The sequence below is a fragment of the Geothrix limicola genome (assembly GCF_030268085.1).
Taxonomy (GTDB): Bacteria; Acidobacteriota; Holophagae; order Holophagales; family Holophagaceae; genus Geothrix; species Geothrix limicola.
In genome coordinates this window covers 57048-170756 of sequence record NZ_BSDE01000001.1, presented here as the reverse complement: position 1 = coordinate 170756, position 113709 = coordinate 57048, and the positions used below count along the sequence as shown (strand labels likewise).

99 protein-coding genes (2 of these 99 running past the window's edge) are annotated in these 113709 nt (G+C 67.0%); 40 read left to right on the top strand and 59 right to left on the bottom strand.

Features of this window, described 5'->3' with window-relative positions; translation table 11 throughout:
• Together QSJ34_RS00745 and QSJ34_RS00740 are read right to left on the bottom strand one after the other, a co-directional pair.
• Positions 1-488, bottom strand: partial view of an outer membrane protein assembly factor BamB family protein gene (locus QSJ34_RS00745; protein WP_285568978.1) — the 5' end (the start) only. Its footprint begins 835 nt before the window's first position; only the first 488 of its 1323 coding nucleotides appear in the window; the start codon lies at positions 486-488; the stop codon falls past the left edge of the window.
• Between the two features lie 107 nt (positions 489-595).
• Complete coding sequence (locus QSJ34_RS00740) at positions 596-1204, bottom strand: hypothetical protein (protein ID WP_285568976.1); 609 nt, start codon at positions 1202-1204, stop codon at positions 596-598.
• An 85-nt stretch (positions 1205-1289) separates the two neighbouring features.
• Between QSJ34_RS00740 and QSJ34_RS00735 the strand changes: the two genes are divergently transcribed.
• The gene (locus tag QSJ34_RS00735) at positions 1290-2165 is read left to right on the top strand and encodes a cyclic di-GMP-binding domain-containing protein, MshE-related (RefSeq protein WP_285568974.1); all 876 of its coding nucleotides are present in this window, start codon (positions 1290-1292) and stop codon (positions 2163-2165) included.
• A 9-nt stretch (positions 2166-2174) separates the two neighbouring features.
• On the opposite strand, the gene lepA is transcribed toward QSJ34_RS00735, so the two are convergent.
• Complete coding sequence (lepA, locus tag QSJ34_RS00730; RefSeq protein WP_285568972.1) at positions 2175-3992, bottom strand: translation elongation factor 4; 1818 nt, start codon at positions 3990-3992, stop codon at positions 2175-2177.
• A 136-nt stretch (positions 3993-4128) separates the two neighbouring features.
• Here lepA and QSJ34_RS00725 point away from each other — a divergent pair, with 136 nt between their 5' ends.
• Together QSJ34_RS00725 and QSJ34_RS00720 are read left to right on the top strand one after the other, a co-directional pair.
• Positions 4129-4929 carry a response regulator gene (locus tag QSJ34_RS00725; RefSeq protein ID WP_285568971.1) on the top strand — a complete coding sequence of 267 codons (801 nt, stop codon included), beginning with the start codon at positions 4129-4131 and terminating at the stop codon, positions 4927-4929.
• Between the two features lie 2 nt (positions 4930-4931).
• Positions 4932-6407: a hypothetical protein gene (locus QSJ34_RS00720; RefSeq protein ID WP_285568969.1), complete on the top strand. Its 1476-nt coding sequence runs from the start codon at positions 4932-4934 to the stop codon at positions 6405-6407.
• A gap of 41 nt (positions 6408-6448) precedes the next feature.
• Here the strand turns inward: QSJ34_RS00720 and QSJ34_RS00715 are convergent, their stop codons facing one another.
• Positions 6449-7660, bottom strand: coding sequence for an eCIS core domain-containing protein (locus QSJ34_RS00715; protein ID WP_285568967.1), 1212 nt, complete (start codon positions 7658-7660; stop codon positions 6449-6451).
• 283 nt (positions 7661-7943) lie between these two features.
• Here QSJ34_RS00715 and QSJ34_RS00710 point away from each other — a divergent pair, with 283 nt between their 5' ends.
• Complete coding sequence (locus QSJ34_RS00710) at positions 7944-8420, top strand: nuclear transport factor 2 family protein (protein WP_285568965.1); 477 nt, start codon at positions 7944-7946, stop codon at positions 8418-8420.
• A 29-nt stretch (positions 8421-8449) separates the two neighbouring features.
• The gene (locus QSJ34_RS00705) at positions 8450-9820 is read left to right on the top strand and encodes a M20/M25/M40 family metallo-hydrolase (RefSeq protein ID WP_285568962.1); all 1371 of its coding nucleotides are present in this window, start codon (positions 8450-8452) and stop codon (positions 9818-9820) included.
• A 7-nt stretch (positions 9821-9827) separates the two neighbouring features.
• On the opposite strand, the gene QSJ34_RS00700 is transcribed toward QSJ34_RS00705, so the two are convergent.
• The gene (locus QSJ34_RS00700) at positions 9828-10508 is read right to left on the bottom strand and encodes an OmpA/MotB family protein (protein WP_285568960.1); all 681 of its coding nucleotides are present in this window, start codon (positions 10506-10508) and stop codon (positions 9828-9830) included.
• On the bottom strand, positions 10501-11268 hold the full coding sequence (locus QSJ34_RS00695; RefSeq protein ID WP_285568959.1) for a motility protein A: 768 nt from the start codon (positions 11266-11268) through the stop codon (positions 10501-10503). Before QSJ34_RS00695 ends, QSJ34_RS00700 begins: the two co-directional genes overlap by 8 nt.
• Before the next feature lie 151 nt (positions 11269-11419).
• Between QSJ34_RS00695 and QSJ34_RS00690 the strand changes: the two genes are divergently transcribed.
• Positions 11420-13162, top strand: coding sequence for a B12-binding domain-containing radical SAM protein (locus QSJ34_RS00690; RefSeq protein WP_285568958.1), 1743 nt, complete (start codon positions 11420-11422; stop codon positions 13160-13162).
• A 12-nt stretch (positions 13163-13174) separates the two neighbouring features.
• On the opposite strand, the gene QSJ34_RS00685 is transcribed toward QSJ34_RS00690, so the two are convergent.
• Entirely contained in the window at positions 13175-14035 is an 861-nt protein-coding gene (locus QSJ34_RS00685; RefSeq protein WP_285568956.1) for a tRNA1(Val) (adenine(37)-N6)-methyltransferase, read from the bottom strand.
• A 280-nt stretch (positions 14036-14315) separates the two neighbouring features.
• Between QSJ34_RS00685 and QSJ34_RS00680 the strand changes: the two genes are divergently transcribed.
• Together QSJ34_RS00680 and QSJ34_RS00675 are read left to right on the top strand one after the other, a co-directional pair.
• Positions 14316-16439: a RelA/SpoT family protein gene (locus QSJ34_RS00680; RefSeq protein WP_285568954.1), complete on the top strand. Its 2124-nt coding sequence runs from the start codon at positions 14316-14318 to the stop codon at positions 16437-16439.
• Entirely contained in the window at positions 16436-17065 is a 630-nt protein-coding gene (locus tag QSJ34_RS00675; RefSeq protein WP_285568953.1) for an NUDIX domain-containing protein, read from the top strand. Before QSJ34_RS00680 ends, QSJ34_RS00675 begins: the two co-directional genes overlap by 4 nt.
• A 14-nt stretch (positions 17066-17079) precedes the next feature.
• Here the strand turns inward: QSJ34_RS00675 and QSJ34_RS00670 are convergent, their stop codons facing one another.
• From QSJ34_RS00670 to QSJ34_RS00640, 7 genes are all read right to left on the bottom strand, one after another.
• Positions 17080-18729, bottom strand: coding sequence for a M4 family metallopeptidase (locus QSJ34_RS00670; RefSeq protein ID WP_285568952.1), 1650 nt, complete (start codon positions 18727-18729; stop codon positions 17080-17082).
• 225 nt (positions 18730-18954) lie between these two features.
• Positions 18955-19194, bottom strand: a complete 240-nt coding sequence (locus tag QSJ34_RS00665; RefSeq protein WP_285568951.1) for a YHS domain-containing protein — start codon at positions 19192-19194, stop codon at positions 18955-18957.
• 57 nt (positions 19195-19251) lie between these two features.
• A complete protein-coding gene (locus QSJ34_RS00660; protein WP_285568950.1) occupies positions 19252-19479 on the bottom strand; it encodes a hypothetical protein in 228 nt (75 codons plus the stop codon).
• Positions 19480-19509: 30 nt separating this feature from the next.
• Positions 19510-22812, bottom strand: coding sequence for an efflux RND transporter permease subunit (locus QSJ34_RS00655; RefSeq protein WP_285568949.1), 3303 nt, complete (start codon positions 22810-22812; stop codon positions 19510-19512).
• A 198-nt stretch (positions 22813-23010) separates the two neighbouring features.
• On the bottom strand, positions 23011-24429 hold the full coding sequence (locus QSJ34_RS00650; protein ID WP_285568948.1) for an efflux RND transporter periplasmic adaptor subunit: 1419 nt from the start codon (positions 24427-24429) through the stop codon (positions 23011-23013).
• Positions 24430-24441: 12 nt separating this feature from the next.
• A complete protein-coding gene (locus tag QSJ34_RS00645; RefSeq protein WP_285568947.1) occupies positions 24442-25824 on the bottom strand; it encodes a TolC family protein in 1383 nt (460 codons plus the stop codon).
• Between the two features lie 69 nt (positions 25825-25893).
• A complete protein-coding gene (locus tag QSJ34_RS00640; protein WP_285568946.1) occupies positions 25894-26277 on the bottom strand; it encodes a hypothetical protein in 384 nt (127 codons plus the stop codon).
• A gap of 137 nt (positions 26278-26414) precedes the next feature.
• Here QSJ34_RS00640 and QSJ34_RS00635 point away from each other — a divergent pair, with 137 nt between their 5' ends.
• From QSJ34_RS00635 to QSJ34_RS00625, 3 genes are read left to right on the top strand one after another with little or no spacing between them, the layout of a single operon-like run.
• Positions 26415-27494: an NAD(P)/FAD-dependent oxidoreductase gene (locus tag QSJ34_RS00635; RefSeq protein ID WP_285568945.1), complete on the top strand. Its 1080-nt coding sequence runs from the start codon at positions 26415-26417 to the stop codon at positions 27492-27494.
• 43 nt (positions 27495-27537) lie between these two features.
• Positions 27538-28806, top strand: coding sequence for a diguanylate cyclase (locus QSJ34_RS00630; protein WP_285568942.1), 1269 nt, complete (start codon positions 27538-27540; stop codon positions 28804-28806).
• 26 nt (positions 28807-28832) lie between these two features.
• Complete coding sequence (locus QSJ34_RS00625; protein WP_285568940.1) at positions 28833-29702, top strand: nitrilase-related carbon-nitrogen hydrolase; 870 nt, start codon at positions 28833-28835, stop codon at positions 29700-29702.
• Here QSJ34_RS00625 and QSJ34_RS00620 read toward each other — a convergent pair.
• Complete coding sequence (locus tag QSJ34_RS00620) at positions 29662-31269, bottom strand: M1 family metallopeptidase (protein WP_285568936.1); 1608 nt, start codon at positions 31267-31269, stop codon at positions 29662-29664. The two genes, QSJ34_RS00625 and QSJ34_RS00620, sit on opposite strands and share 41 nt — an antisense overlap.
• Positions 31270-31295: 26 nt before the next feature.
• A complete protein-coding gene (locus QSJ34_RS00615) occupies positions 31296-32024 on the bottom strand; it encodes an MBL fold metallo-hydrolase (RefSeq protein ID WP_285568933.1) in 729 nt (242 codons plus the stop codon).
• Between the two features lie 117 nt (positions 32025-32141).
• Between QSJ34_RS00615 and QSJ34_RS00610 the strand changes: the two genes are divergently transcribed.
• Both QSJ34_RS00610 and QSJ34_RS00605 read left to right on the top strand, forming a co-directional pair.
• Entirely contained in the window at positions 32142-32771 is a 630-nt protein-coding gene (locus QSJ34_RS00610; RefSeq protein ID WP_285568930.1) for a TetR/AcrR family transcriptional regulator, read from the top strand.
• A gap of 71 nt (positions 32772-32842) precedes the next feature.
• Positions 32843-33484 carry a MarC family protein gene (locus QSJ34_RS00605; protein WP_285568927.1) on the top strand — a complete coding sequence of 214 codons (642 nt, stop codon included), beginning with the start codon at positions 32843-32845 and terminating at the stop codon, positions 33482-33484.
• Here QSJ34_RS00605 and QSJ34_RS00600 read toward each other — a convergent pair.
• The 4 genes from QSJ34_RS00600 to QSJ34_RS00585 form a co-directional block, all read right to left on the bottom strand.
• Positions 33471-33893 carry a nucleoside 2-deoxyribosyltransferase gene (locus QSJ34_RS00600; RefSeq protein WP_285568925.1) on the bottom strand — a complete coding sequence of 141 codons (423 nt, stop codon included), beginning with the start codon at positions 33891-33893 and terminating at the stop codon, positions 33471-33473. The two genes, QSJ34_RS00605 and QSJ34_RS00600, sit on opposite strands and share 14 nt — an antisense overlap.
• Before the next feature lie 3 nt (positions 33894-33896).
• Entirely contained in the window at positions 33897-35978 is a 2082-nt protein-coding gene (locus QSJ34_RS00595) for a S46 family peptidase (protein WP_285568923.1), read from the bottom strand.
• Between the two features lie 102 nt (positions 35979-36080).
• A complete protein-coding gene (locus QSJ34_RS00590; RefSeq protein ID WP_285568919.1) occupies positions 36081-38138 on the bottom strand; it encodes a S46 family peptidase in 2058 nt (685 codons plus the stop codon).
• 107 nt (positions 38139-38245) lie between these two features.
• A complete protein-coding gene (locus tag QSJ34_RS00585; RefSeq protein WP_285568917.1) occupies positions 38246-40327 on the bottom strand; it encodes a S46 family peptidase in 2082 nt (693 codons plus the stop codon).
• 218 nt (positions 40328-40545) lie between these two features.
• Here QSJ34_RS00585 and QSJ34_RS00580 point away from each other — a divergent pair, with 218 nt between their 5' ends.
• The gene (locus QSJ34_RS00580) at positions 40546-41382 is read left to right on the top strand and encodes a transporter (protein WP_285568915.1); all 837 of its coding nucleotides are present in this window, start codon (positions 40546-40548) and stop codon (positions 41380-41382) included.
• A 62-nt stretch (positions 41383-41444) separates the two neighbouring features.
• Here QSJ34_RS00580 and QSJ34_RS00575 read toward each other — a convergent pair whose 3' ends face one another.
• From QSJ34_RS00575 to QSJ34_RS00560, 4 genes are all read right to left on the bottom strand, one after another.
• Positions 41445-41939 (bottom strand): ferritin, encoded by a 495-nt coding sequence (locus tag QSJ34_RS00575; RefSeq protein ID WP_285568912.1) that lies wholly within the window; start codon positions 41937-41939, stop codon positions 41445-41447.
• Positions 41940-42017: 78 nt separating this feature from the next.
• Complete coding sequence (locus QSJ34_RS00570) at positions 42018-42887, bottom strand: metal ABC transporter permease (protein ID WP_285568909.1); 870 nt, start codon at positions 42885-42887, stop codon at positions 42018-42020.
• Positions 42888-42924: 37 nt separating this feature from the next.
• Positions 42925-43881 carry a metal ABC transporter substrate-binding protein gene (locus QSJ34_RS00565; RefSeq protein ID WP_285568906.1) on the bottom strand — a complete coding sequence of 319 codons (957 nt, stop codon included), beginning with the start codon at positions 43879-43881 and terminating at the stop codon, positions 42925-42927.
• Positions 43882-43939: 58 nt separating this feature from the next.
• Positions 43940-45130 (bottom strand): hypothetical protein, encoded by a 1191-nt coding sequence (locus QSJ34_RS00560; RefSeq protein ID WP_285568903.1) that lies wholly within the window; start codon positions 45128-45130, stop codon positions 43940-43942.
• Positions 45131-45386: 256 nt separating this feature from the next.
• On the opposite strand from QSJ34_RS00560, the gene QSJ34_RS00555 reads away from it, so the two are divergent.
• The 11 genes from QSJ34_RS00555 to QSJ34_RS00505 all read left to right on the top strand — a co-directional run bounded on the left by QSJ34_RS00555 (position 45387) and on the right by QSJ34_RS00505 (position 59077).
• Positions 45387-46607: an efflux RND transporter periplasmic adaptor subunit gene (locus QSJ34_RS00555; protein ID WP_285568900.1), complete on the top strand. Its 1221-nt coding sequence runs from the start codon at positions 45387-45389 to the stop codon at positions 46605-46607.
• A 9-nt stretch (positions 46608-46616) separates the two neighbouring features.
• Positions 46617-47846, top strand: a complete 1230-nt coding sequence (locus QSJ34_RS00550) for an ABC transporter permease (RefSeq protein ID WP_285568897.1) — start codon at positions 46617-46619, stop codon at positions 47844-47846.
• Between the two features lie 10 nt (positions 47847-47856).
• The gene (locus QSJ34_RS00545; protein ID WP_285568894.1) at positions 47857-49155 is read left to right on the top strand and encodes an ABC transporter permease; all 1299 of its coding nucleotides are present in this window, start codon (positions 47857-47859) and stop codon (positions 49153-49155) included.
• Positions 49156-49374: 219 nt separating this feature from the next.
• The gene (locus tag QSJ34_RS00540; protein ID WP_285568891.1) at positions 49375-50151 is read left to right on the top strand and encodes a carbonic anhydrase; all 777 of its coding nucleotides are present in this window, start codon (positions 49375-49377) and stop codon (positions 50149-50151) included.
• A gap of 71 nt (positions 50152-50222) precedes the next feature.
• On the top strand, positions 50223-51638 hold the full coding sequence (locus QSJ34_RS00535; protein ID WP_285568889.1) for a pyridoxal phosphate-dependent decarboxylase family protein: 1416 nt from the start codon (positions 50223-50225) through the stop codon (positions 51636-51638).
• A 226-nt stretch (positions 51639-51864) separates the two neighbouring features.
• Positions 51865-52716: a glutamate 5-kinase gene (gene proB / locus QSJ34_RS00530; RefSeq protein ID WP_285568887.1), complete on the top strand. Its 852-nt coding sequence runs from the start codon at positions 51865-51867 to the stop codon at positions 52714-52716.
• Between the two features lies 1 nt (position 52717).
• On the top strand, positions 52718-54031 hold the full coding sequence (locus QSJ34_RS00525) for a glutamate-5-semialdehyde dehydrogenase (protein WP_285568885.1): 1314 nt from the start codon (positions 52718-52720) through the stop codon (positions 54029-54031).
• A 251-nt stretch (positions 54032-54282) separates the two neighbouring features.
• Positions 54283-55593 carry a pyridoxal phosphate-dependent aminotransferase gene (locus QSJ34_RS00520; RefSeq protein WP_285568883.1) on the top strand — a complete coding sequence of 437 codons (1311 nt, stop codon included), beginning with the start codon at positions 54283-54285 and terminating at the stop codon, positions 55591-55593.
• Between the two features lie 80 nt (positions 55594-55673).
• On the top strand, positions 55674-58484 hold the full coding sequence (locus tag QSJ34_RS00515; RefSeq protein WP_285568881.1) for a M20 family metallopeptidase: 2811 nt from the start codon (positions 55674-55676) through the stop codon (positions 58482-58484).
• Between the two features lie 78 nt (positions 58485-58562).
• Positions 58563-58838 (top strand): hypothetical protein, encoded by a 276-nt coding sequence (locus tag QSJ34_RS00510; protein ID WP_285568878.1) that lies wholly within the window; start codon positions 58563-58565, stop codon positions 58836-58838.
• Between the two features lie 47 nt (positions 58839-58885).
• Entirely contained in the window at positions 58886-59077 is a 192-nt protein-coding gene (locus QSJ34_RS00505) for a hypothetical protein (protein WP_285568877.1), read from the top strand.
• Positions 59078-59521: 444 nt separating this feature from the next.
• Here the strand turns inward: QSJ34_RS00505 and QSJ34_RS00500 are convergent, their stop codons facing one another.
• From QSJ34_RS00500 to QSJ34_RS00490, 3 genes are read right to left on the bottom strand one after another with little or no spacing between them, the layout of a single operon-like run.
• Positions 59522-61396 carry an aldolase/citrate lyase/malate synthase family protein gene (locus tag QSJ34_RS00500; protein WP_285568875.1) on the bottom strand — a complete coding sequence of 625 codons (1875 nt, stop codon included), beginning with the start codon at positions 61394-61396 and terminating at the stop codon, positions 59522-59524.
• Positions 61397-61440: 44 nt separating this feature from the next.
• Positions 61441-62592, bottom strand: coding sequence for a glycerate kinase (locus QSJ34_RS00495; protein ID WP_285568872.1), 1152 nt, complete (start codon positions 62590-62592; stop codon positions 61441-61443).
• Between the two features lie 5 nt (positions 62593-62597).
• Entirely contained in the window at positions 62598-65900 is a 3303-nt protein-coding gene (locus QSJ34_RS00490) for a S41 family peptidase (RefSeq protein WP_285568869.1), read from the bottom strand.
• 112 nt (positions 65901-66012) lie between these two features.
• On the opposite strand from QSJ34_RS00490, the gene QSJ34_RS00485 reads away from it, so the two are divergent.
• The 3 genes from QSJ34_RS00485 (at position 66013) to QSJ34_RS00475 (ending at position 71018) form a co-directional block, all read left to right on the top strand.
• The gene (locus QSJ34_RS00485; protein ID WP_285568867.1) at positions 66013-66813 is read left to right on the top strand and encodes a transporter; all 801 of its coding nucleotides are present in this window, start codon (positions 66013-66015) and stop codon (positions 66811-66813) included.
• Complete coding sequence (xseA, locus tag QSJ34_RS00480; protein ID WP_285568864.1) at positions 66810-68126, top strand: exodeoxyribonuclease VII large subunit; 1317 nt, start codon at positions 66810-66812, stop codon at positions 68124-68126. The genes QSJ34_RS00485 and xseA overlap by 4 nt, the downstream gene beginning before the upstream one ends.
• A 99-nt stretch (positions 68127-68225) precedes the next feature.
• Entirely contained in the window at positions 68226-71018 is a 2793-nt protein-coding gene (locus QSJ34_RS00475; RefSeq protein ID WP_285568860.1) for a protein kinase domain-containing protein, read from the top strand.
• On the opposite strand, the gene QSJ34_RS00470 is transcribed toward QSJ34_RS00475, so the two are convergent.
• From QSJ34_RS00470 to QSJ34_RS00460, 3 genes are all read right to left on the bottom strand, one after another.
• Entirely contained in the window at positions 71007-72944 is a 1938-nt protein-coding gene (locus QSJ34_RS00470) for a PP2C family protein-serine/threonine phosphatase (protein ID WP_285568857.1), read from the bottom strand. The two genes, QSJ34_RS00475 and QSJ34_RS00470, sit on opposite strands and share 12 nt — an antisense overlap.
• A 4-nt stretch (positions 72945-72948) precedes the next feature.
• Entirely contained in the window at positions 72949-73695 is a 747-nt protein-coding gene (gene fabG, locus QSJ34_RS00465; RefSeq protein WP_309568710.1) for a 3-oxoacyl-[acyl-carrier-protein] reductase, read from the bottom strand.
• A gap of 114 nt (positions 73696-73809) precedes the next feature.
• Complete coding sequence (locus QSJ34_RS00460; protein ID WP_285568854.1) at positions 73810-75138, bottom strand: hypothetical protein; 1329 nt, start codon at positions 75136-75138, stop codon at positions 73810-73812.
• 342 nt (positions 75139-75480) lie between these two features.
• Between QSJ34_RS00460 and QSJ34_RS00455 the strand changes: the two genes are divergently transcribed.
• Positions 75481-75909, top strand: a complete 429-nt coding sequence (locus tag QSJ34_RS00455) for a hypothetical protein (RefSeq protein WP_285568852.1) — start codon at positions 75481-75483, stop codon at positions 75907-75909.
• On the opposite strand, the gene QSJ34_RS00450 is transcribed toward QSJ34_RS00455, so the two are convergent.
• Positions 75910-76941, bottom strand: coding sequence for an alpha/beta hydrolase (locus tag QSJ34_RS00450; protein ID WP_285568850.1), 1032 nt, complete (start codon positions 76939-76941; stop codon positions 75910-75912).
• Positions 76942-77122: 181 nt separating this feature from the next.
• Here QSJ34_RS00450 and QSJ34_RS00445 point away from each other — a divergent pair, with 181 nt between their 5' ends.
• The 5 genes from QSJ34_RS00445 (at position 77123) to QSJ34_RS00425 (ending at position 82467) form a co-directional block, all read left to right on the top strand.
• On the top strand, positions 77123-77623 hold the full coding sequence (locus tag QSJ34_RS00445) for a MarR family winged helix-turn-helix transcriptional regulator (RefSeq protein WP_285568848.1): 501 nt from the start codon (positions 77123-77125) through the stop codon (positions 77621-77623).
• Positions 77624-77720: 97 nt separating this feature from the next.
• Positions 77721-79094 (top strand): TolC family protein, encoded by a 1374-nt coding sequence (locus QSJ34_RS00440; protein ID WP_285568846.1) that lies wholly within the window; start codon positions 77721-77723, stop codon positions 79092-79094.
• Between the two features lie 11 nt (positions 79095-79105).
• Positions 79106-80218 carry an HlyD family secretion protein gene (locus QSJ34_RS00435; protein WP_285568843.1) on the top strand — a complete coding sequence of 371 codons (1113 nt, stop codon included), beginning with the start codon at positions 79106-79108 and terminating at the stop codon, positions 80216-80218.
• A 16-nt stretch (positions 80219-80234) separates the two neighbouring features.
• Positions 80235-81800 carry a DHA2 family efflux MFS transporter permease subunit gene (locus tag QSJ34_RS00430; RefSeq protein WP_285568841.1) on the top strand — a complete coding sequence of 522 codons (1566 nt, stop codon included), beginning with the start codon at positions 80235-80237 and terminating at the stop codon, positions 81798-81800.
• A gap of 4 nt (positions 81801-81804) precedes the next feature.
• Positions 81805-82467 carry a hypothetical protein gene (locus tag QSJ34_RS00425; protein WP_285568839.1) on the top strand — a complete coding sequence of 221 codons (663 nt, stop codon included), beginning with the start codon at positions 81805-81807 and terminating at the stop codon, positions 82465-82467.
• Between the two features lie 9 nt (positions 82468-82476).
• Here QSJ34_RS00425 and QSJ34_RS00420 read toward each other — a convergent pair whose 3' ends face one another.
• The 9 genes from QSJ34_RS00420 to QSJ34_RS00380 form a co-directional block, all read right to left on the bottom strand.
• Complete coding sequence (locus QSJ34_RS00420) at positions 82477-83001, bottom strand: ferritin-like domain-containing protein (RefSeq protein ID WP_285568836.1); 525 nt, start codon at positions 82999-83001, stop codon at positions 82477-82479.
• Positions 83002-83015: 14 nt separating this feature from the next.
• On the bottom strand, positions 83016-83897 hold the full coding sequence (locus QSJ34_RS00415; protein ID WP_285568833.1) for a 2-oxoacid:ferredoxin oxidoreductase subunit beta: 882 nt from the start codon (positions 83895-83897) through the stop codon (positions 83016-83018).
• A gap of 8 nt (positions 83898-83905) precedes the next feature.
• Positions 83906-85696: a 2-oxoacid:acceptor oxidoreductase subunit alpha gene (locus QSJ34_RS00410; protein ID WP_285568832.1), complete on the bottom strand. Its 1791-nt coding sequence runs from the start codon at positions 85694-85696 to the stop codon at positions 83906-83908.
• A 254-nt stretch (positions 85697-85950) separates the two neighbouring features.
• Positions 85951-86889 carry an ACP S-malonyltransferase gene (gene fabD, locus QSJ34_RS00405; protein ID WP_285568830.1) on the bottom strand — a complete coding sequence of 313 codons (939 nt, stop codon included), beginning with the start codon at positions 86887-86889 and terminating at the stop codon, positions 85951-85953.
• A gap of 131 nt (positions 86890-87020) precedes the next feature.
• The gene (gene plsX / locus QSJ34_RS00400) at positions 87021-88046 is read right to left on the bottom strand and encodes a phosphate acyltransferase PlsX (RefSeq protein ID WP_285568828.1); all 1026 of its coding nucleotides are present in this window, start codon (positions 88044-88046) and stop codon (positions 87021-87023) included.
• A 10-nt stretch (positions 88047-88056) separates the two neighbouring features.
• Positions 88057-88242 carry a 50S ribosomal protein L32 gene (gene rpmF / locus QSJ34_RS00395; protein WP_285568825.1) on the bottom strand — a complete coding sequence of 62 codons (186 nt, stop codon included), beginning with the start codon at positions 88240-88242 and terminating at the stop codon, positions 88057-88059.
• A gap of 52 nt (positions 88243-88294) precedes the next feature.
• Positions 88295-88828 carry a YceD family protein gene (locus tag QSJ34_RS00390; protein WP_285568822.1) on the bottom strand — a complete coding sequence of 178 codons (534 nt, stop codon included), beginning with the start codon at positions 88826-88828 and terminating at the stop codon, positions 88295-88297.
• Positions 88825-89412, bottom strand: coding sequence for a type II secretion system protein (locus QSJ34_RS00385; protein WP_285568820.1), 588 nt, complete (start codon positions 89410-89412; stop codon positions 88825-88827). The genes QSJ34_RS00390 and QSJ34_RS00385 overlap by 4 nt, the downstream gene beginning before the upstream one ends.
• Positions 89409-90857 carry a sigma-54-dependent transcriptional regulator gene (locus tag QSJ34_RS00380; protein WP_285568817.1) on the bottom strand — a complete coding sequence of 483 codons (1449 nt, stop codon included), beginning with the start codon at positions 90855-90857 and terminating at the stop codon, positions 89409-89411. The genes QSJ34_RS00385 and QSJ34_RS00380 overlap by 4 nt, the downstream gene beginning before the upstream one ends.
• Before the next feature lie 79 nt (positions 90858-90936).
• Between QSJ34_RS00380 and QSJ34_RS00375 the strand changes: the two genes are divergently transcribed.
• From QSJ34_RS00375 to rfaD, 5 genes are all read left to right on the top strand, one after another.
• Positions 90937-91920 carry a glycosyltransferase family 9 protein gene (locus tag QSJ34_RS00375; protein WP_285568815.1) on the top strand — a complete coding sequence of 328 codons (984 nt, stop codon included), beginning with the start codon at positions 90937-90939 and terminating at the stop codon, positions 91918-91920.
• Positions 91917-92885, top strand: a complete 969-nt coding sequence (locus QSJ34_RS00370; RefSeq protein ID WP_285568813.1) for a glycosyltransferase family 9 protein — start codon at positions 91917-91919, stop codon at positions 92883-92885. The genes QSJ34_RS00375 and QSJ34_RS00370 overlap by 4 nt, the downstream gene beginning before the upstream one ends.
• A gap of 26 nt (positions 92886-92911) precedes the next feature.
• The gene (locus tag QSJ34_RS00365) at positions 92912-93874 is read left to right on the top strand and encodes a DUF1573 domain-containing protein (RefSeq protein WP_285568811.1); all 963 of its coding nucleotides are present in this window, start codon (positions 92912-92914) and stop codon (positions 93872-93874) included.
• 65 nt (positions 93875-93939) lie between these two features.
• Entirely contained in the window at positions 93940-94890 is a 951-nt protein-coding gene (locus QSJ34_RS00360; RefSeq protein ID WP_285568809.1) for a DMT family transporter, read from the top strand.
• Between the two features lie 216 nt (positions 94891-95106).
• Entirely contained in the window at positions 95107-96045 is a 939-nt protein-coding gene (gene rfaD / locus QSJ34_RS00355; RefSeq protein ID WP_285568807.1) for an ADP-glyceromanno-heptose 6-epimerase, read from the top strand.
• Positions 96046-96183: 138 nt separating this feature from the next.
• Here rfaD and QSJ34_RS00350 read toward each other — a convergent pair whose 3' ends face one another.
• From QSJ34_RS00350 to QSJ34_RS00265, 18 genes are all read right to left on the bottom strand, one after another.
• Complete coding sequence (locus QSJ34_RS00350; protein WP_285568804.1) at positions 96184-97350, bottom strand: PP2C family protein-serine/threonine phosphatase; 1167 nt, start codon at positions 97348-97350, stop codon at positions 96184-96186.
• Between the two features lie 16 nt (positions 97351-97366).
• Positions 97367-97705 (bottom strand): anti-sigma factor antagonist, encoded by a 339-nt coding sequence (locus QSJ34_RS00345; protein WP_026853016.1) that lies wholly within the window; start codon positions 97703-97705, stop codon positions 97367-97369.
• On the bottom strand, positions 97699-98880 hold the full coding sequence (locus QSJ34_RS00340) for a TIGR04552 family protein (protein WP_285568802.1): 1182 nt from the start codon (positions 98878-98880) through the stop codon (positions 97699-97701). The genes QSJ34_RS00345 and QSJ34_RS00340 overlap by 7 nt, the downstream gene beginning before the upstream one ends.
• A 77-nt stretch (positions 98881-98957) precedes the next feature.
• On the bottom strand, positions 98958-99257 hold the full coding sequence (locus QSJ34_RS00335; protein ID WP_285568799.1) for an ATP synthase F0 subunit C: 300 nt from the start codon (positions 99255-99257) through the stop codon (positions 98958-98960).
• A gap of 93 nt (positions 99258-99350) precedes the next feature.
• Positions 99351-100082, bottom strand: a complete 732-nt coding sequence (gene atpB, locus QSJ34_RS00330) for a F0F1 ATP synthase subunit A (protein ID WP_285568796.1) — start codon at positions 100080-100082, stop codon at positions 99351-99353.
• Positions 100083-100094: 12 nt separating this feature from the next.
• Positions 100095-100487 carry a hypothetical protein gene (locus QSJ34_RS00325; RefSeq protein WP_285568792.1) on the bottom strand — a complete coding sequence of 131 codons (393 nt, stop codon included), beginning with the start codon at positions 100485-100487 and terminating at the stop codon, positions 100095-100097.
• Positions 100480-100761, bottom strand: a complete 282-nt coding sequence (locus tag QSJ34_RS00320) for an AtpZ/AtpI family protein (RefSeq protein WP_285568790.1) — start codon at positions 100759-100761, stop codon at positions 100480-100482. Before QSJ34_RS00320 ends, QSJ34_RS00325 begins: the two co-directional genes overlap by 8 nt.
• A 58-nt stretch (positions 100762-100819) precedes the next feature.
• Positions 100820-102283 carry an NADH-quinone oxidoreductase subunit N gene (locus QSJ34_RS00315; RefSeq protein WP_285568787.1) on the bottom strand — a complete coding sequence of 488 codons (1464 nt, stop codon included), beginning with the start codon at positions 102281-102283 and terminating at the stop codon, positions 100820-100822.
• Positions 102283-103977, bottom strand: a complete 1695-nt coding sequence (locus tag QSJ34_RS00310) for a complex I subunit 4 family protein (protein WP_285568785.1) — start codon at positions 103975-103977, stop codon at positions 102283-102285. Before QSJ34_RS00310 ends, QSJ34_RS00315 begins: the two co-directional genes overlap by 1 nt.
• A 28-nt stretch (positions 103978-104005) precedes the next feature.
• Positions 104006-106306, bottom strand: a complete 2301-nt coding sequence (gene nuoL, locus QSJ34_RS00305) for an NADH-quinone oxidoreductase subunit L (protein ID WP_285568782.1) — start codon at positions 106304-106306, stop codon at positions 104006-104008.
• Positions 106307-106326: 20 nt separating this feature from the next.
• Positions 106327-106629, bottom strand: coding sequence for an NADH-quinone oxidoreductase subunit NuoK (nuoK, locus tag QSJ34_RS00300; RefSeq protein WP_285568780.1), 303 nt, complete (start codon positions 106627-106629; stop codon positions 106327-106329).
• Positions 106629-107180, bottom strand: a complete 552-nt coding sequence (locus tag QSJ34_RS00295) for an NADH-quinone oxidoreductase subunit J family protein (RefSeq protein ID WP_285568777.1) — start codon at positions 107178-107180, stop codon at positions 106629-106631. The genes nuoK and QSJ34_RS00295 overlap by 1 nt, the downstream gene beginning before the upstream one ends.
• A gap of 41 nt (positions 107181-107221) precedes the next feature.
• Entirely contained in the window at positions 107222-107731 is a 510-nt protein-coding gene (locus QSJ34_RS00290; protein WP_285568774.1) for a NuoI/complex I 23 kDa subunit family protein, read from the bottom strand.
• Between the two features lie 10 nt (positions 107732-107741).
• A complete protein-coding gene (locus QSJ34_RS00285) occupies positions 107742-108890 on the bottom strand; it encodes a complex I subunit 1/NuoH family protein (protein WP_285568771.1) in 1149 nt (382 codons plus the stop codon).
• Positions 108891-108922: 32 nt separating this feature from the next.
• Positions 108923-110005: an NADH-quinone oxidoreductase subunit D gene (locus QSJ34_RS00280; RefSeq protein WP_476620521.1), complete on the bottom strand. Its 1083-nt coding sequence runs from the start codon at positions 110003-110005 to the stop codon at positions 108923-108925.
• Positions 110006-110032: 27 nt separating this feature from the next.
• Positions 110033-110923 (bottom strand): NADH-quinone oxidoreductase subunit C, encoded by an 891-nt coding sequence (locus QSJ34_RS00275; RefSeq protein ID WP_285568765.1) that lies wholly within the window; start codon positions 110921-110923, stop codon positions 110033-110035.
• Entirely contained in the window at positions 110923-111432 is a 510-nt protein-coding gene (locus QSJ34_RS00270) for an NADH-quinone oxidoreductase subunit B (RefSeq protein WP_285568763.1), read from the bottom strand. The genes QSJ34_RS00275 and QSJ34_RS00270 overlap by 1 nt, the downstream gene beginning before the upstream one ends.
• Positions 111423-111776, bottom strand: a complete 354-nt coding sequence (locus QSJ34_RS00265; protein WP_285568760.1) for an NADH-quinone oxidoreductase subunit A — start codon at positions 111774-111776, stop codon at positions 111423-111425. The genes QSJ34_RS00270 and QSJ34_RS00265 overlap by 10 nt, the downstream gene beginning before the upstream one ends.
• Before the next feature lie 135 nt (positions 111777-111911).
• Between QSJ34_RS00265 and QSJ34_RS00260 the strand changes: the two genes are divergently transcribed.
• On the top strand, positions 111912-113543 hold the full coding sequence (locus QSJ34_RS00260; RefSeq protein WP_285568757.1) for a GspE/PulE family protein: 1632 nt from the start codon (positions 111912-111914) through the stop codon (positions 113541-113543).
• A 5-nt stretch (positions 113544-113548) separates the two neighbouring features.
• Here the strand turns inward: QSJ34_RS00260 and QSJ34_RS00255 are convergent, their stop codons facing one another.
• Positions 113549-113709 carry the end of an acyl-CoA-like ligand-binding transcription factor gene (locus QSJ34_RS00255; protein WP_285568756.1) on the bottom strand. The gene runs 412 nt beyond the window's last position, so 161 of the gene's 573 nt are visible here — the last part of the coding sequence; the start codon falls outside the window, past its right edge — the gene reads right to left on this strand; its stop codon occupies positions 113549-113551.

Below are 113709 nucleotides of genomic sequence, written 5' to 3'. Positions count from 1 at the left end.
AAGGGATCCGCCATCAGTTCGGTGCTGGGCTGCGCGCCATGGATGCCGGGCGCGGTGAAGCGGCGCTCGCCTGCCGTGCGGAAGGTCCAGAGGGGCTTGCCCGTGGCAGCTTCGAGGGCTCGGATGCTGCCATCCAGGCTGCTGAAGATGATCCGGCCTTCGACGACGGCTGGAGACGAAGCGATGGCCCCCCCGGCCTTGTACCGCCATCGTTCGACGCCGGTTCGGGCATCGAGCGCGATCATCGTGTGGTCGGAGCCGCCCACATAGACCACTCCTTCCGAAACCACCGGCGAGGAGAGCACCTTCCCGCCCATGCGGAAACGCCAGGCCACGGCGGAAAGCGTGGGTGGAACGGAGCCATAGACGCCGGAGTGCGAGGCATCGCCCCGGAACATGGCCGGGGTTCCGGACTGGAGTTCCAGGCCGGCTAAAGCCAAGAACACGCAGATCGCGATCTGAGCGCAAAGCATCCATTTGGAGACCATGGGGCACCTCGGAAACCACCGTACCCGCCGCACGGAGCGCCGGCATCGGGGCCGGGGCGACCCGCGCCTTCCAAGGGGTGAACCGTGGGCCACCCGGAGGGCGGCATTCAGGAGGCGTCCGGCCGCTTCATCCTGGCCATGAGCCCCCCGGGAACTTCATGAACGGAGATGCCCAGACGTTCGCCCATCGCCCGAAGCCAGAGCGTTGAAAGGTTCTTCGGCGTGTCCGCCGGCGGTTCGGGACTCAGGGCCAGCGGCATCGGGGCATCGCTCTCCCAGATCAGGATCCAAGCGTCTGGCTCCACCTTGGCCATCAGGCGAAGCGGCCCGGGCACCGACCATGGAAGGACCTGGCGCGTGAACGTCGCGACCCAATCCTGCCAAAGGGGCGTGGGCCAGGAGGGGCCCTGATCGAGCCCCTCATCCGCCAAGTGGATCGGACAGCGGAAGAGTTCGGCCATGGGGTCCAGGCGCGCTTGCAGCCCCGCCTTCCATTCGTCCCAGGGCGCCATGCCAGGATCCGGAAGGCGACCCAGAGCCAGCGCGCGCGCCATGGTGATGAGCGTCTTGCCATCCTCGATGGAGGCGCCCAGACGCATCCGGTTCCGCGCATCCAGGGGCATCCTCGGGTCGCTCAGGTCCAGTACACCTTGAAGACCCGCCAACAGGTTGTTGAAGTCGTGCAACGCCGCCCGCCACAGTTCCTGGGAAGTCATAGGCCCCCTGCACGCACAAAACCCTTGAATAAAGTTACCTTGGATATGACTCTCTGTGCAGAGATAGCTGATTCCAGGACCCCATATGCAGCAACCCATCAAGCGGCTTGGCGAGATGCTCGTGGAGGGCGGCCTCATCACCCCGACCCAACTGCAAAGCGCCATCACGCACCAGAAGATCGCCCGGGGGCGCCTGGGCAGCAATCTGGTGGCGCTGGGCTACATCTCCGAGGAGGTCCTCATGGATTTCCTCAGCCACCAGACCGGCGTGCCGCAGATGGATGTGCGCAACATCGAGGTCCCACCCCAGATTCTCAAGCTCGTGCCCCACCGTCTCGCCGACCAGTTCACGGTGCTCCCCATCGCCACGAAGGAACCGAAGTCCCTCGTCCTGGCCATGTCCGATCCTTCGGATCTGAACGCCATCGACAGCGCCCGCTTCGCCTCGGGCTTGCACATCGAACCCGTCGTGGCCTCCCACAGCGGCCTACGCCGGGCCATCTCCGACCTCTATCGCCGCCTGGAGGCGCCCGTCACCGCCCTGACCGTGGACCTGGGCACCGACCCCGGGGTCGAAGAAGCCCTGCCCGTCTCGTTCACGCTGGCCCCGCTGCCCGTGCCTCCGCCGCCCCCGCCCCCCGCGGCCTTCCCAAGGGATCCCTTCTTCGACGGTCCGGCCGCACCCACCCAGCCCGTGAACATCGATCCCTTCGGCCTCTTCGAATCGACGCCGCAGCCCAAGCCGCCCGTGGTGGCCCCGCCCGCCAATCCCGACCTGGTGCACAGCCGCAGCGCCCCCCCCATCGTGCGGCGCCTCGAAACCTACCAGACGCGCACCCTGGTGCTCGGCCTCATCCGCCTCTTCCAGCGACGGGGCATCATCGGCCAGGACGAGCTTCAGTACCTCATCGCCAACCTCATCGAGGCCGGCGAGATCAAGGACGATGACCGGGTCGGCTAGCGGCTGGTTCTAGTTGTCGACCTTCAGGATGGCCAGGAAGGCCTCCTGCGGGATCTCCACGTTGCCGATGGACTTCATCCGCTTCTTGCCCTCTTTCTGCTTGTTGAGGAGCTTCTTCTTGCGGCTGATGTCGCCGCCGTAGCACTTGGCGAGCACGTCCTTGCGGCGGGCCTTCACGTTGGTGCGGGCGATGATCTTGCTGCCGATGGCGGCCTGGATGGCCACGTCGAACATCTGCTGGTGGATGACTTCCTTCATCTTCTGGCAGAGGGCGAGGCCGAGGGTCTGGCTCTTGCTGCGGTGCACCAGGATCGAAAGCGCGTCCACCGCATCGCCGTTCACCAGGATGTCCATCTTCACCAGGTCGGATTCGACGTAGTGCTTCATGTGGTAGTCGAAGCTGGCATAGCCCTTCGAAATGGACTTCAGCTTGTCGTAGAAGTCGAGCACCACTTCGTTGAGGGGCAGCTCGTAGACGAGCATGACGCGGTCCTGGCTGACGTATTCCAGCTTCTGCTGGATGCCGCGGCGCTCCTCGCAGAGCTTGATGAGGCCGCCGACGAAATCCGTGCGGGTGAGGATGGTGGCCTCGATGATGGGCTCGTCGATCTTCGAGATCTTCTGCAGGGGCGGCAGCTTGGAAGGATTGTCCACCGAGGTTTCCGAGCCGTCGGTGAGGAACACGTGGTACCGCACGCTGGGCGCCGTCGTGATGAGGTCGAGGTCGAATTCGCGCTCCAGGCGCTCCTGCACGATCTCCATGTGGAGCAGGCCCAGGAAGCCGCAGCGGAAGCCAAAGCCCAGCGCCGTCGAGGTCTCCGGCTCGTAGGTGAAGCTGCTGTCGTTGAGGCGCAGCTTGTCCATGGCGTTGCGCAGGTTCTCGAAGTCGTCGCTGGAGGTGGGAAAGATCCCCGCGAAGACCACGGGCTGGATCTCCTTGAAGCCCTTCAGCATCTCGGTGGCGGGCTTGGTCGTCAGCGTCACGGCGTGGGTGATGGTGTCGCCCACCTTCACGTCCACCAGGGACTTGATGCTGGCCACCAGGTAGCCCACCTCGCCGACGGAAAGCGTCTCCTGCTTGTCCATCTTGGGATCGAAGATGCCGATCTCGTCCACCCGATGCTCGCTGCCCGTGGACATGAAGCGGATCTGGTCGCCGGCCTTCAGGGTGCCGTTGACCACGCGGATCAGGCTCACGACGCCGCGGTAGGAATCGTAGTAGCAGTCGAAGACCAGGGCCTGCAGCGGCGCGTCCGGATCGCCCTGGGGCGGGGGAATGCACTTTACGATCTGCTCGAGCACCTGATCGCAGTTCAGGCCGGTCTTGGCGCTCACGTTGACGGCGTGGGCCGTGTCCACCAGGCCGATGACCGTATCGATCTGCTCCAGGACGCGCTCGGGGTCCGAACTCGGCAGGTCGGTCTTGTTGAGCACGGGGAAGACCTCCAGGCCGTTCTCCAGGGCCAGGTAGGTGTTCGCCAGGGTCTGGGCCTCGACGCCCTGAGTGGAATCCACCACGAGGATGGCGCCCTCGCAGGCCGCGAGGCTGCGGCTCACCTCGTAGGTGAAATCCACGTGACCCGGCGTGTCGATGAGGTTCAACGTGTAGGTCTTCCCGTCCTTGGCCGGGTATTTCAGCGTCACCGCGTGGGCCTTGATGGTGATGCCCCGCTCCCGCTCCAGATCCATGTCATCCAGGATCTGGGCCTGCATGTCACGTCCGGCCACGGTCTTGGTCAGTTCCAGCAGGCGATCCGCCAGCGTGGACTTCCCGTGGTCAATGTGGGCGACGATGGAGAAATTTCGGATCAGGGTGGGATCGGACACTGAGGAACCTCGAACCCACCATTGTACTGTTGGAACTCCCTGAAGTCTGCGGGCTTTTACCAATCCAAGGTTCATTCCGCGGTTGATCGTGGACGATAGGCCCCTTAACCTCGACTCACGAGAGCAAGGAGCAAGCTTGTCCCATTTCGCGTCCCCCATGACCATCCTGATGGTGGAGGACAACGCCCTTCAACGGCGCCAAATTGAAGCCCAGCTGCAGCCGCTGGGCCACCGGATCATCAGCGCCCCCAACGGCGTGGAGGCCCTGGACCGCATGAAGGAGGCGTTGCCCGACCTCGTCATCATGGACGCGGTGATGCCCTCCATGGACGGCTTCAAGGCCTGCGAGATGATCAAGGCCGATCCCCTGATGGCCCAAGTCCCCGTCCTCGTGCTCACGGCCCTCAGCCGCGACGCCAAGGACCGCAGCTACGCAGCCGGGGCCGATGATTTCCTGCGCAAGCCCGCCAACACGCTGCTGCTGCAGGTGCGCGTGCAGACCCACCTGCGGATCCGCGACCTCTCCAAGCGGGTCGGCACCCTCGCCGCCGCCAAGCCCAAGGTCCTCGTGGTGTCCGCCAGTTCCTTGGTCCGCTCCCAGGTGCAGAACCACTACGGCAAGGACCAGGCCTTCTTTCTCGAGGCCCAGGGCGAAGGCCAGGCCCGCGCCCAGATCCTGGCCCACCGGCCCGACGTCCTCGTGCTGGACACGGAGCTGCTGGAAGGCAGCGCCCAGACCCTGGCCATCGCGATCCACGAGGCCGAGGAGCTGAAGGATCTGCCCATCCTGCTGCTCTACAATCCCGGCGAGCTGGAGACTTGGTCGCGGCTCAAGGAGCCCGTGGCCGATGCCCTCGACAAGCCCCTGGTGGCCCTGGAAACCCGGCGCCGCGTGGCCCTCCTCACCCGCCTGGCCCAGCTTCAGAAACTCGTCTAGGCATGCTTCGGGCCTTCGCCCTCGGACTGCTGGCCACCGCCCTTACCGCAGCGCCGGTGCAAGGCCGCATCACCGATGGGCGCCAGGGCCTTCCCGGCGTTCGCGTCTATCCGGACCGCCTGCCCCGCGTGTCTCCCGCGGGCGATCTCCCGGTCGCCGTGACCGATGCCCAGGGACGCTTCCAGCTCGATCTGGAGGCGGAGGATGCCGTGCTCGCCGTCGAAAAGGATGGCTGGCGCCGCGACCTCGTGCCCGCGGCCGAGTGGGGCCGCGAGATCGTGCTGCATCCCGAACCGGCCTTCCGCCGGGAGGCCGTCTTCCTCGTCCGCCTCGACTTCACGGACGAGCCGTCCAGGCTTCCCGACGGCGCCCTGCGCGAGCTGCTGTTCTCCCGCCGGCCCGGCGTGGCGAGCGCCGCCAACTACCTCTACGAAGTGAGCAAGGGCGCCCTGTCCCTGGTGGAAGGACGCTTTCTCAAGATGCGCAGCGCCGAGCATCCGGCCCCGCGCCGCGATGAGCACAAGGCCGCCATGGCGCGCTGGGTGCTGGAGCGGCTTCAAGGCGAGACCTTCGGCGACTGCGACCGCGTGAACAACCGCACCGGGGAATCCAAGCCCGACGGCAAGCCCGATCACCTCTGGATCATCACGCCCGGCCATCCCCAGTCCATCACGGCCGACGAATCCCACCTGAAGGCCGTGAGCCTGCTCGCCCCCCTGCCCTGGAGCCACAACCAGCGCTGGCCCCTGCTCTTCATGACCGAGGAGGTGCCGCTGGGAAACATCGTCCACGAAGCCTTCCACGCCATGGGCGAGCACCGTGTGGATGACCTCTACCTGGAAAGCGGCGCGGCGCTCACCGCAGGCATCTGGGACCTCATGGACGGTGGCCAGTACCGCGGCTGGGACCGTTCCCACCCGGACCAGGGACCCTGGGTGGAGGATACGGGCTACAGCCCCTCGCACCCCATGGCCTGGGTGCGTTCCGAGCTCTGGTACCGCGGTCACTTCAGGTCCGCCCTTCACCACCTCGCGGTGGGCGGGCGGAGCTGGGAGGGCTGGCTGGCCCCGGTGTCCCGGGCCCCCGGCGAGGACCCCCAGTGGCTCACCCTCGCCGATCCGCGCAAGAAGGGCCGCTTCTTCAGTCTGGAAGTCCGCCGTCCCTGGGGTTTCGAGCGGGGCCGCATCGGCCACCGCTTCGGCCCCGGCCACGAAGGCCTGGTGGTGGCCACCATCGATCCGGGCCTGCTGGCCTACGGCGATCCCCGCGGGCCCGTGCGCGTGGTGGATGCCCACCCCGACTCGCCGGAGCCCCCCAAACCCCGCCTGCCCCTGCGGCTGTGGGAACTGGACGACGCGGCCTTCAACCTCGGTCCCGGAGAGAACCCGAAGGGGCGCAGCGGCCCGCTCGCCTGGGAAGTGCTCGAAACCGATGCCCGCGGGCGCATGCGGGTGAAGGTAAGCCTGGACCGCCGCTAGCAGGTCCTCCTTTCGGGATCAGGGAGAAGATCGCCCTGCCGCTACTGGGCGGTGCCGGCCATCTGGGTGCACCAGTTGGCATCGGGCAGGGCCCCCGCGTGGCGGATCGATCCCGGGCTCATGAGGTTGTCCGGATCGGAGCTGTGGGCCCCGCCCTCCGCGTCACCTGCGTACCCGGCCGCGTGGCCGGATTCATGGGCGATGGTGTCATCGGCGGCCAGGGCCCGGTTCCACAGGATGCCGCTCGCGCCCGTGTTTGCCCGGGGGAAGATGCGCACACCCTGCCAGGTCTGGCTGAGCGTGGATTCGGTGACCAGCACCTTCCGGCCGTTGGCGGGGCCGCTGATGTTGGCCAGGTTGCTGTCCCGCAGGGCACGGTCGGCGGCGCTGTCGTCGTCGTAATCGTGATCCGTGGGCGCGGGCTTGTTGACCCGGTTCCAGTCGTAGTGGGTCTTCACGTCCACATCGCAGGCCGTGGAGCGGGCGCTGCAGCAGCTGGCGATGGCGGCCTTCTCCGCGGCGATGGAGGCCCTCAGTTTGGCCATGGTCGTTTCGTTGGCCTGGGCGCTGGAATCGAAGCCGACGTTGACCCAGATCGTCCTGCGCTGCGCCGGCGCGCGGGAACCCGCGCCCGCGCCATCCTGCCGCTGGACGCTGGGCGCCGCCGAACCGATGGCGGGAACCGCTCCGCCCGCCATCACCGCCCGGCTGACCGACTCCGCTTCCAGCTCGGCGGCGTCACCCGGCTGGCTGATGGCGGAACGCGACTGCATGGCCGGAGCCGCCGAGGACTGCTGGACAACGTGGGTCAGCTCGTGCGCGATCAAGGCGCGCCCGGCCGGGGAGTGAGGCGCGTAGCGCCCGGCGCCGAAGACCACGTCCTGCCCCACGGTGTAGGCATGGGCATGCACGGCCTGGGCCGAGGCGGCCGCGCGCGCATCCGCGTGCACGCGCACATGGCTGAAGTCCTGCCCGAAGCGCGGCTCCATGAAGGCCCGCGTGGAAGGCTCCAGCGGCTGGCCGGGCGTGCGCAGCGTCTCCTGGACGGATTCCGGCGGCTCGAAGGCGGAGGTTTTGTCGGCCGCCGCGCGTTGAAGGCCCCGTTCAGCTTTACCCTTGCAGGCCTCGCAGGTGCCCCCGCCGCCCGTGTGCTGGCCGCAGGCGCAGGCGCGCTGCAGGAGGCCAGTCCGGACGGGCCCCGACGAGGTACTGCCCTTCGACGATTTGAGTTTGGAAGCGAAGGCATTCAGCATGCTGACCCCCGGGCATTGGATGGACTGTTTCAGATGAAAGAACCTGATAGCAATCGATAGGCCAAAGACAGGAAGGCCTTTGAATCGCGCGAGATGTCATTACCTGCAACCGCCCTTCCCGAGCCTTCTTGCGGCGCCTCGGACCCAACCCTTGGGCCCATGGAAGCACCAATGCCTGCCGTTTCCACACGGCCGTGGATCACCCAGGGTGGGTCTGCCACGCCCCGTTCGTTCGGCTCCCGCTCGTTTAGGATGGAAAGGTCGAATCCGCCCAGGAGCCCTCGTGCGCCTTGACCTGCTGCCCCTCGCCTTGGTTCTCTGCGCCACCGCGCTTACCGCCCAACCCGCCTCCGAGCGGGCCGTGGCCGCGGTGCTGGATGATTGGCACCTGGCGGCGGCCCAGGCGGACGAAGGGCGCTACTTCGCCCACCTGGCCGAAGGCGCCGTCTTCCTGGGCACGGATCCAGCGGAACGCTGGCCCAAGGCGGTCTTCCAGGCCTGGGCCCACCCCATCTTCCAGCGCGGCAAGGCCTGGAGCTTCCGGGCCACCCGCCGCGCCATCACCCTTTCGAAGGACGGCCGCACCGCCTGGTTCGACGAGGACCTGGATACGCCCAACCTCGGCCCCGCCCGCGGCAGCGGCGTGCTCGCCCGCGAAAAGGACCGCTGGCTCATCCAGCAGTACAACCTCAGCGTGCCCATCCCCAACGCCCTCATGAAGTCGGTCAAAGCCCAGATCGAGGCCTCAAAAAAACCGTGACGCCGGGGATCTACCAAGTAAGATGAGGCATGATTTCTTCCCGCTGCCTCCTCGCCTGCCTCACGGCCCTCAGCCTCGGCGCCCAGACCGCGCCCGAGCCGCTTCTGCAGACCTCCCAGCGCCTCCGGGCCGAGGCCGCCCGCACGAATGGCGCCTACGAGGACCTGGCCTGGCTCTGTGACCGCATTGGACATCGATTGTCGGGTTCGCCCCAGCTGGACCGGGCCATCGACTGGGCCCAGGCGCGCCTGAAGGCCGCGGGCCTCGTGAACGTCCACGCCGAACCCGTGATGGTGCCCCACTGGGTGCGCGGCCATGAATCCGCCGACCTGCTGCTGCCCACCCCGCATCACGTGCACATCCTGGGCCTGGGCGGAAGCGTCGGAACCCCCGAAGGCGGCCTCACGGCAGACGTGGTGGTGGTGGGTTCCTTCGACGAACTGGACAAGCTCGGCACGGCCGTGAAGGGAAAGATCGTCCTCTTCGACGTGCCCTACGCCGGCTACGGCCGCACCGTCGCCTACCGCCACGACGGCGCCTCCAGGGCTGCCAAATACGGGGCCGTCGCCGCCCTCGTGCGCTCCGTGGGCCCGATCAGCCTCGATACGCCCCACACCGGCGCCATGGACTACGACCCCGCCTATCCGAAGATCCCCACGGCCTGCGTGACCATCGAGGCCTCCACCCAGATGCGCCGCATGCAGCAGCGCGGCGAGCGCATCCAGCTCCGGCTGGAGATGGGCGCGAAGCTGCTGCCCGACGTGCCTTCGGCCAACGTGGTGGCCGAGATCCGCGGCACGGAGAAGCCCGAGGAGGTCGTCCTCATCAGCGGCCATCTGGACAGCTGGGATGTGGGCCAGGGCGCCCAGGACGATGGCGCCGGTTCGGTCATCACCATGGAGGCCGCGCGCCTCATCCAGGGCCTGGGCCTCAAGCCCCGCCGCACCATCCGCGTGGTGCTGTGGACCAACGAGGAGAACGGCCTGCGCGGCGGCCAGGCCTACCGGGATGCCCACCGCGCCGAGTTCAAGCAGATCATCGCCGCCGTGGAAAGCGATTCCGGCAGCGAGAAGGTGCAGTCCTTCGAACTCGATCTGCCCAAGGCCAGCGCCGAAGCCAAGACCGCGGCCCTGACGGCGCTGAAAAGCACCGCGGCCCCGCTCATGGAACCCTTCGGCGTGGCGCTCAAGCTGGGCCATTCCGGCGCGGACGTGAGCCCCATGGTGCGCGAAGGCGTGACCGGCATCGGCATGAACCACGCGGGCACCCACTACTTCGACGTCCATCACACCGAGGCCGACACCTTCGACAAGGTCTCCAAGGAGGACTTCGCGCACAACGCCGCCGCGCTCGCCACCTTCGCCTACGCGCTGGCCCAGTCGGACGTGCGCTTCCAGTAGCGGCGCCCTAGCGCTCGGCCACGCGCTGGAACCGGAAGGTCACGCGCCGTTCGAGGGCGCGCCCCTCGGGACTGTTCTCATTGCCTTCCGGCTGGCTGTCGCCGCGGGCCTCGGAACTCAGGCGCTCCGCCGGAAGGCCGATGCCTGCGAGGAAGCGCTGGGCCGCCATGGCGCGCTGGGCGCTCAGGTCGAGCGCATCCGCCCCGCCCCGGCCCCGCTCGCCGGGCGCCGCGTGGCCTTCGCAGACGAGGGTGAAGCCCTGGTAGCGGAAGGCCAGTTCGGAGAGACGCGTCAGCAGCACATCGCTGCCCGAGGTGAGGGCCGCGCTACCTTCGTCGAAGATCAGGGAACCCCGGAAGCTCACGATGCGCAGGCGCGAGCCCACGTCACGGCCTTCGACGGCCTGGGCGGCGCTGAGCTGCTTTTCCAGATCCTCGGCCTTGACCGGATCCATGCCCGTCGAGCCCGGCAGGATGCCATCGTGCGTCGCCACCTGGGCCTGCACACCGAGGGCCTTCTGGATGGATTTCAGGGCCTGCTGGAGCTTGGTCTGGTCCGAGACCGAAAACGAATAGAGCAGCGCGAAGAAGGCCATCAGCTGCACCATCAGATCGGCGAAGGTCACCAGCCAGAGCGACTCCAGATCCGCCTTCCGGCGGGCGAAGCGGACCGGTGTGAAATTACCCACGGGCCCTCCGCTCCTGGCCCCGCTCCCGGGGCGCCAGGAAGGCGTTCAGCTGGGCCTCCAGGGCCGTGGGATGCATCTCGGCCTGGATGCCGAGCACGCCCTCCAGCATGATCTGCTTGAGCTGCAGTTCCTCCCGGCTCCGCAGCTCGAGCTTGCCCGCGATGGGAATGGCCAGCAGGTAGGCGATGACCGCGCCGTAGAGGGTGGACAGCAGGCAGAGGGCCATGGCCCCACCCACGTTGGAAGGATCCTTCAGAGCCGCGAAGAGCTGCACCATGCCGATGAGTGTGCCCACCATGCCGAAGGAAGGCGCGCTGAGGGCGATGAAACGGAAGATCTCCTGGCCCTGCATGTGCCTATCCTGCGTGGCCCGCAGCTCGGAGGCCAGCACGGCGTGGATGTGGTCGCGATTGACCTGGTCCACCACCATGCGCAGGCCCTTGGAGAGGAAGCCCTCCACGTCCATGGCCTTCTCCATGTTCAGCAGGCCTTCGCGGCGCGCCCGCTGGGACAGGCCCACGATCTGGTTCACCAGCGCCTGCACTTCGGGGGCCCGGGTGAAGAAGGCGCGGCTCGCGATGCTGAAGGCGTAGCGCACGTGATCCAACGGGAAGCGGATGAGCGTCGCCGCGATCACGCCGCCCACCACCACGATGGTGCTGGCCGGATGGAAGAAGATCCGCGGATTGGGCCCCAGCCCGATGGCCACCGCCAGCAGGAGCACGCCCAGCAACACGCCCAGGAAACTGCCTCGATCCATGATGTCGACCCTCGGGGGGCTTATCGGTTGAGACGCCCGCAGCCCCCAGTTTGAGCCAATTCGAAAGGAAGTTCGAATCCGGAGTGATGTCGGTGGCCAAAGGCGCCGCCGGGGCGTACCTTGAAAGATGGTCTACCCCGAGGGGGACGATTTGGGAATCAAGGCACTGCTCGTCTACCCGGAAATGCCCACCACCTACTGGAGCATGCGCTACGCCCTTCCCTTCCTAGGCCGGAAGGCGGCCCTGCCACCCCTGGGCCTGCTGACGGTGGCGGCCATGCTGCCGCCCGAATGGGAGCTCAGGCTCATCGATCTGAACGTGGAGCGCCTCGACCGGAAGGACATCGAGTCCGCGGATCTGGTGCTCACCTCGGCCATGCTCGTGCAGCGGCCCTCCTTCGATGCCCTGGTCCAGCTCTGCCGCCAGGTGGGCAAGCCGCTGGTGGCGGGTGGCCCCTACCCCACCAGCTGCCACGCGCAGATCGAGGGCGTGGACCACTTCGTGCTCGGCGAAGCGGAGGTCAACCTCCCGGCCTTCCTGGAGGATTTCAAGCGGGGTGAGGCCAAGCCCTGCTATGCCGATCCCTCCCATCCCGACCTGGCCCGCACGCCGCCGCCGCGCTTCGACCTGCTGAAACGGCGGAAATACGCCGGCGCGGCCCTGCAGTATTCCCGCGGCTGCCCGCACCACTGCGAATTCTGCGACATCGTCGAGCTCTTCGGGCACCGGCCGCGGACCAAGTCCCCCGCCCAGTTCCTGTCGGAGCTGGATGGACTCTTCGATGCCGGGTGGCGGGGCTCCCTGTTCGTGGTGGACGACAACTTCATCGGCAACCGGGTCGAGGTCCGCCGCCTGCTGCCCGAGCTGGCCCGCTGGCAGGCGGAGCACCACTTCCCCTTCTCCTTCTACACCGAGGCCAGCCTGGATCTGGCCGCCGACGAGGCGCTCATGGACGACATGGTCCGGGCGGGCTTCAACATGGTGTTCGTGGGCATCGAAACCCCGGATTCCGCCACGCTGGACGCCATCGGCAAGCGCCAGAACTGCCACACCGACCTGCTGGCCAACGTCCACGCCATCCAGGCCAAGGGGCTGGAAGTCTCGGGGGGCTTCATCGTGGGCTTCGATGGGGACCGGGACGATATCTTCGATCGCCAGATCCGCTTCATCCACGAGGCCGCCATCCCCACGGCCATGGTGGGCCTCCTCACGGCCCTTCCGAAAACGAAGCTGCACGCCCGCCTGGCCTCGGAGGGACGCCTGCTGGCCCTCTCCCCCGGCGGCAACAACACCCACGACCTCGATCTGAACTTCGTGCCGCGGATGAACCTGCAGGCCCTACGCGCCGGCTACAAGCGCGTGCTGTCCGATGTCTACCGCCCCAGCCGCTACTTCGCGCGCTGCCTGGGCCTCATCCGCCAGATGAAGCACCGCAAGCTCATCAGCCGCCGGATCCGGTGGCCCGAGCTGCGGGCCTTCATCCATTCCCTCGTCCGGCAGACCTGCAGCCGCTACGTCGTCTCCTACTGGACCTTCCTCCTGCGCGCCCTGTGGCTGCGCCCGCTCCTGGCAGCCGAGATCGTGACCATGGCCGTGAAGGGCCACCACTTCATCACCCTGACGCGAAGCCTCATGGAGCTGGAGCGCTTCAAGGAAAGGCTGGACCAGTCCCGGCGTGATCTTGAGGAAAGGCTGCGACGCGTGCTTCAGGACAAGACGGAAGGTTTGGCTGCCTGGAAGGCCCGCCGGGACCGCCTCGTGGCGCGGGCCCGGGCGCGGTGCAACCGCCTCAACCCCGACTTCAGGCAGGGCGCCCTCCAGGCCTTCGAGGCCTTCCGGATCAGGGTCGAAGCGCTGTGGGAACCTTCCGGAGCGGCCACGTCCCGGCCTTGAAGGCTCGGCGGCTCACAGCCCCGGCGGGAATCCCAGGGCCAGCCTCAGCCGGGCGATGCCCGGGTCCACGCTGCCGTCGGCGCGGCGGATGAGGATGGGCGCTTCGGCCTCGGGACATTCCGCGCGCGTGGCGAAATCCTCCGGATAGTCCTGGCGCCGTCCCGCCGCGAAGACATCCAGCCCGTAGGGTTCGCCATCCTTGAAGATGAGTTCCCGCCGATGCAGACAGAGCAGACCCGCCTCGTCCAGGGCCGCCAGTGCGCGCTCGCGCTGATCGTTGGGGAAGACGCAGGCGAAGATCCCACCCGGTGCGAGGAGGCGCGCCGCGGCCTGGGCGTAGTCGGCGATGCTGCCGCGCACTTCGAGGCGCGCGGGCACGGATTGGGGGTGGGCCGCGGGCAGCCGGTGGCCCTCGGGCCAGTAGGGCGGCGTGCCCGTCACCAGGTCGAAGGGCGCCTGGTCCGCAAACAGGTCCGGGTCCCGCAGGTCGCCCAGGCGCGGGAAGACGCGGTCCTCCTGGCCGTTGTAGCGGATGCTCTTCCGTGCCAGCCGCAGGCTCTGCTCCTGGGCCTCCACCGTGTGCACCTGGGCGCCTGGACAGCGCCAGGCCGCAAGCAGCGCCACGCTGCCGATGCCCGAACCCAGGTCGGCGATGCGCGCGGCGCGGGGACACCAGGTGGTGCCGTACCAGGCCGTCACCAGGTCATCGACGCTGAAGCGGTTGCCCTTCTCCAACTGGAAGATGCGCCAGTGCCCGCAGAGGCCGTCCAGGGTCTCGCCGGCCTCCAGTTCCACCCCGCCCGGCGGCACGGGGCCGGGGCGGGTCCAGCCTTTGAAGCTGGGGCCATCGAGGGGTGCGGATCGGCGCGACATCCCTTGAGTGTCCGATGATTCCAGCCGGGAAAGCAAAATCGGAAACACAGCTTTAACCGGTGTTCATCGGTGTTCCTGTCTGCCGTCCTCTCGCGCTCAAGGACTTCCTGTCCCAGCATCTTCTGTGGCTCCCGTATTTCCGTCTGGCATATCAGAATCGCCTGCGCGACACTCAAACATGGCCGTGTCTGGGAAAGCCCCGGAACCTGTCCTCCGCGAGGGGGAAGGATCTGCATGCGAAGGCGATGGCTGCCTAACCCTCGAAGGGGCCTTCGAGCGGGTGAAGGCGGCCTTCCTCCAGCACCATCCCAAGGGCGACATCGCCCTGCTGAACCGGGCCTTCGCCGTGGGCCGGGACATGCACGCCACCCAGATCCGCAAGAGCGGCGAGCCCTACTTCTTCCATCCCCTCGCCGTGGCCCAGAGCCTGGCCGACTGGCGGCTGGACGCCGTGAGCGTGGCCTGCGGCATGCTGCACGATGTGGTCGAAGACACCCTCATGACCCAGCCCCAGGTGCGGGCCCAGTTCGGCGAGGAGATCTCCGAGATCGTCGACGGCCTCACCAAGATGAGCAAGCTGGCCTTCACGGACAGGCACCTGCTCAACGCCGAGAACGTGCGCAAGCTGCTGGTGGCCATGGGCAAGGACGTGCGCGTGCTGCTGGTGAAGCTGGCGGACCGCCTGCACAACATGAAGACCCTCGGCGTGATGGAAGAGGAGAAGCGCCGCCGCATCTCGCGCGAGACCCTCGAACTCTACGCGCCCCTGGCCAACCGCCTGGGCATGGGCGTCGTGCGCCTCGAACTGGAGGATCTGGCCTTCCGCCAGCTCGAGCCCGAACAGTACGCCAGCCTGCGCAATGCGGTGGAAGCCAAGCGCGCCAAGCTTTCGGGCACCATCCAGGAGATCCACGGCGCCATGCAGGCCATCCTGCGCCAGCAGGGCATCTCGGCCCAGGTCTACGGCCGCATCAAGCACCTCTACGGCATCTGGAAGAAGATGGGCGCCCAGGCCAAGGGCTTCGACGACATCCACGACTGGCTGGCCTACCGCATCATCTGCCCCGATCGCGCCAGCTGCTACACGGCCCTGGGCCTCGTGCACGGCCTGTTCAAGCCCGTGCCCGGCAAGTTCAAGGACTACATCAGCCTGCCCAAGGAGAACGGCTACCAGAGCATCCACACCACGGTGCTGATGAACTCCGGCGACCTCTTCGAGGTGCAGATCCGCACCGAGGAGATGCACCTGCACGCCGAGGCCGGCATCGCCAGCCACTGGACCTACAAGGACGGCCGCATCGCCAACCGCTCCGAGATCAACCAGGTGACCTTCCTCCGCCGCATGGTGGAGCTGCACCAGGACGCCCAGGACAGCCGGGATCTCGTGGCCAACCTGCGCGGCGAACTGACCTTCAACCGCATCCAGGTATTTACGCCCAAGGGGGACCTGCGCAGCCTCGTGGAAGGCAGCACGCCCGTGGACTTCGCCTACGCCATCCACACCCAGGTGGGCCACCGCTGCGTGGGCGCCAAGGTGAACGGCCGCATCGTGCCACTCAAGCACACGTTGCAGAACGGCGACCGTGTGGAGATCCTCACCCGGCCCGACCACAAGCCCAGCCGCGATTGGCTCGGCTTCGTGAAATCCGCCGGCGCCAAGAGCCGCATCCAGGCCTTCATCCGCGAGGAGGAGCGCGCCCACGCCATCACCCAGGGCCGCGAGCGGCTGGAGCGCGAGGCCCGCGCCATGGGCGTGCGACTGGACGATCCGGATGCCCACGCCAAGCTCGAGGCCCGGCTCGTCGAACTGAAGCTGGCCAACTGGGATGCGGCCTACGCCTCCCTGGGCTTCGGCCGCCTCACGGTGCACAAGCTCATCGAGCCGCTGGTGCCCGAGCCCGAGCGCGCCAAGCCCAAGGAGAACACCTCCAACCTGCTGGATTCGGTGGTGGTGGGCGACACCACGGGCATCCTCTATGCTCTGGCGGCCTGCTGCAAACCCATCTGGGGCGATGAAGTCGTAGGCTACATCACGCGTTCCCGCGGTACGGCCATCCACCGCGCGGACTGCCCCCAGTTCAACACCGGCACCCTGCACCCAGAGCGCCGCGTGAACGTGGCCTGGGGCAAGCACGGCGCCGAGCTCTACGACACGGAGATCACCCTCACCACCGAGGATCGCCCGGGCATGGTGGCCGCCATCTCCGAAGGCATCCAGCGCATGGGCATCAACGTGCAGCGCTTCCACGGATCCGCCACCGAAGAAGGCGCCGGCCTCTTCCATATCGCGCTGCGCGTGCGGGATCGCGCCCACCTCGTCGAACTGATGGCCGGCCTCCGGCGCATCCGCGGCGTCTACACCGTCGAGCGCGTGAAGGGGTCCGTGTTCGGGAAAGTGAAATGACCGGCTGGCGCCCCCCGCTGGATGCGCCGCCCGTTCCCTGGCCGCGCATCGCGGAAAGCCTGCGCCTGCCCCAGTCCTGGCCCAATCCCCACAAGCTCAGCGTGCGCATCCCCGAAAGCCCCCGCCGCGCCGCCGTGGGCGTGATCCTGTGGGGCGACGCCGCGGGCGCCCGGAAGATCGTGCTGGCCCAGCGCGGCTTCGGTGCGCCTCAGCACGCCGGGGAGATCGCCTTCCCCGGGGGCATGGTGGAGCCTCAGGACCGCGACCTGCCCGCCACGGCGCGGCGCGAGGTGGCGGAGGAGATCGGCCTCAGCAACGGCCTCTGGGAGCTCGGCTGCTTCCCCGACGGCGTCGCCAAGGCCCGCGTCCGCTTCACGCCCGTGTTCTTCCGCTGGGAGGCGCCGAAACCGACCTTCCATCTGGACCGCGAGCTGGAACAGGCGCTCATGCTGCCCCTCGCCCCGCTGCTGGACGCGCCCTGGACCACGGAGCGCCTGGGCCGTCAGGGCCTCGTCCTCGACGTGCCGCGCCTGGAGCTGGATCTGGACCATTGGGCGGCGCCCCTGTGGGGCGCCACCGCGTTCGTGCTGAAGGCCTGGCTGGACGTGCTGAAGACCTGCCCCTAGGCCGGGTCTGCGCCCTACTTCACGTTCACCGCCAGCCAGGCGGTGTTGACGGTGGTGTAGGCCGTAGAGTTCGCGCCGTACAGGTCCGCTGCGGCGTTCAGGGTCGCCAGCCGCGCGCCGGCATAGTCGGTGCGCTTGGTCATGTAGACCGTGAGGGCGCGGTACCAGATGCGGCCCGCCGTGTCGTTGCCGAGACCGATGACTTCCTGCACGTCGTTGGTCATGGGCGAGGCGATGTTATCGCAGAGGTCGTCCACCTGGCTGCCGTGGGCCAGCAGGAAGAAGAAGTGGTTGGCCACACCGGAGCTGTAATGAACGTCCAGGCGCCCGATCCGGCTGTCATAGAAGTCGGGGCTGCGGCCGTCGCGACTGGGCTTGTACATCCAGCGCAGGGCCTCGTTCGGGAAGGCATGGCCCCAGCTGTTCTCGAACAACTTGTAGTTGGCCGTGATGGGCCCGGGGCCCGGCGTGCTGGGGATGAAGGATCCCGTGGCGTGGTTGAGGGTGTAGAACTCCACCAGGGTGCCGAAGATGTCGGAGTTGGCCTCGTTGAGCCCGCCGGATTCCTTCCGGTAGACGAGGTTGGCCGTGGCGGCGCAGACGCCATGGCTCATCTCGTGACCCGCCGTGTCGAGATCCGCTTCGCCCACGGAGCCGCCCACCTGGCCATCGCCATAGGTCATGCAGAAACAGCTGTCTGACCAGAACGCGTTGTCGTACTGGCTGCTGTAGTGCATGCGGCTGTAGGTGGCCTTGCCCGCGCCATCGATGCCGTTGCGCTCGAACGCATTCACATAGAAATCCCAGGTGGCCTGCATGCCGCGATGGCCGTCCACGCCCGCGGTCTGGGCATTCGCGCCCATGCCCGCGGTGCCGTTGTACTGCAGCCCGTCGCCCCAGGCATCGTCAGCGTCCGTGAAGATCGAGCCCGTGCCCGAGGTGCCGTTGAGCAGGTTCGTCGTGACGTTGTTGCCGAAGGTCCCGCCGCTGCCGCGGCTCATGTCCCGCAGCTCGTAGCCGGTGCCCGTGCTGTTCGTGCTGAGGCTCACCGTGCCGTACCACTGGGACTGTCCCGACCCCGTCGTGCCGGCCGTGTGCAGCGTGTCCCAGGAATCCAGGATCGCACCCGTGTGGGCGTCCACGAGGAAATCCGTGTGCTTCGTCTCGCCAGCGCCGTTCTCCAGTTCCGTGTGGACGTGGTAGGCCAGCGCGTGGCGAGGCCCGGCCCCCTCGAGATTGGCGATGACGAGGGTCGCGGTCGGCTCATGCGCGTAGCTGCCGCGCGGAGCCAGCGATCCGTGGGCTGCCGCAAGGGCCTCGGCGCGCCCCAGGGTGGGCTCCACGGCGAGGTTCAGGCCGCGCTCGAGGTCATCCGTGACGGCGCGCACCCGGCCGTTCCGGAAATGCACGATGGCCTCGCCCTCGAAGACGGGGACGCCCCTGTAGGTCTGGTCCAGGCGCACGTGATCCTCGCCGAGGGCGTCCGCGTGGTGGTTCTTGAAGGTGAATCCGACCTGGGGACCGAGACCCATCTGGTGGGCTCGAGCCGAGAGGTGGCCTCGGGCATCCCGGATCAGGGCGTCAATCCGGGCGTCGGCCCGGGCCTGGTCCGGCGGGGCCGCCAGCAGGAAGGCGGGAAGGAGGAAAGGAACGGCGCGGCGCACAGGACCTCCACAGCGATTGGGTTTTGGACTTTCCTAAAGGTTAGGCCCGATCTCCATTCCCTGCGATCAATTGATATTAATTTTTCGACTCGTTAATCAATGTTCACCTTAAAAAGCACATCGACCCGACTTAGCGAACCGGCCCTGGATCCGGCCCTGGACATGGAAGGACCCCGGCCCGGCGGGCACACCGCCGAACCGGGGTCCACACCGCCAAAGACCGGGTTACTTCTTTTCGGCCTTCACCGAACCGTCCTTGTCCAGGTACTTGTCCGGATCCTTCTGGAGGGCTTCGCCGCAGTGCTTGCTGCACACGCGGTACTCCCGGCCGCGCACGGCGACGGTGGTGGCCTTGGCATCCACGGTCATCTTGCAGACGGGATCCTTGGTATTGACGGCGGGTTTGGCCTTCTCGGCCGCAGGCGCGGCCAGGACGGCGAGGCTGAGCAGGACGGTATGGAGCATCGGTTCCTCCGGATCAAGGGTCCAGTCTAGTCGCACCGCGGCGCGGCGCGCAGGGCTCTACTTCTTCGCATTCTTCGGCGTCCCGTCCTTCTCAAGATACCTGTCGGGGTTCTTCGCCAGCGTCGCATCGCAGCCACCGCAGCAGAGGCGGTACTCGCGGCCGCGGACGACGACGGTCTTCGATTTCTCCGTCACCTTGCCGCCGAGGACGGGGCAGATCGCGTTGGTGGCGGGCTTGGCGGCTGGTGCCGCCAAGATGGAAAGGGCAAGGAGAGGTGCAAGCATGTGGGTTCCTTTCTAGGTGGTGTGTTCATCTCAGGCTTCGACGGAAGCCTGAGCCGGAAGAGAACGCCTCTTCCAGAGGAAGTAGATCGAGGGATAGACGAGCAGTTCGAGGAGGAAGCTGGTGGCGAGGCCGCCCACCATGGGTGCGGCGATGCGCTTCATGACGTCGGCGCCCGTGCCCGTGCTCCACATGATGGGCAGCAGGCCCATGAAGGCGGCGAAGACCGTCATGGCCTTGGGGCGAACGCGCTTCACGGCGCCGTGGATGATGGCCTCCACCAGGTCGCCCTCGGAGTTCAGGCGGCCCTGCCGCTGGGCCTCGTCGTGGCTGAGGTCCAGGAAGAGCAGCATGAAGACGCCGGTTTCGGCATCCAGCCCCATGAGGGCGATGAGGCCCACCCACACGGCGATGCTCATGTTGTAGCCCAGCAGCCAGAGCAGCCAGAAGGCGCCGATGGCGCTGAAGGGCACGGCCAGCATGACGACGGAAGCCTTGAAGGCACTCTTCGTGTTGGCGTAGAGCAGGCCGAAGATCAGCACGAGCGTGATGGGCAGGATGAGCTTCAGCCGCTCCTTCACGCGGATCATGTTCTCGTACTGCCCCGACCAGCCGAGACTGTAGCCCGCGGGCAGCTTCAGATCCTTTTCCACGGCAGCCTTGGCGTGGTGGACGTAAGTGCCGACGTCAATTTTCGACGTGTCGAAATCCACCAGCACGTAGCCGTTCATCTGGCCGTTCTCATCGCGGATCATGGCGGGCCCGCTGGCCCACTTCAGATCGGCGATCGCCTCCATGGGCACCATGGCGCCGCCGGGCGTAGGCACGAGCACGCGCTTCAGGGCCTCGGGGCTTTCGCGGTAGTCACGGGCGTAGCGGACGTTCACCGGATAGCGGGCCCGGCCATCGAAGACCGTGCTCTGGTTGTCGCCGCCGATGGCGGTCATCACGAGCATGTTGGCCTGCTCCACGCTGAGGCCGTAGCGGGCCAGCTGATCGCGCTTCAGCACGAAATCCAGGAAGTAGCCCTGGGCCGTGCGTTCGGCGAAGGCGCTCCGCGTGCCGGGCACCCCTTGCAGGATGCGCTCGGCCTCCACGGCGATCTTCTGGATGGTCTCCAGGTCCGCGCCGTTGATCTTGAGGCCGACGGGCGTGCGGATGCCCGTGCTGAGCATGTCCAGACGGGCCTTGATGGGCATGGTCCAGGCGTTGGGGATGGCGGGGAGCCTCACCACCCGGTCCAGCTCGGCGACGATGTCTTCTTGCGTAATGCGGTCCCGCCAGATGGGGCGCAGGGCGGCTTTCAGGAAGTCCGGAGCCCAGGCGCTGAACCAGCGGGGCTTCTCGCGCCACTGGTCCTCGGGCTTGAGCACGATCACCGTTTCCATCATGGAGAAGGGCGCGGGATCGGTGGCCGTATCGGCGCGGCCCGCCTTGCCGAAGACCCGCGCCACCTCGGGCACCGTGCGGATGAGCCGGTCCTGCACCTGGAGGATGCGCTGGGCCTCGGTCTGGCTGAGGCCCGGCAGCGTGGAGGGCATGTAGAGCAGCGTGCCCTCGTTGAGGGGCGGCATGAACTCGCTGCCCAGCGAGACGAAGGCCGGGATGGTGGCCAGCACCAGCAACACCGCCACGGCGAGGGTGGCCTTGGCGTGCTTCACGACGAAGCGGCAGGGGCCCTCGTAGATGCGGTGGAGGAAGACGCTGATGGGGTGCTTTTCCTCGGCGTAGTACTTTCCGACCACCACCTGGGTGAAGGTCCATGCCAGCCATTTCGGCTTGAACCGGAAGGGCTCCACCCGCGCGAAGAGCATGCGCATGGCCGGATCCAGCGTCAGCGCGAGAAGCGCGGCGATGCCCATGGCGAAGTTCTTGGAATAGGCCAGGGGCTTGAAGAGCCGGCCCTCCTGATCCAGCAGCGTGAAGATGGGCAGGAAGCTCACCGCCACCACGAGCAGGGAGAAGAAGACGCTGGGACCCACCTCCATCAGGGCCTCGAGGCGCACCTGGTAGAAATTCCCGGGCTTGCCGTCTTCGATCCACCTTTCGATCTTCTTGTAGGCGTTCTCCACCTCCACGATGGCGCCGTCCACCAGCACACCGATGGAGATGGCGATGCCGGCGAGGCTCATGAGGTTGGCGTTCTGCCCGATGCCGAACATGGGGATGAAGGCCAGGGCCACGCTCACGGGGATCGTGATGATGGGGACGATGGCCGAGGGGATGTGCCAGAGGAAGATGAGGATGATGATCGAGACGACGATCATCTCCTCGATGAGCTTGTGCTTCACGGTCTTGATGGCGTTGTGGATCAGCTCGGAGCGGTCATAGGTCGTCACCACCTCCACGCCTGCGGGCAGGCCGGATTTCAGTTCGGCGATCCGGGCCTTCACGCGCTCGATGACGTTGAGGGCGTTCTCGCCCTGGCGCATGACGACGATGCCGCCCACCACGTCGCCCTGCCCGTCCAGGTCCGCCAGGCCGCGGCGCATCTCGGGTCCGAGGGATACGGTGGCCACGTCGCCCAACCGCACCGGCGTGCCGTTCTCGGCCCTGAGCACGGCGCTTTCGAGATCCTGGGGAGTCTTCACATAGCCCCGGCCCCGCACCATGTACTCGCGCCCGCTGTATTCCACGAGGCGGCCGCCCACCTCTGAATTGGCAGACTTGACGGCCCCGATGACGGCCTCGATGGGTATCTTGTAGGCCGCCATCTGGTTGGGGTTGAGCTGCACCTGGAACTGCTTGGCCTGGCCGCCCACGGTGGCCACCTCGGCCACGCCCGGCGTGCTCTGGATGCCGTAACGGAGGAACCAGTCCTGCAGGGATCTCAGCTCATCCGTGCTGTGCTTCCCGCTGCGGTCCACCAGGGCGTACTGGTAGACCCAGCCCACGGAACTGGCGTCGGGGCCGAGGGAGGTCTGCACGCCGGAAGGCAGCGTGGAGGTGATCTTCGAGAGGTATTCCATCACCCGGCTGCGGGCCCAGTAGATGTCCGTGCCGTCCTCGAAGATCACGTAAACGTAGGAGAATCCGAAATCCGACAGGCCGCGCACGGCCTTCACCTTGGGCGCGCCGAGCAGGCTGGTGACGATGGGATAGGTCACCTGGTCTTCGACGATGTCGGGGCTGCGGTCCCACTTGCTGTAGATGATCACCTGGGTGTCGCTGAGATCCGGCAGGGCGTCCATGGGAATGTTCCGCATGGTCCAGAAGGACATCACGATGAGCACCACCGAGGCCGCCATCACCAACCAGCGGTTCTCCGCCGAAAACCGGATGATGCGCTGCAGGAAGGTCGGGTGCTCGGGATCGTAGGCAGCGTGGCTACTCATATCGACACTCCCCAGGGCCGCGGGCCTGCCTGAGCAGGGCGGGTTGTTGATGGAGGAAAGGAATGATTGAAGCGAAGGAAAGCTGAGGGGCTGAGGGAAGCGGAGAAAAGCGATTGGATCTGTCTCCGCTTTCCTCTGCTTCTCCGCTCTCCTCCGCTTTCAAAATTCTTTGGCAAAAGGTTCATGACCATCCTCGGATCAGTGCGAGTGGCTCATCTGGGCCAGGGCGGCCTTGAGGCGGGATTCGGAATCCACGAGGAAGTTGGCGCGCACGACGACCTCTTCCCCGGCCTTCAGGCCCGAGCGGATCTCCACCTTCTCGCCGACGGTCGTGCCCGTGCTCACCTCGCGGGGCTCGAACTTGCCGTCGCCCAGCGCCACGAACACCACCTTGGCGGTGCCCGCGTCCAGCACCGCATCCAGGGGGACGAGGAGGCCCTTGCGTCCCTGGCCCCGGAGCACCACGTCCCCGAACATCTCCGGTTTCAGCTCGCCGCCGCCATTCGGGAATTCCAGGCGGGCCTTGGCGGTACGGGTCTTGGGATCCAGGACCGGATCCACGAAGGCCACCCGGCCCTGGTAGGTTTTCCCGGGGGAGGAGGACATCGTCAATTCGGCGGGCATGCCCACCTTGGCGCGGCCCAGTTCGGCTTCGTAGATGTCCACCTGCACCCAGACCCGGCTCAGGTCCGTGATCTCGAAGGGAATGTCCGAGGGCGTGAGGCGGGCGCCCTCCACCACGTTCTTCGCCGTCACCACGCCGGAGATGGGGCTGCGCAGCGTGAGAGCCTTCTGCACCTCGCCCGTTTTATCGAGCTGGTCGAGGGCCTCCTTCGGCACGTCCCACAGGGCGAGACGGCGCCGGGCGGAATCCAGCAGATCGCCCCCGCTGCCCTGCAGCGAGCCGCCCATCAACGCCTTCTGGGTCCTGAGGGCCAGCAGGTACTCGCGCTGGGCGCTCACGAATTCGGGGCTGTAGAAGCTGAACAGGGGCTGCCCCTTGGCCACGGGCTTGCCGACGAAATCCACGAAGAGCCTTTCGACGAAACCCTCGACCTTCACGTTCACCTTGCGCACACGTGTCTCGTCCACCACCACGCGGCCCAGGGCGCGCAGTTCGCCGCTCACGTTGCCTTCGGCCGCCTTCTCGGTCCGCAGACCGATGAGCTGCTGGCGCTCGGGATCGATGGTGATGGCCGAATGGCCCTCCACACTCGCGCCTTCGCCCTTGAGGTCCCCCTCGTAGACCGGCACATAGTCCATGCCCATCTCATCCTTCATGGGGACCTGGGAGGTCTGGCTCGGATTCATGGGGGAACGGTAGAACACCACCTTCCCCTTTTCCTTGGGCGCACCGCCGTCCATGGCCACCAGCGTCATGCCGCAGATGGGGCACGTGCCTTCGTGATCCTGGATGATCTGCGGATGCATGGGGCACTGGTACATCTGCTTGTGGGGCTGGGCGGGCCCTGCGTTTTCATGGACGTGGGCGTCCTTCGGGCGCGGGCTCAGCAGCAGCGTGCCGCCGATGCCGGCCGCCAGCCCCAGGGCCACCAGGCCTGCGGTGCGGATTCGTGAAGGTCGGCTGGATGGGGTTTCGTTCGGTTCATCAATCATGGTCGACTCCGCTCACATGGATTTCATCGAGGGACCGCTGTCCTGGGCCTGGGCCGCGGGCTTGGCGGTGGATCCGGAGGCTGCGGGGGCCGCGGCTCCGGAAGCGAGGCTGGCCGAGGGCATGGCGCCTCCGCCGATGGGGGCCGCGGGGCCGAGGGCCGCCTCGCGCAGGGCGATGTGTTGGGCCTGCAGCTGGGCCAGGGTCTGAAGGTAGGCCCCCTGATCGCCCACCCAGCCATTGAGCGCTTCCAGCACGCCCAGGAAGGATCCGCGCCCGCCCTCGTACTGGGCCAGCGCGGCCTTGAAATTGGCCTCGCTCTGCACCAGCAGGCCTTCCCGGTAGAGGTCGCGGGTGCGGCGCAGGGACTGGATCTGAATGGTCCGTTCCTCCGTGCGCTGGCGCAGCAGCGTGCGTACCGAAGTCACTTCCGCATCCTGGCCCTGGCGGTGGTGCTCGTGCTCGGCGACGGCCCGCTGCTGCTTGCTGCGACCGTAGATGGGCAGCGAGATGCTGACCCCCACCTGCCACATGGGGTCGAGGCCACCCCGGGGCATGAGGCCCGCGGTCACGGCGAAATCCGGGCGGCGGTCGAGTTTGGCCAGGTCCAGCTGCTTTTCGGTCTGCCTGACGCTGGCGCGCGCCCCAGCGAGTTCGGGGCTGCGGGCTTCCACGGCCTCGGCACTCAGCAGTTCCGGTTCGGGAAGATCCATGAGCGCGGCGGTGGTGGGGATGGGATCCGCGGGGTCGTGCTGACGCAGGCGGTTGAGCGCGGCCAAGGCGGTCTTCTCATCGGCGTCCAGCGCCCAGATGGCCATCTGCAGGCGCGTGCGTTCCAGCTGGGCCCGCAGCAGGTCGCCCTGGCTGCCCTGTCCCACCTCGTAGCGGGTGCGCGCCAGGCGTTCGGCCTGCTCGAGGAACACCCCCTGCTGCGCCTGGAGGGCCTTCTGGCCGCGAATCAGGAGCAGGGCCGCGTAGCCCCGACGCACCTCGGATTCGATGCCCAGGCGCACGCGGGACCGCGTGGCTTCGGACAGGTCCACGCTCAGAGCGGCGACCTCCTTGCGCAGCCCGCGCTTGCCCGGCCAGGGCAGCGGCTGGGTGAGGGCCACGCTGTAGAAGCTCGTCTCCATGCGGCCCACTTCGAGGCGCTTGAAACCGTCGTTCTGCAGGCCCAGCGAGAGCGAAGGATCGGGCAGCACGCCCGCCTGGGGCACGCGCTCCTGATCCATGCGGACGGCGGCCGCGGCCCTCTGGAGGTCCGGATGCTGCGCCAGCGCCTCGCTCAGCAGCGCGGCCAGGACGGGGTCGGGGGACGGGGAATCGGGTGGGGGAACCTGGGCCAGGCCCGGCGCGAGAAGCACCAGGGCCGGCGCCAGGCGCAGCGGTGCGCGCATGGCAAACTCCGGATGGAAACACGAGGAAACGCCCGCGGCTGCGCGGGCAGGGCTTCGCTCAGGCTCCGATCAGATCCGGAACGTGCTCAGTCTTGCGAGGTGCCGGCCCAGATCCGGATCGCGGCCGCGCCCCTCGCCAGTGATTGCATCGGCAACGGCCGCATCGCCAGCCGTGGCCCAGGTTTCGGGTTCTGGACGGGGTTCGACGCGCCGCTCGGCCTGGGCGCGTCGCGCCACCGGGGCCACGACGGCCGCCGCGCGGTCCGAGCAGAGGTTCCGCGAGGGGCTGCGGTTCCCTTCGGGCTTGGGGCAGGGGCAGGCGTCTTCCAGGCCGGAAGGCATCCCGCAGCAGCATTCATGGGGCTGAGCCTGGTCGGGATTCTGGAACCAGTCTCCGACCCCGCCGCCCAGGAGCAGCGCGAAGGTCAGAATGGCGCGCAGGATCAACCGCACGGAGAAGCCTCCGGATGGACCATGATAGGTCCTCTCTCCCATGTGGCAACACGAATGCGCTTGATTCCCGTCACAGCGGAGACTCTCCACCCGCCTGGAACCCCGGGAGACACGGCCATCGGCGCTAGGATGGTTCGATGGGCACGGTTGAGACGGCAGAGGTGGTGATCATCGGAGGCGGCATCGCGGGCCTCAGCCTCGCCTTCCACCTTGCCCGGGCCGGACAGCGCGGCATCGTCCTCCTGGAACGCGAAGATCAGGCCGGCACCTACGCCAGCGGCCACAATGCCGCCGTGGCGCGCTCCTTGACGGGACGCGACGAGCACACGGCCCTCACGGTGGAGGGGCGCCGGCGCCTGGCGGAGGCGGGCCTGATGGGCGCCAGCGGCGGCCTGCTCCTCAGCGCCGGGCGGGGTCCCCTCGATGCGCTGGAGGCCGAAGCCCAGCGCCATGGTGTGGAGGTCAGCCGAGGCGAGGGCGTTCCCCTGTCGGGCCTTCAGGCCGCCGAACATCTGGCCATTCCCGGCGATGGCGTCATCGACATCGCGGGCCTCCTGCGCGCCTGCGCCGAGGGCGCCCGCGCCGCAGGCGCCGACCTGCGCTTCGGCTGCGCCCTGAATCGCCTGGACCCTGCGGAAGCAGGCTTCGACCTGGTTACGGATCGCGGCCCCCTGCGCGCCCGCACGCTCGCCATCGCCGCGGGCGCCTGGGCGGGCGAACTGGGTCGGATGGCGGGTTCAAAAATCGCCTTCACGCCGCTACGGCGTTCCCTCGTGTGGAGCGCGGCGCCGCATCCACAGCAGGATCCCTGGGCCTGGTGGGTGGACCGCCCCTTCTACATGCGCCCCGAAAGCGGCGGCCTGCTCATGTGCCCCTGCGAGGAGGTGGCTGTGCCGCTGCCGACCCGCGGCCGTCAGCCCGACACCGATGCCACCGTGCTCGAAGGCCTCTACGCCAGCCTGCGGGAAGTGGCACCGCATCTGGCGGAACGGCCCGTCACGCGCTACTGGACGGGCCTGCGCACCTTCGCACCGGACCGCCGCTTCGTCCTCGGCTGGGATCCCTGGAACCCGCGCCTCTTCTGGTCCGCGGGCCTCGGCGGCCACGGCATGACCAGCGGCCTTGCCGTCGGCGCCCAGGCCGCCAGCCGTTTCCTGCGCCTGGAGCACGGCGGCCCCTTGGATCCCGTACGATTCATGAATTCACCCTTCGCCTGATGGCGGGCGATCAGACATCTGACACCCCAACCCGAGGCCCCCGATGACGGACGTGCCGGTCAAGTCCCCGGCCCCCACCTCTGATACCCAGAGCCTGCGGGCCTTCATCATCTCGGTCTCGCTGGCGGTGGCCGTGTGCATCTCCGGGGCCTTCCTCGGGATCGCGCTCAAGGGCCGGACCCTCATCCGGGAGGAGATGCTCCATCGGGCCCGCACCGATTTCAGGACCCTCGTCCACTTCCGGGCCTGGAACGCCTCGTACGGCGGCGTCTACGTCGAAAAAATGCCCGGCGTCGAATCCAATCCCTACCTGGAGAACCCGGACATCGAAAGCACCTCCGGGAAGCGCTACACCAAGAAGAACCCGGCCCTGATGACGCGGGAACTCTCCGAGCGGCTGAAGCGGTTCGAGGGCTACGGCTTCCACATCACGAGCCTTCAACCGCTCAACCCTGCGAACCAGCCAGACCCGGAGGAGGCCCGCGCCCTTCGTGCGTTCGAGCAGGGCACCCCCGAACGAAGCTGGACCGAGACCATCGAAGGCCGCGCCACCACCCGCTACATGGCGCCGTTGAAAGTCGAGGCTTCCTGCCTGGAATGCCACGCCAAGCAAGGCTACAAGGTGGGCGATATCCGAGGCGGCATCAGCTTCACCTACGACACCCAGGAGATCGAGGCCAAGCTGCGGTCGAATCTCCGGTTGGTGGCCGTGCTCGCCTTCCTCACCACGGGCCTGCTCCTGAGCCTCGTGATCTTCTTCTTCCGCCAACTGGTGCGCAAGCTGGCCGAGGCGCGCCGTCAGCTGGAATCCTTCGCCATGACCGACATGCTCACGGGCCTCTTCAACCGGCGGCGGGTGCTCGAACGCTTCGCCGAGGAATGCGAGCGGGCCCGGCGCGGCAGCAGCGGCCTCACCTGCCTCATGCTCGATGTGGACCACTTCAAGCAGGTCAACGACCAATTCGGCCACCAGGAGGGCGACGAGGTGCTAAAGAAGATCGCCCAGATCATGCGATCTTCCCTCCGCCGCTACGACATCCTGGGCCGCTACGGCGGCGAAGAGTTCATCGGCCTGCTGCCCGACACCGATCTGGAAACGGCCCTGCCCGTCGCCGAACGGCTGCGCCAAAGCATCGAGACTTCCGTGACCCTGCGCGCCCCGGATGGCGCCTCCCGCTCCGTCACGGCCAGCCTGGGACTCGCCCAGTGGCTGCCCGGGGACACGGTGGATTCCCTCATCCACCGCGCCGACGAAGCCCTCTACCGCGCCAAGGCGGCGGGCCGCAACCAGGTCAAGGTCCTGGAGCGCTGAGCCGGACGGCCGGATAGGATCATTCCATGCGAGCCTCCTCCCTTCGCGTGGCCCTGATCCAGCAGGACACCATCTGGCAAGATCCGGCGGCGAACCTCGCCCGGGCCCGCGATCACGTCGCCACCGCCGCCCGTGCGGGCGCGCGGGTGGCCGTGTTCCCTGAGCTGTTCACGCTGGGGTTCACCATGGCACCCGAGCCCTTCGCCGAAGCGATTCCGGGCCCCACGAGCGCGGCCCTGTCGGATCTTTCCAGAGCCTTCGGCCTCTACCTCGTCGGCACTGCCGTCGAAGCCCATGCGCCCCACCCGCGCAACGCGGCCTTCGTGACGGCCCCGGACGGATCGCTCCTCGCGACCTACCGCAAGATCCACCCCTTCTCCTACGGCGACGAGAACCGGCACTACAGCGGCGGCGAATCGTGCCCCATCTTCGAGATCGACGGCGTGCCCTGCGGCCTGCAGATCTGCTACGACCTGCGCTTTCCCGAGCCTTTCCGGACCCTGGCCGCCCGGGGCGCCGAGGTGGTGTTCGTGCCCGCCAACTGGCCCCGACGGCGCATCTCCGCCTGGTCCACCCTGCTGGCGGCGCGGGCCATCGAGAACCAGATGGCCGTCTGCGGCGTCAACCGCGTGGGCCGCGATCCCCTGGTGGATTACCCCGGAAGATCCGCCATCCACGATGCCTTCGGCGAGGTCATCGCAGTAGGTGATGCTTCGGAAGGCATCGTCATCGGCGACATCGATCTGGTGCAGCTGCGCGCCTGGCGCCATCGGTTCCCCGCCCTCCAGGACCGCAGGCCCGAGGTCTATTCGGGCCTGGGGGCCTCCGGGAAACCGCCCTTCGAGCCTGGCCCGATCAGCGGGATGGGGGATCCAGACGACCCGGCCCATCGATAAGGGCCACGGTGTTGGGATCCACTTCGACGAAGGCCGGAGCCTCAGACATGGGGAAGGTGAAGCACTGCTGTTTCTGGCTGAGGAGCACCGTCTCCACCCGACCGCCCAGGCCCAGGCTCAGGCTCAGGGGCATCTGGAAGGCCTCGCCCGCCTGGGTCTGCCGAAGATCCACGACCAGCTGCCGCGCCTCGGCCTCGTACCGCCAGGTCCCCTGGAGCTTCGGAATCCCCGGGCGGTCCAGCCACTGATGGAAGAAGGGCTCCAGGTTCTGCCCGCTGGCGGCTTCCATGGCGTGGCGGACATCCGCCGTGGTGGCCAGGCCATGCCGATGGCCCTGGAAGTAGGCCTGCAGACCGCGCCAGAAGGCCGCGTCCCCCACCTGGTTGCGCAGCATGTGGAGCACCCAGGCGGCCTTCTCGTAGACGAAGGCATTCAGCACCTTCCCCGTGTCCGAAAGGTTGCGGTGAACGACGGGCGTATCGGGACGCGCGGCCTCTTCGGAGATGACCTGGGCCCTTTCCTTTCTGAGCGAGGCCACGAAGGCCTCGCGCCCCTGGGCGTGCTCGAGAAAGCAGTCGGTCAGGTAGGTGGCGAAGCCCTCGCTCAGCCAGACGTCGTCCCAATCGGCTTCGGTCACGGCGTCGCCGAACCACTGGTGGGCGATCTCATGGGCCACGAGGCTGGTCATCGGCCGACCGTCGAAGGCGGCCTCGCCGTACGAAATGGCCGTGGCCGATTCCATGCCGCCGGTGATCCCCGCCGCCTCCACGTTGGCCAACTTGTCATAGGGGAAGGGCCCGATGCGGGCGCTGTAGAAGCCCAGGACCTGGCGGGCCGTGTCCTCCAGGGCGCGCCATCCGGATTCGCGTTCCTGGGGAAACACCCAGCTCTCCAGGGGCAGGGCATCTGCGGTCGTGCGGTGAACGGCGAAGTGGCCGATGCCCACCGTGTAGAGCCACACCGGCAGAGGCTGGTCCTGCTTCCAGTGGGTACGCCGACGCTGGCCCGGCAGGTCCGTGGTTTCGATCAGCCGGCCGTTGGAAATCACCTGGTCGTGGGCCGGGGCGGTGATCACCATCTCCGCCGTCGCCTTGGCGGAGGGGTGGTCCATCACGGGCAGCCATTGATGTGCGCGGTCGGGCCAGCTTTCACTGAAGATGCCCCGCTCCCCGTGCTTATTGACCAGGAACTTCAGTCCCGCCGCCGGCACGCCCCCATAGCGGATCTCGAAGACGAGGACGTCCCCGGCCCTCCGCGCCGCTCCCAGGGCCAGTTTCAGGCGCCCGTCCTCGTGCGTATAGGGCACCGGCCGGCCCGCCAAGGACACGGACCTCACCGCCATGCCCCTGCCCGCCTTCACCGACGCCAGATCCAGGATCACCGCCTTCACCCCGTCCTCGCGCAGGCGCAGCGTGACCGTGGCTTCGCCCAGAAGGCCATCGGACTGATCCGTCACTTCGAGGCGGAATACATAGTGCTGAACCTCGACACCGGGCTGGCGGGGATAGGTGTCCGCCATCAGAGGGGTGCCGATCAGGCCTGCCAGGATGAGGGGGGACAACCGCATGCAGGCCTCGAAGGTGGGCCTCCAGTCTAGCGAACTGGCGGGTGCTTCATCAGTCGCCGCGCATGACGCTGAACCTCCGCGCCATCCAGGGGACCGCCGTGGCCGAGGTGGAACCGCGTGACACCCGATGCCACCAGGCGCTGCAGCTCACGACCCACGGCCTGGGGATCATCTTCAAAGGGCGGGCGGATGGCGTGACCGGTTCGCAGGATCCCTCCCATGAAGATGCCCGAGGCGAGGAGATCCCCGACCAGGGCCTCCCGCGTGGCCAGCTCCACGGAAATGGATCCCTTCGTGTGCCCGAGGGTGGGCACCACGCGCCCCGCGATACCGTAGGCATGTAGATCCAGTGTTTCGTCGCCGGTGAGCAGGAGATCCGGCTCGAAGGCCGCGTAGGGCTGCTGGATGATGCCCCGCTTGAGCAGAAAGCGGCCGGCCAGCCCGGTGGCGCAAAAGGTCATCGGCGCCTCCCGGCGGTAATGGGCAAGGTCCCCTTCATGCCCCAGGATCGGCGCCCCGCTGGCCTCGCGCACGGCCGCGGCCGACCCCGCGTGATCCATGTGGGCGTGGGTGACGACGATCAGCTTGATGTCTCGGAAGGTGAGCCCCAGCTGACGAAGCGCCCTTCCGATCTTGGCCTCGGATCCGGGGATGCCCGCATCCACGAGCACGCATCCGTCGGGGCTGTGGACGAGATGGCAGTTCACCATGCCGAAGGGAAGGATGGGAATCCGTAGGATCCGAGTTGGGGCCATGGGAGCGCCTTTCGAGGGGTCTGGGTTTCGGGGGCCTGGAGTATTTTTGTACCGATCGGTATTTAATTTACTGATCGGTATAAAATTGTCAACCAGAGCGTTCCGAAAGGAGGCAGCATGACCCAATCACGCGGTCGCCCCCGCGGTTTCGAGCCAGAGGCCGCCTTGGACGCGGCCCTCAGCGTGTTCTGGCGCCGCGGTTACGAAGGCGCGTCCATCTCTGAACTGACGGCGGTCATGGGCCTGAGCAAACCGAGCCTCTACGCGGCTTTCGGCGACAAGGAGACGCTCTACCTGAGGAGCCTCGAACACTACCTGGAGCATCGGATCCGACAGCACGCCACCCTTCTCACCACCGAACCGAATGCCCGGAAGGCCATCCGCCGGTTCCTCGATGCGATGGTGGACATGCTCACAGATCTGGAGCTGCCGGGCGGCTGCTTCATCATCACCGGCGCCGCCAACTGCGGGGGAGCCTCCACCCCCGAGTCCGTGGAAACCGCCCTCCGGAAAGCCCTTCAGAAGGGCGAGCTGGCCTTGAGGCACTGCCTCCGTCGGGCCCAGGAGGCCGGCCAGGCTCTTCCCGACATCGAGCCAAACCACCTGGCAGCCTTCTTCAACACCTGTCTCGCGGGCCTGGCCGTGCACGCCAAGAGCGGCGCCCCCAGGGCCAAACTCCAGGCCGTCGTGGAGGCCGCCATGGCCGTCTGGCCGGAAACCAAGGGGCGTCCGACGCGCCGCCGTTAGGCTTCGCGGTTCACGCAGGCCGCGGGGAATGGGTAGGATCGCATGAGGCATTCGCTTGCGTGGAGTCCGTCTTGGCCCTCTTCCTGAACACCATGATGTTCACCTTCCTGGCCCTCTTCCCCATCCTGAACCCGCCCGCCATGGCGCCGGTCTTCCTTCAGCTCACGGGCGGCGTGAAGGAAACGCAGCGCAACCACCTGGCGGCGCTCATCGGCTTCTACACCTGGGCGTTCCTCACGCTGCTGCTGGTGGTCGGCGGCTGGATGCTCAAGCTCCTCGGCATCTCCATTCCCGTCATCGCCATAGCCGGCGGCCTGCTGCTCTTCCACAACGCCTGGGGCATGCTCAACCGCAATCCCAAACTCAGCGAATCCGACAAGGCCGAGCTGCAGACCTACCTGCTGGACAAGGCCTTCTTCCCCCTCACCATGCCCGTCACCGCGGGCCCGGGCACCATGGCCGTGACGCTCAGCCTCGTGCCCCGCGGCCCCATCTGGCATCCCCAGACGCTGATGGGCTTCCTCGCCACCACCTGCGGCATCGCCCTGGCGGCCCTCAGCGTGTTCCTGTTCTACCGCTTCGGCACCAAGGCCATCCGCAAGCTCGGCGCCACCGGTGAAGCCACCATTTCCCAGATCTCAGCCTTCATCCTGCTCGCCATCGGCGTGCAGATCGTGTGGGGCGGCCTGCGGGAACTGATCAGAGGGCTTTAGCGGCGAGGAAGGCTTCCATCCGGCTCTTGGCCTCCTCGAAGGTGGCGTAGGTGCCGAACATGAAGCCGCTCCGACGAATCCCCGTCAGCATCTTGCTGACGCGGACGCCCTCCCGGGCCAGGCAGAGCACGGGCCGGCCCCGGTCCAGGGCATAGGCGATCTCGAAGCCGACGCCGTGGGAGGGCGTGCTCACCTCGGCGATGAGGGCGTCGCAGTCCTTCACCCAGGCCGTGTCCCGCTCATAGACCGCCTCCGCAGACATCCCGCCGTCCGAGGCCATGGCGGCCTCGTCGGCGAGGTGGGCCGTCAGCACATGATGGCCCAGGGCCTGGAGGTGCGCCACCAGGGCCGCGTAGACGGGCTGGTCCTGGCGGCCACCGGTGAGGGAGCAGGAGAAGTAGAGATCCACGGCCTAGTGTCCGATCAGTTCGTCCGCCAGATGGCCCGCGTCCATGATCTTGCGCAGGGCTTCGAGGATGGCGCGGGCATCGGTGGCCACGGCGCGCTTGGTGTCGGCGTCGTAGACGTAATAGCCGCCCTGCCCTTCGTAGACGCTGTCGAAGTTGATGCCCACGAACTCGCCCTTGGTGTTCATCACCGGGCTGCCGCTGTTGCCTCCCACAGTGTCGCAGGCGTAGATGAAGTTGAAGGGGGTGCTGAGGTCCAGCTTCGCCTGCCGGTCGAGCCAGCGCTGCGGCAGCGTCCAGGCGCCGCCCTCGGCGGCCAGGGCATTACCGCCCCAGCCCAGGTGGCGATCGTACATCCCCATGAAGGTGGTGAAGGGCTGGGCCAGGGTGCCGGTGCCGTTGTGGTAGGTCGTGACCGGCCCGTAGCCCAGGCGCAGCGTGAAAGTGGCGTCCGGGTAGAGCGCCTTCCCAAAGACCTTGAAGCGGGCCTCAGCGATGCGTCCGCCATGCTCGTTGAACACGCTGGTGACCTCGTCCTCCATCCGCTTGCGGATGGCGCGGTTAAAGGGGTCGATTTTTTTCGCGAGCAGGATCATAGGATCGGTGCAGGCCTCCAGCGCCGCCTTGCCGCCTTCCGCCAGCTGCTTGCGCAGGGCGGGGTCGCCCAGCTTCGTGCCTTCCACGGCGGCCTTGGCCACGGCTTCGGGCGACTGCCCGCCGAGGACGGCCTTCACGAAGGGATGCTCGGCGCCGAGTTCTTCCTTCGCCTCCTGGAGGATCACCGTCAGCAGCGTGGCGTCGATGGGCTTCTGCACGGGCCGCGGTGAAGCGAGCCGGGCCTTGGTGGCCTTGAGGTTCCCGTCGCTGAACTCGCTCAACCGCAGCGCCGAGGGCTTGGCCTCCTCCTCGGCCAGGCGCACCAGGGTCAGCGCGTGGCCCAGGGTCACCACCCGGCCTGGGCTGATGGCGTTGAATTCCTTCAGCAGGGCCTTCTGGCGTTCCACCGCCTGGGCCACCCGATCCCAGCTCTCACCGCACCGGGACTGCAGCGCGGGATCCTTGTGCACCGAAGCTTTCAGCGACGATTCTTCCACCTCGACCTTGCGCAAATTCTCAGCCTTGGCCAGGCCCAGCAACTGACCGCTGAGCCGCTTGTAGCCATTCTCGATGCCGTAGATCGCCTCGGCGGCGATGCGGTGCGCCTCGGGCGAAGTGGCCGAGAGGGTTTCCAGGGCGGCCTTCTGGCGGGCCATGGCCTTCAGCTGGGAGGGGATGCCGATGTCGCGGGCGTAGACCATCTGGGCGTGGGTCTGCTGGCGGAAGGTCGTGCCGGGATGTCCTGAGATGAACGTGAGGTCGCCGATGGACACGCCCTTGGGCTGGAAGGGCAGGATGGCGGTCGGGTGGTAGGGCTGGCCGTTCTCGTAGACGCGGAAGAGGCTGAAATCCAGGTTGTGGCGCGGGTAGGTGTAGTTGTCGGCGTCGCCGCCGAAAGCCGCCACCTGGAGTTCCGGTGCCGCCGCGAGGCGGACGTCCGTGAACTTCTTGTAGCCGTAGATCCAGTACTCGCCGCCCTGGTAGAGGGTGACGGGCTCGCAGGTGAGGCCCGTCTTCGCCTCCTCGGATTTGCGGAGCTCGGCCAGGGCATTGCGCCTCGCGGTGAGCGCGTCCTTGTCCGCCGTGCCCGGCTTCACGGCGCCGTTCACGCGATCCGTCACGTTCTCCATGGAGACGAGCATCATCAGTTCGAGCCCGGGGACGGGGATCTCCTCGGCGCGGGTGGCGGCGGTGAAGCCGTCCCGCACGAGATCGGCCTTGGCGCTGGACACCTGCGCGATGGCGCCGCGCCCCACGTGATGGTTGGTCACCACCAGGCCGTCGCGGCTCACGAAGGCGCCCGTGCCGCCGGGAAAGCGGACCGTGGCCAGCTGGACGTTCTTCAGCCAGGCCCCGTCGAGGGCAACGCCGTACTTCGCCTTGATCTTCTGGACGGGAATGTTGTCGAAGGTCCACATGCCCTCGTCCGCGCGCAGCGTGGGCAGGGCGAGCGTCATCGCGAGGGTGGCGGCGAGGGCGGTGAGGCGCATGGGAACTCCCGAAAAACGCAATCCACAGATTCCACGGATGTCACAGATGCAGGAGAGGAGCCTGTGCGAATCCGTGAAATCCGTGGAGAAGAAGGCCGTCTGTTACTTGCCCGTCAGCTCTGCGACGAGGTGATTGGCGTCGTAGACCTTGCCGAGGGCCTCCACGATGGCGCGGGCATCCACGGAGAGGCAGCGGTTCACCCGGGCGTCGAAGTAGTAGCGGCCGGCATTGCTTTCGATGTTGCCGTCGAAGGCCAGGCCCACCAGCTCGCCCCGCTTGTCCACCACCGGGCTGCCGGAATTCCCGCCGATGATGTCGTTGGTCGAGATGAAGTTGTAGGGCGTGAAGAGGTTCAGCTTGTCGCGGCGCTCGATCCACCGGGCCGGAACCTCCCAGGAGCCGTCTTCGGCCTTGGGGCCCCAGCCCGCGGCGCGGTCATACATACCCGCGAAGGTCGTGAAGGGCTGGGCCAGCGTGCCGGCGCTGGGGTAGGTCTCGACGGCGCCGTAGGACAGACGCAGGGTGAAGGTCGCGTCGGGATAGGTGGAGGTGCCGTAGACGGCGAAGCGGGCCTTGGCGATGCGGGTGAGGTGCTCGGAGATCACCGCCTGCAGGGCCTGCTGCTTCTTCTGGATCTCCTCCAACCTGGGGCTGAGCTGGCGAACCAGCGCCAGGGCCGGGTCGGCGCTTTCCAGGATGGCCTTGGGGTCGCCGTCGATGAGCGCCGCGCGGGCGGCCGGATCCAGCAGCCGTGTTCCCCCCAGCAGGGACTTGGCCGCGGCCGCGGGGCTCTTGCCGCCGAGCAGGGTCTGGACGAGCGGATGATTGGCGGGCAGCTCCTGCTGGGCGGAGGTCAGGACGTTCTGCAGGGCCAGCAGCTCCTGTTCCGCATCGGAGGGTTCGCCGCCCTTGAGGCGGGCCTTCAGGGCCGTCAGCCCCTTCTCGTCGCGGTACTGCGGGCCGCGCTGATCCGCGGGCTTCTGCATTTCCGTGGCGTGGCGCTGCAGGGACAGGGCCGTACCCAGCACCTCTCCGCGCAGGGAGCCCATGAGGAAGCTTTCCCGGGCGAGGGTCTTCTGCTGTTCGACGGCCTCTTCGACCTTCGTCCAGCTGTCGCCCGCCAGCGCCTTGAGCTTGGGATCGGCGGCCACCTTGGCGCGCAGTTCCTTCTCCGCGGCGGCGACGCGGGCCATGGCCTCCCTGTCCCGGAGGCCGTCGGTTTCACCCACGACCACCTTGTACGCATTCTCGGCACCCATGATGTCGGCGGAGACGCGACGGGACTGCTCCGTCCCCTGGGCTGCGTAGGCGTGCAGCGCGGCGCGGCCGCGATCCAGCGCCCGGATGACCAGGGGGTTGGTGACGTCCCGCTTGGCCTCCATCTGGGCCAGGGTCTCCAGGCGCGAGGTGCGGCCCGGATGGCCCACGGTGAAGATCGGATCGCCGTACTGGACGCCCTTCTGGCCCCAGGTGAGGTGCTGGGCGGGCGTGTAGGGCTTGCCGTTCTCGTAGACGCGGAAGAGGCTGAAATCCAGATCGTGGCGGGGCCAGCTGAAGTTGTCCCAGTCCTTGCCGAAGGCCGCCACGCCGTATTCCGGCGACATGACGAGGCGCACATCCGTGTGCTTCTTGTAGCGGTAGATCCAGACCTGACCGCCCTGGTAGAGCGAGACCGGCTGGCAGTCCAGGCCCGTCTTCGCCCCCTGTTCCTTCACCAGGGCCGCGAGCGCGGCGGCCTTGGCCTTGGCGGCGGCCTGGTCATCGGCATCCTTAGGCACGGCCTGCTCGATGCGCTCGGTGACGTTCTCCATCTCCAGCAGGGTGTAGAGCGCCAGGCCCGGCACCTTGATCTCGTGTTCGCGGTCGATGGCGACGAAGCCGTTCTTCACGTAGTCGTGCTGGGCATCGGAAACCGCCTGGGTCCAGTGGTGCCCCACGTGGTGGTTCGTCAGCACGAGGCCGTCCTTGCTCACGAAGGAGCCCGAACCACCGGGGAAGCGCACGGCCGAGAGGCGCACATGGTCGAGCCAGACCTGGTCCGGCGCCCATCCGTATTTCGCCTGGATCTTCTGGGTGGGCAGGTTGTCGAAGGTCCACATGCCCTCGTCCGCGCGCAGCGCGGGCAGGGCGAGCAGGAGGGTGAGGGCGGTGAGGCGCATGGAAACTCCAGAAAACTCAATCCACAGATTCCACGGAAGTCACAGATGCAAGCGTGAAGAGGGATCTGTGTGAATCCGTGAAATCTGTGGATGGGAAGACCGTTTCGTTACTTGCCGGTGAGCTCGGCCACGAGGCCCGTGGCGCCATAGACCTTGTCCAGGGCATGGACGATGGCGCGGGCATCCACGGCGACGCCGCGGTTCACGGCCTCGTCGTAGAAGTAGTTGCCGGGCAGGCTTTCGATGTTGCCGTCGAAGATCAGACCCACCAGTTCGCCCTTCATGTCGATCACGGGCGAACCGGAATTGCCGCCGATGATGTCGACCTTGTGGGCGAAATTGAAGGGCACGGAGGGGTTCAACGCTTTGCGCTTCTTAACCCAACGTTGGGGAAGGGTCCAAGAGCCGTCATGGGCCTTCGCCTCGTTGCCGCCCCAGCTGTCGTAGCGGTCATAGAGACCGCCGAAGGTCGTGAAGGGCTGGATGAGCGTACCGTTGCCCTTGTACTCGGCCACGGGACCGTAGGTGAGGCGCAGGGTGAAGGTGGCATCGGGGTAGGTGTTCTTGCCGTAGACCGCAAAACGGGCCTTGGCGATGCGGCTGCCGTGCTCGGTGATGACGCTGGCCACCTGGTCTTCCTGCTTCTTGCGCAGCTCGCGGCCGATGGGATCGAGCTTCTTGGCGAGCAGGATCATGGGATCGGTGCTTTCCGCGATGGCCTTCTTGCCACCGGCCATCAGCGCCTTGCGCGCCTCGGGATCGGCGAGCTTGGAGCCCTCCACCGCGGCCTTGGCGACCTCGGCGGCGGACTTGCCCCCCAGCATGGCCTGGACATATGGGTGATCCACACCAAGCTCCACGGCGGCGTCTTCGAGCCCCTTGGTGAACAGGAAGACTTCCTGCTCCTTGTAGTAGGGGGAGGGCACGCCCACGCGGGTCTTGAGCGACTTCAGGTTGGCGTCGCTGAATTCGGGCAGCCGCTTCTCGCTGGGCAGGGCCTCTTCATCGGCGAGCCGTACCAGGGTGAGGGCGTGGCCGAGCAGGGTCGAGTTCGCGGTACCGACGTTCAGGGCATCCTTGGAAAGCCCTTTCGCCACTTGGGTCGCCGCCTCGATCTTGGCCCAACTATCCCCTGCGCTGGCCGTGAGCTTGGCGTCCTTCGCCACCTTGGCCCGGAGATCCTTCTCGGCGGCTTCGATGCGGGACATGGCCTCCTTGTCCTTCAGGCCCGACCAGTAGCCGGTGACGGCCTTGATGCTGTTCTCGATGCCGAAGATCTGGGTGTTGACCTGACGGGCCGCCTCGGGCGAGGTCTTGGCATAGGCCACCAGCGCCTCCTTGCGGCGCTCCATGGACTTGAGGCGCATGGGAATCGCGAAGTCGCGGGAGTAGACCATCTGGGCCAGGGTGTCCTGGCGGCTGGTGCGGCCGGGATGGCCCGTCACGAAGGTGAGATCCCCCGCTTTGAGCCCTTTATGCGTCCAATGCAGGAAATGCTTGGGTTGATACGGTTTTCCGTTCTCATAGACGCGGAAGAGGGAGAAGTCCAGGTTGTGGCGGGGGAAGGTGAAGTTGTCGGGGTCGCCGCCGAAGAAGGCGATCTGCTGCTCGGGGGCGAAGACCAGGCGCACGTCCGTGTGCTTCTTGTAGCTGTAGATCCAGTGCTCGCCGCCCTGGTAGAGGGTCACGTGCTCGCAGCTGAGGCCGCTCTTCTCCTGCATCTCTTTCTTGATCTTCTCGATCTCGGTCTCGCGGACCTTCAGGGCTTCCTTCTCCGGCAGGCTGGCCTTGACGGCCTTGGCCAGGCGCTCGGTGATGTTGTCCATGGAGACCAGCGTCATGAGCTCGAGACCCGGCACCTTGATCTCCTGCTCGCGGGTGGCGGCGGAGAAGCCGTTCTTCACGTAGTCGGCCTCCTTGCTGCTCACGCGCTGGATCCAGCCGCGGCCCACGTGATGGTTGGTGAGCACCAGGCCGTCCTGGCTCACGAAGGAGCCGGAGCCGCCGGGGAAGCGCAGTGAGGACAGACGCACGTGGTCCAGCCAGGCCTGGTCCGGCGCCCAGCCGTATTTCTCGGAGATCTTCTTGGTCGGCAGGTTGTCGAAGGTCCACATGCCTTCTTCCGCACGCAGGCCAGTGGCGGCGAGGACGAAGGCCAGAAGCGGCAGGGCCAGGGAATGAGGTTTCATGGGAGCTCCAGACAAGAGAAGACCGACCATCGTATCACTAAGTATTCCCCGTCACCCCCTCGACCTCGGCGTTAGACCGTCAGGAATCAAGCCCTTCTCCGTGCTGGCGATGAGGCGTAGGTCTTGGCAGACGCCGAGATGAAGGCGCTCCGTGACCATCGTCACTTCTGAACCAAGAGGTCTTGAATGGTGAACAAATGAGACTCAGTATCGTTTTCATGAAGACTTACACCCCCTCCCCCATCCAGCGACTCTTTCCCGTCCTCCTCCTGGCCACCGCCCTGACGGCCCAGGAGAAAAAGGAAGGCCCCATCCAGGACAACTCCTTCCTCGTGGAGGAGGCCTACAACCAGGAGCCGGGCGTGGTGCAGCACATCAGCACCTTCACCCGCTACCAGGAGAGCAAGGACTGGATCTACACCTTCACCCAGGAATGGCCCGTGGGCGGCCTGGCCCACCAGCTCAGCTTCACCCTGCCCTGGCAGCGCCTGGGCGCCTCGCTCGACGGCAAGCAGGCCTTCGGTGACGTCGCCCTGAACTACCGCTACCAGCTCCTGGGTGACGGCGAGGCCAAGGTGGCCATCGCGCCGCGCCTCTCGGTGCTGCTGCCCACCGGCGACGAGAAGCAGGGCTACGGACGCGGCGCCACGGGCGTGCAGGTGATGGTTCCGGTGAGCTGGGTGCTTTCGGATTCACTCGTCTCCCACTGGAACGTCGGCGCCACGCGCACGCCCAACGCCAAGAACCAGGCTGGCGACAAGGCCACTACCCAGGACCTGACCTTCGGCCAAAGCTTCATCTGGCTCGCCTCACCGCGCTTCAACGTGATGCTCGAATACGTGCACACCCGCAGCCAGGGCGTGGTCGGGCCGGACCGCACCGAGCCCCAGACCTTCACCTACCTGAGCCCCGGCATCCGCTGGGCCTACAACTTCCCCAGCGGCCTCCAGATCGTGCCCGGCATCGCCGTGCCCATCGGCGTCGGCGCCAGTCGCGGCGAGAAAGCCGTCTTCCTCTACCTGAGCTTCGAACACCCCTTCACCAAGGTGAAATGACCTGGTTCAATCCATGGATCAAGGGCCGCTCCACAGCGGCCCTTGGCGTTTCCAGGAGGCGTTCAGCTCCGGCCGCGCTTGCCCATCTTCGAATCCAGGTACCAGATGCCGCCGCCCTGGTCGCCCACGGCATGCAGGTGGTCGACGATTTCGCCGATCCGGCACTCCTCCTCGACCTGTTCCGTGACGTACCATTGGAGGGCGATCTCGCTGGCGTGATCCTTCTCCTGGCGGGCCTGCTCGAAGAGGGCGCTGATGCGGCCCGTGATGCTCTTCTCGTGGGCCAGGGTCTCCTCGAAGACATGGATGACGCCGCCGAATTCCTTCGGAGGCGCGGCCACGGCCTTGAGTTCGAGGCGCCCGCCCCGGTCCAGCAGGAACTGGATGAGCTTGGCGGCGTGGGCCGTCTCCTCGGAAGCCTGCACCGTCAGCCAGTGCGCGAAGCCCTTGAAGCTCTTGCCCGAGCAGTGGGCGCTCATGGCCAGGTAGAGCTGGGCGGAGTACTGCTCCAGATTGATCTGGGCGTTCAACGCGTCCTGCATGGTCGAACTGATCATGGGACCTCCTGGGTTGGACGGGCAGTGTAGCCGGAAGGGGAAGCCCCTCCCAGCCTGCCCTCCTTCCGCAGGGCCGCCCTACCGGTTTTCAGCCTCGTAGGCCCGGTCGCCCGCGCCGTGCAGGGTCTGCGAACTGCCCCCGCGCTTGTGGTAGATCAGCAGGTGGATGAGGAACATGAGCACGAGCACGCCGCCGAAGGTGCACACGATGGTCGCGCCGGTGGGCGTGTCCATCTTGACGGAGAGCACCACGCCCAGGGCCGAGACCAGGGTGCCCATGGTCCAGCCGATGGCCAGGCGGGGCCCGATGCGGTCCGTGAACAGCATGGCGCCGACGGAAGGCACGATCAGGTAGCAGAACACCAGCAGCACGCCGGCGATGGCCACGCTGGAGGTGACCACGAAGCCGAAGGACGCGTAGAAGAGGAAATCCCAGAGGCGGACCGAGATGCCTTCGGCCTCGGCCTTCTTCGGATTCATCGAGATCAGCAGGAAGCGCCTCCGGAAGACGTAATGGAAGATCCCGATCACGCCGTAGAGTCCCGCGGTCTTGCCCACCTCCTTCCAGGACACGGCCAGGATGTTGCCCACCAGCATGTCCTTCAGGTGCTCGGTCTCACCGGTGGCCTTGCTCATGGCCAGGATGGCCGCGGCCGAGGCCACGGCGTAGGCGATGCCGATGAAGGCCTCCTGCGGAATGTGGCCCCGCTTGGATTTCACCATCGAAAAGATGAAGGCCCCGAAGAAGGTGAAGCCGAGGCTGATCCAGTAGGCCCCCGCCCCGTGGGGATCCAGGCCGATGATGAGGGCGACGATGGCGCCCAGCGCCGCGATCTGCGCCAGGGCCAGATCCACGAAGATCACGCCGCGCTCCACCACGTGCACACCCAGGTAGGCGTGGATGCCCGTGAGGATCAGGCTGGCCGCCAGCGGCGCCAACAGAAACATGAAGATTTCCATCGCTATCCTTCCCTTTCGAAAGCGTTCAGCGGACCTGCTGGAAGGCCTGCGCCAGCACGCGGACGTCGTAGTCGAACAGCTTGATGTAGTCGCCGGTCTCCGCGTTTCCGCCCACCGAAGGCATCAGCACCACCACCTGGCCGCCAGTCTCCCGGGCGACGCTCTGCGGCGTCTTCAGGTCGAAGTAGGGCTCGACGAGGATGAGCTTCACGTTCTGGCGCTTCATCAGCGAGATCAGCTCCACCACGTGGGCGGGGCTCGGGGGGATGCCGGGCCGCGGCTCGACGTAGTCCGCGACCTGGAGCCCGAAGCGCTTGATGAAGTTGGGCCAGGACTGGTGGTAGGTGATGACCTTCCGGCCCCGGTAGGGCTTCATCATCCCGTCCCAGCGCTGCTCGGCGGCCGCCAGGCGCTTCTTGAAATCCTCCAGGCGCTGCTGGAAATAGCCCGCGTCGCCGGGGCTGAGCTGGGCGAACTTCTGCGCGAGTCCGCCGGCGACCCTCGCCCCGTTCTGCGGATCGAGCCAGTAGTGGGGATTGCCCAGCGGATGCACATCCCCCATGGCCCGAGACACCTGGGCGGTGGGGATCTCCAGGATCTCCGCGAACTGCGAGGCGTCGAAGTAGCCCTGGGCCGCGGGCTGGATCTTCGGGTTGCCGCTTTGGGTGATCAGGGGCGGCAGCCAGCCGATCTCCAGCTGGAGGCCCACCACCACGAGCAGATCGGCCCGGCGCAGATTGAGGAGGAAGCTGGGCTTGGCCTCCACGAAATGGGGATCCTGGTAGCCGCGGGCGATGGCGGTGATGTTGACGCGGTCCCCGCCGACTTCCTGGGCGATGGCGGCGAGGTCCTGGGTCGCGGCGACGACGTTGAGCTTCCCGCCCGCCAGGAGGGGCTGCGACACGAAGAGCGCCACGAGGGCGGCGGCGCCCAGGAGGAGCCGCCTGAGGCTCGGGCGATGGCCATGCGGAGAGCGGTTCATCGGGTTCCTCCTTGAGAGGGTGTGCAGGGGTGATCCAGGGTTGATCTATACCGCGATTTCAAAAGGGGTGCGCGCCGTGGGCGCCCATGACGAAGATGAGCTGGAGCCGGAGCTCACTGGCGTCCTGCCGGCCGTCGTAGCGGGTGAAGCGATACTGGCCGCGCACCTGGCTGAACTCGCTCATCCAGTAGGTGAGCAGGGCCGAGGCGCCGCGATCCAGCTGGTTCGACGCCGTGGCGCGCTCCGACCAGTCGAAGCGGGCCCCCACTGTCCAGCGCTGGTCCATCCGGTAATCCAGGCTCGAATACCATCCGAAGGCCCGCTGGGGGCCCAGCAGCTGATCGCGCCGGCTCCAGATGAACTCGCTTCGCCACAGGAGTGAGTTGTAGATCGAGCGCCGCAGCGGCTTCCAGCGCAGGCTGAAATCCACCCCGCTGAGCTTCGTCAGGAAGTCATGGCCCAGTTCGTTGTGGCCCTGGGCGTAGGAGTAGCCGAGTTCGAGGTTCGTGTTCTCCGTCAGATCCTCGTACCCCCGCAGATGGCCGACATAACTCAGGTCGTTCTTCCGGCTCGCCTTGAAGAGCCCTTCGGATTCCCCGCGGAACACCTGGCCCGTGGCTTCGAGGAACAGGTCACCCGGGGCCGGCAGGATGCGGCTCACGGAAATGCCCATGTCGTCGATGCCATCTTCACCGCCCATCAGGTTTTCCGTCACCAGGGGGCGGTCCGTCCAGGCCAGCGCGTGGTTGTGGGTGGTGTTCACCTTGCCGAAATCCGCCCGCATCTTGCCGATCTTGGCGACGAATTCCCCGGGCAGGGCCGTCAGCGTGACGAAGGCCTCCTCCACGCTGACGCCGCCGTCGCTGAAGGAAAGGAAGACGTCGCCGCGGGAATAGGGATCGATGACCGATTGGATGCCCAGCTCCGCCTCGTGCATCTCCAGGCCCGGCACGGGCCGGACCTCGTTGCGGCCCATGGCGCCGAGGAAATCCCCGTTCAGGCTGATGTCAGGGTTCAGGGCCTTGGCCGCGGCCCCGCCCGCGCCGCCCAGCTGGACCGGCTCGGGTTTCGTGGCGCCCTGGGCCTTGAGGGCCTGGACCTCCTCTTCCAGCTTGCGGATGCGCTCTTCCTGGGCCTTCGCCGCATCGCTCACGGGTGCGGGGGCCGGGGCGGGCGCAGGCAACTCCTGGGCCTGGGCCACCCCCATCCAAGTGGCGGCGCCAAGGAGCATCGCAGCGGCTTTGTTCACGGGTGCACTCCGAGCAAGACCATGGTTAAACGGGATTTCGAGGAGCGGGGCCCCTCTGTGGCCCTCCGGCATTCGGGGAAAAACCAGGGGAGCCGGAACCCCACCCGATCCACGATGTCGAAGGACAAATGGAATCATTTTCCAATTACCCCTCGCCGTCAATGAAAACATTTTTCATCTACAACTTCCCCTACTAAACCCCGCGCATACTTGAGCGAAGCATATGCATCCATTGCCCCTTGGGGAGGCCTTTGACATGAAGCGGAAGAAATTGTGGTTCCTGGGTGGTGGCCTGGTGGTCCTCCTCGTCGGCGGGCTCAGCATCGCCGGCATGCAGGACAAGGGCCTGGCCGTGCAGATGGCTGCCGTAGGACGGGAAAACCTCGAATCCAAGGTGAGCGCCAACGGCAAGATCCAGGCGGTCACCAAGGCCGATATCTCGGCAAACATCATCGGACAGGTCACCCGCCTGGCCGTGAAGGAAGGGGACCGGGTCACGAAGGGCCAGTTCCTCATGGAGATCGATCCCCGCAACGCGCGCGCCAATGCGGACGCCATGCAGGCCAACCTCCAGGCCATCCTGTCGGACCTGACCTCGGCCACCGCCAACCTCGCCCAGGCCAAGTCTGATTTCGAGCGCGCCAAGACCAACCGTGACGCGGGCATCATCTCCGCCGCGGATTTCGAGCACGCCAAGACGGCCTTCGAAACCGCCAAGGCCACCGAGCTGAGCGCCCACCGCCGGGCCGACCAGGCCAAGGCCAACGTGAACCAGTCTCACGTGGGCCTCGGATACGCCACCATCTCCGCGCCCATGGATGGCGTGGTGACGGCGCGCCGCATCGAGCTGGGCGAAACCGCCGTCCCGGGCATCCAGAACCAGGCGGGCACCGTGCTGCTCACCATCTCCGACATGAGCAAGGTCGAAGCCGAGATGGAAGTGGACGAGGCCTCCATCCCCACCGTCAAACAGGCCCAGAAGGCCCAGGTGCGCATCGACGCCTATCCCAACCAGACCTTCGAAGGCGAGGTCACCGAAGTGGGCGGCAGCCCCATCCTGAAGGCCAGTGCCAACGAGGCCATCAAGTTCAAGGTCAAGGTCTGGATCAAGAATCCGCCCCTCACCATCAAGCCCGGCCTCTCGGCCCAGGCCGACATCTTCACCGGCAGCCGCAACCAGGTGCTGGCCATCCCCATCCAGTCCCTCGTGACCCGCGAGATCAAGCTCAAGCCCGGTGAAACGCCCAAGCCCGGCGCTCCCCGGGACGAGGAAGGCGTCTGGCTCTTCGAAGGCGGCAAGGCCAAGTTCGCGGCCGTCAAGACGGGCCTCCTGGGCGACCTGAACGTGGAGGTCCTGGACGGACTGAAGGGCGGGGAGAAGGTCATCACCGGCCCCTTCCGCATCCTCCGCGACCTCAAGGGCGGCGAGCAGGTCCGCGAAGACAAGAGCAAGAAGAAGGACGAGAAGAAGGGTTAAGGGCCTCACATGTCCTACCAAGAGCTGCTCCGCGTGGCCCTCCGGGCCATCCGAGCCCACAAGCTCCGCAGCTTCCTGACGCTGCTGGGCATCATCATCGGCGTCACCACCATCGTGGGCGTGGTGGGCATCATCACGGGCCTGAACCGCTACGTGCAGGAAAAGGTGATCGTCCTCGCGCCGGACATGTACATCGTCACCCGCTTCGGCATCATCCGCAGCCGGGAGGAATTCCTGCAGGCCGTCAAGCGGCCCCAGCTCACCTGGGAAGAGTACGAGCGCATCAGCAGCGGCGTGCTCAGCCACGCTGCGATGACGGCCACGCGATCCTTCAAGACCCTCCCCGTGAACTACGGCACCCACCGCCTGGCAGATACCTTCGTCGTGGGCAGCACCGCCAACTTCGCGCGCATCCTCAACCTGGACACCGGGGGCAACGGCCGCTTCTTCACCGAAGGCGAGGATGAGGCGGCCCAGAACGTGGCCGTCATCGGCGCCGACATCAAGCAGGAGCTCTTCCCGAACCAGGATCCCATCGGTCGTACCATGATGGTGCGCGGCCTGCCCTTCCGCGTCATCGGCCACATGGTCAAGGAGGGCAAGGGCCTCGGCATCAACCGCGATCAGCTGGTGATCATCCCCTTCCAGGTCTACCGCAAGAACTTCTTCGCACCCAACGATCCCCTCGACTACTTCATCAAGGCCCGGGACGGCGTGGAGGGCCTCGACGCCTCCATCGACGAGACCCGCGCCTTCCTGCGCGCCCTGCGCCATACCTCCTGGCGCGACCCCGATCCCGTGGGCTTCCTCACTCAGGACCAGTTGCAGGAACTCTGGCGCCAGATCAGCACCGCGACCTTCGTCCTGCTCACCCTCATCGCCTCCGTGTCCCTCGGCGTGGGCGGCATCGTCATCATGAACATCATGCTCGTGAGCGTGGCCGAGCGCACCCAGGAGATCGGGGTGCGCATGGCCCTGGGCGCCCGGAAGCGCGACATCCAGCGCCAGTTCCTGCTGGAGGCTTCACTGCTCTCCATGGCCGGCGGTCTCATCGGTGTCATCCTCGGAGGCGCCGCTGCCCTGCTCGTCAAGGCCGCCACGGGCTTCCCCGCCCAGATCACGCCGGGCATCGTCCTCATGGGCGTGGGCCTTTCGACGGTGGTGGGCCTGCTGGCGGGCTTCCTCCCGGCCCGGCGCGCCGCCAACCTGCCCGTCATCGACGCCCTGCGCGCGGAATAGGTGGATTGACATGGCCTCCGCCCAAACCCGCTCCAGCCTCCGCAGCATCGGTATCGAGAACATCCGATTCGCCTTCCGTTCCATCCTCGTCCAGCGCCTGCGAAGCTTCCTCACCCTGCTCGGCATCGTGTCCGGCGTGGCCACCGTCATCGCCATGGTGAGCTTCGTCGCCGGCTTCAACGACGCCATCACGGGCGCCTTCTCCAGTTTCGGAACCACCCTCGTCCAGTACCAGAAGTACGAACCCCGCTTCGGCGGCGGCCCCACGGGACCGCCCGAGGAGCAGCGCAAGCGCCGCGATCTCACCCTGGAGGACGCCCAGGCCCTCAAGCGGCTCAACACCCTGGCCGCCGCCGTGAGCCCCGAACGCTACCTGAACCTGCCCGCCCTGGCCGCCTCCACCACCTTCAAGAACCGCAAGGGGAAGGAGGCCAATGGCCCCACCCTGGCGGGTGTCGTGCCCGACTACGCGCAGGCGAACAACGCCACCATCGAGGACGGCCGATTCTTCGCGGATGCCGACGTCACGCATTCCGCGCGCACGGCGGTCGTCGGCCCCGACGTGGCCGAGGCGCTCTGGTTCCACCGCGACCCCATCAACCAGGAACTGCTCATCAACGGCGTCGCCTTCCGCGTCATCGGTCTTCTGGAGAAGCGCGGCTCCTTCCTCGGCGGCAGTGCCGACAACATCGTGCTCATCCCCTTCAGCACCTTCGACGAGATGTTCCCCGATGTGAAGAACAGCAACGGCGACACCATCCACATCGCCACCGTGCCCAAGGATCCCAAAGAGCAGCAGGCCATGACCGATCAGGGCATCTCGATCCTGCGGACGCGCCGCGGGTTGAAGGCCAAGGACCCCAACGACTTCGCCATCTTCACCAGCGAAGGCCAGTTGGAGACCTTCCGCGCCATCACGGGCGGCATCGCCGGGGCCATGATCCTCATCGCCGGCATCGCCCTGCTGGTGGGCGGCGTGGGCGTCATGAACATCATGCTGGTGAGCGTCACTGAGCGCACCCGCGAGATCGGCGTACGCAAGGCCCTCGGCGCCACCCGCAAGGACATCGCCATGCAGTTCCTCGTCGAAGCCATCGCCCTCACCGGCGTGGGCGGCGCCATCGGCATCGCCGTGGGCCTGGGCATCGCCATGCTGGTGCGCCTCGTCTTCAGCTTCCCCGCGGCGGCCCCCCTCTGGAGCATCGTGCTGGGCTTCGGCGTCAGCACGGCCGTGGGCTTGATCTTCGGCCTGTGGCCCGCCCTGAAGGCCGCGAAACAGGATCCCATCGAGGCCCTTCGCTACGAGTAACCCGCATCTTCGTCCGTGGGCCAGCGCCTGGGCGTTCGGCTATGCCTCACGCACGGCGCCTGCTCCCCCGCGATCGGTCGCGCCCCCTGGCGCGACCTCCCACTCGGCCTGCGCCCTGCTTGGCCTCGCGGAGCGGGTCCCGCGGCCCTTCGCTACGAGTAGCAAACTCACCCAGCAGGCCGCTCCTCCCGATCTGGAATAGATCGCCCTGGAGTCGCCATGCGCCGCCTTTCCGCCCTTCTGCTTGCCACGTCTTTCGCCCTCGTGGCTCAGGAACATGGGGCTCCCGCCAAATCCAAGGCTCCGGCCCATGCGGCGGCACCGGCCTCCCACGCCCCCGCGCCCGCCGCGGAGGCGCCCGACAGCCCCAGCGCCGCGCTGGCGGAACTCAGCGCGGGCAACGCGCGGTTCGTGGCGGGCCGGCGCACGCGCACCCTGGACACGGGCCACGACGCGGCCATGCGCGCGGCGCTGGCGAACGGCCAGGCCCCCTTCGCCGTCGTCATCACCTGCTCGGACAGCCGCGTGGCCGATGCCCTGCTTTTCGATCAGGAGGCGGGCCGCCTCTTCACCATCCGGGAGGCGGGCAACGCGCCGGACCTGCAGGGCATCGCCTCCGCCGAGTACGCCGTCGAGCACCTGGGCTCGAAGCTCATCGTCCTCATGGGCCACACCAGCTGCGGCGCCGTCAAAGCCATCCGCGAAGCCAACGGCAAACCGCTCCCGGGCAACCTCTGGGCCCTGCAATCCGGCATGGCGGGCCTGCTGGAGACCACCCCCCAGGATCCCAACGAGGATGGCAAGGCCTACATGGCGCGCCTCGAAGAGGCCAACGCGCGCAGGCAGGCGCAGAACATACTGGACCGATCCGCCCTGCTTCGTGAGCGCGTGGGCAGCGAGAAGCTCTGGATCGTCCCCGCCCTCTACAACCTGGCCAGCGGGAAGGTGCAGTTCTTCAAGCCCATCTCCCCCGCGGCTGAAGAGGCCCACCACTGAAGCAGAGCGGCCCTCAAGATCGACGTTCGCCTGGCCCTCCGCAGGCGGTACGCTGATCTCAGGAGAACGCCATGGACGCCCAAGAATTCCGTCGCCTCGGCTACCAGCTCGTGGATTGGATCGCGGAGTACCGCGAAGGGTTGGAGCGCCTGCCCGTCATGAGCCCGGCCAAGCCCGGCGAGGTTCGCGCAGCCTTCCCGGATCATCCGCCCCTGCACGGGGGCCGCATGGATCAGGCCCTGGCGGCCCTCGACCGCGACGTCATGCCGGGCATCACCCACTGGAACCACCCCTCCTTCTTCGCCTACTTCCCCAGCAACACGAGCTACGCCTCCATCCTCGGCGACCTGGCCGCCTCGGGCATCGGCGCCCAGGGCATGAGCTGGCAGACGAGCCCCGCGGCCACCGAGGTCGAAGAAGTGGTCATGGACTGGCTGCGCCAGATGGTGGGCCTGAGCCCGGCCTTCACCGGCGTCATCCATGACACGGCCAGCACGGCCACCTTCACGGCCCTGCTCTGCGCCCGCGAGAAGGGCTCGGACTACGCCCAGAACGAGGAAGGCCTCCAGAGCGGCGAGGCGCCCCTGGTGGTCTACGCCTCGGACCAGGGCCACAGCTCCATCGAAAAGGCCGCGCTGCTGGCGGGCTTCGGCCGCAGTTTCCTGCGCCTCATCCCCACCGACGACAACCACGCCATCCGCCTCGACCTTCTGCAGGAGGCCATCGAGAAGGACCTGGAGATCGGCCTCCGCCCCTGCGCGCTGGTGGCCTGTGTGGGCACCACGGGCACGACCTCCATCGATTCCGTCGCCGCCATGGCGGACCTGGCGGAGCAGCACGGCATGTGGCTCCACGTGGACGCCGCCATGGCGGGCACGGCCATGGTGCTGCCCGAATGCCGCGGGATGTGGGCGGGCGTGGAGCGCGCCGACAGCCTCGTGTTCAACCCCCACAAATGGATGGGCGTCGGCTTCGATCTCAGCGCCTACTACGTGCGCGATCCCCAGCACCTCATCCGCGTCATGAGCACCAACCCCAGCTACCTGCGCACGGCGCAGGACGGCCAGGTGAGCAACTTCCGCGATTGGCACATCCAGCTGGGCCGCCGCTTCCGCGCCCTCAAGCTCTGGTTCTACCTCATGGACGTGGGCGTGGAGGGGCTGCAGACCCGCCTGCGCCGTGACCTCGAGAACGCCCAGTGGCTGATGCAGCAGGTGGACGCCGTCGCCGACTGGGAGCGCCTCGCCCCCGTGCCCCTGCAGACCGTGTGCATCCGCCACCTGCGGCCCGGCCTCGACGAGGCCGCCCTCGCCGCCCACAACCTGGAGATCGCGCGCCGCATCAACGAAGGCGGCAAGGCCTATCTGACGCCCTCCCTGCTCAAGGGCAAGCAGATGCTGCGGGTGAGCATCGGCGCCGAAGCCACGGAGCGCAGGCATGTCGAGGCCCTGTGGGCTGCACTGAAGCAGGCTTCCGAAGCCGTCTGACAAATGAATCCATAAAAAATCAGTATGGCTTTGCCCGTTGTATCCGGCGCCCCGGGGCGGCACACTTGTGAGGACATGATGTATCAGCCGACCTTCAACCCGCGCCCTAGCCAGCCCACCTCCGGTGAGCCGGTAGGAGGGGTCTGAGCCAGTCGTCGCATCGCTCAGCTCACATCCACCCCCGGAGTCGCCACCGACCCGGGGGTTTTTCTTTTGGCAGGCATCCATGCATCAAGCTCTCGACCGAACTCACGCCTCCGCGCACCGGATGGCCTTCCACGGCGCCCGACGCATCGTCGTCAAGCTCGGCACCCAGGTGGTGTTGGATGCCGAAGGCCAGCCCGTCCTCAGCCGTCTCTACGGCCTCATGGAGACCGTGGCCGAGCTGCGCCGCCGGGGCACCCAGCCCGTGCTCGTGTCCTCGGGCGCGGTGGGTCTCGGCGCCCGCCAGCTCGGCGTGAAGCCCGGGGGCATGGCGCAAAAGCAGGCCTGCGCGGCCGTCGGCCAGGGCAAGCTCATGTCCATCTACCAGGAGGGCTTCGCCCGCATGGGCCTCTGCGCCGCCCAGGTGCTGCTCACAGAGGACGACTTCGCCGATCCCCTGCGCCATGCCAACCTCCGTCACACGCTGGACACCCTGCTGGAACTGGGTGCCATCCCCGTGCTCAACGAGAACGACACGGTCTCCACGCTGGAGCTCGAACGTCCCTCCCCGGGCCGCACGCCGATCTTCAGCGACAACGATCATCTGTCGGCCCTCGTCGCCGCGCATCTGGAGGCCGACCTGCTCGTGCTGCTCTCCGACGTGAGCGCCCTGCACACGGGCAACCCGGGCCTGGATCCCGAAGCGACGCCCCTGGCCGAAGTGGCCTTCGGCGCCGACCTGCAGGTGAACCTCGAAGGCACCTCGGAACGCGGCCGCGGCGGCATGGTCAGCAAGGTGGAGGCGGCCCGCGTGGCCGCGCGGGCGGGTGTGCCCGTGGTGCTGGCCTCGGGACTCGTGCCTCGCATCCTCGATCAGATCCTCGCCGGTGAGCCCGTGGGCACCCACTTCCTCGCCGCACCAAAGGGAGCCTGAGATGAGCCTGGAATCGCCCTCCCTCATTCAAGCCAAGGCCGAGGCCGCCCGGACCGCCTCGCGCCGGCTGGCCACCACCAGCTCGGAGCAACGTGCCGGCGTGCTGCTTCGCCTGGCGGATCTGTTGGAACAACGGCAGGCCGCCATCCTTGAAGCCAACGCGGAAGACGTCCGGGCGGCCGAAGGCGTCATTGACGCGTCCAGCCTGCAGCGGCTCAAGCTCGACTCCTCCAAAGTGGCCGCCATGGCCCAGGGCGTGCGCGCCGTGGCGGGGCTGCCCGATCCCCTGCACCGCATCCAGCTCCGCCGCGATCTGGACGAGGGCCTCGAACTCACCCGGGTGGCCTGCCCCCTGGGCGTGCTCTGCGTCGTCTTCGAATCGCGGCCCGACGCCCTCATCCAGATCAGCGCCCTGGCGCTCAAGAGCGGCAACGCCGCCCTGCTCAAGGGCGGAAGCGAGGCCCGCCACTCCAACGCCATCCTGTTGGAGGCCGTGCAGTCCGCCCTTCGGGACGCCGATCTGCCCGAAACGGCGATCCAGGGCCTCGGCGATCGCGCCGCCGTCGCGGTGCTTCTGCAGCGCCCCGATCTCATCGACCTGGTGATCCCCCGCGGATCCCGCGAGCTGGTGCAGAGCCTCCAGGCGGCCACGCGCATCCCCGTGCTGGGTCACGCCGACGGCGTCTGCCACATGGTGCTCGACCAGGCCGCCGACACCACCATGGCCGTCGCCCTCGTGCGCGACGCGAAGCTGCAGTATCCCTCAGCCTGCAACGCGGTGGAGACGGTCCTGATTCATCGCGGCGCGGCTGAACGCCTTCTTCCGGCCCTTGTGGCCGACCTCGCCCCCCGCGGCGTGGAACTGCGCGGATGCGCGGCCTGCCGAGCGATCGCGCCGGATCTCCTGCCTGCCACCGACGCGGACTGGGAGGCGGAGTACGGCGCGCCCATCCTCGCCCTCAAGGTGGTGACGGATCTGGACGAAGCCCTCGCCCACATCCGCGCCCACGGTAGCGGACACACGGAGGCCATCGTCACCGAGGATGCCGAGGTCGCCGCGCGGTTCCTCGCCGAGGTCGACGCGGCGGGCGTCTTCCACAACGCCTCCACGCGCTTCGCCGACGGGTTCCGTTATGGATTCGGCGCCGAGGTGGGCATCAGCACGGGCCGCATCCACGCCCGCGGCCCCGTGGGATTGGAGGGCCTGCTCAGCTACCGCTACCTGCTGCGCGGGCGGGGGCATCGCGTGGAGGACTACTCCGGCCCGGGTGCCCGCTCTTTCATACACAAAGACAAAGGAGCAGGAGCGCCATAAAGCACTTTAATGAATCGATAATCAGCCTTCGACCTAGCAGCCGCGGGCCCCGGAAATGCTCGCGATCCGGCCGTCTCCAATTCAACACATCGTCAATTTTTTTGCCTTTTGAATTGCCTTCACCAAATTCTCGGTCCATGCAGAAGCGGTTCCGCTGCTATTCTTTAGACTGAGTTTGTCGCCCTTGCGGTTCCGCGGGGGCGACCTTTTCATATCGGCCCACCTGCGCCGCGCCCGCCCTTGGAGGACCCGTGTCCAACCTGCTCCCTCCCGAGACTCCCGCCTTCGCCGTGCCCGCGGCGAACCTCGTCCCCGTGAGTGATCACCTGGGGCAGCTCGCGCCGATTCCCGCGTCGCGCATGTTCCTCATCAACAAATCGCTGAAGGTCTTCCAGGAGAAACAGCCCGGCGTGCCCATCTTCGACGCCAGCCAAGGCGACGGCGGCGCCTCGCTGCCCGGCGTGCCCGAGGCCCTGCTGGACCGCGCCTTCGAGCTGCAAAAGCAGCACGGCACCGCCTACGACATGCCCTTCGGCACCGAGGCCTATCGCAAGATCGTCGCCGAATCCTACTGGAAGCTCGCTCCCGACACGGGCTGGGGTACCGCCAACGTCATCGGCACCCAGGGCGGCCGCGACGGCCTGCAGAAGGCCTACCAGGCCATGCTGGCCCTCGGTCACGGCCGCCAGGGCGACGTGATCGTCGTCAGCCGCGTGCCCTGGATCAGCTATAACTGGGGGCCGTACGGCGTCGGCGCCAACGTGATGTGGGCCCCCGGCCGAGCCGAGGAAGGCTGGGCCTATTCGGAAGAGGGCATCCGCGCCTGCGTCGCCGAAGCCGCGAAGACCGGCCGCAAGGTGGCTGGCCTCGTCATCACCAGCCCCGATAATCCGACGGGCCAGACCCTCACGCTGCAGCGGCAGATCGAACTCGCCCGCGCCGCGCTGGAGGCGGGCATCGCCTTCGTGCTCTTCGACTGGATGTACCACGCCGTGGGCGACGACGAGCCCTACGATGTGAACGTGCTGCTGCGCGCCTTCGAGCCCGCCCTGCGCAAGCGCCTGATGGTGCTCGACGGCATCACCAAGAGCCTGGGCGGATCGAACATCCGCAACTGCCACCTGCTGGCGGATGCCGAGGTGGTGAAGACCATCGTGGCCCAGGCCTCGCACACCGTGATCCCCTCCTTCTTCAGCCTCGCCGTGGCCATGGCCGCCTACGAGAAGGGCCTGCAGGAGGCCGCCGCGCCCATCGTCGGACCCTGCCGCGCGAGCCGCGCCTGGATCCGCGAATTCCTCAAGAAGCAGGGGCTGACGCACATCATCGGCCAGGGCTACTACGCCTTCATCAACGTCGCGGAAGGCCTGAAAGCCAAGGGCTGGGCCGATTCGGAACCCCTGGGCCAGCACTTCGCCGAGAACCATGGCGTGGCGGTGGTGCCCGGCGCCTTCTTCAGCCCTTACGGCGCCGAGTGGATCCGCTTCTCCTACGCCACCCCCGTCGAACGCACCCAGGGCGCGGCCGAGCGGCTGGTCGAAGCGCTCAAAGACCTCGGGAAATAATCAGACGAGAACGACTCTTCGCATGACCTTTTGAGCCGCTGAGGGATCACCGCCCTCCGCAGATGGATCCGGAGTACCCCGTGTTCGACCTGAATGCCTTCGTCGAGAAGTTCCAACTGGCCCGCCAGACCGCGCTGGAGACCCGTCCTTCCGGCGGCCTCTGCGGCCTGGAGCTGGAGTGGAATCTCATGGATCCGCAGTTCCGTCCTCTGCTCACCGTGGGCACGGGACCGGACCGCATGTCATTCGTGGACCACCTGCGCTCGAAGGTGCTCGCGCCCTGGACCGAGGAATACCACCAGCTGGAAGTCTTCCACTGGATGATCGAATTCGTCACCAAGCCCTACCACACGCCCAAGGGCGCGGTGTACGAGGGACGCCTGCTGGAGGGCGCGCTCATCAACGCCCTGGCCAAGGCCGGGCGCGCCTTCGGAGAGCCCCTCCACTACTGGCACGGCAACCTCCTCGTGCTGCCCAAGATCGGTCCCGACTGCGTGCCCGAATCCTGGCACCTGGCCAAGCGGCGCTACCTCCAGCGCTGCGTGGACATGTACGGCACCGAGCTGGCGACGGCGGGCACCCACTCCAACCTGAGCCTGCCGGAGCCCATGCTGGCCTGGGACTTCATGCACCTGCCCGCCGCCGAGCGCGGCGACACGCACCTCGACGACTACAAGAACCAGGTCTACATCACCGGCACGCGGCTCATGCGCGCCTTCGCCGCCGTCTTCATCGCCACCAGCGCCAGCACGCCCCTGCAGGCCTCGGAAGAGAACGGCAAGCCCGTCGTGCGGCTCACGCCCTACGAATCGGTGCGCAACCTCACCTTCCCGAACCCGCCCGCCCTCGACGTGCCGGATCTCAACCGCAGCCACTCGGACTATCTGCGCCTCTCCTACGAGCTGGTGCGCAGCGGCGTGCGCTTCGGAAACAACAACTGGATCCCCGTGCGCGCCCGCTCCCAGGCCGAGCCCGTGGAGCGCCTCATCCAGGTCACCAGTGACCAGCTGCATGACATCTACGCCCGCGGCCTCTTCGCCGCCGGCGAGACGCGCAACGTGGAGGACATGGCCGCCCAGATCGAGCGCCAGAACCTCTTCGCCCGCATCGACCTGCCCATGGCCCGCGTGGAAGTGCGCACGGACGACCCCTGCCACGACCTGCGCCTCGATGTCGCCAACCTCACGCTGAAACACCTGCTGCTGCTCCGCTTCTATGGCGATCCCGACTTCGCCCGCGGCTTCCGCTACGACTCTGAGGACATCAAGCGCGCCCGCCGCAATGAGAACCTGGCCGCCAAGGAGGGCCTGAAGGCCGTCATCGAGGATCCCCTCACGGCCAAGCCCATCAGCCTCTCGGCCTTCCTGGACTGGACACTCCAGCAGATGCGACCCATGGCCGAGGCCCTGGGCCTCTGGGACGACCTGCAGCCCCTGTGCGACCTGGCCGCAGGCGCCCCCAGCACCGCCGAGAAGATCCGGCAGCGCCTGAAGGCGCGGATCGGCAGCTCGGACATCGTGCCCGCCGACCTGCTGGTGGACCTGGCCGAGGCTCGCAAGGAGCAAGTCCGCGGCGATGTGGAGACCATCACGGCCCACCTCACGGATCTGGGCGGGGAACAGGGCAAGCTGCGCGACTTCGTCGAGCACGCCCGCGACGAGGTGCACCTCGATCCCCAGGCTCCCGTGCGCTTCCAGCCCCGGCCCGAGGCCCTGGTGGAGACCGAATATCCGGACAAGACCTCGGAGGTCCTGGACCTCTCCCAGCGCCTGGTGCGCATCCCCAGCGTGACGGCCTGCCCGGAGGAGCGCGTGCCCGAAGTGCATCGCGCGGCCACCTTCGTCTACGACTACCTGCGCAACCACGGCGTACCCGTGCGCACCTTCGACGGCGGCCCCTTCCCCGCCGTGTTCGCACACTTCCCCGGCGGTGAGCACGCCCCGGCGATGCTGTGCGGCCACTTCGACGTGGTGGAGCCCGAGCCCGACGACAGCCAGTTCGAGCCCAAGATCGAAGGCGACTACCTCTGGGGTCGCGGCGCCGCGGACATGAAGACCGTCGTCTCGACCTACCTCGTGTGGATGAAGGACACCCTGAAGAAGGGCGCGCCCTACCCCCCCGTGAACCTGCTGCTGGTGGGCAACGAGGAGAATGGCGAGCTCGAGCCCATGGGTACGCCCCACGTGCTGAAGGCCCTGAAGGAGGAAGGCGGCTACGAGCCCTCCTTCTTCATCGCGGGCGAGCGCACCGGCGAAAAGGGCACCGAACTCTGGGGCGAGGTCTGCACCCAGAACCGCGGCGTGCTGCGCTTCGAGCTCGTGGCCCACGGCACCCGCGGCCACAGCGGCCTGGTGGGCGGCACCGATCTCACCGAGCGCCTGCTCAGCGCCCGCGAGGCTCTGCGCGAGCTCTTCGCCAGGCACCTCACCCTGAAGGCCGAAGGCGGCTGGCAGTCCCTGGCCCGCTTCGCCTACATCCAGGTGGGCAAGCCCGGCGTCTACAACATCACGCCGGATCGCGGTTCACTCGGCGTGGAGATCCGCCCCATCCCCCAGGATGACGTATCGAAGATGCGCGCCGACATCGAAGCCCTCGCCGCCGAGCGGAGCCTCGAGTTTGTCGCCTCCGCCTGGGAACCCGGCGTCGCCTGCGATCCCGAGAACCCCTACCTCAAGGCCCTGCTGGCAGGCATCGCGGCGGCCGGCGGCGACGTGCGCATCGGCCGCAAGGGCGCTGGTACCTCCGCTCGATTCGCGCCGGGCGGTCAGGCCGTGGTCTGGGGCCAGACGGGCATCGGCCCCCACGCCGCCAGCGAACGCCACTACATCCCCAGCATCGATCCCTACTACCGGGCGCTGGAGGCCTTCGCGGCGGAACTGCAGAAGTCCTAAGACCCCGCCTCAGAACGTAGGTCGACTCCCCGCCAGATGATCCCGATCATCCGGCGGGGAGGACTCCTGAAGCCCTTCATGACTTGGCTGAAGTTCCGGTTCTCGCTCGAGCGGGAACCGGACATGGAGCGCCGCCTCTTCCAGCCGTGGTTCCTCGCAGCCTTCGCGCTCAACGTCATCGTCCTGCTGACCCTGGACCACCTGCATCCCGACTGGCCCACCCTCTTCAAAACACCGCTGGACCGCTACCTCGACCTGGCGACGGGCTTTCTCGTGAGCGTGGTCGCCTGCATCCTCATGCTCTGGGTGGTGGTGGCCAACCATGCGCGGAGCGGAGGCGCCTCATCGAGGTAAATGCCGAACTGCAGCGCAGCCTCAACGAGATCGGTACCCTCCGGGGCATGCTGCCCATCTGCAGCTGGTGCAAGAAAATCCGCGACGACGAGGGCCTGTGGACCCAGGTCGAGCACTTCCTCGCTCAGCACACGGAGGCCTCTTTCACCCATGGCACGTGCCCCGAAAGCGCGAAGGAGCACTTCTCGACCTCCCGGCAACAGGTCGCGAAGGCCCCGCCCTCATCCGAGGCAGACTGAGCCCTGGCCTCGATTCGGAGCGTTGCGGATTTTGTGCCCGAGATCACTGTCAAAACAGATTTACCAGTTCATCCTCAGATCTGGGCACCAGGAGGAAGGCCCTTCCTTCTTCCGAAGCCCAGGAGAGTTTCATGAGTCGCGTGGCCGACCGCCTTCAGGTCGTCTTTGGAAATCCGGAACCTCAGGGCCCGACCCCCCGCCCTTTCACGGATCGGTTCACGGAGCTTCGCCGCCGGGGCCATCCCCTGTCCGTCTGCAGCTGGTGCAGCCGGGTTCGAAACGAGGCGGGGGCCTGGGTCTCCCCGGAGCGAGGCCTTCTGGAAGCGGGAGACGTGCCCCTCACCCACGGCGTGTGCCCCGAGTGCGCACGCGCGCATTTCCCGCGCCGGTCCAGCGCAGCCTAGGCCACGCGAAAGGCAGCTTGGGCAGCGCGGAAGACAGCCCTCAGAAATCCAGGTTCTCCGTGAGGCGCGTGCCGTCCTTCCGGAAGGTCTCCAGGAATCGCGTGATGCGCGCCTCGGCCTCGGCGAGGTTCTCCACTCCGAGGTTGAGGTTGAGCAGGTCCACGTACCAGGGCGCCTTCACGGCGCTCTGGACGTAGGTGCGGACGATGGCGCGGGCGATGGGCAGGGTGGTGTCCTTGGAATCGTCGTGGACATCGCGGTTGCCGGCCCGGCGCAGCTTGGCGTATTCCTCCTCCAGCAGGCGCGCGAAGAGCTCCAACGTGAAAGCCTCGCCAGCGGCGCAGCCGGTTTCGGCGTCGGCCTCCGTGAGCCGCGCGCCCTTGTGAATCCACTCCCAGAGGATGGACAGGCGGATCTCACCCGTGGCCATGTCCTCCATGAGGTAGAGCACGTCGTCGTTGCCGAAGAAGTCGGCGGGCTTCAAGGCCGCGGCCTGGAAGCCGCGCAGGAACGCGTTGCCGTACTGCAGGGCCACGGAAAGCAGGTCGCGCGCGCCCGCGATGGTGCGGGGCGCGGGCTCCAGCTGCATCAAGCCCGCGGCGTCCTCCGGCGTGTAGGTGAGGGCCGGAAAGGCGCGCCCCGCCTGGTTGTCCTGGCCTGCCCTCTCCCACACGGGACGAACGATGTGGACCATCTTCCAGTGGGCCACCCACTTTCCGGAGGCGCCCTCGCGCTGCTCCCGCTCGGCCCCGGCCACGGCCCGCTTCATGCTGGCGGAAACCCCGGCCTCGGATCCCACGGGGATGTTGGGTTCCATGCCGCCCTGCCAGAGGGCGAAGCGGCCGTTCCGATCCGGCGTGTTCATGGCCCGGCGAACGCGATCCTCGTAGGTCCGCATGTAGCCGTAGGTCATGGTGATCGAGGAGATGTTGGGATTCACGAAGGCCGGATCCCAGGACAAGGCGTCCGACACGCTGTTGATGTAGTCCCAGCGTCCGGTGTTGAAGCCGACGAAGTGGGGCGAGAGCGCCGCGCGGATCTCCATGAGCTGGAAGCACTGCTCGATCTGCTCCACCAGCACGTAGCACTTGATGGTGCCGACGGGCAGGCCCAGGTGGGCCTCCAGCGCCAGGAGGAGGCTGTTGAAGTAGGCCGCGTCCTCGGCGGTTTGCGTCTTGGGCAGGTAGAGCACGAGGCTGCGGCCCGCCTCCTGCAGCCTCCGGTAATTGTTTACGACGTACAGCACCATGTCGGCGATGGAAGCGGAGAAGCCGTGACCGGCTCGGCGGATGTGCCGGTCCTCCAGGTGCAGGCCCCGCACGCGGTAGATCACGGTGGTGAAGTCCAGCTGCGCGCGCCAGTCGGCGATGATCGGATGGCCGAAGAACCCTTGGGCCCACTGGTTCATCTCCGCGGCGACCTCTTCGGCCACCTCCAGGAAGCGCGGGTCGCGGGCGATGGCGAGCTTGAGGTTGCGGTGGTTGTCCAGCGACATCGTGTCCACCTGGCCCAGGGCGTCCTCGCCGTCGAACATCCAGCCATCGGCGCCGGAAAGCAGGGCGTAGGCGACGTTGCGCAGGCCCGAGCGCAGGTCGGAGCGCGGCTTCGTGGCCGGGCCCGTGCCCTGGATCCACTGGCGCTGCAGGTCCGGCGGAATCACCGCGCCGTCGAAATTCCCTGCGCGGGCATCGGCCACGCGGATCTGCGTGCCGGGGATGAGCGAACCGGGATCCAGGAAGCCGATGCGTTCGCCCTGATCGGCGCGGCGCTTCCGCCGGGCGAGGCGGAGGGCCATCAGCTCCTTGCGGCGCGCGTCGAGCGGGGCCAAGGCTTCCAGGGCACGGAGCACCTCCGGCGTGTAGACGTCGGCGTAATCCGCCAGCACCCCCGAACGGAATTCGAGGTCGATGGTCATCGCGGTCCTCCAATCACTGGATCAGGCTTGAATGCTTCCATTCTTCACTGAAAAGCCTGTATGAACATGCCTACCTTCAGTAGGCGGCATGCCCGGGCTGCGGCGGCTTCCACCAGGGCCTCGCCCTGGGCCATGCAGGCCTCCAGGGACATGGGTCCGGGCGTCAGGCTGGCCAGGGCGTCGATGCCGTGGGCGAGCACCTCGTCGGCGCCTTCGCCCAGGCCGCCGGACAGGCAGATCACCGGCACACCGTAGTGCTTGGCCACCTCCGCGACCCCCACCGGGGCCTTGCCCATGGCCGTCTGGAAGTCGGTCCGGCCCTCGCCGGTGAAGACCAGGTCCACGTTCTGCACCAGGGCCTCGAAGCCCGTCGTCTCGAGGACGATGGACACGCCGGGGCGCAGTTCCGCCGGCGTGAAGAAGCGCAGGCCCGCGCCCAGACCTCCGGCCGCGCCGGCCCCCGGAAGCGAGGCGATGTCACGGCCCGTGGCCGCCGCGGCGACCTGGGCGAAGACGCCGAGGGCCGCATCCAGTTCGGCGACCATGTCGGGCGTCGCCCCCTTCTGCGGTCCGTAGACGGCCGAGGCGCCGCGGGGTCCGCAGAGGGGATTGTCCACGTCGCAGGCCACCAGCAGGGAGGCCTCCGCCAGCCGCGGATCCAGGCCCGACAAGTCGATGCGAGCCAGGCGCGCCAGGGCCGCGCCCCCCTCGGGCAGGTCGCGGCCCTCGGCATCGAGGAAGCGGACGCCGAGGGCGCGCGCCATGCCGGCGCCACCATCGTTGGTGGCGCTGCCGCCCAGGCCGAGGACGATCCTGCGCAGCCCCGCGTCCAGGGCGGCTTTGATCAGTTGTCCCGTGCCGAAGCTGCTGGCGAGGCGCGGATCGCGGCTAGCCTCGGGCACCAGGGTCAGGCCCGAGGCCGCCGCCATCTCCAGGAAGGCCGTGGCGCCGTCGCCGGACACGCCCCACTGGGCGCGCTGAGGTTCGCCCATGGGGCCGCGCACCTCCGCCTCCCTAAGGCGCCCCAGCGTGGCCGCCACCAGGGCCTCCGCGGTGCCCTCGCCGCCGTCGGCGATGGGCACCTGGAGGATGACGGCCTCAGGGAACACGGCATGGATGCCCCTCGCCATGGCCTGGGCGACACCCAGGGCGGACAGGCTGCCCTTGAAGGAATCCGGGGCGACGAGGATGCGCATGCTTCCTACTTGGTTTTCACGGGGTCGGCGGGGCGCTTGGGCAGGGCCATGGGCTTCTCGGCAATGCGTTTGAGCACCTCCTGGACGCCGCGCTCCAGCTGGAGATCGTGGCCCGCCAGCAGGGAGGCGGGATCGTTCTCCACTTCGATGTCGGGGCTCACGCCCTCGCCTTCGATGATCCATTCACCCGTCGGGGCGTTGGTGCCCGAGCGGGGCACGAAGACGCTGCCGCCATCGACGAGGGGCGTGCTGCCGCCGCCCACGACGCCGCCCCAGGTGCGCTTGCCGATGAGGGGGCCGAGGCCCGCGAAGCGGAAGTGGTAGGGGAAGATGTCGCCGTCGCTGGCGCTGGTCTCGCTGGTGAGCGCCACCAGGTGGCCGTGGAAGACGGTGCTGGGGTAGGTCTCCGGGTGGTCGTTGCCGTTGCCGAAGCGGGTGCCCAGCAGCTTCTTGCCGAGGCGCTCCAGGAACATCTGGCTGGTGTTGCCTCCGCCGTTGGCGCGGACGTCGATCACCAGGCCCTCCTTGCGGATCTGCGGGTAGTACCACTTGATGAATTCGTAGAGGCCGGGGGCGCCCATGTCGGGGATGTGGAGGTAGCCCACCTTGCCGCCGCTGAGCTTGTCGACGGTTTCTTTCGAGCGCAGCACGAAGTCCAGGTAGCGGAGGTTGGCATCGCTGTCGATGGGACGGTAGGCGACCTGCCGCGCGCCCTCGAGGGTGGGCTTGGTGTTCAGCGTGAGGGTCACGCTGAAGCTCTTGTTGCGCAGCATCTGGTAGGGGTTGTCCTCGGCCTTCAGCTCCACGCCATCGATGGCCAGGATGTAGTCGCCTTCGCGGGCATCCACGCCGACTTCCGTGAGGGGGCTGCGGTACTTGGGTTCTTCGTTCTGCCCGCGGTAGATGTGGGCCAGGCGGTAGCGTCCGGCCGCGGCGTCGAGTTCGAGGCGCGCACCGGGCAGGGCCACCTTGGCGCGCTCCGGCAGCACGTAATCGCCGCCTTCCGTGTAGGTGTGGCCGATGTTCAGTTCGGAGATGAGCTCGGTGATGACGTAGGTCAGGTCCGAACGGTGCGTGACGTACTGGAGCCAGGGGCGGTACTGCTCGCGCAGGGCCTTCCAGTCGTAGCCGTGCATGTTCTTGACGTAGAAGTAGTCGCGGAAGCGCCGCCAGGCCTCGTCGTAGACCTCGCGCCACTCTTCGGCGGGGATGCGGTCGACAAAGAGCTCCTTCGTGGAGACGGTCTTCTTCTCCGTGCTCTTGGGCTTGGCGTCCAGGAGCTGGAAGGAGGCCGCGGGCCCCTGCCCCGTTCGGACCAGGACCTTGGCGCCATCCTGGCTGAGGGCCCAGCCCTGGACATCGGCCAGCAGTTCGCTCTCCTGGCGCTTCTTCAGGTCGAACAGCCAGAGGCTGCTGCCCGTCCGGCGCTGGCCGTTGATCTCGCCGTAGATGAAGGGCGCGTCCTTGGAGTAGACCAGGAAGCCCTTGGTGGCTTCGAGCCCGCTCAGGTTGTCCGCCGGCAGGGGCACCCGCGTGCCGCGCTGCTCGAAGCCCTCCCAGTCGATGCGCAGGGCCGCGGGAGCCTTCGGCGCCTCGGCCTTCTTCTCGCCGCCGTTCTTGTCGCCGTCCTCCTTCTTCTCGGACGCCGCGCCCACTTCATCGCTTTCGGGCGGGAAGGGATGGGCCACGTCCTTGCGCAGGCTGTAGGCGACCACGTCCAGGTTGCGGTTGCCCGCGTAATCGAATTCGAGATCGCTGATCTGCGGCGCGTAGTCGCGACGGCTGAGGGCGTAGAGGTACTTGCCCTCGGGATCCCAGGCGGGCTCGAAAACAGGGAAGAGGTCACCCGTGACGCGGTGCAGCTTCTGGTCTGCGAGCCCCCACACGCAGAGGCTGCGGACGCGGTTCAGGTTGCCCATGGAGAAGGCCAGGAACTGCCCGTCCGGCGACCAGGCCAGGTCGTTCACGCGGCCGAAGTCGTCCTTGGCGGCCTTGATCAGCTTGCGATCGGCCACGGACACCACGTAGATGACACCGTCCTTGTCCGTGAAGGCGATGTGCTTGCCATCCGGCGCCCAGCTTGGCGGATTGAGGGGTACCGCCAGTCCGGAGGTGAGGGCCTCTGGCTTGGCCTTGCCCTCCTGATCCACGAGGTAGAGCTGTTCCTCGCCGCTCAGGTCGGAGATGAAGGCGATCTTCTTGCCATCCGGCGACCAGCGGGCGTACTTGTCGTGGGCGCCGGAACTGTTCGTCAGGTTGCGCACGGGGCCCTTTTCGATGGGCACCGTGAACACGTCGCCGCGGGCGACGAAGAGGGCCCGCTCGCCCTTGGGCGAGAGGCTGTAGCCCTCGATGTTGCGCTCCGCGCTGATGCGCGCAGGCCGCGAGGCGCCGCCGTCCGTGGGCACGGTGATGGCGAGGCCGCGGTCGCTGCCGTCCTGCACGTTGAACACGTGCAGCTCGCCGTTCAGTTCGTAGACGATGCGGGCCTGATGGTCACTGGAGGGCCAGCGCACGTCCCACGTCTTCTGGAAGGTGAGCTGCTTCACGGCGTCGGACGCGGGATCTGCGGCGTAGAGATTCAGCGTGCCGTCTCTATCCGAGGCGAAGTAGACCTTGTCGCCGATCCACATGGGATCGCGCTCGGTGCGCGGGCTGGCGGCGATCTTCTTCTGCTGGTGCGTGGCGAAGTCGAAGACGTAGAGATCCTGCGCCCAACCGCCCTGGTAGCGCTTCCAATGGCGGAAGTCGCGGAACATGGGCGCGTAGACCATGCGCTTGCCGTCGGGCGAATAGGAGCCCGGCCCGGCCGTGGGCATGGGCAGCTTCTGGGGCAGGCCGCCCTTCAGGCTCACGGTGAAGAGCGCCGTGCGGCTGAGGACGCCGTCCGTATCCATCCCGGCGCGGAACAGCACGCTGGTGCCGTCCGGCGTCCAGCCCACCACCTGATGATCGTAGCCCCCGCGCGGCGGCAGCGGCCCCGCGGCTGGATCGAAGGTGAGCTGGCGCGGAATGCCGCCGCCGCTGGGGATGACGTAGACCTGCTCGTCTCCGTCGTACTGGCCCGTGAAGGCGATCCACTTGCCGTCGGGGCTGAACTTCGCGAAGAGCTCCACCCCGGGGTGGGCCGTCAGGCGCGTGGCCGTGCCGCCCTGGTCCGACGCGGTCCAGAGGTCCCCGCCGTAGGTGAAGACGACCTTGTCGCCGTGGATATCAGGGAAGCGGAGCAGCTTGGTTTGGGCTTCTGCGGCACCGGCCAAGGTGAAGGCGAAGACCAGGCTTCGAAGGAGGAGGACGCGTCCGTGCATGGGAACACCTCGGGGGATGGCGACCATTGTATGACGAGGTAGACGGGCCGCATCCAGGAATAACTCGCGGCCCTGGCTTCAGGCGAGGCCGGATCCGCTAGCCTGGAGGGTCATGAAGCTCCCCTGGTTCCTCATCCTCGCGCTGCCCTTCGCGCCCGCCTTCACCCTGAGGGCGGAGGAACCGCCGCCCATCGAGGTGAACCCCAACCGGCCCACCTTCGCCAATCCCGCCCTCACCACCCAGCCCGGGCTGGCCGAGCTGGAGTGGGGCCTGCAGCAGAGCCACCTGCGCGAGGATGGCCCCAGCTTCGGCACGCCGACCCTCCTGAAGCTGGGTCTGGCCAAGGATGTGGAGCTGCGCCTCTCCTGCCCGGGCTACCTGCGCCTCGCCCCCACGGGCGCGCCCGTGGCCACGGGTCTGGGCGACTTCAACCTGGCGGCCCAATGGTGCTACCTGCACGACGGACTGTTCGGCGCGGACCAGGCCGTCCAGGTGGCCCACACCTTCCCCACGGCTCCGGCCTCCCAGGGCCTGGGCAACGGCGCACCCATTGACACGCTCACGCTGCTCTTCAGCCGCGATGCGGGGGACTACCACATCGACGTGAACCTGCTGGAATCCTGGATCGGCCAGCCCTCTGAACTGGGCGGCGGAAGGGCGGCCCAGGCCGCGGGCACGGTCTCCATCACGCGCAACCTCAGCGAGGCTTGGTCGCTCACGGGCGAACTGTACGCCCTCCAGGCCACGCCCCAGAACGAGCGGATCGTCTCCAACCTCTGGTGCGTCGCCTACAAGGTGTCCAAGCGGCTGGTGCTGGATGGCGGTGTGGACGTGGGCCTGTCCCACGGGGCGCCGCGCTACACCCTCTTCGCGGGGCTCACGGTGGGCCTCGGGCGCTTCCGGAAACCATGAGCGAATCCGCCCCCCTCTCCGTCAAGCGCCTGCTGGAGCAGATCAAGGCCCGCCTGGAACCCGCCTTCGCCGCCGTCTGCGTGGTGGGCGAGGTGTCGAACTTCCGCGGTTCGGGCCGCCACTGGTACTTCACGCTCAAAGAAGAAGGCGCCTCCCTTTCCTGCGCCGTGTGGGCCGGCCAGCAGCGCTTCCTGCAGCACAGGCCCGCGGATGGCCAGCGCGTGGTGCTGAAGGGCAGCCTCAACCTCTACGTCGCCGGCGGCACGCTCACCCTGGCCGTGACCCACTGCGAGCCCGCGGGCGTGGGCGACTTGCAGGCGCGGCTGCGCCAGCTCGAAGCGGACCTGCGCGCCCAGGGGCTGTTCGATCGACCCAAGCGCCCCCTGCCCCGCTTCCCGAAGCGGCTCGGCATCGTGGCCGCCCTCGGCGGCGCGGCCCTGCGCGACGTGCTGGAGGTGACCGCCCGCCGTGCGCCGGGCATCGATCTGCTCATCGCGCCCGCCGCCGCCCAGGGCGAACGCTGCGTGCCCGAGACCCTGCTGGCCCTGCAGGAGATCCAGGATCCCTACTGGCACTGCGACGCGCTGCTGCTCGTGCGCGGCGGCGGCAGCCTGGAGGATCTCTGGGCCTTCAACGATCCCGACCTCGTGCGCGCCGTGGCGGAATGCCGGATCCCCGTCATCACCGGCGTGGGCCATGAGATCGACACGACCCTGGTGGACCTCGCCGCGGACCGCCGCGCCGCCACACCCAGCCAGGCGGCGGAACTGGCGACGCCGGACCGCGAAGCCCTGGGCGCCGACCTGCGCCGCCGCGTCGAAGCCCTCGCCGCCAAGACGGCCTGGCGCCTGCGCGGCCTCGAGACCACGCTGAACCTGCTGACGGACCACGGCCTCCAGCGCGCCGATCCGCTGGCTTCGGCGGCCGCGCGCTTCGCCGCCCTCTCCCAGCGCCTGGCCCTGGCCCATCCCAGCCGCGGCCTGGACGGCGCCGCCGCGCGGATGGCCCTGTTGCGCCACCGCCTCGCCCGCGCCGGATCCCTGGCCGCGGGGGAACTGGACCTGCCCCGGGTGCGCGAGGCCCAGCGGCGCCTGGGCCCCGCGATCCTCCGCGCCCTCCAGCAGCGCGACCACCGGCTCGCCGTGCAGGCCGAGCGGCTGCAGGGCCTCGATCCCACGGGCCCCCTTTCGCGCGGTTTCGTGCTGGCGCTGGGGCCGGACGGGAAGCCCGTGACCCGGGCCCTGGCCCTGCCCCCCGGGGCCGCCCTGCGCCTGCGCTGGCGGGATGGCGAGCGGAAGGCCACGCTGGACTGATTTTTCTAGCGGGTGTGTTACGTTTTAACAAACACCTGATGCTTAGAGCCTGTCCTCGTTCCGGAGAACAGCTCGCATTCAAGTGGAGGACAGACCCGCATGTCCAACGACCCTCAGCCCACGTCTGCCCCTCCTGAGGGAAGACGGATTCTGGAACCCGGAACCCAGATTGGGCGCTTCCGCGTGGAATGCCTCGTGGGCACGGGCGGCATGGGCGAAGTCTACAAGGCCTGGGATTCCACGCTGGAACGCAGCGTCGCGCTCAAGGCGCTGAGGGCCGGAGAAGAGCGCGAGGCCGGCGCGCCCGAGCGGTTCCGTCGCGAAGCCCTCGCCCTGGCGCAGCTGAACCACCCGAACGTATGCCTCGTCCACGATTGGGTGGATGGCCCCAGCGGCACCTACATCGCCATGGAGCTGCTGGAGGGCCAGACCCTCGATCAGATCGCCCCGACACTGAAGGTTCGCGAGAAGCTGCAGGTGATCCGCTCCGTGGCCCTGGCGCTGGAAGCCGCGCACGCCAAGGGTCTGGTCCACCGCGATCTCAAGCCCCGCAACATCATGGTGGCGCCCGGAAGCGGCGACCAGGGACCCAAGGTGAAGGTGCTCGACTTCGGCCTGGCCCGCCTCACGGATCCCCAGAACCCCGGCGAATACCAGCTCACGCCACCCGCTGTGTCGAACCTCGCCCTGCTGCAGGCCCTCGCCGAAGCGGAGCAGAAGCGGAACGCCGACCGGCGCGACACGGCCGCCAATCCCATCGAAGGTGCCTGGCGCGACGCCTCCGGGCCCCACAGCTGGGAGAAGCTCACCCAGGCCGGCGTCTTCATGGGCAGCCCCAGCTACGCCTCGCCCGAGCAGATCCAGGGCCAGGCGGCGGGCCCCGCCAGCGACGTGTTCTCCATGGGCATCGTGGCCTGGGAGCTGCTGGCCGGCGAGCACCCCTTCCCCGGCGAGGGGCGGATCCGCATGCGGGCCATCGTGGAAGGCGCGCGCCGCGAACTGAAGGTGCGTGGCCTGCCCTCGGGCACGGCGGATCTCCTGCGCGGCATGCTGGATGCCCATCCCTTCAAGCGGCCCAGCGCGGCCAGGGTGGCCGAACGACTGGGCCGCCTGCTGAAGCCCCGCACCCTGCTCCGCTGGACGGCCGCCTCCACGGTCGCGGCCCTGGCGCTCGCCGGCGGCGTGAACTGGTTCCTCAGCCGCGGAATCATCGCCGACCTCGCGAAGGAGCGCCCCGCGCGGCTCGCCGTGCTGCCCTTCGTGAACCAGACGGGCGACCCGCGGATGGACCCGCTCATGCGCCTCGTGCTACCGGAGATGCTGGAGGCCGCGCTGCGCGAGCATCCCAAGCTGGCGCCCCTCGATCCGGAAAGTGTCGTCAGCGCCCGGAGTACGCTCCATCTCGCGGCGGATGGGCCCCTCAGTTCCGCGGACCTCGCGCGGCTGGCCTCGGCCCTCGGCACCCAGCTGATGCTGCGGGGCACCCTGAAGAAGGGTCCCGATGGCGCCTTCGTCGTGGCCTACGAATTGATCGATGCGAAGGGAACGCTCCGCCAGGGGGGCGAGGCCCGCGAAGGCGGCCAGGGCGCCGAGGCCTCGCTGCCCCTGGCGCGGCAGGTCGTCAACGACCTGCTCAAAGCCGTCGATCCCTTCGCCTCCCGCACCTCACTGCGGCGCCTGCCGGACCTGCCCGCCAAGGCCCTCGAGGCCTATGCCCGCGGCGCCGAGTGCATGGACCGCGGCGACTTCAAGGAGGCCGCGCCGGCCTTCCGGGAGGCCACCCAGTGGGCCCCGGATTACGCGCCCGCGGTGCTGATGTACGCCCGCTGCCTCAGCCGCCTGGCGGACGTGCCGCCGGAACCGGTGTTCCAGTGGGCGCGCTGGGTGGCGCGGGCCCAGGGAAACCGCGTCTTCGAGATGAGGGCGCTGCATCACCTGTCCATCCGCTACGGCGACCGCGGCCAGTGGGCGGCCTCGGACCAGACCTGCCGCGAGGCCCTGGAATTGGCCCGGGCGCTGGGTGCGACGGATTTCGAGGCCGGGGTGCACGCGACCCTCGGCGTGAACCTGCAGCGCCAACACAAACCCGGGGAAGCCGAGGCCGCCTACCAGGAGGCCCTGGCCATGTACCGCTCCGCCGGCGACAAGCTGAGTGCCACGCGGGTGCTCAACAACCTGGCGGTGATCGAGCGCGAGCGCGGCAACCTCAAGGGCGCCGAGGCCCGCTACCTGGGCGCCCTGGAGACCGTGCAGAGCTACGGCGACAAGTGGGGCGAATCCTTCCTCACCAACAACCTCGGCGACCTGGCGCTTTCGCAGGAGGGCGGGCTGGATCGCGCCGAAGCCTTCTTCCGCAAGACCCAGAGCCTGCGCGAAGCCATCGGCGATCAGAACGGCCTGGTCTATACGCTCATGGGCCTCGGCAGCGTCGCCCAGGCCCGGGGCGACCTCGACCGCGCCGAAGGCCTCGTGCGCCAGATGCTCGAACTCGCGCGCAAGACCACGCTGCGGCCCATGGAGGCCCTCGCCCTCTACAACCTCGGGGAGCTGAACCGCACGGCGGGCAAGTACGAAGCCGCGCGCGACTGCTACCGGCAGTCCCTCGCCCTTCACGAGGAACTGAAGGATGCCCTCATGGAGGCCCACTGCCTGGCGGGCGAGGCCGAGTGCATGGCCCGGGACGGACGCCGCGGCATGGCCCGGGCCCTCCTCGACCGCAGCCGCACCCTCTCCACGGAGGAGACCCCGTACATCCTGCGGGCCGAAGGCTGGCTGGCGCGCAGTGAGGGCCGCAGCGACGAATCGAAGGCGCTCTTCGACAAGGCCCTCAACGCCGCCCGGCTCCAGGCCCCCGAGATCGTGCGGGAGCTGAAGGACGTGTCAGCCCACTAGTCCGCGGCTGAGGATGAGCAGGGTCAGGTCGTCCGCCAGCGGACGCCCATCGGCGAAGGCCACCACGTCGGCGAGGATGCTGCCCTGCAGATCCTCCGAAGGGCGCCGCAGCAGCGCTTCCAGACGCGCTTCGCCGTAGAAGCTGTCGTCGGGGGCCTGAGCCTCCGAGAGTCCGTCCGTGTAGAAGATCAGGCTGTCGCCGGGCTCGAGGATGCCTTCGTCGAGTTCCAGCGCGGCCCTGAACTGGCTGGCGCTGAGGCCCACACCCAGGCCCCGCGGGTGCAGGCGTGTCACGCGTCCGTCTGCATGGCGCAGGAAGGCTGAAGGGTGCCCCGCCCGCACGAACTGGTAGCGGCCCGAGCGCGGGTGGAAGGTGCCGTAGGCGAGGGTGAGGAAGAGGCGCCGATCGTGGCCCTGGCACCAGATGGCGTTGAGGCGGTCCGCCACCTCCAGGGGGCCGAGCAATTGCTTGTCGAGGGCCGACAGCACGCCCTTCGTTTCCGCCGCGTAGAAGGCGGCGCTCGTGCCCTTTCCGCTCACGTCGAGGATCAGGAAGGCCAGGCTTCCGTCTCTCAGGGGGAACACATCGTAGTAGTCCCCGGCCACTTCCCGCGCCGGAAGAATGGTGGCGCGCACGGAGGGCATGCGCAGCGCCTCCAGATCCGGCAGCAGGCGCATCTGCACCTCGCGGGCGACGCGAAGTTCCTCCTCCATCCGCAGCCGTTCCCCGCGCTCCGCGTCCGCCGCCTGGAGCTGTTCGGCCATTTCATTGAAGGCCGAAGAAAGCTGGGCCACCTGATCCTTGCCGCGGGGCCGGATGCGCGCCGAGAAATCGCCGAGGCTGAGCCGCTTCACGCCCCCGTGCAGATCGTTCACCGCACGGCCCAGGGACCAGGCCAGCAGCAGGCCCAGCACGGCGGCCATGGCCTGGGCAGTGGCCAGGCCCATCATCACGAGCACGACGACGATGATGGACTTCACCGTGCCGGATGAAAGGGCCCCCCGCTCGCTGGAGCGGAACCCCGAGAACAGCGCATAGAGGTTCGTTTCCGGCGTGGCCGTCAGCACCATGGGCTGGCCTGTGGACCAGTCCATGAGCTTGAACGCCATGGGCGGCAGATTGAAGGGCGCAAAGAATCCCGTGCCTTCGAGGGCCTGCCCCTTGGTCCAGGAGATGGTGCTGTCGTCCTGGGCTTCCAGGATGGGCGTCACGCTCCGGGTCTGCCCTCCCGCCTCGACTTTGAAGTCTCGGGCCTTCTTCCGCTTCACCTGGTACGCCAGGTCGAAGCGCACCTGTCCGCCCGCGAGGGCCTGGGCGCGGTCGCCGAGGACGCCGAGGCCGAGGGACAGCACGCGGAATCCGCCGGCTTCCTTCTGAACGGCCCGCAAATACGTATCCTTGCGCAGCTCCTTGCCACTTACCGCGTGACCGTCGGCCCAAACCACGCCGACGAAGGTGGACGGCACACCCTCGGGCAGAGTCTGGACGTGTTCGACCCAGGCTTCGCCATAGGTGCGCAGGGCCTGCAGCGCCGTGGCATCAGAAGGTTCGCGATTGGCGACCCTCAGGGCGTCCTCCCAGGCGCTCATCGTCTGCTGGGTGGAGCGGCTCACCTGGGCGCCGAGGCCGAGCCAGCCCAGGGACATGAGCATCAGGGCCATGGCCGCCACGGGAAGCACCGACATCAGGGCGAGGATCACCCAGAGGCGCCGCGACACGCGGAACAGCAGCTTGACCCAGATCCAATGCAGGCCCCGGATGACCAGTACGGTTCCGCCCACGAAGGCGAAAAAGCCTGCGCAGCCGGAATCCACCGGAGGCAGGGACAGCGCCAGACCGACGACGAGCAGCGCCCAGGGCCAGTGCCGCCGGAACCGGAAACCGGCCCAGCCGCGGCGAAGGAGATCCCCGAGCGCTTGGAACATGGCTTTAGGCCATCAGCATTCCGCCGTTCACGCTGAGCACCTGGCCGGTGATGTAGCCAGCTTCTTCGCTGGCGAGGAAGGCCACGGCGGCGGCGATGTCGGCTCCGGTGCCCATGCGGCCCAGGGGAATCTGCTTGGTGAATTCGGCCTTCACGTCCTCGGGCAGCCCCGCGGTCATGGCGGTCTCGATGTAGCCCGGCGTCACCGCGTTGGCTGTGACGTTGCGGCTGGCCAACTCCCGCGCCACCGACTTGGTGAGGCCGATGAGGCCGGCCTTCGCCGCGACGTAGTTGGCCTGGCCCGCGTTGCCCATCTGCCCCACGACGGAAGCGATGTTGATGATGCGGCCCCAGCGCTGCTTCATCATGGGCTTGGTGGCCGCCTGGATGGCCGTGTAGGCGCCCTTGAGGTTGGTGTCGATCACCGCGTCCCAATCCTCTTCCTTCATCTGGATGAGCAGCTTGTCGCGGGTGATGCCCGCGTTGTTCACCAGGATGTGAATGGCGCCGTGGCGCTCGATGGTGGTCGCGATGGCCGCCTTCACCGAGGCCGTGTCAGCGAGATCCGCCGCCAGCACGTCCGCCTTCCCGCCTGCGGTGGTGATGGCATCGGCCACTGCCTGCAGCTTGCTCAGCGTGCGGGCCGCGCAGACCACCGTGGCGCCCTGGGCCGCAAGATGCTTCGCGATGGCTTCGCCGATGCCCTGGCTGGCGCCGGTGACGAGCGCGATCTTGCCGTCGAGACGGAACATGGAACCTCCGAAAAGATGAAAAACCAGTCTAGCCGCCTAGGCCGCCCGGCGCCTCCGGATCGCCGCTCTTCAGAAGACCTCGCCACTTGACCCAAATCAGGTTAGATCGCGGATTCAGGGGACGAAGATCTCCGTGTTGTAGTCGGCGTAGGCCAGGGGAAAACCCAATCGCGTGGGATGGGAGGGATCGTACTGTCCTTGGTAATACGCCCTCAGGTAGCCGAAATAGGTCGCGCCGGGGCTGAGGAGCCCTGGGGGGACTTCCAGGCGGTTGTTGGTCATCCGGAACTGGGCGACCGTTGTGCTACTCATGAAGGTGCTTCCGGACACGGGCAGCAGCTGGTAGATGGATAGCAGGTAATAGCTTGGCGTGCCCGTCGCCGGCGCATCCCAAGAGAACAGCGGGGTGGTTCCCACCGAAAGTGTCGGATTGGACATGGCCTGTCCATTCATCTTCACGTTGCGAGGAGGACCGACGAGGGGGGCGATGGGCTGGCTGGGCAGGGCGGTTTTTGGATAGGTCACGTTGACCGAAAAGGCCCAATTGGCGGTATTGGTCGTCCCAGGTATCGTATAGGTCTTGATGCAATTCCGAGTGACGCTCACCACCCCGCCCCAACTCGCGGGGTAGGGATTGGAGTAAGGAAGGTTCCACTCCTGGATGATCCCCGAAGCTGAGCTTTGGTAGACCAGCATCGCCGCCGCCGCCAACGGAGCCACCGTGGATCCATAGGGCTGTGCCTTCAGGGTGAAGACTGTGTTCGTGGCGGGGCTGGACGTGTCGACCGCAAGAACGGCGGCATGGAAGGCATCGGCGTCGATGGTGAGGTTTTGGGAGGCGTTGGGAGCCAGCCCCTGGGGGGCGGCCAGGATCTGCGTCGTGACGCCAGGCTGGAGGCCTGAAGAAGGCAGGGACAGGATTCCCGCGAGGGTCTGGCTCCATCCCGAACCCATCGAAACCAGAGGGGTCATGTAGCTGAAATAGCCCGAATCCTTCCCCTGTTCCGGCAGCGGCGAGCCCGCGAGGCTGAAGCGCCAGGCGTTGAGGCCAGTGCTGAAATAGGCCTGGCGCTGCATCCCCAGGGATGGCGCGATGATCTCCCCGTACGTGTTGGACGCGGGCGCCACGGTGGGCTGGATGTCCAAGGTCGTCGCCGAGGGCGCGGCAGTCCAATCCGGCCGGCCTTGCGAATACCCTCCCAGATGGATCTCGGAAAGGTTTGTCCAGAAGTGTGAGGCGTAGTTGCTTCCGGCCTTGGACAGTTGAATGAGGCATTCCCCAGGAGGAACCGAAGGGATGGTGAAGGTGCCGTCGGCGAGCCCCGATCCCGCATAGACGGTATATCCCCCCGCCGCCTTGGGAACGAGGGCCCGGATGGTGTAGCCGCTCAGATCCGTGTTCCGAACGGTGGAACCGGAATCGCCGAAGCAGTCTGTCCGCATGGTCCCGCTGATGGTTCTCGGGGCGTTGGGGTCGGCTGCCTGACTCTTCGGCGCAGATCCTCCACCCCCGCAGCCCACAAGGATTGCCACCGGCAACCCCAGCCAGATCTTTTTCATGTCAGCTCCGATTCGTCGTCCCTGCCCGATCATCTTTGGGGGAACAGAACTCGAATGTAGCAACCCTTTGACGAGTCTCCCTGCAGACAGAGATCACACCCTGGTGCTGAGCATGCAACAGACCTGCCTCCTACGCCCTTTCGGCCACTCCGTCATCGGGCGTAGGCCAACCTTGTCATTCTCGCCAATCAGTTATACTTTGAAGGTCTTTTCCAAGGAGCGACCATGATCCTGATCGCCTGCTTCCTGCTGCTCCAGTCTCCCGCACCCCAGACTCCCGCGTGGACCGCCACCACGCTTGAAGCCGCGGCGGCCGAGGCCAACAAGAAGGTGCTGGCGGAAGCCAAGCCCCTCACCCTCACTGGCGAAGTGGTGGATGTCTCCTGCTACACCCAGCTGGGCAAGCGCGGCGAGGCCCACAAGGCCTGCGGCGCCATGTGCGTGAAAACCGGCTCTCCCGCGGGCCTCCTCACAGCCGACGGCACGCTCTACATCCTCATGCCCGAGCCGCACCATCCCCGGCGCGACGGCAAGGCCAGCCTGGCCCAGTACCTCAGCGAGCACATGGCCCAGACCCTCACCCTGTCGGGCATGGCCTCCGAGCACGGCGGCATCCACACCCTCTTCATCCCCGTTCCCGCCGGGGCGAAGTAGCTACTTCAGCCCCTTCAGCCAGGCGGCGAGAGGCGTCAGATCCGCCAGAGGCGTGCTGTCGCCGTACGTGCTCATGGCCTCGGCGCCGGAGAGTCCGGCCTTGACGCGGGTCTCGCGTTTGAAGAGGTGGTTCGCGCCGGGAATCTGGATCACCGCGCCCTTGAAATCCTCGGGCATCACGTCGGGCTTCCAGGTCTGCACGTCGCGGTCACCCCAGGCGATGGCGCAGGGGATGGGCAGGCGCTGGGCCGCGCCCCAGGGATCCAGGTCGAGCAGATCGCGCACGAAGCCGCGGCTTTCGGGACGGGCGAGGCCGCTCGCGAGGGCCACGATGCCCGGCGCGATGCCTGTGGTGTCCGTGGCCAGATCCTGGTTCTTCCGGATGGCGTCGAGCGCCGCCTCCAGATAGGCCATGTTCTGCGCCGTCGCCTCCGCGGGGGCCTGGGCGGCCACCAGCTGGGCCTTCACCTGCGCGAGGATGAGCTTACCCATGCTGAGGCCCGGCATGGCCAGCAGCAGCGCGGCGTCAGCCTCGCCCGCCGCCAGTAGCGACAGCAGCGCGCCCTCGCTGTGCCCGACCAGCAGCAGCTTCTTCCCCTTCGCTTCGGGCAGCGCACGCGCGGCCCGCAGCGCGCCCTTCACGTCGCCCACCTGCGCGTCCAGGGAGATGTCCAGCTTGGGATTCCTGGATCCGATGAAGCGCTTGTCGTAGCGCAGCGAGCCGATGCCCTGGGCCTGCAGCCAATCGGCGAGGTCGCGGCCCCCGTGGCTGGGGAGGCCGATCAACGGATTGGACCAGTCCCGGTCAGTGGGACCCGAACCCGCGACCATCACGGCGAAATAGGGGTGGGCGCCGCCGGCCTTCACGCTGCCCTTCAAGGGATAGGCGTTGAAGCCCGGGAAACCGATCTCACGATCCGCCGCTGTGGCTGACTGAGGCACGGGTGACTGAGGTGCGGCTGCCTGGGCCGCAGGCGCCTGGACGAGACCCGGCAGGATCAGGAGGGGCATGAGCAGGCCGGTGCGTGTCATCGGAACTCCAGGAGCGGTTGTCGCTGAACCTTCAGCGTCAGACCCTTCATGATGCGGAGAGGCCCAAGGTTCACGAAAACAGTTAGGGCACGCCCCGGGTCCCGCGGTTGACAAGCTCCGGGGGGCACCCTACATTACTGCCTCGGCAGTGATTGCTTAAGCATCTAATTTGAAAGCCCCCATGACCACGGATTCCAAAGCCCACCAGCCCGTGTACACCTCCGAGAATTTCACACCGGAGGACAGCATCGGGCGGCTCATCGCCGATGTGTCCGGGCGGCTGCTGGCTTCCCTCGACGACGAGATGGGCGGCCTGGGCATCACGGGAGCCCAGTGGGTGATCCTCATGCGCATCGCCAACGGATGCGGCTCCTCGGCGGCCGAGCTGTGCCGTTTCAGCCGCTACGACACCGGTTCGATGACGCGCATGCTGGACCGCCTGGAGGAAAAGGGCCTGATCCGGCGGGTTCGCAGCTGCAAGGATCGCCGGGTCGTATGCCTGGAGCTAAGCGAAGCGGGACGCGAGCTGTATCCCCAACTGCCGCCGGTGGCGATCAAGGTGCTGAACGCCCAGCTCAAGGGCTTCACCCGGGCTGAGGTCGAGCTCTTCAAGGATTTCCTCCGGAGGATGCGGGCCAACAGCGACGAGTCCGCCCCGTCTCCCGCCAACGGCGATACCTGAGCGCCGCCCCTTCGTTCCCGCCCAGGCCGGGACCGACCCCACGAGGCATCCTCGCATGAATCGATCACGAGCTTTTTCACGACGGATGGAGACTTCCATGTTCCGCACCCCTTCCCGGATCGCTGGCACCCCGGTGCGAGTGCCCCTGCTCCTCACCCTGCTGAGCGCGGGAGTGGCCTGGCCCCAAGCGCCCGCACCTTCCTCCGCACCGGCCACGTCCAGTCGGACGGTCCAGCTCACCCTGGCCCAGGCCATCAAGACGGCCCTGGATCAGAACCCCCGGGTGCATCAGTCCCTGCTGGCCATCGCCGAAAGCGGGGACGACCGCCGTTCCGCCGCCGCGGCCCTCATGCCCAGCGTGGCCGCCCAGGCCTTCGGTCAGCGCAACAAATACAACCTGAACGCCCAGATGGGCATGACGGTCCCTGGCTTCCCGCCTGAAGTGGGCCCCTACAACTGGAGCCACATGGGCCTCGAAGCCCAGGTCTCCCTCTTCGATCTGAGCCTCTGGAAGAAATGGCGGGCCTCCCAGCACGCGGAGGATTCCGCCCGCGCCCAGGGCCGCGCCGTGCGCGAAGAGATCGCCGCCATCGTCGTAGGCCAGTATCTCCGCGCCCTGCGCGCCACGGCTTCGGTGCAGGCCAGTGAATCCCGGGTGGAGCTGGCCGAGGCCCTAGCGAAGCTGGCGGAGAATCAGCAGAAGCAGGGCGTCGGCACCAAACTCGACACGCTGCGGTCGCAGGTGCAGCTGCAGGCGGAACGCCAGCGGCTCATCCAGGCCCAGACCCAGCGCACCACGGCGCTCGCGGGCCTCGGCCGCGCACTGGATTTGGAACCGGGCACCCGCATCGAGCTGACGGATTCCCTCGCGGCGCCCGCCATGCCCATCGCCGGCTTCCAGGAAACCTTCCAGGCGAGCCTGGCGCAGCGTCCTGAACTCGCCGTCCTGGATGCCCGCGAGAAGGCCGCATCGAACATGCGTGAAGCCGCCCAGGGCCTGCGCCTGCCGACCCTCGTGGCCACGGGATCGTACGGTTCCACGGGACTGCAGTCCCTCCCTTCGACCACCACGTACCAGATCTCCGTCGGCCTCAAGGTGCCGCTCTTCACGGGCGGACTCGTGTCTGCGCAGATCGCCCGGGCCCAGTCCGAGCAGAGCCGCGTGCAGGAGGCCCGCCGCGAGGTCCGCGCCCAGGTGGGCTTCGAGATCCAGGTGGCCCAGGCCGAACTGGACGCTGCCTCCCATGAAGTCGAGGTGGCCAATCTCGCCGTGACGCTTTCCACTGAGGCCCTTTCGCAGGCCCGGCACCGCTTCGAGGCGGGCGTCAGCAACAACATCGAAGTGATCAACGCCCAGGACGAACTGGCCAAGGCCAACGACAACCAGATCAGCGCCCTCTACCGCCTGAACCAGTCCCGCGCGGACTTGGCCCGGGCGACCGGGCAGCTCGAATCCTTCTTCGCACGCTGATGGAGACTCCGATGAATCAAGACGCTTCCACGCCCGCCGCCTCCAATTCAGGCGCGCCTGAGGCCAACGGCAACAAGGCCTTCCTCGCCCTGAAGATCGGCACGCCCCTCGTGCTGCTGCTCGCCGCGGGCATGTGGTTCTATTCCCGCAACCGCATGAGCACCGACGACGCCCAGGTGGATGGCCACCTCGTGCCCGTCTCCTGCCGCGTCTACGGCACCGTCGAGAAAGTGCTCGTGGAGGACAACCAGGCCGTGAAGGCCGGGGACACCCTCCTCGAAGTCGATCCCCGCGACATCCAGGCGCGACTCGATCAGACCAAGGGTTCGCTGGCCCAGGCCCTCGCCCAGCTGGAGGCCGCCAAGGCCGATCTGGAGCGGGCCCAGGTGGCCTTCCAGCAGGCCCGCGGGTCCGACATCGAAACGGCCAAGGCCAACGTGGATTCCAAGAAGGCCAGTCTCGACAAGGCCAAGACCGACCTGCAGCGCATGAAACCCCTGGCCGAACGCGAGGAGATCTCGGCCCTGCAGTTCGATGGATTCCGCACCCAGGCTGAGGTGGCCGACAGCGAGTGGCGCGCCGCCCAGCAGAAGCTCGGTTCGCTCCAGCGCGAGGCGGACATCCGCAAGGTGGCCGTGGGTGCCGCCGAAGCCCGTCTGGCCTCCGCCAAGGCCCAGGTGGACCAGGCCAAGGCCAGCCAGGAAGGTCTCGACCTCCAGCTCGGCTACACCAAGATCATCGCCCCCGTGGATGGCGTGGTGACCCGCAAGCTCGTGGAGGCCGGACAGACCATCCAGCCGGGCCAGGGCCTGCTCACCCTCATCCCCCTGCACCGCACCTGGGTCACCGCGAACTTCAAGGAGACTCAGCTCGCGCGCATGAAGCCCGGCCAGGAGGCCGAGATCAAGGTGGACATGAACGGCCTCGTGCTCAAGGGCCACGTGGATTCCATCGCCGGCTCCACCGGATCACGCATGAGCCTCTTGCCCCCCGAAAACGCGGTGGGCAACTTCGTGAAGGTGGTCCAGCGCATCCCCGTGAAGATCCGCATCGACGAAGAGGAAGCCAAGAAGGTCATCCTGCGCCCCGGCATGAACGTCGAGGCCACGGTCATCGTCGAGTAGCGCCAGGAACCGCCCAGTGACTTCCTCCCACCGCCACATCAATCCCTGGATCATCGCCCTCACGGTGATGATCGCGACGTTCATGGAAGTGCTGGACACCAGCGTGGCGAACGTGGCCCTGCCCCACATCGCGGGGAACCTCTCGGCCACGGTGGAGGAAACCACCTGGGTGCTGACCTCGTACCTGGTGGCCAACGCCGTCGTGCTGCCCCTCGGCGGCTATTTTTCCAGCCTCATCGGTCGCAAGCGCTTCTACCTCACCTGCGTGAGCATCTTCACCGTGGCCTCCCTGCTGTGCGGCATCGCGCCCAGCTTGGGTTGGCTGATCTTCTTCCGCGTGCTGCAGGGCCTCGGCGGCGGCGGCCTGCAGCCCATCTCCCAGGCGATCCTCGTGGAAACCTTCCCCCACGAGAAGCGCGGCGCCGCCATGGCCGTCTACGGCATGGGCGTGGTGCTGGCCCCCATCATCGGTCCCGTGCTGGGCGGCTGGATCACCGACAACTTCAGCTGGCATTGGATCTTCCTCATCAACATCCCCGTGGGCCTGCTGTCCTTCACCCTCACCAGCGCCCTGGTGCACGATCCCCACACCTTCCACCGCATCTCCCTCAAGGAGGGCGCGAAGTTCGACTACCTGGGCATCGGCGTCATCACCCTCGGACTGGCCTCCCTGGAAATCGTGCTGGACGAGGGGCAGCGAAAGGACTGGTTCGGTTCCAACTTCATCGTCTTCTTCGCCATCCTCGCCGTGGTCATGCTGCTCTACGCCGTCTACCACGAGCTGCAGAAGGAGCGCCCCATCGTGGACCTGCGCCTGCTGAAGGACCGCACCTTCGCCGTGGCGATCCTCATGCTCTTCGTGCTGGGCTTCGTGCTCTACGGCAGCCTGGCCCTGCTGCCCATCTTCCTGCAGACCCTGCTTGGCTACACGGCCCTGCTCAGCGGCTGGGTGCTAAGTCCCGGCGGCCTGGCGGTCCTCATCATGATGCCCGTGGTGGCCACACTGCTGAAGAAGTTCGACACCCGCTGGCTCATCGGCGTGGGCTTCTTCTTCTGCGGTCTGGGGCTCATCCAGATGGCGGGCTTCAACCTGCAGGTGGACTTCCGGACGGCCATGTGGTCCCGCGTGGTGCAGAGTCTGGGATTTGCCTTCCTCTTCATCCCCATCAACGTGTCGGCCTTCCAGCACATCCCCCACGAGAAGACGGCCTACGCCGCCGGCCTCATGAACCTGGTGCGCAACATCGGCGGCAGCACGGGCATCGCCCTCGCCACCACCCTGCTCTCCCGCCGGGCCCAGGTCCACCAGGCCAACCTCATCGGCCACCTCGCGCCGGGCAACCCGGCCTACCAGGGCTTCCTGGACCGGGCCACCTCGTTGGGGGTGCTGCGCGGGGGCCTGTCGCCGACGGACGCGGCGCATGTGGCCCAGGGCGCCGCCTACGGCACCGTCGTGCGGCACGCCAACATGATGGCCTTCACCGACACCTTCTGGTTCATGGGCATGCTCTGCTTCGCCCTCTTCCCGCTGATCTTCCTCATGCGGAAGAGCCGCGCCGCCGGACCCATCGCCATCGACTGATCCCATGCCGCTTCGCACCCTTCCCCGCTCCGAACGCATCTTCGCCAGTCTGGCGGTCCTCGCGCTGGCCCTGGCCCTCGGCCTGGGTCTGGCCGCCGCGCTGAAGCGCGAGCTGAGTCTCACACCGAAAGCCGCGCCACCCGCCCGCTCCCGCCTCGTGGCGGTGCTCGAAGGCGTGATGGCCACGAATACGACAGAAGCCGAGCGGGAGCGGTTCAGAGCCTGGGTGGCCAGCGGCGCGACCCGGGAGGGCTATGCCCAGGTCGAGCCCATCGTCACGAACACCTGCGCCGCCTGCCATGACCGGGGCGGGCAGTATCCGCACCTGACCGGCTTCGAGGACCTGCGCCCCATCGCCCTGGAATCCGTGCCCGAGGGCCTGATGGGGTTCCTCGGGGCTCGCGGCCTCCATCTGGCCGTCTTCCCCGGCCTCTTCCTGCTGGCCTTGGGGGGTTACCTCCGGCGGACAGAAGGAGTATTCCGGAAGCGGTTGTTGGTTGCTTCGCTCATCCTCCTGGCCTTCGACATGGCCCAATGGGCGCTGCGCCAGGGACGGCCCGAACACCTCTGGGCCGCCTGGGCGGGCGCCGCGGGCCTGGCCCTGGCCATGGCGGCGGTCGTCGGCGTCGTGCTGTTCCAGATGTGGGCCGGGAATTCCGAGGCCTGACCGGCTCGGTTACTGCGCCGCGGGTTCGTCCACGAAATCGTCATCGGACAGGCCGCTGTCCTTGGGCAGCTTGGCGAGTTCGGCCCGCACGAGTTTCTGGTGCGCCAGTTCCTCGTCGCGCAGTTCTTCGAACAGGGCGCGGACCTCGTCATCCTTGATGCCCGGTAGGGCCGCGGCGAAGAAGGCATGGGCCTTCATCTCCGAAAGCAGGGCGGCTTCCATGGCCTGGCGCGGGCTCATGAAGGCGCGCGCCGCATCGTAGTCGGGCGCCTCGACGTCGAAGATCATGGCGCGGGTCACGTTGCGGGGCGCGTCACCGAAGCGCTGGACGCGGCGTGCCAGGAGCTCGCGGCCGTGCTTGGCCTCGTTCTCGACCATGTATCGGAAGAAGGTCGCGGCGTCAGGCGTCCGGTGCTGATCCATCTGCGCCGCGAACTCCCCGTAGCGTTCTTCGGCTTCGTCCTCCACCAGGATCGCCAGGTCCAGCGCGTCCATCAGGGAGAGGTTGAAGAAGTTGATGCCTTGTGTGTTCATGGCGGGCCCTCCAATCACTTCTTGATGAAGAGATCCAGGATGCGCTCCTTGGGAAGGGCATCCTTGGAGAGCAGGGCCTGGCGTTCCTTCACAAGGTCACCGTAGGTGGGCGGCGGCTCGGGATTGCGGTAGAACACGCCGAGGTGGAGCTTCTCGCCGTAGTGCTGGGCGAGATCCATGGCCGCGAGGCGGTCCGCCGGGTTGTGCCCCAGGCTGGCCAGCGTTTCCTGGATGGCCTTGAGGCCCTTGATCTGCTGGGCCTCCTCGCCGTAGGTCACGCAGGGCGACTGGATGTTCACGAAGGCAAAACCGGGGTAGCGGATGGCCTCCTCGATGATGCTCGCCATGCCCGCCAGATCCGTGGGCGAGGCCTGGGCCACGAAGCCCGCGCCGTAGGCCAGGGTGTAGAGCAGCGGATTCACCGGCTCTTCCAGGCTGCCGTAGCGCGAGGTGCAGGTGACGCGGCCCTTCTGGGAGGTGGGCGAGAGCTGGCCCTTGGTGAGGCCGTAGATCTGGTTGTCCATCACGATGTAGGTGATGTCCATGTTGCGCCGGATGAGGTGGGCGATGTGCCCGCCGCCGATGGAGAAGCCGTCGCCGTCGCCGCCCGCGGCCAGCACCAGCAGGTCGGGGTTGGCCAGCTTGATGCCCTGGGCGATGGGCAGCGAACGTCCGTGGACGCTGTTGAAGCCGTAGGCCGTCGTGTAGCCGGGGATGCGGCTAGAGCAGCCGATGCCCGAGACGAAGGCGATCTCGTGGGGCGGGCGGCCGATGGCGGCCAGGGCCCGGTAGATGCCCTGCACCACCGAGTAGTCGCCGCATCCGGGGCACCAGATGGGCTTGAGGTCGCTCTTGTAGTCCTTGGCTTGGTAATCGCAGGTGCCGGTTGCGCTCATGGTCGACCTCACTCCTGGGGCTGAAGCTTGCCCTCGTGGCTGCGCTGCAGCTCCGAGAGGAGATGGTGGAGGGCCGCGACGATCTCGCCGGGCAGGAAGGGGTTCGCACCGCTGCGGGCCAGGGACTTCAGACCCTTGGGCAGATCGATGTGCATGCGGAGCAGCTTGAAGGTCTGGGCCAGGTGGGTCTGCTCGATGACCAGGCCCTTCTGCACGGAGGCGAAGAAGTCGTTGTAGACGCCTTCGGCCACGGGATAGAGCAGGTAGGGCACGAGGAGTTTGACGTTCAGCCCCTCGGCCAGAGCCATGTCGAGGGCTTCGCGGCACACGCCCGCCACGCTGCCCCAGGCCACCATGGCGATGGGCGCATCGGGGTTGCCGTAGACCGTGAACAGATCCTTGCGATCCTTCAGCGGATCGAATTTCTTCGTGCGCTTGTCGTTCATGCGCTGGTGCACGGAGCCGCTGTTGGTGGGCGCGCCGGATTCCACGTGCTCGATGCCCGAGGCCAGGTAGGTGCCCCCGAGCATGCCGGGATGGCTGATGGGGCTGATGTGGTTTTCCGTCTGCTTGAAGCGCTTGTAGTCCTGCAGGTCCGCGCCGGTGGGACGGACGCGGTTGAGGATCTTGAACTGGGTGGTGTCGATGGGATCCAGCGTCTCCTTGCGGGAGGCGATCTCCTGGTCCGACAGCACGATCACCGGTGTCTGGTAGTACTCGGCGATGTTGAAGGCCTCGAGGGTGATGCGGAAGGTGTCGGCCACCGAGGTGGGCGCCAGCACGGGTCGGATCACGTCGCCGTGGGCCGAGAAGGCCGCGGCGAAGAGGTCGGACTGCTCGGTCTTGGTGGGCAGGCCCGTGGAAGGGCCGCCGCGCTGCACGTCCACGATCACGAGGGGCAATTCGGCGATGCTCGCCAGGCCCATCATCTCGGACTTGAGCGAAAGGCCGGGACCACTGGTGGCGGTCATGGCCTTCTTGCCCGCGAAGGAGGCGCCCACGGCCGCGCCGATGCCGGCGATCTCATCCTCGGCCTGCAGGACGGCACCGCCATACTTCCAGACGTGGTCCGTGAAGAACTGCATGATCTCAGTCGAAGGCGTGATCGGATAGCCGCCGAAGAACTGGCAGCCCGCAAAGATCGCCGCCGCGCCGCACATGTCATTGCCGTCGGTGATGAGCTTGACCGCGCCCTTGGTCTCGGAGGCGACGACGTTCATGCTCACCTTGAGCGGGTGCTCCATGGCGAAGGCCCGGCCCGCGTCGAAGGCGCGCTGGTTGGCTTCGACCAGCTCCTCGCCCTTCTTGGCCAGCTTCTTCCGGATGCCCTTCATCACGGCCACGGCGCCGATGCCGAACCAGCCCGCGATGAGGCCCAGCACGACCGTGTTCTTCGCACGCTCGGTGCCCGCGGTGCTCTTGGCCATCTCGGCGATGGGCACGGCGATCACCTGCAGGGGCGTGACGCCGACGAGGGGGATCTGATCCACGGGGATGTTCGTGGCGGCCTCGTAGATCACCACGGTGTTGCCGCTGACGGGCAGCTCGGCGCCGAACTTGAGAAAGTCCTCCCAGTTCAGGGCCACGGCCACGTCCAGATTGCCGCCGGGGTTGAGGATGGGATCGGTGCTGATGCGCACGCGGCAGGAGGATTCGCCGCCGCGGATCTGGGATCCGAAGCTCTTGGTCATGACGCCGTGGTAGCCCTCAGCCGCCGCGGCCTGGAGCAGCGAATCACCGGCGGAGACGATGCCATCTCCTCCCGAACCAGCCATTCCGAAGACAAGATCCTTGCGCATGGGCACCTCCGGCGGGAGTGGATGGGGATGGCCAGACAGCTGTTCGCAGCCCAACGTCCCGCACACGAAAATCATGATCGTGGCGTTCTCTCCACCCTAGCCCCGAAGGCCCTTGCTTTTCATCACACCTTCCCGGAAGGAAAGGGCCCCAGTGGCTGCCAGACAGGCGATCCGGGCTCTGCCTGGATCGCCTGTGGGGAGATCGAGGGGGACGCAGAGCGAGCCCAGCGAGCGGGCGGTCCCCCTCGTGAAGATTAACCCAGCTGCGCGAGATCTTCCGGTGTCCCCAGACTCAGGGCCGAAACTTCCAGGCCGCGCTCCTTGGCCTGGCGTTTCACGAGGCCCGCCAGCACCTTGCCTGGACCCAGTTCGAGGAAGGTCGTGACGCCCTGATCCAGCAGCAGGTCCAACGTCGCCTGCCAGCGTACGGCCCCCGGGATCTGGCGGATGAGACCGTCCCGCAGCGCCTCGGGCTCAGAGGCCAGAGCCGCATCCACGTTGTTGACGAGGGGGCAGATGGGCGCCTTGAAAGTGAGGGTTTTAAGGATCGGTTCCATGTGCGCCTTGGCGGGTTCCATGAGCGGGGAATGGAAGGGCGCGCTCACGGGCAGCTTCATGGCCTTGCGTCCACCCCGGGCCTTGGCGGCTTCCAGGGCCGCTTCCACCGCTTCGGTATGGCCCGCGATGACGATCTGGCCAGGCCCGTTGAAGTTGGCAGGCACGACGATCTTACCCGTCGAGGCGGCGGCCTCGGCGCAGCTCGCCTCCACATCGGCCAGGCTCATGCCCAGCAGGGCCGCCATGGCGCCCACGCCCACGGGCACGGCCACCTGCATGGCCCGGCCGCGTTCGCGCACCGTGCGCACCGCATCCCCGAAATCCAGCGCACCCATGGCCACCAGGGCGCTGTACTCGCCCAGGGAGTGGCCCGCGGCGAAGTCGGGCTTGGGCAGCTTCGCGCCCCAGGCCTTCACCACCATGGTGCTGTGGGTGAGGATGGCGGGCTGGGTGTGCTCGGTGAGTTTCAGCGTCTCTTCGGGGCCTTCGGCCATCAGCCTCGAAAGGGGGAAACCCAGGGCCACGTCGGCCTCCTGGAGCACGCCGCGGGCGGCCGCCTCAGATTCCGCGAGCGCCATCCCCATGCCCACGGCCTGGGAACCCTGACCCGGAAACAGCCACGCGACCTTGCTCATCGACGACTCCAAAAGATTCACCACGGAGACACGGAGATCACGGAGGGAACACGGAGAAATGCTCGGGGTAGAACCAGCCTTTTTCTCCGTGTTTCTTTCTCAGTGCCCTCCGTGCCTCCGTGGTAGGTTGTTCAGTCCTGCGGGAGCAGCAGCGCCACGCGCTCCTGGATGCGCTCGTGGAGGCGGTGCTCCGCGGCCCGGAGGGCGGCACGGATGGCGTTGCGCACGGCCTTGGCGTCGCTGCGGCCGTGGCCGATGATGCTCACGCCCTTGACGCCCAGCAGCGGCGCGCCGCCGTATTCCGCGTAGTCGAGCTTCTTCTTGAAGCGCTTCATGGCGGGCTTGGCCAGGAGGCCGGCGAACTTGGTGATGGCACTTTCCATGAAGCTGTCGCGCAGGCCGTTGAGGATGCCTTCAGCGAGCGCCTCGCTGGATTTGAGCACCACGTTGCCCACGAAGCCGTCGCAGGCGATGACGTCGAAGTTGCCGTTCCAGATGTCGCGGCCCTCGGCGTTGCCTTCGAAGCGGATCTCCATCTGGCGCAGCATGGCGGAGGCGTCCTTGGTCACGTCCGTGCCCTTGCCGTCCTCTTCGCCCACGCTGAGGATGCCCACGCGGGGCCGCTCCAGGCCGAGCACTTCCGTCGCGTAGACCGAGCCCATCACCGCGAACTGGGCGATGTGCTCGGCGCGGCAATCCACGTTGGCGCCCACATCCAGCAGGACCGTGGGGCCGCCCTTCATGTTGGGCAGGACGCTGGCCAGGGCCGGCCGGTCCACGCCTTCGAGCTTGCCGATGACGAGGCTGGAGGCCACCATCGCGGCGCCCGTGTGCCCCATGGACACCACGCCGTGGGCCCGCCCCTCGCGAACGAGCTGGGCGGCGACGCGAATGGAGCTGTCCTTCTTTTCCTTCAGGATGCAGGTCGCCTTGTCCTCCATGACCACGGTCTGGGAGGCATGGACGAGCTCGGCCCGGTTCAGCAGTTCCTGGGTGAAGCCATGGCGTTCCATCTCGGGATGGATCCGCGCCAGGTCCCCGACGAGGAACAGTCGGAGCCCCGGCCAGGCCTCGAGGGCCTCCCGGGCGCCTTGCAAGGTGGCATGGGGAGCGTAGTCGCCCCCCATGACGTCCAATGCGATGCGATGGCCGTCCAAGGGCCGGCCCTTAGACCGACTCGGCGATGCGGACGGCCAGCTTGCCGCGGTAGAAGCCGCAGCTGGGGCACACGCGGTGGGGCAGCTTGGGGGTCTGGCAGTTGGGGCAGGTGCTGGCGCTCATGACTTCCAGCGCGTCATGGGTGCGCCGGCGGTCGCGGCGGGCCTTGGAATGGCGGCGCTTGGGATTCGGCATGGCTTGCTCCTAGGAGTAGAACGATAGAACGCAATGTTCCAGGTTAAAGGTTTCAGGATTCCGGGTCCAGCTTGATTCCCGCCAGAGCCTTGGTGAGGGCCCGGTTCAGGGCCGAAGGTTCCTTTTCGGCTTCAGGGCGGCAGTGGCAGAGGCCCTTGTTCCAGTTCTTGCCGCAGTTGGGACAAAGCCCCTTGCAGTCCTCGGTGCAGAGGGGATGCATGGGGGCCTGGAGCTCGAACTGCTCGCGCACCAGTTCGGCCTCGTCCAGGGTGTCCTCCGGCAGGAAGACCACGTCTAGATCCTGGGAGCCCAGGGTGTGTGAACCCCGGCCCACCAGATCCGCGTCCTTGCTGCCGAGAAACTGGCTTTCGACGGCCAGGGGCCGGTCCAGCGGCGCCAGGCAGCGGCTGCAGGCGCCCTGCCACAGGGCCTGGCCCTTCACCTCGAGGAACACATCGCCGTCCGAGGCCAGCGCGAAGACCGACCAGCTGAGGTCGCGCAGGGACACGTCCCCTTCGAGCTCCAGGCGCTCCGTGGTGCCGTTCAGGCGAAGGCCCTCGGGGGGCAGGTTGTAGAGGTTGATCACTTCTTGGCTCCGGCGTCAGGTGCTTCGCCCTTGGGGGCGGCTTCCGAAGAATTAGCCGGGGTACCAGTGGTCATCTGCCCGGGTGTCCGGACAATGAGGCCATGTTCTTCCTGGTCATTCGGGTCACCGAGGCACTTGAGTTCATACGTAGCTTTGTTGGACTTACCCTCATAGGGCTGACCGAAGGGGTCCACAGCTGACATCCCCAATTTGATGAGGCTTTCCTTTGCCAGGGGTGAATTGCTGTCCACCATGGCGTCAAAGCTACCAAAATCAGGGAAATGCCCGTGTTTCAGGTAATACTGATCCAGGCCTTCGCCCACGATCGTGATTTCATTCACGGCCTTAATATGCCGAGCCTGGGCTGACTGCTTTTTGAACTGTCTGAAGCCGAGCGTGGCCAGCACGGAAATGATCATCATCGCCACCAGGAGCTCCAGCAGCGAGAAGCCGCGGCTCTTGCGAGAGGCCTGGTTCGGGTTCGAGGTCATGGGAGGCGTCCGGTAGGAAGGGCCGGATGGGTCGCATCCGAGCGTTTCAGTGTGCCAGGAATGGCCGGAAAAGCAAGCATTCATGGGCATCATGCCTCCTTGGAGCCTTCGGTTCCCCCGGAATCGTCCACCATGGGCGCGGGGAAGTCGGCGGGCCATGGGAATTCCTTCGGAAGGGCCTCCACCCCGCCGAGTTCCGCCAGCCAGTAGCGGTAGGCCCGGAAGCTCATGCCCAGCCGCTTCCCGGCCTTGGTCTTGACACCCCCGACCTCGTCGAGGGCCCGGCGGAGGAAATGCCCCTTCAGGGCCTGGATCCAGGCCTCCAGATCGAAGCCTTCGGCGGGGATGATCAGCGGCCGGTTCGCGGGTTCGGCCGAACTCGACAGTCCGAAGCCTTCGGGCAGCAGGTCCCGGGTGATGGGGCCGCCGGGGTTGAGCGCCACGCAGCGCTCCATGAGGTTTTCCAGCTCCCGCACGTTGCCCGGGAAGCGGTGGCAGAGCAGCTGGGACATGGCCTCGGGATGAAGCTGCATGGGCGGCTTGCCCAGCTTCAGGCAGGAGCGGCGGATGAAGTGCTCGGCCAGCACCGGCAGGTCCTCGGGACGTTCGCGGAGCGGGGGCAGCTCGATCTGCAGGATGTTGAGGCGGTAGAAGAGGTCCTCGCGGAAGGCGCCGGATTCGGCCCGGGCCCGCAGGTCCCGGTTGGTGGCCGCGATGACGCGGACATCCACGGGCTTTTCCTCCGTGGCCCCCAGGCGCCGCACCCGGCGCTCCTGCAGCACGCGCAGCAGCTTCACCTGCAGGGAGAGGGGCATTTCGCCGATCTCGTCGAGGAAGAGGATGCCGCCGCCGGCCTCTTCGAAGAGTCCCCGCTTCAGGGCCGTGGCGCCGGTGAAGGCGCCCTTCTCGAAGCCGAACAATTCGCTTTCCAGCAGGGCCTCGGGCAGGGCACCGCAGTTCACGGCCACGAAGGGGCCCTTGGCGCGGTCCGAGTAGCGGTGGATGAGGCGCGCCACCACTTCCTTGCCCGTGCCGCTTTCGCCCGTGAGCAGCACCGTCGTGTCGGCCCGGGAAACCTTGCCGATGAGCGCGTTGATCTTGCGCATCATGGGGCCCACGCCCACCAGTTCGCCCAGGTCCGAGGGCGGCGGTGCCTCGGGCTCGGCGGAGGCCAGCAGCCCCTTGAGCGTGGCGATGAGATCCTCGTGCTTGAAGGGCTTGGTGATGAAGTCCACGGCGCCCTGGTTGAGCGCCTGCACGGTGGTTTCCGTGGTGGCGTAGGCCGTCATGATGACGACGGGCGTCTCCAGGCCCTGCTCCTTCATCCAGCCCAGCAGCTCGATGCCCGAGCCATCCTTGAGCTTCAGGTCCGACAGCACGCCGTCGAAGGTCGTCTCCCGCAGGGACTGCTGGGCCTCTTCGATGCCCGAGACCGCCTCGCACTTGAAGCCCGCCCCCTCCAGGGCCAGGGTCAGGACCTCCCGGAGGCCGGGTTCGTCCTCCACCAGCAGGATCCGTTGGGTCGAGGCAAGGGACATGGCAACCTGTGAGTGTGACGCCCGAGGTTTGTGACGTGCTGGGTCAGTCATCCTATCCTGAACCCTTTCCTGGAGTCCCGTGAAGCACCTCTTCTCCGCGCGACGCAACCTCGGCTTCGAAGGGCGCGAGCGGGTGCTGCTCGCCCGGACGGATGCCCTGGGCGATCTGATGGTGTCCCTGCCCGTCCAGCAGCGGCTTCTGTCGCGGTTTCCCGGGCTCGAAATCCACTGGCTCGTCCGGCCCTATTCGGCGCCCCTGCTCGCGGGGCATCCCGATGTCGCGGGTGTGCACGCAAGAACGGAGGGCCAGGATCTGGAGGCCTTCTTCGCGCAGCTGAAGCCCCAGGCCGTGCTCAACCTGGGGCACCGGGACGTGGAGGTCATCCGGGCCGCCAAGCGGGCCGCGGTACCCGTGCGCGTGGCCCGGGCGCGCAAGCTGCCCCAGATCCTCGGCGCCACGGATCTCCTCTGGAAGGGCCGCTATGGAAGCGGGCGCCACGAAGCCATGAACGTGATGGATTTCCTCGGCCCCTGGGGCCTGGATGGCGGCGCCCCCACCCCGCCGCGACTCTACCTGAGCGAGGCCGAGCGGGCCCAGGGCGAGCGGGACCTGCAGGCTTTCGGCCGTCCGCGCCTGGGCGTCTTCTTCCGCGGCTCCGGGGCCGGCGCCCATCCCAGCCAGGACTGGTGGGCCAAGGCCCTGCCCCTCTTCAGGGAAGCCGGCTGGGCCCCCGTCCTCCTCGGCCCCCCCGAGGCCTCCGAACTCGCCCCCACGGACCTGCGCGGGCTCATGGCGCGCATGGCCGCCTGTGACGCGATCCTCAGCCCCTCCTCCGGCCCCGCCCACATGGCCGCGGCCCTGGACCTGCCGGTGCTCTGCCTGATGGGCCTGCGCCCCAACCACAGCCCGGATCGCTGGGCGCCCTTGGGCACCAAGGTTCAGGTGGTGCAGTACCCCGGCCCCGAGGCGGATCTGTCCGGCGGCATGGACCGGCTCGATCCCGGGATTCTGCTGCCGCACCTGGAAAGGTCGCTGCGCCTACGCGAGGGCGGACGCGCATGAGTGCCGTGATCCCCGCCCACGCAACTTGGGTACGCTTCCCGCGCTTCGTGGGCGACGCCGCCATGCAGCTGCCCATCCTGCGCCTGCTGCGCGAAATCGGCGTCGGCCCGCTCGTCGTGTGGGGCCCCAAGACCACGGTGGGCCTGGTGGAGGGCACCTGGTTCTGCGACGCGGTGCTGCCGGACGACGGCAAGCCCAGTCCCTTCGCCATGGCCCGCATCCTGCGACACCACCAGGCGGCTCGCAGCATCCACTTTCCCAAGTCTCTGCGCCCCGCCCTGGCGGCCTGGCTGGCCCGGGTGCCCGAGCGCATCGGCGTGGATGAAAGCCTGGCGGGCTTCTTCAACACCCACAGCGGCCCCTTCTGGGAGGCCGAAGGCCCCTTCCTCCTCCGCTACCATGCGGTGCTGGCGCGCCGCTGGCCGGATCTGCCACCCATGCCCTTCGCGGATTTCGATCCGGCCGTCCCCATCGACCGGCCCGCGGAACGCTACCTCTGCCTCATGCCCGGCTCCACCTGGCCGTCGAAGGCCTGGCCCGTGGAGCACTTCCGCGCCCTGCTGCTGCGCGCCCGCGCCGAGGGCTTCGCCGTGGCGGTGCTGGGATCACCGGACGAGGCGGCCACCTGCGCGGCCGTGGCCGGGACGGAGGGACTGAACCTCTGCGGCAGGACGAGCCTCAAGGAGGCCGCGGCCTGGATGCGCGGCGCGGCGGCGGTGCTCGGCAACGATTCGGGACTCAGCCACCTGGCAGCGGCCTGTGGCGCGCCAGCCCTGGCCCTCTACGGCGCCACGGATCCCGGCGGGTCCACGCCGTGGGGACCCAAGAGCCGCGGGCTCCGCAAGGAAGGCGTCCCGTGCGCACCCTGCTTCAAGCGGGACTGCTTCACGCCGGGCCACCCCTGCCTTGTGGAGATCCGTCCCGACCAGGTCTGGGCTGAACTGCAGGCCCTGATCTCCGTATAGAATCAACAGGACTTCTCGAGGTTCGCATGTTCCGACGTCTTCTCTTCAGCGCTGCCGCCGTGACCCTGATGGCCCAAGCGCCCGTCATCAGCTTCGACAAGACCCATCACGACTTCGGCCGCATCACGCCGGACCGCAAGGTGGCCCACAAATATAAGGTGAGCAACACGGGCAACGCCTACCTGAGCATCACCCAGGTGCGCCCCAGCTGCGGATGCACGTACACCATGCTCGGGAAGTGGTCCCTGGCGCCGGGGGAAAGCACCGAGATCGAGGCCCAGTTCGATCCCAAGGGCCAGAAGGGCAGCGTGCGCAAATCCATCGAGGTGGTCTGCAACGACCCGAAGACGCCCAACATCAGCCTCACCCTCGAAGCCGAGGTGGTGCAGGAGATCATGCCCTCGGTGGAATCCGTCTACTTCCACCAGGCTCCCAAGTCCGCGGCCAGCCGCAGCCAGGTCCGCTACGCCAGCGGCAACGGTGAAACGGTCCAGATCCTGGATGTGAAGGCCCCCGGGGCGCCCTTCCTCAGCTTCGGGTTCAAGCCCGAGGGCAAGGACGTGGTGCTGGAAGTGACCTTCGACGGCCGCAAGGTGCCCGCGGGCCAGTTCCGCGGCGTCGAGCAGGCCATGGTGAAGTTCAGCAATGCGCACACCACCGTGATGCCCCTGAACATCCAGTGGGACCTCAAGCCCGCCATCCAGTCCAGCCCCGCGGAACTGGTGTTCCAGGACGCGGCCGGCAAGGAGCTGCGCCAGAAGCTGACGCTCAAGCAGGCCGAGGGCAAGGCCTTCCGCATCACCGGCAGCCACCCCTCCCTGCAGGGCATGCGGGTGGAGGGCATCAGCCAGAAAGGCGGCACCACGGAACTGACCGTGGTCCTTCCCGCCACCGTGAAGGCCGGACGCTACAGCGAAGTGCTCGCCCTTACGACGGACGATCCGGACCAGCCCGAGTTGACGGTTCGCGTGGTGGCCCTGCTGAAATAGCGGCGATCACCCCTTTCCACCAAGTTCCCCTCGGAGCCCGTCCTCCCCGGCGATAGCCTGGAAGGATGCCGGAAGCCCGCAGGTCCCACCTCTTCGCCGTGTTCGCCCTGGCCGCCATCGCGGTCGTCTGGGCGGGGGGGTTCCCCGCCGCCAAGTACGCCCTTCAGGCCGGGCTCTCGGTGGGCGCCCTGCTGAGCCTCCGTTTCGCCATCGGGACGGCGGGCCTCGGCGCCCTGCTGCTGATCCTGAAGGTGCCCATCCGGCGGAGGGACGCGCTGGACGGCCTTTGGCTGGGCCTGGTGCTCGCCACCCTGTTCTGGCTGCAGACCGACGGCCTGCGCTTCACCACCACGTCGAAATCGGGCTTCATCACGGGGCTCTACGTGATCTTCACGCCCATGGTGGCCCTGCTGGTGGGTGACCGGCTGCGCCCCTCGCACGGCCTGGGCGCCCTCGTGGCCCTCACGGGCCTGGCCCTGCTGGTGCGCGAACCGGGCGCGGCCTGGGGCGGATGGAACCGGGGAGATTCCGAAACCTTTCTCGCGGCCATCCTCTGCGGCTTCCACATTGTGATGACCTCGCACTTCTCGCGCCGGTCCTCCGGGTGGGTGCTGGCCTTCATGCAGGTGGCCGTGACGGCCGTCATTTCGCTGGCCATCACCCTCGCCCTGCCCGCCCCCTACGGCTTCCAGGCCGCCGGACCGGCCCTGGCCAGGGGTGGCACCTGGGTGTCACTCGCCTTCATGGGTCTGCTGGCGACCACCCTGGCCTTCTACGTCCAGAGCACCTTTCAGGCCCGCCTGGGCGCCACGGAAAGCGCCATCATCTTTTCCTCGGAACCCGTGTGGACCGCCGCCCTGGCCGTCAGCGGCTGGATCCCGGGCATCCGCGAACACCTCAGCCCCATCCAACTGGCGGGAGGCGGCCTCATCCTCGCGGCCACGCTCGTCGCCGAGCTCGGGCCGAGGTTGTTGCGCCGCCTGAGTCCCGTGGAAACGGAAGACGTCATCGGGTAGCCGTTCCAGATGGCCATCCGAGCGCGAATTCAATGGTTTCAAGACAAGAACTGGAACCGCGAAGGACGCGAATCGCCCTTCGGGCGCGCGAATGAAATGCTGACGGATAAGCCGCAGTCCTGCTTCATTCGCGCCCATTCGCGGTTCCTGCTTTTTCCCGCAGGACCCGGCTAGGAGCCAGGTAACGGTATTCTGGGGGCGGCAGAGGAGTCGGGCATGTTCATCGTCACGGGTGGCGCGGGGTTCGTGGGCAGCAACCTGGTGCGGGAGCTGAACCGCCGCGGCCACACGGACATCCTCATCGTGGACAATCTGGCGCGGGCCGAAAAGGCGCGCAATTTGGCGGACCTGACCCTGTCCGACTACATGGACAAGCGCGAGTTCCGCGCGCGGCTCGACGCGGGCACGCTGGATCTGCGGCCCGAGGCCGTGTTCCACAACGGCGCCTGCTCCGACACGATGGAATCCGACGGGCGCTACATGATGGAGAACAACTACGGGGATTCGAAGGCCCTGCTCCACTGGTGCCTGGCCCGCAAGGCGCCCCTGGTCTACGCCAGCAGCGCCGCCACCTACGGCGCCAGCCCCTCCTTCGAGCCCGTGCCCGCCAACGAGGGCCCGCTCAACGTCTACGGCTACTCGAAGCTGGCCTTCGACCAGCACGTGCGCAGCCTCTTCCCCGCCATCCAGAGCCCCGTCGTGGGCCTGCGCTACTTCAACGTCTTCGGCCCGCGCGAGCAGCACAAGGGCCGCATGATGTCCGTGCTGCACCAGCTGCTGCGCCAGTTGAAGGAGAGCGGCGCCTGCCGGCTCTTCCGCGGCACGGACGGCTTCGGCGATGGCGAACAGCAGCGCGACTTCATCTACGTGGGCGACATCGTATCCATCAACCTGCACTTCGGCAGTTCGAACATGGCGAAGGGCATCGTGAACGCCGGCACGGGCCTCGCCCGCAGCTTCAACGACATCGCGAAGACGCTCATCGCGCACCTCGGTCAGGGCCGCATCGACTACATCCCCTTCCCCGACGAATTGATCGGCAAGTACCAGAGCTTCACCCAGGCGGACGTGCGCACCCTGCGGGCGGCGGGCTACACGGCCCCCTTCACCGAGCTGGAAGCGGGGATCGCGGCGACCCTGGCGGAGATTCATTAGATCCGGGGCGTCAGAGCTTCACCACGGAGGCACGGAGAGCACGGAGCTATCACGGAGGAGGGCACCGGGAAGACACGACGTCTCCGTGCAATCCTTCTGTCTTTCTCCGTGTCTCCGTGGTGGATCCGTTCCCGAAACTCAGGCCTGCCGGTCCAGGATCACGAGGGTCACGTCATCCACGAAAGGCGCGGGCTGGTTGTAGGCCCGGGCCTGGGCGATGACGGAATCCGCGGCCTCCTCAGCGCCCACGGGCAGTTCCGCGCAGATGCGGCGCAGGCCGGCCTCTTCCAGCATGCTGCGGTCCTCGCGTTCCACTTCGACCAGGCCGTCGGTGTAGAGCACCAGGCGATCCTCGGGCAGGAATTCCGCGTCGTGCTCCATGAAGGGCAGCTGCTCATCAAGGCCCAGCATGAAACCCTTGCCGCGCAGCACCTCGGAGCGCTGCAGGCCGCCGCGCGCGCCGCCCACGATGCGCAGGGGGGCACAGTGGCCCGCCACCACGTAGCGGAGGCGGTTGGCCACCGGATCCAGGCGCCCCAGCCAGGCCGTGGCGAACTGTTCGGCCAGCGTGGAGCGGCAGAGGTCCTCGTTCATGCCATGGGCCCAGGCCAGCGGCTCGCCGCCGAGGCGCACCTGGTTCTCGAAGGAGGTCTTCACCATGGCCGAGATGAGTGCCGCCGTGACGCCGTGGCCGCTCACGTCGGCGATCATCATGGCCGTGCAGCCGTCTGGCAGCGGCAGGATCGCGTAGATGTCGCCGCCGATGCCTTCGGCCGGCAGGTAGCGGTGCGTGTAGCGGGATCCCGGCGCCTCGCCCGGAAGCTTAGGCAGCAGGCCCATCTGCAGGGCCGCCGCCAGGGCCATCTCCTCCTGCACGCGCTGCTGGAAGGTCGTCAGCTCCTTGTTCTGGCGCTTGATCTCCTTCTGCATCTCGATGAGACGGAAGGTCGAATCCACCTTGGCCAGCACTTCCTGTGCGTGGAAGGGCTTGGGGATCATGTCGTCGGCGCCCAGGGACAGGCCGCCGATGCGCGAGGCGGTGCCATCCAGCGCCGACAGGATGATGAAGTAGATGTCGCGGGTGCCGGGATCGCTCTTGACGCGCTTGCACAGCTCGTCCCCCGGCATCTCGGGCATGCGCAGATCCGAGATGATGAGGTCGGGACGGGAGCGGCCCATCTCGGCAAGGGCCTCGACGCCGTTGCCAGCGGTCAGGACCTGGTAGCCCGCCCGCTTGAGGTAGAAGCTGAGGATGTCCCTGATGGGTGCTTCATCATCCACCACCAGGACCGCGCCCTTGGCCATGCTGCCTGAGGCTAGATCAGGCGCCGCGAAGAGCGTCCTGCTCCGTGGCGAAAATCGAGAAATAGTTGGTGAGGTTGGTCTGATCAAAGGTCTTCTTTACCGGCGCGGGCAGGCAGGCGAGGTGCAGCTTGCCCCCGGACTTGTCCACGCTGTTGCGGGCGGCGACGAGGAGTCCGAGACCGGAGGAATCAATGAAGCTGACGCCCTCCAGGTTGATCACGAGGAGCTTCGGCTGCGCCGTGGCCACCGTTTCGCGGATGACGTCCCGCAACTGGGCGGTCACTTCGAAATTGACCTTGCCTTGGATGGACACCACCGACGCGGTGCCTTCTTGGCGGGTCTGGATGTTCAGCATGGTTCCTCCTGAAGGATGCCCTGTAGCACTCTCCGCCGGGCGGCGTCCCGCTGGCGTTGTTTGTATTCGGTATGGGATGCCGGACCAGATCGTGAGCTTTGAAACCCCGATTGTTCCATCACTTGGACTTCATGTGCGAAGAAGAAAGTAAACTCCTCCTGATCCTGGATCAACTCGGGAATCCGGACAAGGTCTGATAGCTCGGTGTCCCCCATGGTCTGCAGCCGCTCCTGGAGGGTCTCCAGCGCCTTGGTCGCGGGGCTGGGCAGGCGCACGAGGGTGCGGGCCGTGAACTGGATGGCGGAGTAATCCTTGCTGGAAAAGGGGTTCTGCTCCTTGGTCGGGGACTTGAGGGTAAGGGTATGGCTCAGGGCCTTCCGCTCCTCGGGGCCCAGATCCTGGATCCGGAAGAAGGGAGGCGCCGATTCGCTCCAGGTGGCCAAGGCCTCCATGTCGATCATGAGGTTCCGGCTGCGGCTGGGCTTGATGTGGGTGGGCATCAGCACGTGGTGGTCCAGCAGGAAGCGGATGACCATGAGCACGCCCAGCTGGTCCTCGGCCACGAAGCGGATGCCGATCTGGTCGTAGATGGTCTCCGCCACGTTCTCCGGCTTGTGGAGCATCTTCAGGAGCATGGAGACGCGATCCTTGTTCTCCTTGCGCTCCACGGCCACCAGGGGCACCTCGTAGGAACCGCGGAGGAACCAGTGGCCCTCCTCGCACGCGAGGTACTGGTCGTAGCGCTGGAAGACCTGGCGCTGGATCTCCGGCAGGAAGCGGAGGTTCACGTTGTGGTCCACGTGGAAGAGCGTGTGCATCACGCGCAGGACCGCGCAGGACCAGCGCCCGCGGAGGTTCCGCGGCCGTTCCGAGGCCCAGACCAGCAGATCGAGGGGATCCTGGAGGTCGCGGACTTCGAAGGGCACGTGAAGGTTGGTTCCTTCCAGGACGACCCCTTCCAGGAAGTCCACCGCGTCCTCGTAGACCCGCATCACAGCGGCCTTCTGAACCGGGATGCCCATGTCGTAGCCGTAGTTGAGGGCGAAATTCCAGGCTTCGGCCGGCGAGTGGATCCGGAGGGAATCCAGGTCGATGGGCGAGCCCCCTCCCAAGATCACCTGGGTGACTTCGGGTGGCATGGGGAACAACGAGTGGGGGGTCATGGTGTCAGACATGTACATCGGCCGGCCCGGGGAAAGATAAAAAAACGGGGCGTCCAGGTCATGGGCGCCCCGTTCCGATCAGGTGAAGCCTACTTGATGGCGAAGGCGGCGACGAGCACGTAGATCACGAGGGCCTCGATGAGGGCCAGACCGATGATCATGGTCGTGCGGATGTTGCCGGCAGCCTGAGGATTGCGGGCGACGCCTTCGCAGGCGGCGACCACGGCCTTGCCCTGGGCCAGACCGCAGCCGGCGGCCGCGATGGCGAGGGAGAGGTGAGCCACGAACTGGCCTTCGAAGAGGCTCTTCTGGGCGGCCACGGGGGCGCCCTGGGCGAACGCGAAGGCAGCCAGGGTGAAGAGGAAGGCGGTGGTGAGGAACTTCTTCATGGGAGTGCTCCTAAAGGTTGTCCAAGGGGTTCGGAATCCCGGGGACGGGTGAATGCTTTTTCTCACGGAAATCGCGCAGCGATTTCCGTGGGATCAATGATCGTGGGAGACGGCGCCGCTGAGGTAGATCGTGGCCAGCATCGTGAACACGAAGGTCTGGATCAGGCCGAAGAAGAGGCCCAGGAACATCATGGGCACCGGCAGCAGGATCGGCATCAGGCCGAAGAAGATGCCCGCCACCACGTGCTCGCCGGCGATGTTGCCGAAGAGACGGAGCGAATGGCTGAGGATGCGGCTGAGCAGGCCCAGGATCTCCAGGGGGAACATGAGGGGCGCCAGCCACCAGATGGGCCCGGCGAAGTGCAGCCAGTACTTGCCCACACCCTGTTCCTTCATGCCGTGCCAGTTGTAGTAGCCGAACACCACCAGGGCCGCGCCCAGGGTGACGTTCCAGTTGCTGGTGCCAGGGCTGAGGGCCGGCAGCAGGCCGAAGAGGTTGTTGAAGAAGACGAACAGGGCCATGGTCCCGATGAAGGGCAGGTACTTCTCACCGTGGTGGGCGATGTTGTCGTTGATCATGTCCTTCAGGCCGCCGACCACGCCCTCGAAGATCTGCTGCAGGGGGCCGGGGATGCGGGTCAGGTTCTTGCGCACGAGGGTGGTGATGACCATGGTCAACAGGGCCGCCAGGGCCGCGTTGAGCAGGTGGTCATAGCGCTCGATCACGGACAGGGCCGCCCCGTGGGCAAAGCCCGGCCAGGGGTGCTGGGACAGGTGCAGCACGTGGGTGAGCCACTGGGCGAGCAACGATGCGTGGTGTTCCATCTCGGTCGAACCTCAATCGGGCGGTGGGGCTTCGGGTCTCTGGAAGGCCAGACGTAGCGCCTCCAGAAGGATGCCGGCCACGAAGAGGAGCACTCCAAGGGCCAGCGGCAGGGCTTCCGCCGGGTATCTACCCATCATCCCACGCAGCACGAGGGCGATCAACGCCAGTTTTCCCAAGGACAGGAAGCCGTAGAGCCACCTCCGGCGCACCGAAGGGGCGAGCATCCTGGAGGTCAGCACCCGGTGCAGGGTCCAGAAGGCCAGGCTGGCCAGGGCGCCCACCCCGAAGCACAGGGCCGCCGTCCAGGACCGCAGGAAGCCCCAGAGGGGGATCCCCAGGAGGCCCAGCAGCACCATGGCCCGGGTCACCCGGCGGAGGTGATCCTCGCCTTCGCCCTCACTCATGGGGCCCCTTCCCATCCTTGAGCTTCTCAAGCTCGGCCGCATCCCGCTTGGCCATACGCCGGTTCACCTTGTAGAGCTCCCAGAAGGCCGCGGCGATGCCCCAGACCAGGCCCACCCACTGGCCGACGGAGGGGTGCCCGAACCAGCCCCCGATCCAGCGGCCCAAGAAGAAGCCCAGGACGATGCAGAGGGGGAAGCTGAAGCCCAGGGACATCAGGTCCCCCCAGAGGGCCCGTTCCCCCGGATCGGCCCCTTCGGTCTTCTTGAAGATCACGTCCACCCCTAAAGGAAAGGCGCGGGTCACCCCGCGCCTTTCAGTGTAAGCCTGCGGCTCAAACCCAGAATATGCGGCCGGCCCAGTCCAGCAGCCAGGGGCCGAAGGCCGTACCCACCAGCACCAGGGCCGAAGCCACGCTGATGATGAAAACCGAGGCGGCGCCCATGGGCACGGCCTCGCCTTCGGGCTCGCGGAAGTACATCTGGCTCACCACGCCCAGGTAGTAGTAGGCGCTCACGGCACTGGTCAGCAGCGCGAGGACGGTGAGGGTGACGTAGCCCTGCTCGATGGCCAGCTTGAAGAGGTAGAACTTCCCGAAGAAGCCCACCAGGGGGGGGATGCCCGCCAGACTGAGGAGGAAGACCATCATGGCGAAGGCCAGGACGGGACGCTTCTTCCCGAGGCCCCTGAAGTCCTCGATGCGCTCACCCTCACCCTTGCCCTGGAGGTAGATCACCACGGCGAAGGCACCCGTGTTCATCACGATGTAGATGAGCATGTAGAGCCACACCGCCTGGGCGCCGGCCTTGGGATCGCCCGAGAGGATGCCCAGCAGCATGTAGCCCACGTGGGCGATGCTGGAATAGGCCAGCAGACGCTTCATGCTCACCTGCTTCACGGCCGCCACGTTGCCCAGGATCATGCTGGCGCCAGCGATGTAGCAGAGGGGCTGCACCCAGTCGCTGGACACGCCGTGGAAGCCCGTACCGAAGACGCGCAGAAAGGCCGCCAGGGCCGCGGCCTTGGGGGCGGTGGCCATGAAGGCGGTGATGGGCGTCGGCGCGCCTTCATAGGCGTCGGGTGCCCACATGTGGAAGGGCACCGCGGCCACCTTGAAGCCCATGCCCACCAGCACCATCAGGACCCCGGCGTAGACCAGCAGGTTGCTGGTGCCGGGCGTGAGGGCCAGGGCCTGGTTCAGGTCCGCCAGGTTGGTGGTGACACCGCCCGCGGCACCGTAGAGCAGGCTGATGCCGTAGACGAGGATGGCGCTGGAGAAGGCGCCCAGCAGGAAGTACTTCAGGCCGGCTTCCACGCTGGTGGCGCGGTCCCGGAGGTAGGCCACCAGGACATAGATGCAGATGGCCATGAGTTCGATGCTGAAGTAGACCGAGATCAGATCCGAGGCGCCGCAGAGGAAGAGCATGCCCGACAGCGAGAAGAGGATCAGGGCGTAGTACTCGACGGTCTGCTGCTTGAGGCTATCGAGCAGCTTCACGCTCAGGGCCACGGCACCGGCCGAACCAAGCACGCAGAGCAGCTCGAAGCCGCGGGTGAGGCCGTCCATGCGGAACATGCGGGAGAAGCCCTCGCCGTCCGGCGTCTTCATGACGAGCACCGCGGTGGCCGCCAGGATCAGCAGCGTGATGGGTGCCCACTTGTGTTTCTCGTTCCGGTTGAAGAAGAGGTCGCCGGGCCAGAGCATGAGCGTGGCCACGGTCATCAGGAAGAGTTGGGGGGTGATCAGGCGCGAGTCCCGAAGGAGCGCGTCCAGAAGCCCCTGCGCGAAACCGCTCATCAGTGGCCTCCGCCGTGGCCAGGAGCCTCGTGGGTGGGCGCCTCATGGGCGGGGGCTTCGGAGGCCTCGTGTCCTTCAACGCCTTCGTGGCCTGCCGGCGCGGCTTCGTGATGGGCGGGAGCGGCCATGCCGCGCATGCCGAGCTTGGCGGCGGCGGCCTGCTTGGCGGCCAGCGCCTCGGCCTCATAGAAGCCGGGGTTGACCTGGTTGACGAGCTTGCGGACCGGGGCGTCCATCACGTCCATGAGGGGCTTGGGATAGAGGCCGATCCAGAAGGCGGCCAGCACCAGCGGGGCGAAGTAGAGGACTTCGCGCAGGCTGAGGTCTTCCATCTTCTCGTTCACGGCGGTGATGGGTCCGAACATGACGCGCTGGAACATCCAGAGCATGTAGGCGGCGCCGAGGATGATGCCGAGCGTGGCGACCACGGCGGCCCAGGGGAAGGCCTGGAAGGAGCCCATGAGGATGACGCCCTCACCGATGAAGCCGTTGAGGAGGGGCAGGCCGATGCTGCTCATGGTCATGATCATGAAGATCGTGGCGTAGACAGGCATGGACTTCGAAAGGCCGCCAAAATCCGCGATCATGCGGGTGTGCCGGCGCTCGTAGACGATGCCCACCGCGAGGAAGAGGCCGCTGGTGCTGATGCCGTGGTTGATCATCTGGAACATGCCGCCCTTGATGCCGTAGGGGTTCAGGGCGAAGAGGCCCAGCATGCAGAGTCCGAGGTGACTCACGGAGGAGTAGGCCACCAGCTTCTTCATGTCCTTCTGGATCATGGCGACCAGGGCGCCGTAGATGATGCCGATCAGCGAGAGGCCGATGAACCAGGGCATCAGGTCCTTGGTGGCGCCGGGCAGGATGGGCAGCAGGAAGCGCACGAAGCCGTAGGTGCCCATCTTCAGGAGGATGGCGGCCAGGATCACGGAGCCGGCCGTGGGGGCCTGCACGTGGGCGTCCGGCAACCAGGTGTGGAAGGGGAACATGGGCACCTTGATGGCGAAGCCGATGAAGAAGGCGAGGGCCATCAGGTACTGGTAGGTCTTGGTCTGCTGGGCGATCACGGGGGCCATGGCCTGGAAGCTGGCGATGGAGAAGTCATAGCCGCCGGTGGTCTTGTGCTGCAGGAAGTAGATGGCGAGGATCGCCACCAGCATCAGCACGGAACCGGCCAGGGTGTAGAGGAAGAGCTTGATGGCGGCGTAGAGCTTCTGGGGGCCGCCCCAGATGGCGATGAGGAAATACATGGGGACGAGCATGACTTCCCAGAACAGGTAGAAGAGGAACATGTCCTGGGTGATGAAGACGCCGAGCATGGCCGTCTGGAGCACCAGCATCCAGATGTAGTACTCCTTGTGCCGCTCCTCGATGGACTTGAAGGAGCAGGCGATGGCGATGGGCCCGATGAAGGCCGTCAGGAGCCAGAGCAGGAGGCTGATGCCGTCCATGCCGACCGCGAACTTCACGCCGAGGGACGGGATCCAGGTCCAGGCCTGGAACCACTGGACGGCGTCGCTGGCGCGGTCATAGCCGAACCAGAAGGGCAGGCTGATCAGCAGGGCGACGATCATCACCAGGAGCGAGCCGATCTCGAAGACGCGGCGCTGTTCCTTGGGCACAAGGAGCAGAACCAGCGCCCCCAGGAGGGGCAGGAAGGTCGCCACCAGCATCAGTGTCGTGTTTGCGGTGAACATGGGGACTCCAACCAAGGGGCCAGACAGGCTAGACGAGGAATTTCCAGAAGGCGAAGACGAGGAAGCCGATGAACATCACGAAGGCGTAGTGCTGCACCCGGCCGCTCTGCAGGCCGCGGAACACATCACTGGTCTCGTGCACGATGTACTCGACGAGGTCGACCGCGCCGTCCACCAGGTATTCATCGGCCCAGTTGCAGAGGCTGGCCCAGATGATCGTGACGCGGGCGGCGCCGTTCACCATGCCGTCCACCACCCAGGTGTCGAAGCTCCAGAGCTGGGCGGAGAAGCGCTTGATGGGATTGATGAGGGCCCACTCGTAGAACTCGTCCACGTAGTACTTGGCATTCACCCAGCGGAACAGGTTCGGGAAACGCTCGACGAAGGCCTTGGCACGGCTCCAGCTGGGATCCACCTTGTAGATCCACCAGGCCAGCAGCATGGCGCCGGGGGCCCAGACGAGCGTGGCCCAGGCCATCAGGCCGTATTCCATCATGGGCGGCACATGCTCGCCATGATGGGCGGGGGCCACCTGGTAGAGCAGCGGCTCGATCCACTTGCTGAAGAGCTCGGCCGGCACGATGGGGAAGATGCGGTGCAGGCTTTCGGGATAGTTCAGGAAGCCGCCGACCACGGCCAGGCCCGCGAGAATCGCCACAGGCAGCCACATGCGCCAGGTCACTTCGTGAGGGTGATGGCCCGGAACGAAATCGTGATCCTCCGGATCATCCACGTGGTGGTCGTGGTGCTGATCCAGCTCGTGGACGTGGTTCTCGTGCGGGTGGGCGTGGGCGCCGTGCGCCCCGTGATGGTCGTCGTGGCCGTGATGGGCCTCGGACTGCACCGTCAGGCCGTAGGGATCATCCCCTGCCCCGCGGTAGTTGCCGTAGAAGGTCATGGCGATGAGGCGGGTCATGTAGAAGGCGGTGCAGAAGGCGCCCAGCATGCCGAGGATCCAGGCCACCAGGTTGAGCGTGGGCCCGGTGTAGTGGCCGTGCTGGTACCAGCCTTCGAAGACCTTCCACAGGATCTCGTCCTTGGAGAAGAAGCCCGAGAAGGGGAAGATGCCGGCGATGGCGAAGGTCGCCAGGATCATGCTCATGGCCGTGATGGGCATGAGCTTCTTGAGCCCGCCCATGTTGCGCATGTCCTGCTCGTGGTGGCAGGCCGCAATGACGGCGCCGGACCCAAGGAAGAGGCTGGCCTTGAAGAAGGCGTGGGTGAAGACGTGGAACATGCCGGCGCTGAAGGCGCCCGCACCCATGCCCATGAACATGAAGCCCAGCTGGGACACGGTGGAATAGGCCAGCACCTTCTTGATGTCGTACTGGGCCAGGCCCATGGTGGCGGCCACGAAGGCCGTCAGCGAACCGAAGGCCAGCACGACGGCCAGGGCCACCGGTGCGTTCACGTAGATGAAGTTCAGCCGCGTGATCATGTAGAGGCCGCTGGTCACCATGGTGGCCGCGTGGATCAGCGCGCTGACGGGTGTCGGACCCGCCATGGCGTCCGGCAGCCACACGTACAGGGGGATCTGCGCGGACTTGCCCATGGCGCCCACGAAGAGGCAGCAGCCGATGAGGTTGAACCACCAAGTCGCCGTGTGGGTGTAGCCGTAGAGCGTGATGGCGGGCAAGTTCGCGATGTCGCGGACGGAGCCCATCAGGGTGTTGTAGTCGAGGCTGCCGAAGATCTGGAAGATCAGGAAGAAGCCCAGCATGAAGCCGAAGTCGCCGATGCGGTTCGTGACGAAGGCCTTCTTGCCCGCGACGGCCGCGAACTCCTTGTCGAAGTAGAAGCCGATGAGCAGGTAGGAGCAGAGGCCCACGCCTTCCCAGCCCAGGAACATCATCATGATGTTGGCGCCCAGCACCAGATTCAGCATGCTGAACACGAAGAGGTTCAGGTACGCCATGAAGCGGTAGTAGCGGCCGTCGTTGCGCTCTTCGGCCATGTAGCCGGTGCTGAAGAGGTGGATCAGGAAGCCCGCACCCGACACGAGCAGGGCCATGCAGCCGCTGAGCACGTCGAACTTGTAGGCCCATTCGATCTTGTAGGTGCTGAGGCCGCCGAGCACGCGGGCGCCGCCCACGTCGAACCAGGTCCAGAGGCTCTGGTGGATGGAGCGGCCGTCGGCGGGCAGGCCGACGAGCTGGACGAAGTGCCAGAGCGTGAGGGCGAAGGCGAGGCCCACGCTGCCCAGGGCGAAGGTGTCGACGATGGCGGTGTTCCGCAGCTTCCGGCCGCTGAGGCCGTTGATGAGGAAGCCGAAGAAGGGCAGGAAGGGGATCAGCCAGAGGTAGCTGCCGGGCTGCGAGGCGGCGGTCATTGCGTGTTCCATGGTCGTCGTCATCCCTTCAGCAGGTTGATGTCGTCCACCTGGACGGTGTCGCGCTTGCGGTAGAGGGCCACCACCAGCGCGAGCCCCACGGCCACTTCGGCGGCGGCGAAGCCCATCACCAGCAGCGCGAAGGCCTGACCGGAGATGGAGCCGCTGTGGCGGGCGAAGGCGATGAAGTTCAGGTTGGCGGCGTTGAGCATGAGCTCCACGCACATGAGGATCACCAGGGCGTTCCGGCGGATGAGCACGCCGATGATGCCGATGGAGAACAGGAGGAAGGAGATGAGGAGGACCGCGTTCAGGTTGACCATCACACCCGCTCCGTCTTGGCCAGCACGACCGCGCCCACCAGGGCCACCAGGAGGATCACGCTGAGGATCTCGAAGGGCAGAAGGTAGTCCGCGAAGAGGCCGCGGCTGACGGCCTGCGCATTCTGCTGGGCCACGTTCAGCCCGTTGGCCAGTTCGGGGCGCAGCACCAGGGCCTCGGTCGAAGGGGTTCCGAAGATCAGGTTCCGGAAGATGGCCACGAAGGCCGCGGCCCCGAGCAGCACCGCCACGACGGCGTAGCGGGACTGGAGCTGGAAGACCGACTTCTCCTTGAACTTGCTCAGCTCGACGAGCATGACCACGAAGAGGAAGAGCACGACGATGCCGCCGGCGTAGACCAGGATCTGGGCCATGCCGAGGAACTCCGCCTCCAGGCTGAGGAAGCAGCCCGCCACGCAGAGCATGGCGAACAGGAAGCCCAGCACGCTGTGGACGGCGCTCTTGGAGGCGACCATGAACGCGGCGCCGCACAGGGCCATGACGCCGAAGATGGCGAACATGTTCCGGCCGATCGTTTCGAGTAGATGTTCCATGGGACGTCCTTGGGACAGAAGGCTCGGATGCAGAAAAGGGGTCAGTCCTCAGCCACGCTATGGCGGCCCACAGGCGAGGGAATGAACATGTTCTGGCCGGCGCCTTCCATGCCGATCGAGAAGTCCTCGCGGTTGTAGGTGGCCAGTTCGAACTGATGGTTGAGGATGATCGAATCGAAACCGCAGCTTTCGACGCAGAACTCGCAGAAGATGCAGCGCTCCATCTCGAAGTCGTAGCGCACGGGGAAAGGCATCTTGCGCCCTTCCTTCTTGCCCTTCTCGATGGTGATCACTTCGGTGGGGCAGATCTTTTCGCAGGCCAGGCAGCAGACACACTTGATCTCGCCCTGCTCGTCCTTCAGGAGGGTGAGGCGGCCGCGGTACCGGGGCGCCAAGTTCACCTTCACCTCGGGGTATTCCTGGGTGAAGTGCTTGAGCTGGGTGCGGATCTTCTTCCGGTTGGCGGAGAAGAACACCTTGCCGAAGTACTTTCCGGTCAGCGCCATGCCGCCGGCGATGTCAAAGGGGATGAGGGTTCTCAGCATGCTCATGGGTCCTCCCTCAGAACGCGAAGCGGATGATGGCCGCGAGGAAGAGGTTCACGAGGGTCAGCGGGATCAGGTACTTCCAACCCACATCCATGAGCTGGTCATAGCGGTAGCGCGGCAGCGTGGCGCGCACCCACAGGAAGACGAAGAGGATGCAGAGGATCTTCGCGAAGAAGAAGAAGAAGCTGGGGCCGCCGATGATCGGCATCGTGGCCGGGATGAACCGCTGCAGGCCGAAAGGCAGCAGGTAGTGGCCGCCGAGGAAGAAGGCCGTGGCCAGCGAGGAGACGACGATCATGTTGGCGTATTCGGCCAGGTAGAAGAATCCGAACTTCATGCCCGAATACTCGGTGTGGAAGCCCGCCACCAGCTCGGTTTCGGCTTCGGCCAAGTCGAAGGGCACGCGGTTGGTTTCCGCAAATCCGCAGGTCAGGTAGACGAAGAAGCCGATGAAGAGCGGAATGATGGCCAGGGGATTCAAGTCCTTGCCCGTGGACAGGGCCACGGACATGTCCTTGAAGCTCAGGCTGCCGGACAGCAGGACGGGCACCAGCAGGCTCAGGGTCAGGGGCACTTCGTAGCTGACGATCTGGGCGGCGGAGCGGAGGCTGCCGAGCAGGGGGTACTTCGAGTTGGAGGCCCAGGCGCCGAGCACGATGCCGTAGACGCCCACGGAAGCGAGGCCCAGGATGAACAGCAGGCCCACGTTCACGTCGGTGATGAAGCCCTGGAAGGGCAGCCCGCCGATGACCGGCCAGCTCTTGGGCATGTAGAACATGACACCGGGATAGTAGGCGACGCAGGCGAACACGCCGAAGGCGGCCATCACGGAGATGATGGGGGCCAGCGTAAACACGCCGCGGTCGGCCTTGGCCGGGATGATGTCTTCCTTGGTGATGAGCTTCAGCGCGTCGGCGATGAAGATGGGCAGACCGCGCAGGATCGACAGCATGGGCACCTTGCCCATGCCCCACATGATGCGGTTCATGGGGCCCGTGATGCCCACGTGGCCGCCGGCGAGGCGGGTGGCGCCCAGGCGGACCTGGATGTAGCCGATGACCTTGCGCTCGGCGAAGGTCGTGAGCGGCACGATGATGAAGATGACGATCAGGACGGCCAGGATCTGGATCACGCCCATGATCAAGGTTTGAGTGAGGGTCATTGGAATGGCTTGGGTCGGCATCGTCGTCGTCCTCAGCGGTCAATCTCGCCCAGCACCACGTCGAGGGTGCCGATGGCGGCGATCACGTCGGCCAGGAGTCGGCCTTCGATCATCTTGGGCAGGGCCTGCAGGTTCACGAAGCTCGGTGCCCGGACGTGCATGCGATAGGGGTTGAGCCCCCCCTTCTCGCCCACGAAGTAGTAGCCCAGCTCGCCCTTGGGGGCCTCGATGGGATGGTAGACCTCGTTCACCTCGGACTTGAGGATCTTCGGGATCTTGGCCATCACTGGGCCTTCGGGCAGGCCGTCGATGCACTGCTGAATGATGCGGTGGCTCTGGCGCATCTCCGCCAGACGCACGAGGTACCGCGCGTAGGTGTCGGCCTCGGTGCGGGTGGGGATCTCGAAATCCATCTCGGCATAGGCCGCGTTGGGGAAGGCCTTGCGGATGTCGTAGGGCACGCCCGCCGCGCGCAGCACGGGGCCCGTCACGCCCAGGGCGATGCAGTCCTCGGCGTTGAGCTTGGCCACGCCGATGGTGCGCTTCTTCCAGATGCGGTTTTCGGTGAGTAGGGTCTCGTACTCGTCCACGCAGTCCAGGAACAGGTCCTGGAAGGCCTGGGCCTTCTTGATGAAGCCCGGAGGCAGGTCCTCACGCAGGCCGCCGATGCGGAAGGCCGTGGTGGTTAGGCGCGCGCCGCAGAAGGCCTCGAAGAGGTCGAGCAGGTACTCGCGCTCGCGGAAGGCGTAGAGAAAGACCGTCATGGCCCCGATGTCGAGCGCGTGCGTGGCCAGCCACAGCAGGTGGGAGGCGAGGCGGTTCTGCTCGGTGAGCATGGTGCGGATGTACTTGGCGCGGCGCGGCACCTCGATGCCGAACAGCTTCTCCACGCCCTCGGCCCAGCCCAGGTTGTTGCTGATGGAGGCCACATAGTCCATGCGGTCCGTCCACACCTGGCCCTGGAAGTAGGTCTTGTTCTCGCAGATCTTCTCGACGCCGCGATGCAGGTAGCCGATGACCGGCGTGCAATGCGTGACCGTTTCGCCGTCGAGGCGCAGCTTCACCCGCAACACACCATGGGTGGAGGGGTGCTGCGGCCCGAGGTTGATTTCCATTTCCTCGTTCTTGAACACCGTCCGCTCCTAGTCAGCCTTGGGTTGCTTCAGGTTGATGCCCATCTGGCCGGCCTTTTCCATGGCGAGGCGATTGAGCACACCGCCCCGGTCTTCCCGGAAGTCGATGTCACGCTGGCCCCAGCCCACGGTCGGGTATTCCTTCCGCAGCGGGTAGCCCTCCCAGTCCTCGGGGCAGAGGATGCGGGTCATGTCCGGGTGGTTCAGGAACCGGATGCCGAGCATGTCGTAGATCTCGCGCTCCATCCAGTTGGCGCTGGGGTATTCGGAACAGGCGCTCTCGGGGCTGAAGCCTTCGGGGATCAGGATCCGCAGGCGCAGGCGCTTGCAGCGGCTGATGCTCGTGAGGTGGTAGACCACCGAGAAGGCGAAATCCTTGGCGGCCGGATAGTGGGTCGCGGACTGATCGGCCAGCATCTCGTACTTCAGCGAGACGTCATCCCGGCAGACCTTCAGCGCGTCGAGGATGGCTTCCTTCTTCACCTGGCAGACCAGCTCGCCCGCCTGTTCGAAGATCTCCTCCACCTTGTCGCCGAGCAGCTCCTGGAGCTTCAGCAGGTCGGCGTCCTTGGCCTCGACGGGCCAGGGCGTCTTCATGTCGTTGTCATCCTTGCGGGGCACGGCGCGCACGGGGAGCTTGGGCGCGTCCTTGCCTTCGGCCTCGGCCTTGGCCTTGGCCACCTCGAAGTCGGCCAGCTGCTTCTGCCACTTGGCCTCGTCGGCCGCGGCGGCGGCGACCACTTCGGCCTGGTAGGTCTTCAGGCTCGGCAGGGGCACCGTCTTCGGCATCACGATCTGGCGCTGGGGCGAGGCCGCGTAGTCGTAGACATAGGGTCCGCTGGGCACTTCCGGGGTCACCGCGTTCTCTTGCGGCGTGTCTGGAGTGTTCGGTTCAGACATCAGCCGACCTCCTCAAAGATGTCCTTGTAGCGGTCCGCGATGCTGCTCGTCATGATCTTGTCCTGCAGCTTCATGAAGCCGTAGATCAGGCTTTCGGGCCGGGGCGGGCAGCCGGGGATGTAGACGTCCACGGGCACGACCTTGTCCACGCCCTGGATCGTGTGGTACGAGTCGAAGGGCCCGCCCGCGGTGGCGCAGGAGCCCATGGCGATGACCCACTTGGGCTCGGGCATCTGGTCATAGAGCTTCTTGATCACGGGGGCCATCTTGTAGGTGACCGTGCCCGCGACGATCATCAAGTCGCTCTGGCGGGGCGTGGCGCGGAAGATGCCTGCGCCGAAGCGGTCGAAATCGAACTTGCTGGCGCCCGCGGCCATCATCTCGATGGCGCAGCAGGCCAGGCCGAAGGTCATGGGCCACACGCTGGAAGCCCGGGCCCAGTTGATGACCTTCTCCACCTTGGTGGTGATGAGCACGTGCTCAAGGGCGGTGGGCTGGTTTACTCCCATGTCAGGGCTCCCTTGGACCAGATGTAGCCGTAGCCGAACAGCAGAAGAAACAGGAAGATCCCCATTTCGATGAGGCCGAAGACCGCGAGTTCCTTCATCTGGATGGCCCAGGGCATGAGGAACACGGTTTCCACGTCGAACACGAGGAACATCACGGCCACGAGGTAGTAGCGGACGCTGAACTTTTCCCGGGCCTCGGTGGTGGCGGTGATGCCGCACTCGTAGGCCGCATACTTGTTATGACTGGGAAATGTCGGCCTCAGCAGCTTCGACAGGGTCCAGACCAGCGGCGGCAGGACCATCGCGATGAGAACCAGAAGCAGAATTGGCGCATACCCACGCATGGGCCCTCCCGAGTTCCTGATTGTGGGCTGTCCGTCGCGGTGGGGTCAATGTTTCAGACCTGACCGGGCGGTCGGTTGTGACTCATGTCCGAATCCGGTCAACCGGGATCGGCCCCCTTCCGGTAGGATTCCTCCATGTCGATGCAAAACCCACCGAATCCCGCGGATGCGGCCGACTCCGGCGAAACCCGGCTGGATGATTTCCGACCGGTCCGCGAGCTCTACCCCACCATGGACCTCACCCGCGAGGTGGTGGACTTCGCCTTGTTCCAGGCCCTGCCCCTCGATCTGATGCTGAAGCACCACTTCGTGCCCGTGCAGGAGCGCGAGGGGGTCCTGTGGCTGGCCATGGCCGATCCGCTGGACATCCCCACCCAGGACATGCTCCGGCTGCGCCTCAAGCGCCCTTTGAGGTTTGCGGGCGCCCCCCTCGCCCAGATCCAGGAAGTGCTGAAGAAATCCGAAAGCGGCCAGAAGGTCATGGACGAGGCCGGCGAGGCCCTCAAGATCCAGGTGCTGCACGAGGAGGATCTGGACGACGAGGTGCTCGACCTCGAACGCCTGACGGACAAGGACGAGGCCCCCATCGTCCGCCTGGTGGACACGACCATCTTCAACGCCCTGCAGCGCCGGGCCTCGGACATCCACCTCGAGACGACCGCCACGGGCTTCCAGATCAAGTACCGCATCGACGGCAGCCTCTACCCCGCAGCCGAGCCCATCGACCGGCGCTTCGCCTCGCCCATCATCAGCCGCGTCAAGGTCATGTCCGAACTGGACATCGCCGAGAAGCGCAAGCCGCAGGACGGCCGCTTCAAGCTCAAGGTGCGGGGCCGGGCCATCGATTTCCGCGTGAGCATCATGCCCACCATCCACGGCGAGGATTCGGTGATCCGCATCCTCGACAAAGAGAACCTGACGGAAGAATTTCAGGCCCTGAGCCTGGAGATCCTCGGCTTTTCCGACCACGAGCTGAAGCGCCTGCGCCGCTTCGCCCGCGAGCCCTACGGCATGTTCCTCGTGACGGGCCCCACGGGTTCAGGCAAGACCACCACCCTCTACGCCGTGCTCAGCGAGATCAAGGCCCCCGAGGACAAGATCATCACCATCGAGGATCCGGTCGAGTACCAGCTCGAGGGCGTCACCCAGATTCCCGTCAACGAGAAGAAAGGTCTCACCTTCGCGCTGGGTTTGAGGTCCATCCTGCGCCACGATCCCGACAAGATCCTCGTGGGCGAAATCCGCGACCCCGAAACGGCCCAGATCGCCATCCAGTCGGCCCTCACGGGTCACCTGGTCTTCACCACCGTTCACGCCAACAACGTGCTGGACGTGCTGGGCCGCTTCCAGCACATGGGCGTCGAGGTCTACAACTTCGTCTCATCGCTGAACTGCATCCTCGCCCAGCGCCTCGTGCGTGTGCTCTGCCCCAAGTGCAAGCGGCCCGCCGCCAAGCCCACCCCGCAGGAGCTCGAAGAGAACGGCGTGGACGAGGCCTGGTTGCGCAGCGCCACCCTCTTCGATCGCGTGGGCTGCGTGGACTGCCACGGCACGGGCTTCCGCGGCCGCCAGGCCATCATCGAATTCATGGGCCTCAACGACGAGATCCGCGAGCTGCTGATCCAGCGCGCCCCCGTGCGCGAAGTGAAGGCAGCCGCGCGGCGCCACGGCATGCAGTTCCTCCGGGAGAGCGCCATCGAGAAGGTGCGGGCGGGGATTACGACCTTCGCCGAGATCAACAAGGTCACCTTCCGGGAAGGCGCCTAGAACCGCTAGCGCGCTTTCCGTGCGTGCGCGTAGAGGGCGGGCCACACCGCGGCCAGGGCCTCCTGCGCCAGGATCGGCAGCAGGGGCCGCCCACCGCCCTCCACCCAGAGCCGCTCGGCGCCGCGCAGGGCCGCCAGAGCCAGGTCCGCCTCGAGGCTGGCCACGC

What these genes read in the sequence shown, in the direction of transcription:
- QSJ34_RS00350 (WP_285568804.1), bottom strand. Translation starts at nt 97,350, where the DNA reads ATGGCCAAGGGCGCGGTCCTGGTGGTGGATGATGAAGCACCCATCAGG.
- QSJ34_RS00420 (WP_285568836.1), bottom strand. Translation starts at nt 83,001, where the DNA reads ATGAACACACAAGGCATCAACTTCTTCAACCTCTCCCTGATGGACGCG.
- QSJ34_RS00335 (WP_285568799.1), bottom strand. Translation starts at nt 99,257, where the DNA reads ATGAAGAAGTTCCTCACCACCGCCTTCCTCTTCACCCTGGCTGCCTTC.
- QSJ34_RS00535 (WP_285568889.1), top strand. Translation starts at nt 50,223, where the DNA reads ATGGACGCCCAAGAATTCCGTCGCCTCGGCTACCAGCTCGTGGATTGG.
- QSJ34_RS00435 (WP_285568843.1), top strand. Translation starts at nt 79,106, where the DNA reads ATGAATCAAGACGCTTCCACGCCCGCCGCCTCCAATTCAGGCGCGCCT.
- QSJ34_RS00445 (WP_285568848.1), top strand. Translation starts at nt 77,123, where the DNA reads ATGACCACGGATTCCAAAGCCCACCAGCCCGTGTACACCTCCGAGAAT.
- QSJ34_RS00460 (WP_285568854.1), bottom strand. Translation starts at nt 75,138, where the DNA reads ATGCGGACAGACTGCTTCGGCGATTCCGGTTCCACCGTTCGGAACACG.
- QSJ34_RS00630 (WP_285568942.1), top strand. Translation starts at nt 27,538, where the DNA reads ATGACGGACGTGCCGGTCAAGTCCCCGGCCCCCACCTCTGATACCCAG.
- rpmF (WP_285568825.1), bottom strand. Translation starts at nt 88,242, where the DNA reads ATGCCGAATCCCAAGCGCCGCCATTCCAAGGCCCGCCGCGACCGCCGG.
- QSJ34_RS00675 (WP_285568953.1), top strand. Translation starts at nt 16,436, where the DNA reads ATGACCGGCTGGCGCCCCCCGCTGGATGCGCCGCCCGTTCCCTGGCCG.
- atpB (WP_285568796.1), bottom strand. Translation starts at nt 100,082, where the DNA reads ATGGAACACCACGCATCGTTGCTCGCCCAGTGGCTCACCCACGTGCTG.
- QSJ34_RS00655 (WP_285568949.1), bottom strand. Translation starts at nt 22,812, where the DNA reads ATGAGTAGCCACGCTGCCTACGATCCCGAGCACCCGACCTTCCTGCAG.
- QSJ34_RS00345 (WP_026853016.1), bottom strand. Translation starts at nt 97,705, where the DNA reads ATGCTGAACATCCAGACCCGCCAAGAAGGCACCGCGTCGGTGGTGTCC.
- QSJ34_RS00720 (WP_285568969.1), top strand. Translation starts at nt 4,932, where the DNA reads ATGCTTCGGGCCTTCGCCCTCGGACTGCTGGCCACCGCCCTTACCGCA.
- QSJ34_RS00525 (WP_285568885.1), top strand. Translation starts at nt 52,718, where the DNA reads ATGAGCCTGGAATCGCCCTCCCTCATTCAAGCCAAGGCCGAGGCCGCC.
- QSJ34_RS00570 (WP_285568909.1), bottom strand. Translation starts at nt 42,887, where the DNA reads ATGTTTCTGTTGGCGCCGCTGGCGGCCAGCCTGATCCTCACGGGCATC.
- proB (WP_285568887.1), top strand. Translation starts at nt 51,865, where the DNA reads ATGCATCAAGCTCTCGACCGAACTCACGCCTCCGCGCACCGGATGGCC.
- fabG (WP_309568710.1), bottom strand. Translation starts at nt 73,695, where the DNA reads ATGTTCCGTCTCGACGGCAAGATCGCGCTCGTCACCGGCGCCAGCCAG.
- QSJ34_RS00500 (WP_285568875.1), bottom strand. Translation starts at nt 61,396, where the DNA reads ATGACCATCGACCTCGAATTCCGTTCGGGGGTGCTGGCGGATTACGCC.
- QSJ34_RS00365 (WP_285568811.1), top strand. Translation starts at nt 92,912, where the DNA reads ATGTTCCGACGTCTTCTCTTCAGCGCTGCCGCCGTGACCCTGATGGCC.
- QSJ34_RS00665 (WP_285568951.1), bottom strand. Translation starts at nt 19,194, where the DNA reads ATGCTCCATACCGTCCTGCTCAGCCTCGCCGTCCTGGCCGCGCCTGCG.
- QSJ34_RS00290 (WP_285568774.1), bottom strand. Translation starts at nt 107,731, where the DNA reads ATGAGCATGCTGAGAACCCTCATCCCCTTTGACATCGCCGGCGGCATG.
- QSJ34_RS00645 (WP_285568947.1), bottom strand. Translation starts at nt 25,824, where the DNA reads ATGCGCGCACCGCTGCGCCTGGCGCCGGCCCTGGTGCTTCTCGCGCCG.
- QSJ34_RS00505 (WP_285568877.1), top strand. Translation starts at nt 58,886, where the DNA reads ATGCTGCCCATCTGCAGCTGGTGCAAGAAAATCCGCGACGACGAGGGC.
- nuoL (WP_285568782.1), bottom strand. Translation starts at nt 106,306, where the DNA reads ATGACCGCCGCCTCGCAGCCCGGCAGCTACCTCTGGCTGATCCCCTTC.
- QSJ34_RS00490 (WP_285568869.1), bottom strand. Translation starts at nt 65,900, where the DNA reads ATGCACGGACGCGTCCTCCTCCTTCGAAGCCTGGTCTTCGCCTTCACC.
- QSJ34_RS00315 (WP_285568787.1), bottom strand. Translation starts at nt 102,283, where the DNA reads ATGAGCGGTTTCGCGCAGGGGCTTCTGGACGCGCTCCTTCGGGACTCG.
- QSJ34_RS00715 (WP_285568967.1), bottom strand. Translation starts at nt 7,660, where the DNA reads ATGCTGAATGCCTTCGCTTCCAAACTCAAATCGTCGAAGGGCAGTACC.
- QSJ34_RS00340 (WP_285568802.1), bottom strand. Translation starts at nt 98,880, where the DNA reads ATGTCTGACACCATGACCCCCCACTCGTTGTTCCCCATGCCACCCGAA.
- QSJ34_RS00265 (WP_285568760.1), bottom strand. Translation starts at nt 111,776, where the DNA reads ATGCGTGGGTATGCGCCAATTCTGCTTCTGGTTCTCATCGCGATGGTC.
- nuoK (WP_285568780.1), bottom strand. Translation starts at nt 106,629, where the DNA reads ATGGTCAACCTGAACGCGGTCCTCCTCATCTCCTTCCTCCTGTTCTCC.
- QSJ34_RS00470 (WP_285568857.1), bottom strand. Translation starts at nt 72,944, where the DNA reads ATGTTCCAAGCGCTCGGGGATCTCCTTCGCCGCGGCTGGGCCGGTTTC.
- QSJ34_RS00370 (WP_285568813.1), top strand. Translation starts at nt 91,917, where the DNA reads ATGAGTGCCGTGATCCCCGCCCACGCAACTTGGGTACGCTTCCCGCGC.
- xseA (WP_285568864.1), top strand. Translation starts at nt 66,810, where the DNA reads ATGAGCGAATCCGCCCCCCTCTCCGTCAAGCGCCTGCTGGAGCAGATC.
- QSJ34_RS00735 (WP_285568974.1), top strand. Translation starts at nt 1,290, where the DNA reads ATGCAGCAACCCATCAAGCGGCTTGGCGAGATGCTCGTGGAGGGCGGC.
- QSJ34_RS00540 (WP_285568891.1), top strand. Translation starts at nt 49,375, where the DNA reads ATGCGCCGCCTTTCCGCCCTTCTGCTTGCCACGTCTTTCGCCCTCGTG.
- QSJ34_RS00295 (WP_285568777.1), bottom strand. Translation starts at nt 107,180, where the DNA reads ATGGAACATCTACTCGAAACGATCGGCCGGAACATGTTCGCCATCTTC.
- QSJ34_RS00425 (WP_285568839.1), top strand. Translation starts at nt 81,805, where the DNA reads ATGCCGCTTCGCACCCTTCCCCGCTCCGAACGCATCTTCGCCAGTCTG.
- rfaD (WP_285568807.1), top strand. Translation starts at nt 95,107, where the DNA reads ATGTTCATCGTCACGGGTGGCGCGGGGTTCGTGGGCAGCAACCTGGTG.
- QSJ34_RS00650 (WP_285568948.1), bottom strand. Translation starts at nt 24,429, where the DNA reads ATGATTGATGAACCGAACGAAACCCCATCCAGCCGACCTTCACGAATC.
- QSJ34_RS00695 (WP_285568959.1), bottom strand. Translation starts at nt 11,268, where the DNA reads ATGGATCGAGGCAGTTTCCTGGGCGTGTTGCTGGGCGTGCTCCTGCTG.
- QSJ34_RS00625 (WP_285568940.1), top strand. Translation starts at nt 28,833, where the DNA reads ATGCGAGCCTCCTCCCTTCGCGTGGCCCTGATCCAGCAGGACACCATC.
- QSJ34_RS00450 (WP_285568850.1), bottom strand. Translation starts at nt 76,941, where the DNA reads ATGACACGCACCGGCCTGCTCATGCCCCTCCTGATCCTGCCGGGTCTC.
- QSJ34_RS00575 (WP_285568912.1), bottom strand. Translation starts at nt 41,939, where the DNA reads ATGATCAGTTCGACCATGCAGGACGCGTTGAACGCCCAGATCAATCTG.
- QSJ34_RS00545 (WP_285568894.1), top strand. Translation starts at nt 47,857, where the DNA reads ATGGCCTCCGCCCAAACCCGCTCCAGCCTCCGCAGCATCGGTATCGAG.
- QSJ34_RS00740 (WP_285568976.1), bottom strand. Translation starts at nt 1,204, where the DNA reads ATGACTTCCCAGGAACTGTGGCGGGCGGCGTTGCACGACTTCAACAAC.
- QSJ34_RS00440 (WP_285568846.1), top strand. Translation starts at nt 77,721, where the DNA reads ATGTTCCGCACCCCTTCCCGGATCGCTGGCACCCCGGTGCGAGTGCCC.
- QSJ34_RS00495 (WP_285568872.1), bottom strand. Translation starts at nt 62,592, where the DNA reads ATGCGCATCCTCGTCGCCCCGGATTCCTTCAAGGGCAGCCTGTCCGCC.
- QSJ34_RS00660 (WP_285568950.1), bottom strand. Translation starts at nt 19,479, where the DNA reads ATGCTTGCACCTCTCCTTGCCCTTTCCATCTTGGCGGCACCAGCCGCC.
- QSJ34_RS00280 (WP_476620521.1), bottom strand. Translation starts at nt 110,005, where the DNA reads ATGGAAATCAACCTCGGGCCGCAGCACCCCTCCACCCATGGTGTGTTG.
- QSJ34_RS00565 (WP_285568906.1), bottom strand. Translation starts at nt 43,881, where the DNA reads ATGAACCGCTCTCCGCATGGCCATCGCCCGAGCCTCAGGCGGCTCCTC.
- QSJ34_RS00385 (WP_285568820.1), bottom strand. Translation starts at nt 89,412, where the DNA reads ATGATGCCCATGAATGCTTGCTTTTCCGGCCATTCCTGGCACACTGAA.
- QSJ34_RS00585 (WP_285568917.1), bottom strand. Translation starts at nt 40,327, where the DNA reads ATGAAACCTCATTCCCTGGCCCTGCCGCTTCTGGCCTTCGTCCTCGCC.
- QSJ34_RS00270 (WP_285568763.1), bottom strand. Translation starts at nt 111,432, where the DNA reads ATGGGAGTAAACCAGCCCACCGCCCTTGAGCACGTGCTCATCACCACC.
- QSJ34_RS00615 (WP_285568933.1), bottom strand. Translation starts at nt 32,024, where the DNA reads ATGGCCCCAACTCGGATCCTACGGATTCCCATCCTTCCCTTCGGCATG.
- QSJ34_RS00550 (WP_285568897.1), top strand. Translation starts at nt 46,617, where the DNA reads ATGTCCTACCAAGAGCTGCTCCGCGTGGCCCTCCGGGCCATCCGAGCC.
- QSJ34_RS00415 (WP_285568833.1), bottom strand. Translation starts at nt 83,897, where the DNA reads ATGAGCGCAACCGGCACCTGCGATTACCAAGCCAAGGACTACAAGAGC.
- QSJ34_RS00705 (WP_285568962.1), top strand. Translation starts at nt 8,450, where the DNA reads ATGATTTCTTCCCGCTGCCTCCTCGCCTGCCTCACGGCCCTCAGCCTC.
- QSJ34_RS00285 (WP_285568771.1), bottom strand. Translation starts at nt 108,890, where the DNA reads ATGACCCTCACTCAAACCTTGATCATGGGCGTGATCCAGATCCTGGCC.
- QSJ34_RS00555 (WP_285568900.1), top strand. Translation starts at nt 45,387, where the DNA reads ATGAAGCGGAAGAAATTGTGGTTCCTGGGTGGTGGCCTGGTGGTCCTC.
- QSJ34_RS00455 (WP_285568852.1), top strand. Translation starts at nt 75,481, where the DNA reads ATGATCCTGATCGCCTGCTTCCTGCTGCTCCAGTCTCCCGCACCCCAG.
- QSJ34_RS00620 (WP_285568936.1), bottom strand. Translation starts at nt 31,269, where the DNA reads ATGCGGTTGTCCCCCCTCATCCTGGCAGGCCTGATCGGCACCCCTCTG.
- QSJ34_RS00275 (WP_285568765.1), bottom strand. Translation starts at nt 110,923, where the DNA reads ATGTCTGAACCGAACACTCCAGACACGCCGCAAGAGAACGCGGTGACC.
- QSJ34_RS00595 (WP_285568923.1), bottom strand. Translation starts at nt 35,978, where the DNA reads ATGCGCCTCACCGCCCTCGCCGCCACCCTCGCGATGACGCTCGCCCTG.
- QSJ34_RS00410 (WP_285568832.1), bottom strand. Translation starts at nt 85,696, where the DNA reads ATGCGCAAGGATCTTGTCTTCGGAATGGCTGGTTCGGGAGGAGATGGC.
- QSJ34_RS00475 (WP_285568860.1), top strand. Translation starts at nt 68,226, where the DNA reads ATGTCCAACGACCCTCAGCCCACGTCTGCCCCTCCTGAGGGAAGACGG.
- QSJ34_RS00635 (WP_285568945.1), top strand. Translation starts at nt 26,415, where the DNA reads ATGGGCACGGTTGAGACGGCAGAGGTGGTGATCATCGGAGGCGGCATC.
- QSJ34_RS00610 (WP_285568930.1), top strand. Translation starts at nt 32,142, where the DNA reads ATGACCCAATCACGCGGTCGCCCCCGCGGTTTCGAGCCAGAGGCCGCC.
- QSJ34_RS00360 (WP_285568809.1), top strand. Translation starts at nt 93,940, where the DNA reads ATGCCGGAAGCCCGCAGGTCCCACCTCTTCGCCGTGTTCGCCCTGGCC.
- QSJ34_RS00580 (WP_285568915.1), top strand. Translation starts at nt 40,546, where the DNA reads ATGAAGACTTACACCCCCTCCCCCATCCAGCGACTCTTTCCCGTCCTC.
- fabD (WP_285568830.1), bottom strand. Translation starts at nt 86,889, where the DNA reads ATGAGCAAGGTCGCGTGGCTGTTTCCGGGTCAGGGTTCCCAGGCCGTG.
- QSJ34_RS00485 (WP_285568867.1), top strand. Translation starts at nt 66,013, where the DNA reads ATGAAGCTCCCCTGGTTCCTCATCCTCGCGCTGCCCTTCGCGCCCGCC.
- QSJ34_RS00590 (WP_285568919.1), bottom strand. Translation starts at nt 38,138, where the DNA reads ATGCGCCTCACCGCCCTCACCCTCCTGCTCGCCCTGCCCGCGCTGCGC.
- QSJ34_RS00510 (WP_285568878.1), top strand. Translation starts at nt 58,563, where the DNA reads ATGACTTGGCTGAAGTTCCGGTTCTCGCTCGAGCGGGAACCGGACATG.
- QSJ34_RS00380 (WP_285568817.1), bottom strand. Translation starts at nt 90,857, where the DNA reads ATGTCCCTTGCCTCGACCCAACGGATCCTGCTGGTGGAGGACGAACCC.
- QSJ34_RS00325 (WP_285568792.1), bottom strand. Translation starts at nt 100,487, where the DNA reads ATGAGTGAGGGCGAAGGCGAGGATCACCTCCGCCGGGTGACCCGGGCC.
- QSJ34_RS00685 (WP_285568956.1), bottom strand. Translation starts at nt 14,035, where the DNA reads ATGTCGCGCCGATCCGCACCCCTCGATGGCCCCAGCTTCAAAGGCTGG.
- QSJ34_RS00310 (WP_285568785.1), bottom strand. Translation starts at nt 103,977, where the DNA reads ATGTTCACCGCAAACACGACACTGATGCTGGTGGCGACCTTCCTGCCC.
- QSJ34_RS00260 (WP_285568757.1), top strand. Translation starts at nt 111,912, where the DNA reads ATGTCGATGCAAAACCCACCGAATCCCGCGGATGCGGCCGACTCCGGC.